Here is a 115343-nt window from a genome sequence, read left to right as displayed (position 1 = left end):
TGTACCGCGAGATCTTCAGGACTGTTCTGATTGCAGTTGCGCTGGGTTTTGCCCTGTATACCCACCAGTCGGCGGATATGGCAATCCTGTTCTTCAGTGCGGCCTCAACGCTCGGTTATGTGCTCCATCTGGGCATGTCATGGCTGTCGATCAGGAAATACGAAGTCACAGCTCGGGCTGAAGCAGTTATAGCTGTATCGGGGGGACTTGAGGAATCCGGATTAGATACAAGAGAGCAGCTTAGGCTGGCGGAGGGTGTGATGTTGGCAGACCCGAAGCGCGGACAAGAGCAAGATCAGGAACAGGAGCAAGCAGAGCGGGAGCAAGAGCAGGAGCAAGATCGGGAGCACGAGAATGGCCAAGAGCAGGAGAGTGTCGATGTGCAGGTGGCACAGTGGAACTGGTTCAGACAACAGCGGAAAATGGGGCTGGCGCGGTCAGGTCAGCGGATTACTTACGCCGATGCGGCACGCCGTATTCTTCAGGCAGCACGTCAGAGAGACGGCGTGCTGCTGCCAGAGGCGCCAAGACCAACAGAGATACCAGGCCCTACAGAGGCAACAACACCACTTAACCCAGATCAAATTAAGAAGGAACGAGGGTAACCAGATTGCTGATACTACGTTCTCCGATGCAGTACAGACCGGAAAGGGAGTACATTTACCGGGTCGTATTTGAAGAGTTCCTTGGTATGGATTACAGCGTGATTTACGAAGAACGGGACCATATCGAGATTGTAAAAGAAGGCGCAGAGGGCGAGGCACATCGCCTTATCCTTGCCGATGTGCTTCTTCGTACGGCAGAAGAAGCCTGGCTTCAGGCGCCTTCGATGCCGCAGCTTCCGCTTAACGAGGCGGTGATCCCGGGCATGGGTACTGTTCCGGTACTGTACGGAAGGTCCAATCCGAAGGGAACCTATATCTTCACTTCCGGTGGAGGTGTCGAGTGCGGCATCGATATTTTCGGCGGCTGTCTGTTCATGCTGACCAGATACGAGGAGTTGGTTGTTCCGGACAGGGACCGCCATAACCGGTTCAGCGCCTACAGCTCAGTGGCTTACCAAGCCGGATTCCTGGATCGGCCCATAGTTAACGAGTATGTGGAGATCCTTTACCTCTGTATCCAAATGCTGTGGCCGGAGCTGCGGCGCCGGGAGCGCACCCTAAGGACAATGATCAGCCACGATGTGGATGCGGCTTATTTCGTCTACGGCCGCAGCAGGCTGAGCATCGCCAAGGAGAGCGCGATGGATATTCTCCGCCGCCATGATCCAGAATCGGGTCTAAGAAAGGCCGTCATGCTTGGACGGAAGCAGATGGACCTGGGTCCCGATCCTTTTAACACATTTGACTGGCTCATGAGTCTAAGTGAGCGCCATGGAATCCGCAGCAGCTTTTACTTTATCGCGGAAGAGACCGAACCAGGGATGGACGGAAATTACACGCTTGAGGACGCAAATATCCGGAATCTCTTTAGGGAAATCCATGCAAGGGGGCACGAGATCGGGCTGCACCCTGCTTATCAGACCTATCTGCATCCGGAGCGCATCAAGCGGCAGTTCCAGATGCTCCGCAGCTCTGCGGAGGAGTGCGGCATCATGCAGGACCGCTGGGGCGGACGGCAGCATTATCTCCGGTGGCAGGCCCCGGATACCTGGCAGCACTGGGAGGATGCCGGACTCCATTACGACAGCACACTCAGTTATGCCGACTCTGCCGGTTTCAGATGTGGAGTCTGTTATGAGTTCCCGGTGTTCAATCTGATTGCCCGAAGTCCGCTCCAGCTTCGGGAGCGGCCCTTGATCGTGATGGATCAATCCATTGTACATCCAGACTACATGGGCCTTGCCGGAGACCAGGCGCTTCGGGCAATCCTTCATTATTACGGACAGTGCGCGAAATATAACGGGGATTTCACACTGCTCTGGCACAACAGTCAGCTGGTGAGGTCGGCTGATAGGCAGCTGTACCAATCCTGCCTTGAGAAGCTGGGCAGCTATAATCCCGCAAAGGTGAGTGTATCGTGAAGATCGCATATGTAATCCATTGGAATGAAGGGCCTCGGAGCGGCGTGTTCAAAAAGGTTGTGCACCAGGTTTCGGAATGGACCCGGCTTGGCCACCGGGTTGCCCTATTTCTGTTTACCCGTGCAACGGGGGAGTACTGGGAGCGGGCGCTCGAGGGTGTGGAAGTGCGGGTACAGTGTTATGACGGTGCTCTCTCACGGCTGCGTGATTTCAAGAGGCTTGCAGACCAGGTGCTCGGGTGGAGCCCCGATGTGATCTATCACCGGTATGATCAGTATTACTTCGGGCTTCCCCGGCTTCTCAGACGCGTTCCATCGGTGTTGGAAGTTAACAGCAACGATCTGACCGAAATGCGGATGGAGAGCGGTTCTCTGAAGTACCTTTATCACAAATACACCCGGAGACGCATACTCCAGGCAGCGGACGGGGCTGTGTTTGTGAGCCGGGAGCTGTCCGGTGAGCCCGGGTTCAGCCGCTACGTGAAGAAGCAGGTGGTGATCGGCAACGGCATTAATCTGGAGGAATTCCTCGTAAGCCGGAGCATGACGGCGGTGAGTGAGGGCTGCATAGAGGAGCTGAACGAATCCAAGGAACAGCTGAAGGAGTCAACCCAATCCCAGGTAGGGAGCGGTTTAGGGACTGGTTTGGGAGCCGACCAGTGGGCTGCTGTGAGCTCTAAGAGTCAGGCTGGCGAACCTCTTGGCCCCACATCCGCCGGGGTCTTGGTTCTGGAACAAACAGTGGATTCGGAATCGGAACAAGATTCCCCACCAAATTCCCTACCAAATCCGGTGGAGTCCGCTTCCAATCCAGTGGAATCTCTCCGCTCCATATCCGCTGAACCGGTGCGCTTCGTGTTCATCGGGTCCTCCGGCCAAGCTTGGCATGGGGTAGATCTAATTGCAGACTTGGCTGCCCGGCGTCCCGCATGGAAGTTCGATGTCATCGGACTCACCAACGATGAGCTGGAAGGGCCTGTTCCGGCCAACATGAGCTTTCATGGCCCGCTCACGAGAGCGGAGTATCAACCTCATCTGGACCAAGCCGATATTGCGCTTGGTACGATGGCCCTGTTCCGCAAGCGCATGGCCGAGGCTTCCCCGCTTAAGGTGCGCGAGTATTTGGCGAACGGACTGCCGGTGATCATTGCGTACGAGGAGACGGATTTCCCCGAGCCTGTACCGTTCCTTCTGAAGCTGCCGAATCAGCCGGACAGCCTGGTCCTGCATCTCGGCAGGATTGAGGAGTTTGCCTCCCGCTGGAGAGGCAGCAGGGTTCCACGCAAGGAGATCACCCGGCTGGATGTGAAGACCAAGGAATCAGAGCGGCTTAAATTTATGAAATCCGTAATCAGGGAGAAGGGTGATGGAAGGTGAATATGGAGCTCGGCCTGATTCTCCTGCTGGTCATTGCCATTCTATTTTTCGGAGCTCAGTGTATTCTGCAGCTTGGTCTTAAGATTGACGCCGGTTATGTGCTCGGATTCAGCATTTTCTTCGATGCTATCGGATATTTCTACAGGCAGTACGTCCCTGGAAACACGCTGATTGTACTGGTTGGGGCTCCTCTGCTTGTGGTGCTGATCGCGTGGTTTCAGAAGCCGACGATTGCCAGAGGCCTTCTGGAGAACAGGGGCATCTGGTTGTGGGCTTTATTCTTCGGGTACTGTGTGGTCTCCTACGCCTGGGCATCCCTGGACTCAAATGGTCTATCCAAGGAGCTGCTGTTGATCACCAGGGGTGTGATTCCCGGACTTTATACATACATTGTTTACAAAAAATACGGCAAGCTGTCCTGGACGGTGGTTGCCTTGTTCGGGCTCGCTTATTCCGGTGTACACCTGATATTCGGTGAGTACACAAGTGAGTATCCCGGCAGGCTGACACTGCCTGGAGATAATCCGATCTTTAATGCGCGGATCTCCCTGATTGCTGCCACGGCTGCGCTGTGGGGCAGAAACATCCCCTGGCCGGTGCGTCTGCTTACGCTTGGAACCGCGCTTGCTTCTGCTTTTGCCACTCAGTCCAGGGGGCCTGTTGCGGCATTTGTCGCAGCGAATGTGCTAATCTTTGGTTACTTCATGTACAAAAAATACAAAAGCGGCGGACTCCGCAGACTGAAGCGTTATGCCGGCGCAGCCGCTGGACTGGTTCTTCTGGGGGGGATTGCCGCAGGCATCTACGCGGACGATCTGGAGCAGCTGGTGGGCGGCAGCCGGTTTACCGTCCTGTTCAGCGGCAGCCAGCTTCAAGGCGATGACAATTTCCTGGGCAGGGTGGATTTGCAGCTCAGGGCATTTGAGGACTTCCAGGAACGGCCGTTTTTTGGCTCGGGGCTCGGTGGAAGCACTCCGCCTGTGGAGAAGGAGTTTCCGCATAATGTCATTTTGGAGATCGCCAGTGAACTGGGGATTGCAGGCCTGCTCCTATGGGCGGTGGCGTATCTCTATTCCCTGGGGGCGGTTAGAGCATATCCGGTGCTGATGGTGCTGTTGATCCAGTCCTTGGGCTGCGCCTTGCTCAGCGGTGACTTCGGGTTCAATTATGAGTACATGTTATTCGCATTTGTATCGCTGGCGTTCGTGAAGAAACGGGAACGGGAAGGAGCGGGCTGGATTGAAGAGGGTTCTTTTTCTTATCACAGGACTTGATTATGCAGGGGCGGAGAATCAGGTTGTCCAGCTGTGCAGGGCACTTCGCGCCAAAGATTACAGTGTGCTGCTGATCAGTATGGTGAAGCCCGTGGCCTACCTGGATGAGCTACAGGAGATGGGGGTGGAAGTCCGCTCTCTCCATATGCGCAGAGGAGTGGCTGATCCTAGGGCGATTTTCCGTCTCAAAAGAATCATACGAGCGTTCCAGCCCGATATTGTCCACAGTCACATGGTGCATGCCAACCTGCTGGCCAGGCTGACGCGGGTGTTCGTACGCATGCCGCTCTTGATCTGCACGGCGCACAGTATCAATGAAGGAGGTTGGCTCCGCAACCTTCTCTACCGGGTTACCGATCCGTTCTGTGATCTGATGACGAATGTGAGTCAGGAGGCGGTGAACCGTTATGTGGAGATCAAGGCTGCACCGAAGCACAAAATCATCTTCATGCCCAACGGCATCAACATGGACCGGTTCACCAGATCCGATCTGGCCGGACGGACGCTCAGGCAGGAGTTGGGGCTCGGGAACTGCTTTATCTGGCTAGCCGCTGGGCGTCTTGCCCCCGAGAAGGACTATGCCTCTATGCTGAGCGCTTTTGGCAAGGTACACCGGCTCTATCCCGGCAGCAGGCTGCTAATTGCGGGCATCGGTCCAGAGCGCCCGGCCCTTGAGGAGCTCAGCCGGACGCTTGAGCTTGATGAATCCGTTCTGTTTCTCGGGATACGCTCCGACATGTCCAGGCTGATGAGTGCGGCGGATGCTTATGTAATGTCCTCCAAGTGGGAGGGGCTTCCGATGGTGCTTCTCGAGGCTTCGGCCAGCGGACTGCCCATTGTGGCGACTGACGTTGGGGGCAACCGGGAAGTGGTGCATGACCGGGTGAACGGTTATCTGGCTGAAGCGTCCGATCCGGACCAGCTGGCGGACTGTATGCTTCGGCTGATGGAGAAGCCAGAGGCTGTGCGTGCCGAAATGGGACGCGCGGGCAGGGAATATGTGAACAGCAAATTTAATATAAATACGATTGTTGAAAGATGGGAGAGCTTATATGGGCAAGACGTGCACCGATCACTCAGTTCCTAGAAAGGCGGCTTATGTGGCAACGGTATATGCCCATCTGGCCGCATTCCATCTCCCGTTTATGGAGGACCTTCGCCAGGATGGCTGGGAGGTCCACGCGTACGCAGGCCCGGATCATAGGCGACAGAAGGTGGAAAGTGCGGGATTTGCATGCAGGGATATTCCCTTCAGCCGAAGCCCCCTGGCCTGGGGGAATGTGCGGGCTCTCTTTCAAATGATCCGGCGGCTTAGGCAGGAGAATTATGAGCTTATTCATGTTCATACCCCTAACGCCAGCCTGATCACTAGGCTGGCGGCCTGGCTTGCAGGCGCAAGAGGCGTGGTCTACACCGCTCATGGATTTCATTTTCACCAGGGAGGTTCCAGGCTCGGCTGGCTGCTGTATTACCCGCTGGAGCGCATGATGTCCAGACTCACGGACCTGCTGATAACGATTAACAGCGAGGATTTCAAGCGGGCGGAGAATTTCCCGGTGCGGGGGCGGCTGGTGTATATCCCCGGTGTGGGGGTGGACCTTGAGGGGCTGAACCGACCCGGGAGAGAAGTTGGGAGGCTTAAGCGGGAGCTTGGGATTAACGGGGACACCTTGACGGTGCTGTGTGTGGCTGAGCTCAACCGGAACAAGAACCAGGCCCAGCTTATTCATGCTGTCCACAGCCTGGTCCGGCGGGAGATTCCCGTGACACTGCTGCTCGCAGGGGTCGGCAGCAGCGAGGAGATATGCCGGGACTTGTCCCGGGAGCTCGGGCTTGCGGAGCAGGTGAAGTTTCTGGGCTTCCGCCAGGATATTCCCGAGCTGATGGCTGCCGCGGATGTCATTGCCCTCACATCCAGGCGGGAGGGGCTGCCGAAGGTGCTGCTGGAGGGGCTTGCGGCGGGGAAGCCCCTGCTGGTTACAGATGTCAGGGGAAGCCGTGATCTAGTTGTGCAGGCTGATAACGGATACGTCGTTCCGCTGGACGATGCCGAAGCGGCAGCTTCTGCGCTGCTTCAGCTCTATGAGGATCCCAGCCTTAGAGAACGGATGGGCAGGCGCAGCCGCCAGATGTCGCTTCGTTATGACCTGAAGCGGATTCGCTCCTTGATGAGGGAGCTTTACAATGAGGTATTGCATGGAGGTTATGGGAGGAGAGAGGAGCGGCGCTTCACAAATGATTAAGCTTTTTCGTCTCAAAGGCATGAAGGTGTTCGTGCTGCTGCTGGACATCTTATTTGTCTATGCCAGTTATCTGTTAGCTTACAAGCTGATCTTCAGAGGGCATATCCCCCCTGCGGAATGGGAGTCATTTCTGGATTACGCCCCGTGGCTCGGGCTGTTTACGATAGTGCCTTATTACATGTTTTATTTGTATGATTTTGCCGGACGGCAAAAGCCGTCTACCTATTTGTATAACCTAGTTCTTGCACATGTAGTGTTTGTGGCGGAGCTGATCGTGCTGAATTATTGGCTGAAGACCTTCAGCCTGCCAAGAAGCGTGGTTGTGATCGCCTTCGGTGTTCAGTTGGTCTTAACCTTTGGGCTTAGGCTGCTCATCTTCTTGATCCAGTCCAAAGGCATTGGGCGCAAGCGGGCGATGGTAATAGGGGGCCATGGTCATTTAGCCATGGACAGCTTAGAGACGATCCTTGCCAAAGGCAGAACCTGGCTGGATATCCGGCAAATTGTGGTCATCCCTGAAGGGGAAGAGACGCCGCCCGAGTGCTCATGGAGTCATATCGATGTTGTTCTGCTGGCTCATGATCTGCCTGCAAACCTTAAATCAGCTGTAATCCGGGCCGCAGGACTGAGGCGGATTGAGGTGCTGCTGATTCCGGATTTCTATGAGCTGTCGCTCGTCAACGCGGAGTCCCAGCAGCTGGATGATCTGATGGTGTACTCCATTATGCCGCCGCAGCTCAGCCTGTTGGAGAGGATGATGAAGCGGTCGGTGGACCTGCTGGTCTCATCCCTGCTCCTGTTGGCCGCTCTTCCGGTGATGCTGTGTATGTTCCTGCTCATCCCGCTGACATCCAAGGGCAGAGCTCTATTTGTCCAAGAGAGGATCGGCAGACATGAGAAGCCGTTTCACCTGCTCAAGTTCCGCAGCATGGTCGACAACGCTGAACTGAGCACCGGGCCGGTGCTGGCCGAGGCCGGTGACGCGAGAATTACGAGGCTCGGCCAGTTCATCCGGTCAACCCGGATTGATGAGCTGCCGCAGCTGATCAATGTCTTGAAGGGGAATATGAGTCTGGTGGGGCCTCGCCCGGAGCGTGCTTATTTCATCGACCAATTCAAGGCAGAGCTGCCTCATTATACGTACCGGCTGATGGTGAAGCCGGGACTGACCGGGCTGGCCCAGGTTAAGGCGGGTTATGCAACGTCCCCAGAGGATAAGCTGCGGTATGACCTCCTGTACATCAAGAACTATTCCCCGCTGCTTGATCTGCGGATTCTGTTCCAGACGATCATGGTGGTCCTCAAGCGGGAGCAGTCCAGAGGCGTGGCCCGCAGCCCGCAGTCGTCTGCCGGGTCAGGACTTGAGAAGCTGACTGCCGGGTCCGCCGAATACTCCGCGCCGCCAAAACGGATACACGGATGAGCGGGGAAGGCGGAGGCGGCTCCCCGAACCGGACAAAACCTAAAGGAGGCCCGCCAATGAGAATACGCAGGGTGTTTATTGTGCTTGCCATATTGGCCCTGCTTGCAGCGGCGGCCGGACTTTTCCTGTATTGGTGGCTCCAGCCGGCCCGCCACTTCCGGAGTGCTGACATTCCAGTGCTGGCTGTGCCCGATCAGCAATCTGCCACATCCGGGCCTCACTCGGCCGCAGGCAGGAGCAGTGAGGCTCTGCACTCCGGCGTGCTGGGCAATCGGCCTCCAGAACGGCAGAATCCGGATAACCCAGGCAGCGATCAGGTGAGTCTGAATATTTTGGTTCTTGGTATTGATGCCCGGGGGAAGGAAGACTCGCGTACAGATGTGATGATGCTTGCCAAGGTAAATGTGGATAGGAATACCGTTGACCTGGTTTCCATACCAAGAGATACCCGGGTTCAGCTGCCAGGGGTAGGCTTTACCAAGATCAACCATGCGCACCTGCTGGGCGAGCTTCAAGGGGGCAATCATGGCGGGACCAAGGCCTCACTCCAGGCAGTCAGCAATTTGTGCGGCTGCTCTATTAACTACTATATCAAGACTAATTTTGCGGGGTTTGAGCACTTCATCAACACACTTGGCGGGCTTGAAGTCAGCCTTCCTGCCCCGGTTAAGCTGACCTATGCCCACCGTACCCTGCCAGCCGGCAAGCAGGTGCTGAACGGAGACACTGCCCTAAAGCTGGTGCAGGAACGGAAATCATTAAGTGAAGGAGACCGTGGGCGCCAGTCGAACCAGGCCCTCGTGCTGAAAAGTGTCCTCAGGACTCTGGTGAAGCCCGCGAATCTCACCCGGTTACCCGAGCTGATCCAGCAGGTGAGACAAGATATCCTGGATACGAATCTTGAAGATGGGGACATTCTCAGCCTGTCCTTGCTTGCCAAGGAAATGGGGACGGAAGATATCAAGTATCATCAGATACCTGGACATAGCGACAAGCTCTACGATCCTCTGGTCAAGAAGGAGTTATACTACTGGATTCCCGATTTGGCACAACTGAGGCAGATTTATATGAACTATATAAAATAAACTTTAAGAATTAACCGACTTAGCGGAGAGGACGAGTGATTCTGAAGAAGCGGAGCGTCCACCTTTGTCTCCGAAATGCCCCTACTTGGATATCTAATTCAAGGATTTCGGGGACAACCGGGGCCTTAAAGAACACTCGGCATGGCAGCGCCCCAAAAGGGTAACCTTTATATGTGTTCATTTTATATAACCGAATGAACGTTAAACCTGCCGCGAAGCTTTGAATCATTATTTCAGTCATATTTTCATTGCGGCATTCATAAATTGAATCGAATTGCACGGGTGAAGGCCTGGGGAGCCTGCTTTAATCCGGGTTTCATCCGTCAGGGACCTATATGAATAGGAGAGTAGATTCAATGAAAATCGTGGTAACAGGTGGAGCAGGTTTTATTGGAAGGCATACTGTAGAGAAACTATTGGAGGACCGGCATCAGGTTGTGGTGATTGACCACCTGGACGGGGGGATAAGGTCTTTCTACCACAGCGGGGTAACCTTCTACCAGATGGATATTGGCTCGGAAAAGCTTGCGCAGGTTATGGATGCCGAGCGTCCTGAGGGTGTGATCCATTTGGCGGGTCAGGTCAGCGTGCAGCGCTCGATTCAGGACCCTTCTCTGGATGCACAGCATAATATTATGGGTACTGTTAACCTCCTACGGCAGTGTGTTAACTTTCAAGTCCGCAAGTTTGTATTCTCCTCTTCCGCTGCCGTATACGGAAATCCAGCCGTTCTCCCTATTCATGAAGAGCATGAGGTGGCTCCTCTCTCTTTTTACGGCGTCTCCAAGCTTGTATCGGAGATGTATATCCGTTCGTTCTCCAAACAGTTCGGACTGGACTACTCCATTCTGCGTTATGCCAACGTGTATGGCCCGGGGCAGACTATTAAGGGGGAGGGGGCTGTGGTGGCTTCCTTCATCACCCGGATGCTTGACGGCCTAAGGCCTTCTATCTATGGGGATGGAGGCCATTCCAGAGACTTCATCTATGTCAAAGACGTAGCCGCAGCCAACGTCGCGGCGCTCCGGAATGCTTCCGGTGAGACGATGAATATCAGCAGCGGAGAGCCGATGACAATTCAGGAGCTGTTCACCCTTCTGTGTGATCTGAACGGACTTCATATGAGCCCTGACTATCAGGAGTCCAAGGAGGGGGACATTGTGCACAGCCTGCTGAGCAATGATAAAGCCAGAGCTAATCTCCGCTGGGAGCCCGTCTACTCAATGGCGGACGGCCTGCGGGAGACGCTGCACGATTATTCCCTCCAAAAGTCAGCGGTATTATAGCAGCAGCCCGGTAATATGAAATAGTTCTAATAGACGTTTTTCTTTCGGCCGGGATGTGCTAAGATAGAAGAGACTGTGGGTATGAGTTAGTAGTGATTCAAGAGTAGTATCAATGCTCGCTGTTTCCTGGTTTTTGCTAAGAGTTCTATGTTTCAAGGATTAATTTTATAATGTCAGGTAAATGAATGAATCTATCTTAGGATAAAAGTCAATTTCATGGCCTAACCTCTCTTTCAATAGGGATGTTAGGCCTTTTTATGTTGGTAAGGGAGGGATAGAAAGACTCGCTTCGGGGCCCTCAAAGGCCGCTGCACTAGGCAGGGCGGGAGAAGGCTGAACGTGCGGGTCGGGCATCGATGGATCAACTACATGGTCAGCAGCTGCATCAGCTAATAGCAAGTTTTACGGGGAAGATGTTCCGGGATCATTTCGGGAAAGGCCCGGAGTCCGTTATTGTCTCGATTAACCACAAGTTCATTACGATTTACCTGAAAAATTTCCTGATTCCAACAGAACGGGTACTGCTGCAGCAGAATCAGGAACTCATGATTCGTCAGATACGAAGCCGGATGATGCGGCAGATCATTCCAGAGCTGAAGAGTTATCTAGGGGATGTTCTGCAGGACTATCCAGAAGAGATTCTGTACGATTGGGATTATGAGAGCCGAAGCGGCATGCTTGTTGCTCTTTTTCCTAACATTCTGGAGTGCGGCGACCCTGCGGTAAGGGCATACCGGGGACGACTTGAGATTGAACGTGAACTCATGCGGATCAGCGGCCGGATTCAGCAGGAACCAGCGGAGATCAGCTCTTACGAGATTAATCCCAGAACATGGCTTGTGGTCCGAAGTGGCATTCTGGGAGAGCTTGAGAAGGAATTGATCCGGATGGAGCTTGGAGATCTGCTGGGGGATGTGAAGAGAAGACTAGAGAAGGGCTACATAAAGGACAGTACCGTAATCAGCAGTGTTCTCAGCCGCAGTATTGCTGATTGTTTCATAGATTGGGATTACGCGCGGGATCGCAGCATCACTGTCATTACGACCCATCCACCCCGCTCATAAAAGATTACAAATTGGTGATTCTCTGTAACGATATTGTGATTCATTTGCGGCATGCTCTGTATATAATTAAGAAAAAGAGTCCCATGGGGCGTTTGAAACGCGCTAATTTGGTTATTGAAGAGTATATATAATTCGAACCATCACAGCGCCGCTCTCATTCCAGCTCATTTTTAACTTCTTAACTACTTATGAAACAGGCAGGGATGCATCGTGAAGAGAACAGCAGCAATAATCATGGCAGTATTCAGCTTCGTCGTAGTTTCCGTATTCAGTACGTCCGGTACAGCAACCGCAGCAGGAGCAGCACAGAATGCAGTTAAGACACAGACGAGGACCGTATATATCAAGCAAATGAAAACATCAGACGGCCACGTTCGGATCACGGTTGATCCGATTGGATGGTACGTTGGGAAGGAGGCTGACCGCAAGTTCAAAGAGCGGGAGCCTGAAGCCTTCAAAGAAATTGGCGGAGCGCCTGACGGGTATTATATTACCAATGACAGCAAACGTACTGTCAGCTATCAGGTCGCTTCAGATGCGAAGGTCATGATGCAAATCTACGACCGAACAGGCAAAATGGAGGATATCGACCTGAAATGGAACGAGAAGGTCTCCTTGAATAAGTTCAAATCCATCTATCGGAATACGAAGCTGATGGACGTCAGGGAGTTTCCGTACCATATCACGATTAAGAATGGTCAAGTTGTGAAGATCGTTCAGCAGTTCATTCCATAAAAGAATTAAAGTTGAACGCAGAAGGCCGCTCCGTATCGGGGCGGTTTTTTTTGTATGGTATCAGCAGTTCATACTCAGTTTAAATTTGTGCTCTATGATGGGGTTCGTCAATCCAGAGAGCCTCGTACAGTAGAGGCAACTTAGTTTCTTTTAAAGGGAGAGAGGTGTGTTATGACGACAACAACAAATAATAAAGCGCTGGTACTAACCGGCCTATTGTTAGGCTTGATCTTCTCAGAGCTTGATGAGACTGTGGTTTCAACCGCGATGCCTACAATTATCCGTGATCTGGATGGGCTGTCGCTCTATGGATGGGTAGCCGGGGTATATATGCTGGCAATCACCATGTTCATGCCGATTATCGGCAAGCTGGCCGATATCCATGGCCGCAAGAAAGTGTACCTCAGCTGCATGGCTTTATTCATGACTGGTTCCGTCGTTAGCGGGATGGCCCATTCCATGGAGGTGCTTCTGATCGGGAGAGGAATTCAAGGTATTGGAGCTGGCGGATTGATGCCGCTTGCCTTGGTGATTCTCGGTGACACCTATCCGCTTGAACAGAGAGCGAAGATTCAAAGCCTAGTTGGGCCTTTGATGATACTGCCGCAGCTGGTTGGGCCGCTTATGGGCGGTTACTTCGTGAGCCATATCAGCTGGCATTGGATCTTCCTGATTAACATCCCGGTCGGTCTTGCCGCCGCAGTGATTGTCTATCTCGGTATGCGGGAATCACGTGGAAGCGAAGAGAAGAGGCCGATTGACCTGGCCGGTGCGGTCTCGCTTCTGCTCGCGATATTGTCCGTCCTGCTGGCGCCTGTGCTGGTGGATACCCAAGGATATTCGTGGGGCTCCCCGGTAGTTATCGGCCTATTGGCCGTTTCCGCACTGATGATTCTGCTGTTCATCCGGATTGAACGGCGGGCGGAAGACCCAATTATCCCACTCAGCCTGTTCAAGAACCGGCCGGTGGTCGTGCTCTCGCTGCTGGTATTTACGACGATGCTGGGGGTTATGGGGGGAATGGGCGCATTTCCCTTCTTCGCTCAAAACGTGATGGGCCTTACCCCTACTGAATCGGGTTATATGATGCTGGCGTTCATGGCCGGGGCAGTGCCAACCAGTATCGGGGTGGGTTTCATCATTACGAAGATTCCTTATCGTACGATCTTCATCGTCTCTTTTATCTTCCCAATCCTCGGTTTCTTCCTGCTGACCCGTATAGGTGTAAGTTCCACAGTTATTTATGTTGTGTCCAGCTTCTTCATTCTGGGAGTTGGACTAGGGGCGCTGTTCGGGGGAGATAATCTGATTGTTCAGGAATCGGTGGAAAAAGAACACAGTGGGGTGGCGCTGTCCACCGTCCAGCTGATACAGTCCCTGGGCATGACGCTTGGCTTTAGTATTTTTGGAAGCCTGCTGGCCAGAAATATCCATCAAGGGATCGCTGGAATTGGAGGAATTCCTGCCGGGGCGGCTCCCGTGATCGAGACCGGCAAAATCCCGCCAGGGCTGACAGAGGGCGTAGTAAGGCAAACTCAGGAGGTGTTCTCCCAATCCTTTCAGGGCATATTTACGATCGGGCTGTGTTTTGCGGTTGCAGCTTTCGTGATTTGCTGGTTCATGAGAAGAGAAGTGCTGACAACTAAGGAAGAGCACTCTGTAAACGTCATGCATAACTAAGCTGTAAGGCAGCCTTCAGTGATACTGAAGAAGGTCAAACGGTACTGTTGCTCTTTTACTTTGATTAAACTACTACAGAGCTGATGCTGTTCTATGTATAGAGGTTCAGATGGATTCTAGGCCTGTATCAAAGTACAAGGGAGGCTGCCGGTATCACTTCATTACTAGGTTTTTTTCTTGTTTCTTTTATTCTTGCATTCCTCGTGGCGTATATGCTGTATATTTTATTTCCTAGAAGCTCAATTAAAATTTTCTTGTTTAGCTTCCAGTGCACCTTGTTTGGAATCGCCCTGTTTGTATCGGATTTTGCCGCTCAGGGCTATGAGTTTCTTTTTCAATTTGGCGGATCTTTCAGTATTTTTCTCGGGTTGATCCTTGCAATGTTTGCTTTTTTTAAAGAATCTTGATTCACAATACGTAACTAAGGGCTACCCTGTAATTCATCGGAAATGATGACGGGGGAGCCCTTAGTTTTTAGCACTATATTACGACTATATAAAATGAACTTTAGACTTAACCGATCTCAGCTTCGATCCCGAGTGATTCTGAAGAAGCGGAGCGTCCGCCTTTGTCTCCGAAATGCCCCACTGATATCTAGTTCAAGCATTTCGGGGACAACCGGGGCCTTAAAGAACACTTGGCATCGCAGCGCCCGAATAGGGTAACCTTCATAAGTTCATTTTATATAGCATTACAAACTTAAGCATCCCTCCAGCCGCTGAGGGTGTCCTAGGATGAATAAGGGCCCTGCCAACGGTTCCCCCATTTAATTTCACTTGTTCTTCCATAGTTCATGCAGAGGACCTTCCCGTCCGTAGACAGGGTCGGTATCCGGTACGGGAACCCGGCTAATCTCCTTAAGAGCTGCTTCACGCTCTTCGGGTGTGGCCCTGCGGGTATTGTAATCCATGCCGTCCGGGTAGGCACCCACAATCCGGAAGTCGGGGCTTGCGGCCAGCTTCTTATGCCCGGTTCCTGCGGGAAGAAGGACGACGTCCCCGGCCTGCAGCTGGAAGGCTTGGCCCTGTTCCCCACCCAGCTGCAGCTGTGCTGAGCCGGAAATGACACCAAGAACCTCATGGGAATTGCTGTGGTAATGATGATAGCTGAATACCCCATTCGTCCAGCTGTTCAGCCAGCCGTTCTGGTTGAACAGCGATTCTGCCTCTTCCGGTTTATCCAGTAATGCACCCCGGTACAGAATTACGGGGAGATTCGGGTTATTCGGAATCAGGCCATCATCGGTAAAGATCAGGGAAATCACTTTAGAATTTGTCATTGGATGGATCTCCTTTCTGCCTTTTTGGCTCTTACAGCGGTTAGGATGCAAGGGTTACGGATAAGATACAGGATGAGGAGATTTGTTTCGCAAATATTATAGGAATGGAGGCTCAAACATGAAAACCTTGGATGTGGTCGCTCTTGTTCTGCTGATTATCGGCGGGCTTAACTGGCTGCTTGTGGGATTGTTTCAGTATGACCTGGTTGCCGGGCTGTTCGGCGGGCAGAACTCTGCGATCTCACGCGTCGTTTATGTGATCGTAGGTCTATGTGCCCTTTACTCCATCAAGTTTATTGCGGGTGTCAGCGACCGTGAAAGAGCTTAATCCAGCTATGTCCACTTCCGGCCAGCCGCCGGAAGTGTCATAAAAATGTTCCAGTCTGTTTCGCGAATTGCATATCGATATTTGGGACAAGAGCCGCTCTCACAGCGGCTCTTGTTTAGTTATGTGCGCCCAGCCTGACTAACTCCATTTTACACGAAGTTTCCCGGGAATGGTCTTATCTGCCGCATTTCATATTGCAAACCGTCAAGCAACAAAAAAGTTGATGCAAAATAAAAATTGATATATAGTGTCAAAAGAGAGTTGATGTCATAATTAGCGCAATAATTTTACATTCATGATCAGGGCAGAGACTTTTAAATCCGATAGAGGTGATTTAGATGTTAGATACGGTGCTCGGCTTTAATGAATTGACTCCTTCCATGTTTGCTTTCGCAGGGGGCAAAGGGACCATGCTTGCGAGGATGTATCAGGGCGGATATCCTGTTCCGGAAGGATTTGTCATTCTGCCATCCGCTTTCGAAGAGGGACAGTTGAACGAGGGGGCCTGGAAGGAAATCGCAACTCGTGTTAATAAAATTCGGCATTCGTTCAATGGGGCCCAATTTGCGGTACGATCATCGGGATTAAGTGAAGATTCGGAGGCTGCTTCTTTTGCCGGGGAATTTGATACCGTCTTAAATATGAAGACGGATGAAGAAATCAGAGAAGCCCTTTACACGGTATACAGATCGAAGTATGCAGAGAGAGTCCGGGTATATAGTTCCGTACAAGGAATGGAACAATCCCACGAAATTGCGATTGTCGTTCAGTTGATGGTTGTCCCCGAGATCTCGGGGGTACTATTTACCGCTGATCCTATAACAGGCAGCCGCGTAGTAATGACCGGCAATTATGTATTTGGATTGGGAGAGCAGCTCGTGTCAGGTGAAGCCAATGCCCATTCTTTTACATTAACAAGGCCTAAAGGAAAGTACAGCGGTGCAGGGGTATTTAGGAAGCATGCAATGAAGCTGTATCGTTATGCGCTTAGACTAGAGAAAGAGCTGGGAGGTCCGCAGGATCTGGAATGGGCAATCTCAAAAGGCAGGGTGTACCTGCTCCAGGCACGGCCAGTTACGACTTTTAGTCCAGGAAACCGGGATAAGTTTGAGTGGAACGATTCGCTTACAGGGGATTTTCTGTGGACCAATACAAATGTGGGAGAATCCATACCCGATGTATTCACTCCTTTTAGCTGGTCTGTCATCAGGGCGCTCGATGAGGAGCAGCAGGTTGTTCCGGGTCACTACTTAATGTCGGGGAATATATGCGGGCGAGTGTACTCTAACATCAGCCTTCCTGTATCCGCATTCCAAGCACTGGGTTTCAATTCCCGTTCAATTTTAGCGAAAATGAGCAATGTATTTGGGAAGCTGCCTGAAGGGATCGGCATTCCTGTGTATCCTTTCTCCAAATGGAGTATTATCAAAGCCTTGGTGCCAAGAATACTTTATAGTTCGAAGCGAACCCGTGAGGCGGTTAAAGGCATGAGCCAGTATTTGAAGGACAGTCCAGAGGAATGTGCGAAAATCATTGACCGCATCCACAAAGTGAAGACCAAGGAGGAACTGCTCCGCATTTGGAGACAGGATCTCTGGCCTAGAAATGTGAAGGGGGTGTGGGCCGCCTTTGAGGGGACAAGTCAAAAAATGCAGAAATACGTCAAGTTAAAGGAAAAGCTGAGCAGGCTGGTTGGCTCAGAAGAAGCAAATCTACTCCTGTCTAATGTAGGTGGGAATGCTCAATTAGAAAGCCTGGGTCCGGTGATTGGAATCTCCAGAGTAATCCGGGGGGACATGAGCCGCCGAGAGTATTTAGTCAAATACGGGCACCGCGGTCCTCATGAGCATGAGCTGTCCATTCCTTCTCCGGGAGAGAGCCGGGATTTGCTGGAGAAACAGATTAAGGACATAGAGGATTCACCGATTAACGTGGAGGAGCTACTGGATAAGCAGCGTGTACAGTATGAAGAAGCATGGAATAGATTCGAGCAGCTGTTCCCTGGTGAAAAAAAACGGTTTAAACGGCAAGTAGAAAGAGTACTAGAGGGTCCGCAGGTCCGGGAAGCCGCGCGTTCGGAATGGACCCGGGGGTTCAGGGTCAATCGGGCTTTTGCCCTCAAAGCGGGCGAATTAGCCGGGATAGCTGATGATGTATTCTTCCTCTACCTGGATGAGGTGCTGAGCTGGCTTGAGGGTGGCGAATTGGAAGCTAAGCAGCATATTAATGCCAGAAAAGTAACCTATGCGAAGTATCAGGCCTTGCCGCCCCTGCCATCCATCATCCGCGGCAGATTCGATCCATTCAAATGGGCGGAAGAACCGAACCGCAGAATGGACTACTTCAATCCAATGGAGCCTATGCGCATTTCGCCGGAATCGGAGACGCTTAAGGGCTTTGCCGGTGCCGCAGGCAGGATTGAAGGAAAGGTGCGCGTTCTGACACAACCAGAAGACGGGGATCAGCTTAAGCCAGGTGAAATTCTGGTAACCTCCACAACTAACGTAGGATGGACAACGCTTTTCCCTAAAGCTTCGGCAATCATTACCGATATTGGCGCGCCGCTGTCCCATGCTGCCATTGTGGCCAGGGAGCTGGGCATCCCCGCTGTAGTTGGATGTGGAAATGCAACCACCAGACTGAAGACAGGAGACCGGATTATTGTGGATGGCGGGCAGGGCATAATACAAATCTGCCCTCCATCCTAAAGTGAGGGCGCTTTAACGATGAGTTGGGTGCAGCGGCTATCCGGGAAGATCGCGCGATGGTGTGAGAAAAGGGGGCTAGGAGCCCCCTCTGACCAGGTTGTTTACTGCGGATTCGTTGTCCAGATTCCGGCTGTCTTCAGGAAGACGCGCGGAGGAAGCTTCAGGGCCGCTAAGGTGAGATCAGCCACATCCTCAGGCTGCATCATCCGGTCCTCGTCGCCGATCTTGAGGCCGGCGTTCACGGCTAGATCCGTATTGACCGTGCTCGGCGTAAGCGCGGTGACACGGATGTTATGCTTGCGCACTTCCAGAGCAAGAGCTTCAGTTAATCCCATGACCGCAAACTTGGATGCGCAGTAGGCCGACCCGGTTGCGAAGCCGCGTTCCCCGGCAGTGGAGGCCACATTAATAATATCTCCGCTGTTCTGGGCGATCAGATCCGGCAGGATAGCGCGGGTGACGTTGTAGGTCCCCATCAGGTTCACGTCAAGGATTCGCTTCCATTCCTCAGGGTCCATCTCCACAAAGGTCCCGAACTTGGCGATTCCCGCATTGTTGATCAGGATATTTACGTCTCCCAGCTCCTGCTTGATCTTGGCTGCCGCGCGCTGTGCCTCTTCCGCGTTCGAGATGTCAGCAGGTGCAATGCTGACCTTGACTCCGTATTTCCCCTGCAGTTCCTCCGCGAGGCTGCTGAGATCGGCCTCAGTGCGGGAGATCAATCCAAGATGGACCCCTTCCTTGGCCAGAGCTTCAGCCACTGCCCGGCCGATTCCCTTGCCAGCACCCGTGATTAACGCATTTTTATTTTTCAATTCCACATTCATCACTCCTATCTGTTCTCTATATGTAATGTATACCCCATAATAATACCCCTATTGACGGAATTTTTACACTTTAGCACTAAGAAATAAAGTATTAGCATACTTTGAAAATTTCATGAATCTAGTCTAGCTTTTATTTACACATCAGGAAAATAGAACTATAATAATAGCTGAAAAGCAGGTCTTAAAGCTCTCTTAAATGAAAAAGGCAAACTTGCTGAAAGGCAAGGACGCAAAGCCAAGGGTCTAAAGCAGTATGCCATGACAGCCGGTTACCAGAGAAGAGGATGAAAACTAGGTCTATCAAGCCTCGGGTCTACTCTTTTGGAGTAGGCCTTTTTGTCTGGAGATAAGTGGAGGGTTCATTGAAAAATAACAAGGAGGAATAATGTCGTGCAGGTTCATATCAAAGGGATAGCCACCTATCATCCGGCCCAGGCATATGATAATGCCTATTTCGTTGAGCATTTTGACAAGCTGGGTCTTGAAGCGGAAGGGTTGATGAATCATCTTGGGAGAAAGACCCGTTATCTGGTAAGCACCGAGGAAGAGAACTCCCTTTCCATGGGAGTGACTGTTGCGAAGAAGCTGCTGGCTGAATCCAAGGTCTCCGCTGAGGAACTGGACATGGTGGTATTTGTTTCGGATACCCCGGAGTACACCTATCCCAGCAATGCACTGCTGATTCATCGTGAGATCGGCGCGGTGAACGCACATATCGTATACGATTTGAATACGAACTGTATCGGGATGCTGACCGCGATGGATCAAGTCCGGCATCATTTGATTGGGAACCGGTATATTAAGCGTGCTCTAATTATAGGTAGTGTTCACGTCAGCAACATCGCCCGGAAGGATGATACAATCGTCTACCCTAACTTTTCCGATGGGGCGGCGGCCGTGATTCTGGAGAAGACGGAGCTTCCAGGCGGGTTTATTGATGCCAATTACAAGACGGATTCCAAGCTTGGGAATACCGTTATGTTCCCGGCGGCTGGCATGTCGGCGATGTTCCGTGACGGAGTGGCGGAAGCAGACAAGCGGCTGCGGTTCGATCCACATGATGTGAGTTACTTCTCGGACGAGTGGAAGAGTCTGATCACTCTGCTCCTGGGGCGTAACGGAATGCTGGCCACGGATGTCGATCACTGGATCTTCTCCCAATTCTCACGGCCGGAGATCGAGGAGACGCTGGAGAAGATGCATATCGGATTGGATAAGTACACCTTTGTGGGTGACCGCTACGGGTACACGGGAGTTACCAGCCCTATCTTTGCCCTTGAAGATGCGCTGAGAACAGGCCGGGTTTCCGCAGGAGATAAGGTAGTTCTGTGTTCTGTCGGGATTGGCTATACGATGTCTTCACTTTTATATCAATTATAACGATATAGGTATTGAGAGAAATATTAACCATTTGGAGGGACCATAGGATGTTTGTATTTGAGAAGAAGCAGGCGGAAAAGGCGTTGGCAATTACTGTAAGTGGATTTATGAAACCGGATGAGGCTGAGGCTTTTCTAAAAGAATACAATGAGCACATTAACTCGATTAATCCGGCAGAATACACCCTGATTATTGACTCAACGAACCTGGCCGTATCCAAACAGGACATGCTACCTGTACTGGAGGGCTGCTTCAAGCTGTATATGTCCAACGGATTTAAGAAAATCATGATGGTCAACCCATCTTCCGTGGTAGCGAAGAACCAGATGCATAAGCTGGCAGAAACCATTGCTTACACAGGAATCTTCGTGGATTCGCTGGAAGAGGCATACAGCCACAATTAATCCCGAGCCTAGGGCGGCTACCGTCCATGGTTGTTGCGGCCTGCTCTGCCCGAGCAGGTCGTTTATTGTTATGCAGCCCGAATAAAGATTGTAAGGCACGCATAGGTTTTGTGGAACAGGGGAACCTAGAGCTTAAAGAACTTTAGGGTCAGGATTCCGGTTATTTCTTAGGACGTTTTTGGATTAGCCGGGAGGCGCCTGTAGCCACCAAGTAGATGCCCGCGACAGTGAACAGGGTTCCAATCCACCGGTACTCCTGGAGAAAAGGGACCAGGGTGAACAGGACAAGTGCGAGAAGAAAACGGAGAATAATCTCTTGTTTCATCGTATTTGTGTCTCCTTTACCTAAAATGTCGCTCAATGGCGATTGCTGTGAATCAAGCCCGATTTATCACATAAATCTTTGATTATTATGAACAAATTGTAGCATGATGTGCAAATTTTCACCTATTTTTAAAAATTCTTTTTCAGTTCTTGGATAAAAGGTGTAATATAAGAGTATAGAGTTCCGTTTCGGCCTGTTTGAAGCTTCTACAAGAACGTTAAGACAGGATTGCTTATCTATTACCCAGGCTAATGAAGCGGTCTGGTGTTATAGGAAAGTTATTTCAGGTATTTATTAAATAACGGACTGCTATACAGTTGAACCTAGTGTGTGGATCTGATCCAGACCCTAGTTTGCGCTGTATAATTCAACGTAAAGGAGGAAGTTCCAAATGTCACAAACTTCTAATCAACAAGAGACATCAGCTGCTGAAGAGGCAGTTGCTTCTCAAGCGGTATCTTCTGAAGCTGGTAAAGAGCTGCTCGATCAGCTTATGAAGCCGGAGGTTCAGCAATCCCTTCTGGTGCTGGTTGACCAGCTACCAAAGCTCACTGAGATGATGGGCGCCCTGACAACAGCTTATGATTTCGCTCAAAGCATCGCTAAAGATCCAGTATTCGTGAACGATCTTAAACATGGATTCTCCGAGTTTGCCACTCCGGTAGTAAGCAAGGTTAAAGGTGTCGCTGCTGCAGCGATTGAAGCAAATGACCGTGCACAAGCCGATAACTCGACTATCGGTGTATTTGGCCTGCTCAAAATCCTGAAAGATCCGAATGTACAGAAATCGCTGCGTTTCACTCAAGCTTTCTTGGATACGCTGAGTGAGCGTCAAAAAGGACAACGTTAATTTCAGAATAAACACAATTCAGAACGGAGGATGGATATGTCGAAGCAAATTTTGATTCTGGGCGGCGGCTACGGCGGATTGCTGAGCGCATTGACTGCACGTAAGTACCTGGATGCGAATGAGGCCAATATTACCGTTGTTAACCGTTACCCTACCCACCAGATTATTACCGAACTTCACCGCCTTGCTGCCGGGAACCTTCACGAGAAGGCCGTTGCACTTCCACTAGATAAACTGCTGAAAGGCAAGAACGTGAACTTGGTGATTGATACAGTTCAGACTATTAAGCCGGACGATAAGCAGGTTGTGCTCGGCAATGGAAACACTTTAAGATATGATGCGCTGGTTATTGCCCTGGGAAGTGAAACAGCTTTCTTCGGTATCCCGGGTCTTCAGGAATACAGCTTCACGCTGAAATCCGTAGACGATGCCAACCGCATCCGTGCTCATGTTGAAGAGAGATTGAACGCCTACAAGCAGTCCAAGAACAAGGCGGATGCTACGTTTGTTATCGGCGGCGGCGGACTTACCGGCGTTGAGCTTGTTGGTGAATTTGCGGATGAGCTTCCGGAAATGTGCCGTCAAAAAGGCATCGACTTCAACGAGATCTCCCTCTACTGTGTGGAAGCAGGTCCATCGATTCTGGCTGGATTCCCGCCAGAGCTGGTTGAGCGTGCTACAACCAGTCTTGAGAAGCGTGGCGTTGAATTTGTGACCGGCGTGCCGATCACTGAAATGAAGCCAACTTCCGTTATCCTGAAGGATGGACGTTCCATCGATACTTCCACTTTGATATGGACTGGCGGCGTTCAAGGTAACTCCGTGGTTGCGAACTGTGGTATCGAAGTTAACCGCGGCCGTGCTTCTGTAACGGAATCTCTGCAATCCACTTCCCACAAAGATGTATTCATCGCGGGAGACAGTGCGGTTGTAATTCCTAGCGAAGGCGCACGTCCTTATCCGCCAACTGCCCAACTGGCATGGCAGATGGGTGAGACGATCGGTTACAATCTGTCTGCCATGATCAAGGGCGCTCCGTTTGAGCCGTTCAATCCGGTATTCTCCGGTACGCTGGGAAGCCTTGGCCGTAAAGACGGAATCGCCATGCTTGGAGCGAACCAAACCCGCTTGAAGGGAACTCCTGCATCCTTGATGAAGGAAGCAAGTAACATTCGTTACCTGGGCCACATCCACGGATTGTTTGCCCTGGCATACTAATTTGAAATAAGCTCAGAGGAAGAACACGGTCCTGCGTGTTCTTCTTTTTTGTATAAGGGATGCCCACAGTATGATTTTTCCAACATAAACGGACTTTGTTTAGACCTTACTTAATGGTACATTAGTGTGTAATAGTAAGGAGGTTAACTCATGTATTCCAATAAACAAGATGAGACTTTACATATGATGACCTATACACTAAACAGCGGAATTAAGGGAACGGTACCGCTCTCTGCTTCTCAGATTGGCGAGTGGTTGGAAAGCTACCGGAGCAATACCCGGTTTGTTACGGAGATTGGCAAGGAATTCTTCGGACTGAACCCGGAGCTTGTCGCTGATTTCAAAGTACAAAATGTATTCTCAAGCTACCGGGAGGTTGTTCTTCCGAAGCAGCAGGAAGTGGTGTATAACCGGCTGTCTGAAGAGTTTAAGAAGAATTCAGTTTATATTCATATTGATTGCAAATGTGGTACAACGTATACAACAGAATCCCCTTACTTCCGGACGAAATGGTATTGTACCAAGTGTAAAGAAATTGTGTTTCTGGATAAGAAGAAGCCTCCAGTCAAGACCAACAAGGGCGATGCCCATTATATGACCAATAAATATTTAGTGGAAAGAGATTGAGGACGGAGCTAAAGTGAGTATGCCATCCTTGGAACGGCGGAATGTGGGGGTTTTTGCCCATGTTGATGCTGGTAAAACAACAACAACGGAGCACATCCTCTTTGCAAGCGGCCGCATCCGCAGTTTGGGAAGCGTGGATTCAGGAACAACCGTGACCGATTGGCTGGATATGGAGCGGGAGAGGGGCATCTCTGTCCGTGCAGCAACCACGTCTTACGTATGGAACGATGTGCGGGTGAATCTCGTGGACACGCCAGGGCACGTAGATTTCTTGTCCGAAGTCGAACGTTCTCTTCGGGTAATGGACGGAGCGGTACTTATTATTTCGGCGGTCGAGGGCGTTCAGGCCCAGACGGAGCTGATCTGGAACGCGCTGCGCAGGCTGAAGATCCCCACGCTGCTGTATGTGAACAAGATGGACCGGGTCGGCGCGGATGCGGGGCGGGTGCTTGCGGAGATTCGCACGCAGCTGTCTACCCGGCTTGTGGTTATGCAGTCCTTGTCTGGCAGCGGCGGGGAATTTCAAGGAGCAGCTGATCTATGGAGTGAGGGGACGGCTGGGGAGAAGCAGCGGGAACTCATTGAATCTATAGCTGAGGCGGATGAGCAACTTCTGGAACGGTATTTGGATGGGGAGAGTGTATCGCTCTCCGAATGGAAGAGACAGGCCCAGTTGCTGAGCCGGATTGGAGAAGTTTATCCGGTGCTTTTTGGTGCATCAAGTAAAGGAATCGGAATCCCCGGGCTCATGGATGCGATCACCGATTACTTGCCCGGGCCGGGAGGGGACCCTGAAGCACCGCCCTCCGGGGTTGTGTTCAAGATTGAACAGGGCAAGTCGGCGGGGAAGATGGCCTTTGTCCGCTTATACGAAGGTACGATCCGCAACCGGGATGTCATCCGTAATGTGACCAGACAGGTGGAAGAGAAGGTTACGCAGATCCGCCGGGTGGAAGGCGGGCGCTCCGAAGACACCGGTGTGCTTGAAGCCGGCGATATCGCGGCTGTGTGCGGCTTGACCCAGGTGCAGATCGGGGACATTCTCGGGTCACCGGATGCGATTCCTGAGGAAGCCCGGCTTGCTGTTCCGCTGCTTACGGTACAGGCACAGTGGGAGAATGAGCAGGATTACCCGCGGATGGTTCAAGCGCTCAGGGAGCTGTCTGAGGAAGATCCTCTGCTAGATGTTCAGTGGCTTCAGGAGGAGCGCGAGCTTCATCTGAAGATTATGGGGCTAATCCAGCTGGAGATGCTGACGAGTCTGCTGGATTCACGTTTCGGTCTGAAGGCCAGATTCAGCCCGCCTTCCGTGATCTATAAGGAAACCCCCAGCCAGGCAGCCGAGGGTTATATCGCCAACACGATGCCTAAGCCTTGCTGGGCAGTGCTTCGCTTCCTCATAGAACCGGGAGAAAGGGGCAGCGGTACCCGATATGCTTCGACTGTCCGAACAGAAGACTTGCTGGCCCAGTATCAGAACGAGGTTGCGCGGAGGGTGCCTGAAGCGCTCCAGCAGGGGCTGTATGGCTGGGAGGTGACGGATCTGAAGGTGACGCTGGTGGAAGGCCAGCATCATGTATGGCATACCCATCCGCTGGATTTCGCGGTGGCTACGCCAATGGGCCTGATGAATGGCCTAGCCGCAGCAGGCACCCGGCTGCTGGAGCCGGTGCTGAAGTTCCGCATTGTCGTACCCGAAGAGTTTGGAGGGCGTGTGATGAATGACCTCACCCTAATGAGGGGCACGTTCGAAGCTCCTGAACTTCAGGATGTCCGTATGACCATTGAAGGCAAGCTCCCTTTGGCCGAGTCGCTCGAGTACCCTGTGGCCTTAAGCTCATTGACCAAGGGCCGGGGGACGATCGCAACCTCCTTCCTGGGCTACGAGGAATGCCCGCCGGATATCCATGCAGAGCGGCAGCGGCGCGGTGTCAATCCGCTGGATCAGTCGAGGTATATTCTTAGTGTGCGGAAGGCATTATAAATTACTTTTTGCTCTTGGCATCCAGCTTGGCGATTTCCTCAGTTACGACAAAGGCAAGGTCTTCGTTGCCGAATAAGGACAGCACACTAAGCAGGGTATCATGGGGGATATCTCCCGCTTCCTCCTTCGGAACGGTCAGATCTATCCCCTGCTGTAGAGCGGCATTGGCCGCCTGCTGTGGATAAGCTCTGGTGTACAGCTCGGCGGGGTCGAGATCGTGATTTACACACCACTGGGCAAATACGAGAATCATCATCTGCTCGTCCTGTCTGTAATTCTCGATGATTTGTTCTTCAAGCTCTTTGCGGTTCATATGTGCAGCTCCTTTATTTCAGTTACTCATTCATATAGATAGTACCGTATATTATAGCGAAAGGTCAGGTGGGATCACAATGATTCTGAATGAGAAGATCAAGGCCGCGGAAGTCAGGCTCACAGGACTAGATGGTGAAGATTTGGGTATTGTGGCGGCGTCCGAGGCGCTGGCGATGGCGAAACGGCTGAAGGTGGATCTGGTATGTGACTCCCTTATGAGCAGCCCGCCCCCATGCCGTCTTGTATCTGCCGGAAACGCCAGAAAAGAAGCCGATCAGAAGCGGAAATCCAGCCAGCCTCCCAAGCTGAAGGAAATCCGGCTGACTCCCCGCATAGAAGATCATGACTACGAGACGAAGAAGCAGCAGGCGGAGCGAATGCTGAAGGCGGGCGATGTGGTCCGGCTCGTGGTGAAAATCAGCGGGAAGGAAGGGGCTCAGGCCAAGTCGCTGCTTGAAGATCTGGTCCGTGATCTGAAGCCTGTGGCACGGCCCAAGTCAGGTATTCATGTAAGCGGTAAGCAAGCAGAGGTGCAGCTCGATCCGCTGTAGGATGTTTATTTTTGTCAGCTATTTGCTTTTTAAAAATGGATAAGCTATAATGAGGTTAATTGTGAAGCGCTAACCTCATTTACACATTGTAAAGGGTTATCATTCTAAGGTATGAACCTTTTACAATGTGTGAATTTTTTATTTTCTCAAAAGAATAAAAAGAAACATGTTAAATAAATTATTGGAGGTAATACACATGGCACAACAAGGTACAGTTAAATGGTTCAACGCAGACAAAGGTTTCGGTTTCATCGAAGTTGAAGGTGGCGACGATGTATTCGTACACTTCTCCGCAATCACTGGTGAAGGCTTCAAAACTTTGGACGAAGGCCAACGCGTTGAGTTCAACGTAGTTCAAGGCAACCGTGGACCACAAGCTGAGAACGTTGTAAAACTGTAATAAATCATTACAGCGAAACATCCCCTGACCATATTGGTTAGGGGATGTTTTTTTGTGCTTATAATTTCATTTAAGCAGAGAAGAGACCTCTTACATCTCGGGCGAGTAGGGCCCTTATACGGATGATTGTTCACTGCCGGTGCTGCTGGTGTTGCCGGTGCTGCCGATGTTACCGGTGCTGTTGGTGCTACCGGTGTTGCCGATGCTGCTGGTGCTGCCGGTTCTGCCAGCTGCAGGCTCCTGGGTGGATGAAGCTCTTCTTAACTGCCACCGCTTAAGGGGGATGCCGGATGAGCAGATGAGCATGAGCATCAGGAGGATAAATGGCGTCCCATATCTTGAAGTGGGGATAAATAAGAGCTGGAAAGCAAGCATTCCGGCAATAGCCCAGGCAAGAAACTGTTTGCGGATCAGCCCATAAGGAATGCTGACCAGAGAGATAGCAATGATCAAGTAGTGAAGAGCGGCTGAGATTTTGACCTGAAGGACAGGGAAGTACTCCCTATTGTGGAACCACATTTCCTTGAACAGGTATTTCAGCTTGCCGTAGGTGAACCATTTGAAATAGGACAAGAAGTGGTCCCGGAAGCCGTTCAAGATCAGATAGATTCCGTAACGGGTCTGGTCATTGCCGAATTTGTGTTCCAGTTCATTGTAATCAACGTCTTTATAGAAGTAGGGATAGGCTCCGGCCAGAAGCGCGTTGCCACTGTCCTTGGCAAGCAGAGTGAATTCGTGCAGAACCAGCCAGTTCCTGAGAACCCAGGGCAGAAAGCATAGGAAGACAGTAAGCAGCAAGGGAACTAACAACCGGCGTTTAGCCTGATTGCAGGCTAAGAACACGATCGCGATTAGAAGTACGGGCGTCATCACAGGGCGGGTTAGTATAGCGAAGCTAAGAAGCACCGCGCTTAAGATCATACACCGAACAGAACCGCTGCGCCACATAATCTGCCAGGAAGCGAAGAAGCTCACGAGCAGGAAGAAGAACAACGTTTCCGTGTAAAATAAGCCTGTCATATAGATAAATGGAGGATATATCACCATAAAGGCACAGGCGGACCAGGTTAGCCACGGACGAGCTGCAGGGACAGAGCGTAAGAAAGCGTAAAGCGGGAAAATTGTGGCTGCTCCAAGCAGGATCTGGACCCATTTGAATGCGTTGAGATTCATTGAGAAAATGGCAAGAACAGTGGAGGCGTAAACAGGGAATCCCGGTGTAACCCGGGAATTGGAGGTCTCGCTTCCATAACCGTAGATATGTTGCGTGATGATCTGTTGGACCATAGTGTAATATCTCTGGCCATCACCCCCGAGGAAGTTAGGGCTTCCTGCCAGGAATACATAGGCGTACCGAAGAAATACAGCAGCCAAGAACAAGAACGCAAGAAGTAACGCGCTGCGGTGTAAGCGCGCAAAAGCATAGGTCTTCCGGAAATCCATATATAAAGCCCCTTTAAAGATTAAGTATTCAATACATTGAAATGATGCATAATCTTTAACACACACGGTGACAGAGGTGATTTAGTTACACTCTATCCGCAAAAAGATTTTGTACCCGGATAGAGTTGAGATGGGACAGGGGGCGGAAGGTGTGTGCGGAGTGAAAGATAAAAAAACTATTTGAAATCGCTATCAAAGGAGATTATAATGTGGGTATTGAAACGTTTCAATTCCTAAAACGGCCTTAAATCCATAAGAATCAATTATTCTACTAATTCTTAGCAATACACAAGGGATTGACATTAAGACGGCAGAGGACAAGCTTTTTAAGGAAATCTGAAGGGTTATAATGAGCAGAGGTAGTAAAGTTTATTTTTACTAAAAATCGAAACGTTTCGATATTTCTGATTATAAGTATCTTTTTATTCTTCCAAAAGCATATTATTGAAGGTTATACTAATTGTGGAATGAAGTAAGAAGGGCGGGACATGTAAATGGCAACGATTAAGGACGTGGCTAAACTGGCGGGGGTTGCTCTCTCAACGGCCTCGTATGCGCTGAACGGAGATACCAAGGTGGCGGAGAAGACAAGGACAAAGGTGCTCGAAGCCGCCCGGCAGCTGAATTATCGCAAGAACGGTTTTGCCATGGATTTAAAGCGAAGCCGCACTAACACAATAGCGCTTATTCTGACTGATTTGTCCGGACCTTATTATTCGGAACTGATCCGCAGCATTCAAGACGTGGCCCTTGCTAACGGGTATGATCTGATTGCCTGCAGTTCCATGGGCGGCAAGGATTCAACGGCCGTCCGGTTCCTGCGGGAGCGCAGGGTGGATGGAGCTGTGGTTCTGGCTCACAACATTACGGATGAAATTCTTTTGGAATCCGCCGGGGAGCGGTTCCCGATTGTGGTAATGGACCGGGGGCTGTCGGGCGATGGGTTGATCAACGTTCGCGTGGACAGTGAACAGGGGGGATACACCGCCACCCGTTATTTGATCGATGCGGGGCACCGCACGATTGCATATATCAGCGGCCCGTCCAATTCAAGTGATAACGCGCTCCGCTATCAGGGTTATCTACGGGCAATGCACGAGGCGGGTCTGGAAGAGAAGGCCAAGTGGCGGCTGAGCGGGAACTTTGTGCGGGAGGGTGGATACAGCGCCACCAAGATGATGATCATGCAGGGGGAGCTGCCTTCGGCAGTATTCTATGCCAACGATGAGATGGCACTTGGCGGCTTTAAGGCCTTCGAGGAGGCGGGGGTATCGGTACCCAATGACGTTTCGGTAATCGGCTTTGATGATATCCAGCTGGCCGAGTATGTGCGGCCTTCGTTGACTACAGTCCGCCAGCCGAAGCATGAGGCCGGTTCTCTGGCAGGACATCTCCTCTTTCAGATGTTGGACGGGGGAGAGGTGAACGACTCCTACAAGCTGATGATTGAGATGGTTGAGCGTGAATCAGTCCGGAAGTTAGGCGTTAAATCCGAAATTTAAACAGCGGGGTTGCTGATCGGGGTCTTTATCCAGACACAAGCCTATCCGCAGACGCTGGGGGCATCAACAGGATTTTATGTCATACTGCCGCTTGAATCACCGCTGAGGGAGAGACGAGGGGAAAGCTGCCGGCATACTGTACTTGCTGTATGGGCTTGGCGGAGATCAGTCCGGGTGGACCCGGCAGTCCCAGGTTGAGCGTTATGCTGAAGCTGACGGGTTCGCCCCTGGTGCTTCCGGTGGTTCATCGGAGCTATTACACGGATATGAAGCAGGGAGCCGCATATTTTACTTATGTGAGTGAAGAGCTCCCTGCGCCTGTTCAGGATATATTTCATGTTTCCTGTCTCCGGGCTGCGTAAGGACACCTTCGCGGCTGGGATTTCCATGGATGGGTATGGGGCATTCAAGCTGGAATGGCTTTTAGTTAACGGAGAAAATCGGGTGTGTCTTCTCCTCTGGTTTTGGAGGATGAGGGCTTTCATGCATTTTTGGTGAAACGTTTCAATTTTGGCGGAAATTAATTTATATAATTCACTGTAAATAATGATCTTTAATGAATGAAAACGATTCGCAATCCTAAACAAAGTGCTTATTCGAGTACACAGCAATTGTTAAGTGAACCCAGAAACTATAAGTTGAACTTGGACTCGCCCATAGGCAAGAGTGTGAAATGATTCTGGAGAAGCGAACGCTTGCTTTTGTGACCGGACTTTCACCTGTAAATTGAATTGAGGAATCTGGGAACATCAGCGATTGGAAGAACATTTCATAAGGGTACGTGTAAATCAATAATTCGACTTATATAACATGTTCTTTAATTATACAGGAGGTATGGGCATGATTGAGCAGTGCAGAAATGTGGATCTACAAAATTATATAGACAGGATGACTCAGGACGAGAAGATTGCCCAGCTGCTTCAGCTCGCAGCCCCTTTCTTTGAGGGTGCGAATGAGGGCGGGCAGATTACCGGGCCAATGGCGTCGCTTGGCATTACGGATGAGATGGTACAGGGAGCAGGCTCTGTTCTTGGCCTGGCAGGGGCAGAGGAAGTTATCGCCGTTCAGAAGGCCCACCTGGCAAAGAACCGCCACGGGATTCCGCTTCTGGTGATGGCTGATATCGTACACGGTTTCAAAACGATCTTCCCAGTGCCGCTGGCAATCGGCTGCTCCTGGGATCTGGAGCTGGCGGAGAAGAGCGCCGAGATTGCCGCCCGGGAGGCTGCGGTATCCGGTGTGCATGTTACCTTCGCCCCAATGGTTGACTTGGTACGTGATCCCCGCTGGGGACGGGTGATGGAATCCACCGGCGAGGACCCTTATCTGAACAGTGAATTCGCCAGAGCCTTTGTCAGAGGCTTCCAGGGCCAAAATCTGCAGGGGGATAAGATGCGTGTGGCCGCATGTGTGAAGCATTTTGCGGCATACGGACTCTCGGAAGGCGGACGCGATTACAACACGGTGGATCTTTCGGAAAGACAGCTTCGGGAGTACTATCTGCCAGCTTACAAGGCCGCGCTGGATGAAGGCTGCGAGATGGTAATGACCTCCTTTAATACGGTGGACGGTGTTCCTTCCACTGGGAACCGCAAGCTGATGCGCGAGCTGCTCCGTGAGGAGTGGGGGTTTGATGGTGTGATCATTTCGGACTGGGGGGCTGTCAAGGAGCTGATCCCGCATGGTGTTGCGGAGGATGAAGCCGAAGCCGCTTACCGGGCCATCCAGGCCGGAGTCGACATTGAAATGATGACCAGCTGTTATGTCCACTACCTGCCGCGCCTCATACAGGAAGGTCTTGTGGAAGAGAAGCTGGTTGATGAAGCAGTCATGCGCATCCTGGAGCTGAAGATGAAGCTGGGACTGTTCGATGAGCCGCTGCGCGGGGCTGATCCAAAGGCAGAGCAGGAGATTGTGTTCTGTGAAGAGCATCGCCTGGCTTCACGTGAACTTGCGGCCAAATCCTGCGTGCTGCTCAAGAATGACGGAGTGCTTCCGCTGGGCAAGCACCAGAAGATTGCCCTGATTGGGCCACTTGCATCCAGCGGAGACATTCTTGGGCCATGGTCATGGTCCGGCTCGCAGGAGGATGCCGTTAGGCTGGACGAGGCTATGCGCAGCTATGTAGGTTCGTCCAGGCTGATCGTCACGCAAGGCTGCGGGCTGGAATCTTCCATCGAAGGCCAGATGGAGCGGGCGGTAGCGGCGGCTAGGGAAGCCGACGTTATCGTGCTTGCGCTTGGGGAAGATTCCGAGTGGAGCGGCGAAGCAGGCTGCCGCTCAGATATCCGTCTGCCTCAGGCGCAGCTTGATTTGATTTCCTGGCTGAAGCCGCTGGGCAAGCCGATGGTTGCAGTGCTTTTCAATGGCCGTCCACTCGATCTGCATGGAGTTTTTGGCGAGACGAATGCGGTGCTTGAGGCCTGGTATCCGGGTAGTGAGGGCGGAGCAGCGGTGTCGGACATTTTGTTCGGGGAGGTCAATCCTTCAGGAAAATTAACCATGTCCATTCCGTATTCCGTAGGCCAGATTCCGGTGTACTACAATCACTTCAATACGGGACGGCCTAAAGATGCGCCTGATGCCCAGGTCCGGTACGTATCCCAGTACCTGGACATTCCGAATGAGCCGCTTCTGCCGTTTGGTTATGGCCTGAGTTACACCTCGTTTGCCTACAGCGGCCTGACGCTCTCATCGGAGACGATGACTGAGAAAGAGCCCATCACCGTGCGGGTTACGGTGACTAACACGGGAAGCTGTGCGGGGGAAGAGGTTGTGCAGCTCTACGTCCGGGACTGGTCGGGCGATGTGGTTCGGCCGCTCAAGGAGCTTAAGGGCTGGACGAAGGTCTTCTTGCAACCAGGTGAAAAGGCAGAGGTCGCCTTTACTTTATGTGAGAAGCAGCTCCGCTACCACCATGCCAACCTGCAATATAAGAGTGATACGGGGCGTTTTACTGTCTTTGTGGGAACGAACAGCCGGGATGCGGCTGGTGCCGAGTTCCGGCTTGAGAAATAAATGTGGTAGCCATATAAAATGAATCTTAGAATCAACCGGTCTCAGCTTCGATCCCGAGTGATTCTGAAGAAGCGGAGCGTCCGCCTTTGTCTCCGAAATGCCCTACTGGATAACAATTCCAATCTTTATAAGTTCATTTTATATATACAGAGAGAATAGGATGTGGGTAGATTGACGATGACTGCAACAAGCGCAAAGCTTATTTTGGAGAATGAGCTGCTGAAGTTCACTTTTTTAAACAGCGGTGATTTGTATCAGGCAAGCGGGCAGAATATCATGATTAATCAACTGCTGAGCAATCCGGTAGACGGTTCACTGGGCAATATCTATCTCAGACTGCATGAGCAGGATGGAATTCATGCATACCCGCTGCTGGGTGTGGATTCGGGGAGTCTTCTCCGCAAATATGCCGGCCATCTGGAATGGGAGGGCGAGATCAAGTCCCTGGAATCCGGGAAAATCAGGTACCGGGTCAGATTTACCCTGGCTGACGAGGGAATCTGGTTCTGGGATGTCGAGCTGGAAGGTTCGGGTGTCGAAGCGGATTTGATCTACGGGCAGGACGTGGGAATTGCCGATCCTGGGGCGGTACGCAGCAATGAAGCTTACTTATCCCAATATATTGATCATAATGTGTTCGATGATGAGCAGCTCGGGTATGTGATCTGTTCGCGGCAAAATCAACCGCAGGGCGGCAAATTCCCTTATCTCCAGCAGGGTTCCCTAACCAAAGCGGTAGGGTACTCCACGGACGGATTCCAGTTCTTCGGGCTGTCCTACAAAGAGACAAATAAACCGGCCATTCTCTCCCGGGAAAAGCTGGCTAATGATATTTATCAGTACGAGTTCGCTTATACAGCTCTGCAGACTCAGAGAGTCCGGCTTAACGGACAGGCGCGGTTCAATTTCTATGGCTTGTTCCGGCCTGATCATTCTGCAGCTACGTCGTCTCTGGAATACACGGCGGATGTTCGCAAGGCGTGGGACAAAGTGCAGGCACAGCTGCAGACTGAGCAGGGCCGTGACGGAGGGCAGACGTTCGGACAGGTGGCCAGATGCGGACATATCGGAGAGCCCTTGAAGGTTCTTCCGCTTGAGCAGAAGGAATTGGAGCTGCTGTTCCCTAACCGTTGCCAGGAAGAGTATGACGGCGACACGCTGCTGTCTTTTTTCACAGATACTTATGAGCATGTGATTCTGAAGGACAAGGAGCTTCGGGTGGAGCGTCCTCATGGGCATATTCTGATGAGCGGAGATAATGCCCGGATGAATGACCAGGTGATTACGACCACCTCGTATATGTTCGGCGTATTTAACTCCCAGCTGGTGGTGGGGAATACTAATTTCAATAAAATGATGACCAACACCCGGAATGCGCTGAATGTTCCTAAAACTTCGGGACAGCGCATTTACGTGGAGTTGGATGGGAAGTTCCATCTGCTGACCATGCCATCCTTGTTCGAAATTGGTTTCAACTATACCCGCTGGTATTATAAGACCGCTTCCGACATGCTGGTAGTCACGAATTACACGGTGGTTGACTCACCTGAAGTTCATCTTAGCGTCCGTTCGGTCAGCGGGAAGGCATACCGCTATCTGGTGACGAATCAAATCTCCATGAATGTGGGAGAATATGAGGTTCCGTATCATATGGAGCAGCAGGACAGAACACTTCTGTTCCGCGCCGATCAGGCTTCGATTAGCTCCGGCTTCTATCCGGCTCTGACCTACCGGCTGGATCTGGAAGGTCCAAGCTTCAGCCTGACGGACGAGCGGTCACTGGTTAGCGGACCGGCCCAGGGAACAGCTTCTTTGGTGGTGTTGAAGCTTGAGCCAGCAGCAGAGTGGACCATGACAATCCAGGGGCTGATTCAGGGCGGAGGTTCCAAGCCAGAGCCCCGCAATTTCGGCAGTGAGGTAGAGCGTTACCGTGAATTTTATGCCAGGGTTATGAATGGCTTCAAGTTGTCACGGGGGGGAGAGCAGGGTGAGCTCTTCAAGGTGAACGCCCTAGCCTGGTGGTATACCCACAACATGCTGGTGCATTATTCTGTGCCTCACGGACTGGAGCAGTATGGCGGCGCGGCTTGGGGAACCCGAGATGTATGCCAAGGCCCTGCGGAGTATTTTATGGCTACCCATAACTATAAGCAGGTACGCGACATTATCCTGACGGTGTACTCACACCAATATGAGGATGACGGGAACTGGCCGCAGTGGTTTATGTTCGACAAGTATGCCCAGATTCAGCAGGAAGACAGCCACGGCGATATTATTGTCTGGCCGCTTAAAGTACTGAGCGACTATCTGACAGCTACGAAGGATTTCGGAATTTTACAGGAGTTGGTTCCTTATACACGCAAGCATAGTTTTGATTTTACGGAGCCTCAGCCACTGCGTGATCATGTGCTTAAGGAGCTAGGTTATATCGAGGGGCATTTCCTGCATGATACCTGCTTGTCCTCTTATGGGGACGGAGACTGGGATGATACACTCCAGCCGGCCAATGAGCAGCTCAAACAGTACATGGTCAGCAGTTGGACGGTGGCTTTGACTTATCAGGCGATCCGTCAGCTTTCGCAGGTGCTTCAAGAAACCGAGCCACAGATGGCTGAGGACCTTGAACAGCTCTATGAAGGCATCCGCAGGGACTTTAACCAGTACATGCTGGGCACGGGGGTCATTCCCGGGTTTGTCTACCTGGAGAACCCGGATGATGCGAAGCTGATGGTACATCCTACGGATCAGGAGACAGGCATCCAGTATCGGCTGCTCCCCATGACCCGCGGTATGATCAGCGAACTTCTAACGCCAGAACAGGCCGAGTCGCATTATAAGCTGATTCGGGAGCATCTTCTCTGTCCTGATGGGGTAAGGCTGATGAATCGCCCGGCCCAATATACAGGAGGGGTTAGCATCCACTTCAAGCGGGCCGAGCAGGCGGCGAACTTCGGCCGTGAGATCGGGCTTCAGTACGTGCATGCGCATATTCGCTATGTGGAGGCTATGGCAAAGCTTGGGAAGCGGGACCAGGTATGGCATGGGCTTGCCGCCATTAACCCGATCGGCATCCAAGACGTGGTGCCTAATGCGGAGCTTAGACAGAGCAATACGTATTTCAGCAGCTCCGACGGTAAATTTGCAACCAGATATGAAGCACAGACGCGCTTTGAGGAGCTGAAGCACGGCAAGGTTCCGGTCAAAGGTGGCTGGAGAATTTACTCCAGCGGCCCGGGAATCTACATGAACCAGCTGATCTCAGCGGCTCTCGGCATCCGGGAGGCTGGCGGCGATCTGGTGATCGATCCGGTGCTTCCGGCGGATCTGGACGGACTCCGCTTCGACTTCGAGTATGATGGACAGCCGGTGACCTTCATCTACCGGTATACGGACGGTGTTGTACGTCGGGTGGCAGCTGGAGGACAGGACGTTCCGGCCACAGCAACCGCCAACCGTTACCGCACCGGGGGACTGTGTGTCCGCAGGGAAGATCTCAGACCGCTGCTTGCGCCTAGCGGCACGGAGATAGAAATTTATATGTAAGTTTCCGCCAGATTAGATACGGGTAAAACAAAATAGTACGTAATACGGAAGAAGCAGCCGCAGGAGTGAAGAAGAAGTTAAGCTCCTGAGGCTGCTTCTTATATATTTTCGCAGTGGTTTAATCTTAAGAAGGGACAGGTGGAAGGGGCAGGTGTAGGAATAAGAGACTCCATGGTATTTTTAGGAAGCGTGGTGTAAGCTAGCCTATATAAGTTGAATGCAGGAATTACCAATAGGGCAGGAGCGTGAAATGATTCAGGAGCAGCGAAGGGTTGCCTATGCCTTTGGTGACAGGACTCCTCAGCTTAATAAATTAATATCAAGACATCTGGGAGCAACAGCGACCTTAAAGGACCTTTCCCACGGCTGCCCTTCGTGTAAATCTGTAGTTCAACTTATGTTAGCAACTATTGTAATTTTATTTAATACGGGGTGATTCATTTGGTTACCGTCAAGAGACTGCATGAAGTGTCAATGAAGACAGTGCTGGAGGCATGGGAGAAGGGATTCGAGGGGTATTATGTGAATATGACCCTGCCGATGGCAGCTTTTATTAACCGGATGGTAAATGAGGATCTGCAGTTCGACCTGTCCAACATCATGCTGGATGGGGACAGGCCGGTGGGGATTAACCTGAACGGAATTCGTAAGTATCCAGAGGGCCATGTTACCGGCTGGAACGGGGGAATCGGTCTTGCTCCCGAGTACAGGGGGAAGGGATTTGGAAAGCTCTTAATGGAAGAGAGCCTCAAGGCCTACCGGGAGGCCGGGGCGCATCAGGCTACGCTTGAGGCGTTCGTTCAGAATGTAGGGGCCATCAAGCTGTATGAGAAGTTCGGTTATGTGGTGCAGGACAAGCTTCTATTCCTGAGCACCAGTGAGCCGGTGTATTTTGAGACTGAAGCAGGCATTGACACTACCTATACAGCTGATCTGGATCTACCGATTGCCGTATCAAGGCTTCCGTTCTATAACTCCAGAACGGCTTGGCAGACCCAGTGGCAGAGCGCTAAAGGGGGCCTATCGCTGATCGCTTATCTTGGCGGTGAGCCTGTCGGTTATGCAGTATTTAAGCAGAATTATAATATCCAAGGTGAGCTTGTCTCGATTATGCTGTATCGGTTGGAGGTCCAGCCGGAACATGCGAACGCGCTTCAGGTTCATAAATATCTGCTTGGCCAGGTCTTCGACCCAGGCAAGGGAGCAGTGAAAAAGACCGTGATCAGCCATGAGGGCAGCCAGAAGGAACTCGTGAACATACTTACCGGGCTCGGCTTCTCCAAGGAGTTTGAGCTGGTATATATGGAGAATGAGCTTGCCCCTGCTCCTGTTCCTACTTCTGCTCCTGCTGCGGAATAGTTCCTGCCTAAACCTAACAATCCCAACCTGGTTCTACCGGATTGGGATTGTTTGTGTTATTTGCTTCGGCCTTCGAGGAAAAGAGTCAGCTCTGCGGCCGGCATCGGCTTGCCGAACAGGTAGCCTTGAACTTCATGACAGCCCAGCTGCTCCAAGATCCGGAGCTGATCGGTCGTCTCGATGCCCTCGGCCACAACCTGCATGTCGAGATTGTTGGACAATTCAATAATTGTCCCTACCACCGCCGCGTCCCGTTTGCTAACCGCAATGTTGGTGATCAGGGAGCGGTCAATTTTCAGGTAATGTAGCGGCAGATTGCTGAGCATGCTGAGAGAGGAGTAGCCTACGCCAAAATCATCCAATGCCAGGGTGATGCCCAGGTCGTTCAGTTCACCGCACAGCCGGAGCGAGGCCTCCAGATCCATAATGGCCGTGCTCTCGGTAATTTCAAGGCACAGATTCCGGGCAGGCAGGTCGAATTGCCTTAATAGGTCGATGACATGGAAGGCGAATTGCTGGTCTCTAAGCTGCTGGGCAGAGATATTAACGGATACCACGAAGTCTCTGTATCCCATATCAACCCAGCTTTTCGCTTGAATAATGGCTGTTCTCAGAACCCAGGCACCAATGGTCACGATAAGTCCGGTATCCTCCGCTACAGGAATGAATTCCGCTGGAGATACGGGACCAAGCTCGCGGCTGTTCCAGCGCAGCAGCGCTTCTACGCCGTGCACCCGCCGTGTACTTAAGTCAATCTGGGGCTGGTAATGCAGGGTTAGCTCATTCTGCTCCAGCGCCTTGAACAAACCGTTATACACAGCGAGATTCCGGTCGGCCTTCTCTTGAAGCTGTGAGTTGAACATGTAAATTTGGTTTCGTCCGGCCTTCTTGGCCTCGAACATGGCCATATCGGCATTCTGAAGCAGCACATTGATTTGTGATCCGTCCCTTGGAGCGATGCTCACCCCTATGCTGGCGGTTACGGTGTACAGCTTGTTGTCAATTACAAAAGGCTTCTTGAAAATATCCATCAACGCGTCAGAATAGTTCATTGCATCGTCATTTTCCTGCAGACCTTCGATCATGATGGCGAACTCATCACCCCCAAGCCGCGTGATCACACAGCTATCCGGCAGCCTGGCCTTCAAGCTGTCTGCCACCTGTTGGAGCATCAAATCGCCGGAAGAATGCCCCAAGGTATCATTAATCCACTTGAATTGATCCAAATCAAGCAGGATTAAAGCTACCTTGCTGTCATGTTGGAGGGTCTCCAGCGTGGCCGCCAGCTTATCCCGCAGCAGCCGGAGATTGCCTAGTCCGGTGAGTGTATCTTGGTAAGCCATCTCTATCAGCTCACGCTCGGTGTTCTTCTGTCTGGAAATATCTTGGGTAACCAGGAAAGCTAGCATTTGCCCGCCAGATTCCAAGTAATCACAGTAAACCTCTACCTGTTTATATGTACCATCTACATGCTTAAGCTCGAACTCCTCTTGTCCCGGCTTCAATGTTGTGAAATGCTGTTCATAGTTCTCTGCAAAAGAAAGCGCTTGTTCTTCCCGCATCAGCTCGGTAAAGTGGATGCCCAGCAGGCTGGTGTGATTGGCTCCCAGAAGCTCCCGGAAGGCCTTATTTGTCTCCACAATCTCCCCTCTCTCGTTAAGAAGGGCAATTCCGTTATAGGAGTTCTTGAAGAGAAGTTCATAACGGCGCCCCGCTGAGGCGAGAAAGTCAAAGCGGACCATGGAATAACGAATTGCAATAATCCAAGGAAAGACACAGTAGGACGGCAAAAAATCAAAAACATAAAGCTCGTTTGTCCTAAGCAAGAAATTCAGCGAGGACAGAACAATAAGCGACACCACCGTGATCAGGGAGCCGATCAGGATGACCTGGATGCGGTAACGCTCCTGTACCAGCAGTTTATTGCTGTGCAGCTTGCGGTACGATACCGCAATCATCAGAAGCAGGACAAGAAGGGTGTAGACGATCAAGGACAGAAGTACGATCCGGAACAGGTCATTAAACTCGGCGACACGCCCCTCATTGAATTCCTGGATCATTACGGCCGGAATGCCCGAGTCCGGAATGAAGATAAAGATAAGTCCCAGCATAGGAGCCAGGCAGGCCATGTGCTTTAATGCAGGATGGAGCTTCAGCCGGCTAATATAGTGGAAGAAATATAAGGCGAGGGCCATGGTTGGGAAGGTGACCGCGTATTTCAACGAACCTACTTCATCAGCCAAGCTCCCCAGCGGAACCTGAAATATCAGGAAATCAAACAGAAAAATGAGGCCCAGTGAAAGAGTCAGGACCATGGTAAGCTGATGCAGACGATTCTTGGGCTGTCTTTGAAAAATCTCAATGGCCATATAATAGAGAAACAGAAAGGGAATTAAATCAATTACGATTGAGTACAACAAGATGTTCATTTATTTGCTCCAATCGCTCTTAGTATGTACAGTCGTTATCGGATGGCCGATATACTTCCTGGCCCAGCGAGAGTTACCTTCATATTTTATCGGTATAAAGTCATGAAACTTTTAATACATAATTGGTTCTTTAGACATGTCTTTTATAAATTTGGTTATATCATCCAAGTTGTGTGGATGGGGGGAAATAACGTCCAGACCGCTTCACTTTGGCAGAAATCGCTGTATTTTCGACGGAAATTCAGTGATATTCCCTGCCGAATGGTCACCGATAAAGGTTATGTTACCGAAATGCGAAACACCCCTTGAAACAGCTCAGTCCCTAACTCTTGAGTTGGGAAGAAGGCAGTCCAAGGGATATTTTTTATTTGCTGCAGATAGGTAGTTGTTCTAACGCGGGTATGCGGGGGGATTTAAGCATTTACTCCGGCGCTGGAAGGGGATTTTGACTGCGGTGCTTCGGATTGAGGGGACAGCACTTCCTTCTTCATAAAGAGGCAAATGATGAAAGTCAATACCGCAAATCCAATGCTGATGGCAAAGATAGATTGGAAGGAATTCGCAAAGACCGTCTTAACATTCAGGATTAGATCCGCTGGCAAACCGTGCGGAATGCTGCCATTGCCAAGGGACTCCCTCGTTTCGGCAGGAAGATTGTCGGACAAGGAAGCAATGCCGCTGCTGATTCTGCCTGAGAGCAGACTGCCGAAAATACTAAAACCAAGGGTGGTGCCGAGAGACTGGAACAGCTGCACGGTGGCAAGGCCTATACCTGCGTGTTCTTTGTCCACGGATTCCTGCACAATCAGATTGTCTGTTCCGAACAGCACGCCGATGCCAAGCCCCAGAATGAAGAACGTGACCAGCACATAAATTACCGAGGTCTCTACATTAATCTGAGCCAGCATAATATAGCTGATGACAGGGACTCCGGCTCCAATTCCCTGTATGGCACGGCCGATCAGCAGCATAGCCATGGAATTGGAGAGCCCGCTTATGATGGAACCTGCCATGAATAAGGTCATGCAGATTAAGTAAATTCTCTTATAGCCGAACAGATCGGCCAGCTTGCCGAAGATCGGCATAAAGATGGTGATGGACAGCATGTAGATGCCAGCCACCCAGCCAAGCAGGGCCAATCCGTTTAGCTCTCGGATAATAGTTGGCAGGGCGGTGGACACCACGGTTTCATCTAGGGCCGAGAAGATAACGCCAAGCAGGAGCCCGATGAGAAGCCACCTTCGATTATTGTTATTGTTATGAACAGCAGTCATATTCACACCTCTTTCGTTATTTATCCTTTACGATCAGACGAAGCAGAATTCCGTATCCAGCTTGCTATAGCCGTGCATCATCGATGAGACATCGATCAGCATCAGGCTGCCGACGTATCTTTTGTCAAGGGTCAATGGATTCATGGAATCTGTGCATGATTTTAGAAGAAGAAGCCATAATACTGATAGGATTCACTATTGGTAACCGAGGAGGGAATTGAAATGACACATCCGGAGCAGAACGATCCGAAGGGTTTTAAGGGATCTGATAATAACGGTCAGAGTGTGAGCAGTGTACGGGGTGGGGAGCATCGGCCGGGCCGCAAGAGCCAGTACAAGAACCATAATGCGGATGGTGAGGATATCCCGAATGAGTTCATCAGCAAGCCTGAGGAATAAGCAGGTGGCGTTAAGAAGTGTCAGTGCGTACTAATTCGTTCTTATGAGGCTGTCTTGGCCATAATCACCTGGCCTTGGGACAGTCTCTTTGGTCTGCATCGAATCCAGCTTGTAATGATCATCTGATAGAATGCAAACAGCTGCTCCAGTAGCTTGGATAGGGTTATATGCGCCTTTTTATATGGGTTAGGTTGTTCATATGTGTCTATTTTGTAAGTTCTATCGTGAGCATTATTCTTAGCACTCCTTCAAAGCACCCGGGCCTACCATGCATTTCCCGCTGTCTTCGGATTAATGGAAGAATTTGAAACTATGAATCCAGGTGTGGTATGAAATAGGGGTAGATAGACTTGCGGTAAACTACATTCATGGGACAAGAGGTGCAGCAGATGGAGAAGAAGCTTCGTTGGGGAATTATAAGCACAGCAGATATCGGAATTAAGGCGGTTATGCCTGCGATTCAGCAGTCGGCTACTGGAGTGTTAGCTGCCGTGGCCAGTCGCAATCTGGATAAGTCGGAAGCGGTGCGGGCACAGTTCGGTATGGATAAAGCTTACGGCACTTATGAGGAGCTGTTAGCCGATCCTGAGATTGATGCGGTGTACATCCCGCTCCCGAATCATCTCCACCGGGAATGGGCCATTAAGGCGATGGAGGCGGGTAAGCATGTGCTGTGCGAGAAGCCGTTAGCACTGAATGCGGCCGAGGCAAGCGAAATGGCACAGACAAGTGCCAGAACCGGCATGGTTCTGGCTGAAGCCTTCATGTACCGGCACCATCCGCGGCTAGACCGGGTCCGGGAGCTGATTGAGCAAGGCGAGATTGGGGAAATCCGGGGAATACGGAGTGTATTTACTTTCAATAACCCGGATACCACAAACATCCGGGCGAAGCGGGAATATGGGGGAGGCGGACTGTATGATGTCGGCTGTTATCCGTTAAGTGCAGCCAGGCTTATCCTGGGAGCCGAACCTGTGGCAGCCACCGTACAGGCCCAGTTCTCCGATGCACACGATGGCGTGGATATGATGGCTTCCGGACTGGTGGAGTTCCCGGGCGGAGTGGGGCTTACCTTTGACTGTGGCATGTGGGCGGAAGGTCGGGAGTTCCTTGAAATCCTTGGGAGCAGAGGAAGAATTGAAGTGCCACACACGTTCACGGCAGGAGAGAAGAATACGGCGTTCACCGTATATAAGGACGGCATTTCCCGTGAGGAGAGACCTGAGGGCGTGAATTCTTACGTGCTGGAGGTTGATGATGTGGCTGCTGCCGCCTTTGGCCTTAGACAGCCGAGGTTTGAAGCGGAGGATGCCGTTCATAATATGAGACTGATCGATGCATGTCTGCAGTCGGCGAGAGAACGCAGACGGGTGGAATTGTAAGGCGGTTGCTTCGCAGTCCTTCTGTGAACTCCTGAAGTGAGTGAGGGTAGAGTCTTAAGGGAATGAACCAATATTTGCTGCTCAGGAGGACGGCTGGGGAATAAACGTGAGTGGAACCTTCCTATCGCAAAGGTTTGGGATTAGTAGATTTGTTTCTTTATAAGTCGAACTTAAGAATTACGTGTTCAACTTATATAGCTAGTATCCAACTGCTGTAATGGCTGTTGCAGCAGGCGGTTAGATACGTGGCAATATAACAAGGGTGCCTCCAACCATGAATATGGCTTGGGGCACCCTTGTTTGTAGTAAATGTGATATACGCTGCTAGGGATACGGATTAGTTCAAGAGTTTCTCAAGAAGGCTGCGGCCGAGATGTCATTCGTCAAATGTTATCGCCGCTATCCTCTGGACCGGTCTAATCGATTAATCTGTTCAAGCGGATCAATCGCTATAATCGGTTCAAGTGGTTTAAGCAGCTTAGGTGGCTTAGTGGCCTAACCCGTTCTTAAGCCCGGGCTTCCAGGTTAAAGCCGGAGTTCACATCGTCCGTGCCGTCAACATCATCCAGCGAAGCATCCTTCTGTTTGTCGAACATAGCCTGTACCGCCGGGGTTGCCGGGAAGATCAGGCTGAACAGCACGATGGTGATTCCGGATACAACTACGCCGGACATGCCTGGCATCATCCACAGATCAGTAACCAGTCCGAAGAATCCGGTCGATTCGGTGGTCCAGCCGGGAACCCCAAAGATCGAAGTGAGAATGTAATAGAGCAGACCCACCGTAATACTGGCCCACACGGCAATGGTGGACACTCTCTTCCAGAATGGCCCGAGCACGAGCGGCCAGAACACCGTCACGAAGATGATATCCCAGGCAAGATAAGCGAGGTCAATAATCTGCTGGAAGTTGATCGCCAGAACGAAGCCGATCACGGCGCTTACCGCGATTCCGATACGGGATACCCGGAGCAGCTTGGTTGGGGACGGATTCGTATTAATAAAATCGAGATAAATGTTCTTGGTGAATACACCCGAGGACGCGACAAAGCACGCGGCCAGTGTGGACATGCCCATCGCACCAAGTGCTGTCAGGAAGATGGCGGAGACGAGCGGCGGGAAGTAGCCTTGGGCGAAGGCCAGCATCAGATTCTCCGGATTCTGGCTGCCCGGGTAGATATACTTGTATGCTTCCCCAAGCATGCCGGGAATCCAGCTGATCGCAATGACCGCGATCCCGGAGATGATCATGCCCCGCTGGGCGATCTTCGGGTTCTTGGCCCCGGCTACCCGCTGCCCGAGATCGGCTGCAGGAATGTCACCGAGCGCCAGCACAAGGTACAGGCTCCAGAAGGTAGCACCGCCCTTGTTGTATAGGGTGCTTATGTTCCACCAGTCGGGGTGGAAGATGTTGTCATGATACGAATAAATGACGGCGATCGTAATCCCGAGAATACCCAGAATGGAGAGCAGTCCTTGAATAACCTCTGTGTAGGCTACCGCCCACAGCCCGCCAATGATGGAATACAGGGCGGTCAGCAGCACGAACAGCAGAGCGGCCGGAATGAATTCCAGGTGGAAGATCGCCTGCAGGATATAGGTACCGCCGACAGTTAATGCACCGGCATTGAAGAATCCGAATGCAATTGTCATGACGGAGCCGGAGTATGCGCCGAGCTTCTTGCTGGCGTATCTGAGCCCGTAATAGTCGGCGATCGTCCAGCCCTTGAGCCGGCGCAGCGGCCGGGTCCAGATGAAGGCGCCCAGGATCATACAGGTGCCGAGCCCGGCCATGGTTGCCGTACCCTCGAAGCCGCCGGTACTGTAGCCGGAGCCAATTGCGGCGAAGAAGAATGGCGCTGCCAGCATGGCGGCCAGCAGGCTGCCCGCCACGACATACAACGGCATGCTCCAGCCGGCAACGAGCAGGTCTTCGGCGGTTTTAATTTTTTGATAACCTTTGAAGCCAATATAGTAGATGAAGGCCAAGTAAATCAGAAATACGATAATGGATGTCATGATGTTCCTCCTGTATAAGCCTGCTATAATCCGTTTAGTTCATTACGCTGCCGCCATTAGGTCCCAGGATCTGGCCGGTATAGAAATTCGCATCGTCGGAAGCCAGAAACAGAACGGACTTGGCAATCTCTTCAGGCTGGGCGAGCCGTTTCAATGGGTATTTTGCGGCTTCCTCTTCTTCATAACCCTCGCCAAAGTCCGCCAAGATGTCGGTAAAGGTGCCTCCTGGCGCCACCGAGTTGACATTGATGTGAGGAGCAAGCTCGCGGGCGAGCGCCTTGGTGAAGGAGCTGATGCCGCCCTTGGCGGCGGAGTAATGCGTAAACTCCTCGCAGCCGAGACTGGCTAGATCGGAGGAAATATTGATGATCTTGCCTGCCTGGTTCTCCCACATCCGGCGTGCCGCTTCTCTGGCATTATAAAATGTGCCGTATAGATGAACCTTGATCATCCGGTCCCACTGTTCATCCGTCATATCTCTTACGGTAACGGCTTGGGCGATTCCGGCATTGTTCACCAGAATGTCCAGCCTGCCGAACAGGCGGTCGAAGGCGGTGAACATATCCCGCACTTGGGCCGAGTCACTGACATCAGCATGGAAAATCTCTGCCTTTACTCCATAGCTCTCGGCTTCTTTCTTGACAGCAAGGGCATCGCTATCCTCGCCGATATAATTGATCATCACATTTGTCCCAGCTTTGGCGAACTCCAGTGCCACCGCTCTGCCAATGCCTTTGCTGGCGCCAGTGACCAGCGCCGACTTGCCTTGTAGTCCTGCATAACCCATAAGATCATCGCTCCTGTCTGTTAGACTTTGAATGTTTTGATTAATTCCTGCAGGGATTGTGACGTCTCGCTTAAGGATTCTGTAGCCTTGGCCACTTCCTTAATAAATTGCAGCTGCTGTCCTGAGGCATAAGCGACTTGATCGGATTTGACCGCAATATCCCCAGCTGCCGATCTGAGCTCGGTTACCGAAGCGGTAACCTCTTCGGACGAAGCCGAGATTTGTTCAGAGGAAGCGGAAATTTCCTGCATCTGCATGGCTACGTTCTTGGTTGATTCCTGAATCTGGTTGAATGCCTGAGCCGCTTCTTTCATTAGAGAAAGACCGTGGCGAACATCCTGCTGCCCTTCCTGGGCCATAGTCTGCGACTCTGCCGTGCTGCGTGTAATGCTCGACAAGTGTTCGGCAATGGTACTGGCGGAACGTCCTGTGCTCTCGGCCAGCTTGCGGATTTCGGATGCGACCACCGCGAAGCCGCGGCCATGCTCCCCAGCACGTGCAGCCTCAATAGAAGCGTTAAGTGACAGAAGATTTGTCTGTTCAGCCACATCGGTGATCAGCTGGGTCATTTCATTGATCTCGCCAATCTGGGAGTTAAGCAGCTGGATGACATCTGCAATACGGGTAACAGAATCCGTAATCTTGTTCATCTGGTTTTGCAGCTTTTGAACGGATTCCTGTCCGCTCTGAGCGCTAAGAGCCATCTGCTCGGACTCCTCTGATGCGGCTGAAGTAGATTCAGCGATACGCTGAATGCCGATGGCTGTCTCTTCGAGAACCGTTACAGTCTCATCGGTAATCTTGGAGGTCATTTGAGTTTTCTCAGCCACTTCAGCCATGTCGTTGTTAACCTTAATGGAGTAAGTCTCAGTCTCCTGGGAGCTTGCGGTCAGCTGCTCGGAAGACGAGGCCACATGCTCGGACGACTCTTGAATGTTCAGGATCAGAGTACGCAGACTGGTCTGCATTTTGACAACAGCCGAATTAAGCTGGCCGATTTCATCGTTCGACTTATAGCTGAGCTGTTCACTACTGAGGTCGCCTTCTGCAATCCGGTTGGACACATGCACAATCGACTTCAGCGGTTTCAGAATCATATTGATGATGGAGTAAATAACAAGAGCTACAATTACGAGTCCGATCAGGGTGATAATCACCTGCTGGTTGCGGGCCTCGTTTGACAGCTTGTGGATGTAATCCGCCGAATAGTCGATCCCGATCACTGCGATGACTTGTCCATCCACCTTGATGGGAGAGAACACCGTTCTCCAGGTGCCGAATGGATCATCGAAGATATCGGTAACCTGGGATTCTCCCGTCGCATATACCTTCTTCGCAGCTTCCAGGTGAATAGGAGCCAGATCAGCAAACAGCGCGCCGGGTTTGTAAATTTCATTCAGATTCGTTGTGAACGCCTGAGTGGTCACCTTATCGTCCTTAAGGCTCCAGATATAACTCCAGCTCATCACACCTTGGTCTTTCTGAATTTGATCCAGCTGCTTCTGCAGGTTTGTAAAGTCCGGGTTCCCAGGCCCGTTCTTACTGATCAGGCGGCTGACCTGCTGCGGATCGACCTGCATGCTGGTCAGAGTTCCTACACTTAGCAGCTCTCTTTTCAAATCATTAGATAGATTCGTCTTCAGAATATTCAGGCTGAAATAAGAGACCGCCGCAAAAATAAGCACAACCACAACGATAACGATAATTGAAACCTTGTACTTCAATGATAGATTCCTTGCTTTTTCCACAATCTCTTCTCCTTTGATATGGCGATTCTTCCCTACAGAATGCTCTGTGGAAACCCACGGTGTTTGACATCAACCCTCCTGAATTTATAAAAATAAAAAAAAAGCGCCTGCCTAAATAGACAGCGCTCATACTTCATTCTTCATTCTGAGAATAATGATTGGCGGCCTGTCTACCATAGGACTGAGAGTTCCTTTAGGCACGTGGCTTTGCGTCCCCGGGTTTCCACGGGTTTGCCTTTGCAACTTTAGAAGTAAAACTAATGTACCAAATTTAGACAAATTAATCTATAATTCTTACAATTTTGACATTTATAATAGGGCTTTCAGGCTAGTATTAAGGCCGTATTAAATAAAAAAGCGGAAAATCCCCTTGGAAGGGACTTCCGCTTTCCATATTGTATAGACCATGCGCAGCTTCAGCTGGGCCTACTGTTTCACAATGTCGCTGACAGACTTGTCAAGCTTCTCCAGCAGCTGGTCTCCATTGATCTGCTTGCCGAGGTATTCTTGCATGGCGGCTCCAAAGCCTTGGGTGACCCCATCCGGGAACAGATCCCAGTACCAGCCCAGCGCAGTGGAGGATTTGCTCTGAAGATCAACCGCGACCTGTCCGATATCACCGGATTCGGCTTTAATGGTGGTCATGGCAGGGATGAACTTGAACTGCTTGGTAATGAACTTCTTGCCGGTCTCAGAGGTGACCAGCCAGTTAAGGAAGGCTTTGGCTTCTTCCGGGTGCTCGGATTTGCTGTTCACAATATAGTTATTCGGAACGCCAATCAGCACGGAGCCCTCCTTGTTACCAATGGGAAGAGGAAGAATACCCAGCTTCAGATTCGGATCAACCTTGTCAATATCGCCTTGCGTCCAGTTGCCCTGCATCATCATGGCTGCCTTGCCAGCAGCGAAGTTAGCTACTTGAGTGGCATAATCGGTGGTCATCTTCTCCTTCTGGGCATTGTCGAAGATCACATTTACCAGATCAAGCCATTGTTTGAATACTTCATTGCCTTTAAATGTGGCCTTGCCCGCTTTGACATCCTCCACAAATTTCTTCGGATCGGGTTGGTTGGCCGTACCGACATTCACGAGGTGAATTCCGAGCGACCACCATTCATTGGTGGCTTCGAACGGGGTAATGTTCGCTGCCTTAAGCTTCTCCACCGCTGCTTTCAGCTGTGGGAGTGTCTTCGGCTCTTCGGTAATACCTGCCTTTGCAAACAAGTCTTTATTATAAATAATGCCGTAGCCTTCGACGTTCATCGGCATGCCGTACAGCTTGCCGTCCACGGTGGTCGGCGCTTTGGCGGTATCAATCAGATCCTTGGCCCAGGCTTCATTACTCAGATCGGTAGCCCGGTCCATGTAAGGCACAAGTCCGGCATAACCGCCGTTGTTGAAGATTTCAGGCTCAGATCCGGAAGCCAGCTCGGCCTTCAGGAGCGCGCTATAATCTTCGCCACCGCCATGAGTCTCCACCTCAAGCTGGACCCCGCTTTCTTTCTCATATTCCTTGGCGAGTTCGTTAAGCGCTTCCGCAATTTCCACCTTGAACTGGAACATTTTGATTTTGACGTCCTTCTTAGGTGTAGTCTGCTCTGCGGACTTCTCATTGGTATTAGTGCCAGTGCCTTCTGTGGCTGTCTTTGCCCCGTTGCCACAGCCCGAGAGCACCAGGGCAAACACGGCGGCTGTGATAAGAGCGAGCTTCCATCTTTTCATTTCTTAACCTCCCCAATAATTTACGTTACAAGGCCATTCTAGTGGAGAAACGTTTGCACTAACACTTAAAATTTTGCTTGAAATAGTGGATATTATTGCGGACTATCCTTTTACAGACCCGGCGGTAACCCCTTCCACAATATAACGCTGGAGCAGCAGGAAGAACAGCAGGATCGGCGTAATGGCCATCATCAGGCCGGCTAGAGCGAGGTCCCACTTCTTCGTGTATTGACCGAAGAACTTGGTTACCGCTACCGGCAGGGTGGTCAGATCCTTATTGCCTCCAATGACCAGAACAGGCAGCAGGTAGTCATTCCAGATCCACAGCGTATTGAGAATAATCACGGTGACCGTAATTGGAATAAGCAGCGGGAACACAATCCGGAAGTAGACGCCGTAAGGGTTAGCCCCGTCCACTCTTGCTGATTCTTCAAGCTCTTGAGGCACCGTCTTGATGAAGCCGTGGAACAGAAATACCGATAGCGGCATGCCAAATCCCAGGTAGCAGGCGATGATGCCATACAACTCACCGCGGATCTCAAGCAGACTAGTCACCCTTACAAGCTGCAGCATGAGCGATTGAAACGGGATGATCATCGCGGAGATGAGCAGCAGGAACACAAAATTATTGAAGCGTGTCGGTTTTCTTACAATACGATAAGCCGCCATGGAGCTGAACAGAACGATCAGAATCACACTGATCACGGTAATCTGAAACGAATTCCAGAAGGCGTGTGGGAAGTTGATAACCTCCCAGACGTTTTTATAATTCTCCCAGTGAAATATCGCCGGCACAGAAGCGGCGTCAAGCAGAATCTCCTTCAGGCTTTTAACCGAGTTGGCCATAACCAGATAGAAGGGAGACAAGAACAGCAGTGCGAGCAGAATAGCGGCAATCTCCAGTATAAACGTGCTCAGCCGGTATCTTTCTCTTGTGGTATGCATTAGGCGGAGACCTCCTTCCGCTTAGTAATCCAGACCTGGGTAATTGTAATGAGGGATACGGCGAAGAAGAACAACAGCGCTTTGGCTGTACCGAGCCCATACCGGTTGTTAATCAAAGCTTCGGCATAAATGTTGTAGGCTAGGGATTGGGTAGACGTGCCCGGTCCCCCTTTTGTCAGCGACAGGTTCAGGTCGAACATCTTAAACGCGTTCGAAGTGGTCAGGAAGAGACAGATGGTAATCGCCGGCATAATCAGCGGCATATAGATGCTTCGCAGCACCTGGCGCGGGCGGGCTCCGTCGATCTGTGCAGCTTCAATCAGGTCCTTCGGAATTCCGGCCAGCGAGGCGATGTAGATGACCATCATGTATCCGGCAGTCTGCCACACGAAGACGATAATAAGACCCCAGAACCCGGTGTTTGGTGTACCCAGCCAAGGCAGCTGGAAGAATGAAAGGCCGGTTATCTCCCCAATCGTGGCGAAGCCCTTGGTGAAGATGAACTGCCAGATGTATCCGAGCAGAATTCCTCCGATTACATTCGGTACAAAAAAGATCGTGCGCAGCAATTTTTTGGTCTTCAGTGATTTCATCAGCATGAGGGCCAGTGCGAGCGCAAGGACGTTGGCAATAATGACAGAAATTACGGTGAAACGCAGGGTGAACCAGAAGGACTCCCAGAACTTGGGGTCATTGGTGAATATTCTTGTCCAGTTGGCTGCTCCAGTCCAGACAGCCTTATCCAGATCAAGGCCGTTCCAATCTGTGGACGAGTAATAGAATCCGAGCAGAAAGGGGGTGACTACAATGGTCAGAAAGAACAGCAGGCATGGACCCAGGAATACGAGCTGCTGATCCCAGCCTTTGTGCAATCCAAATCTTCTTCTCATGATGGCTCTCCTTCTCTATAATCTAATACTTCCTGCCTTTATTATAGAAAAGGGGTGCACTCCCTCAACACTCACATTCATGCTGATAAAGGTGGAATATATTGCAGAACTCTGCTAATATGTTGGGAAAAAAAAGGTGGGCTGGGGCGTTGTTTAGGAAAAAAAGCATACGAACAAAGCTGATGTCGCTGCTTCTGCTCGCTGCAGTCCTGCCAGCAGGGATCTCGCTAATTGTCTCTTACTTGTATACCAAGGAGTCGGTAACTGCTAAGTCGATCAACGAGAACACCAAACTGCTGACGCTTGGGGACACCAATCTCACCAACTATTTTGCGGGGATCAATCAACTGGCTTTATCCGTGTACAGCGGTATCAATCTGCCGAACTCCCTGTACACGGCGATTCAGAACACCAAGCCTTCAGATCCGCTGAGTGCGGATGGCGGGTTCTCGGATAATCGGGATATTATCGCAAGCCAGCTGTATAACCTGTTCCAGTCGAACCGGGATATCCATCAGATACACCTGTACATTCAGGCCAATCAGCAGTCTAATACGCTGATCAAGGGACTGTTCCGCAGGGAAAGGAATCCAGACTATGAACCTCAGGCTGATCCGTCAGGAAGCGGCCGGCCTTTCCTGGAGCCGGTTCATCTGGATCACCGGTACGGATTAAAGATCAGCGTACCCAGCCTGAAGTCAGAGACGACTGAGGTGTTCAGCGCCCACTTCCCTATATTCCGCGCCCCCAGCGATAAGGTTATGGCTAATCTGTCGATTGATTTCAAGATGACGGAGCTTCAAGGAATGACCAAGTCGATGTTCAGCGCGGGCAGGGAGAAGCTGTATCTGGTGAATGACCAACGCAGGGTACTGTATTCCTCTGAGCCCGGAACGCTTACGAAACCGCTAACGGCCGGCTGGAGCAACCTTCCCAAGGGGAAAGCAAGCGGGTACTTTTCCTGTCACGATCAGAGCTTTGAGGGAATTGTATTCTTCAGGCGGGTTACCACCCCGCTGTTCACCGGGGCTTTAATCAAGCTGGTCCCTTATGAGGATCTATACAGCGACGCGAGGCATATCACCGAAATTAATGCGGTTATCGGACTTGTCTTCCTGATTGTCGGAGTAGTGGCGGCGGTGCTGATCTCCATCCGGTTTACAACGCCGATTAAACGGCTGATCTCCTACACGCAGAAGGTACAGATTGGGCAGCTCAATGCCCGGGTCGAGGTGAAATCCGAGGACGAGTTTGGACTGCTGGCCCGTAAAATTACGGATATGACCAAGACAATCGATGATCTTATTCTTAAAGAATACCGTCTTGAGCTCGCTAACAAAACGAATCAGCTGAAGGCCCTGCAGGCTCAGATTCATCCGCATTTTCTGTATAACGCCCTTCAGTCTATCGGGTCCATGTCCCTGCGCTACAACGCGTCCAAGGTATATGACCAGATTTATTCTCTGGGCAGCATGATGCGTTATACGATGGCGACCGGGAAAGCAGAGGTGACGCTGGAGGAAGAGCTGGAGCATGTGGAGAATTATCTGCTGCTTCAGAAGGGGAGATTTGGCGAGGACAATCTGAAGGTGACTTTTGATATTGAGGAACGAACCCGCACGGTGCAGGTGCCTAAAATGATCCTGCAGCCGGTTGTGGAGAATATCTTCAAGCACGGCTTCAAGGAAGGAATTAAGGAGGGGAAGATCGGGATTGCCAGCAGGCTGAACCCATCCGATGATCTCGTTCTGTCTGTGTCTGACAACGGAACAGGCCTAAGTGCCGAGCAGGTCCGTCAAATTGAAAGCGCTATTATATCTGATGATACCAAAATGTCTGAAAGCATTGGGCTGCGTAATGTATTGGCCCGGCTGCGGCTGTACTTCGGTGAGACCTCTACGATCGAAATGGCTGCCAATGAGCCCTCGGGTCTGACAGTCACACTGATCTTTCCGGTAAGAAAGCTTCAAGAGGTTGGGGAAGGAGAAGATCATGAAAGCTCTAATCGTTGATGATGAAATGCATGTGCGTGAAGCAGTTAGGTATTTCATTCCCTGGGAGGACTACGGCATAAATGCGGTGTTTGAAGCAGAGAACGGGAAGGACGCGGTGGAGATTATCCAAGCCGAGAGACCGGCGCTGATCTTTACGGATATGGTGATGCCGTTAATGGACGGCTCCGAGCTGCTCAAGTGGATTCATGAGAACTCACCCTGCTCTAAGACCATTGTGATCAGCGGGTATCAGGATTTCGATTACGTCAAACCCGCCATTGTGTATGGCGGGACCGACTATCTTCTGAAGCCCTTGAACAGCAAGCAGCTGATGGCGGCAGCAGAGCGGGCACTGGAGCAGTGGAAGCAGGAAGAGGAAGAAAGGCTTCGGCTGCTTGAACAGAAAATCCAGCTGAACGTTCTGCGTCCGGTATATTGGGATAAGCTGCTGTCCGATTTTGTCTCCGGCAAGATTCCTTATCAGAAGCTGGACCACAGCAGAATCGAGGNCGTCAACCCCGCCATTGTGTATGGCGGGACCGACTATCTTCTGAAGCCCTTGAACAGCAAGCAGCTGATGGCGGCAGCAGAGCGGGCACTGGAGCAGTGGAAGCAGGAAGAGGAAGAAAGGCTTCGGCTGCTTGAACAGAAAATCCAGCTGAACGTTCTGCGTCCGGTATATTGGGATAAGCTGCTGTCCGATTTTGTCTCCGGCAAGATTCCTTATCAGAAGCTGGACCACAGCAGAATCGAGGAAGAGTTCGGAATCAGCCGGGGTACGGAAAAAGCCGGAGTTGCCGTCCTGTCCTTACATCCGCTGAACCGTCGTTTTCTGGAAAGACTGCGCGATGATCTGGAGCTGGCTTCCTATGTGACGGTCAATATCTGCAATGAGGTGCTTGGTGGTTGCGGCCGGGGACATGCCTTCCGTTACTTGAATTCGGGAGCAGATGTCGCCCTTCTGTTCTGTGATCCAGATGACAGGATGGAAGGATGTTTGCGGCGGATTAATGAAGTGATGCGGCAGATCTATGATGCCGAGTTCGATATCGGATGGGGCAGGGCGTGTTCCTTTCCCCAAGATATCCGGGAATCCTTCGGGGAAGCGCTCGAGGCATTGAGAAGACGGAACGTGCTGGAGAGGAATGGGCGGGTTCATGCCTTTGCGGGCAGCAGGAGAAATGATGAAGTCCGTTCCCCGTTCGCCGCCTATGTGGAGAAGTTCAAGTTCTCTGTGTTATCCGGCAATCCGGCCCGGGTCCGCAGCGCTGTAGAGGACTGGTATGAGCAGGCCAGCCTGACAAGGGTCATTACGGCGGAGCAGGTGGAGCAGTGGCACCGGGAGCTGACCTCTGGACTGCTGCGCTGGAGACGAGAGCTGCTTGGTGAACTGCCTGCAGCTATGCCGCTGATTCGGATGGAGCTTCCGTATGATGAGGAGGGACAATTTTCTCTGGCCTACTGGAGGGATCAGATCACCCATACGCTGCTGGAAATCTCAAGCGAGTTCTCGAATACGAAGAAGCAGGACAATCAGCTTGTTGAGGATATCAAGAAGTATATTCATGAGAATTATGACAAGGAAATTACACTGCAGCATATTGCTGACCGGTTCTTTATCAGCCGTGAGAACGTCTCCCGCAAGTTCAAGCAGGTCTCGAACGAGAATCTGTCCGACTATCTGGCGAACCTGCGGATTGACAAGGCGAAGCAGCTGCTGCGAAGCTCAGGGATGCGGCTGTCACAAATCTCAGCCATGGTGGGGTTCCAGGATGAGAAGTATTTCAGCCGCGTGTTCAAGAAGGTTACCGGGATGACGCCAAGGGAGTACCGGAATTCAGAATAAATGTGTATTGGAAGGTCTAATCAGACCGATAGCCAGGTAAGCGTGGAGAGCAGCACGGAGGTAACCACCATGGCAAGAAGTGGGCGTACGGCTTTGGTGCGAAGCTGGGCCAGATCCACATTCAGCCCGAGACCGACCATGGCAGCCGTAAGCAGGAACGTGGTGACTACCGAGACGGCATTCATGACAGAGTCAGGAACCACGACTGCGCGGCCCAGCACGAAGCTTCCAAGCAGGCTCATGCCCAGGAAGCCGAGCAGGAACCAGGGGAACTGAATCCGGGTTCCCGGTTCGGCTTTGCCGCTGCGTTTCATCCAGTACATGAGCACAAAGCTGAGCGGAACGAGCAGGAATACACGGCCGAGCTTGGCCAGCAGGGCCTGGGCGAGCGCATCCTGCCCAGCCGGTGCCCCGGCAAGCGCCACATGGGCGAGCTCGTGCAGGCTGAGCCCCGCCCACATCCCGTACTGCGTGCTGCCCATCGGAAGCAGCGGGAGCAGCAGGGTATAGGTGACGGCAAAGATCGTGCCGACAAGAGCAATGAGCCCTGCTCCTGCGGCTGTATCCTGCTCCTTGGATTTCAGGATCGGGGACACGGCCGCAATGGCAGCGGCTCCGCATACTCCCGTGCCGATGCCAAGCAGCAGGGTCAGCGGGGCGTCAGCCTTCAGCTTCCGGCCAATCCATACCGTGGCCAAGATGGAGAAGATAACTACGCCAGCGTCGCGGAGCAGCATGCCTGCGCCCTGCTGGGCAATGACACTGATGTTCAGCTTCAGGCCGAACAAAATAATGGCCAGCCTGAGCAGATACTTGGATGAGAACTGAATGCCTGAAGCCAGGGCTTGAGGATATCCGAGGAACTGGCGGTATGCAACCGCCAGCACAATAGCGCAGGCCATGGGTCCAATCCGCTGCACGCCGGGAATCAGAGCGAGCGCATATCCAAGCAGGGCGAGCAGGAAGGTGAAGCCTATTCCAACCAGGAAGAGGGGGGAAGCCAATCTTTTTGCCGCAGCTTTAAGCTTGGAAGAGGAGATGGATTGGGCCTGTTCCTGAGCTTGTGTATTTGATAAAGGGGCCATGGTTAAGGGAATCATGACGGTATTACCTCCTGTTGAGTGAACTTAGGATGTTCTGGTTCTGGTTCATCAAGTGTTATGGATTTAGCATATACCCTGTTTTATAATAAGAAAAATAAATCATTATAATATTGATAATAAGCAATAGCTTATGACGGCTAGAGATAGGGGGCAGATGAGAAATGGATCAGGCCTTGCTGGTATTTATTACGGTAGTGGAGCGGGGCAACTTTACCAGATCAGCCGAAGAGCTGCATATGACCCAGCCTGCGGTAAGCCAGTACATCCAGTCACTCGAACGGGCGATGGGAGCGCGCCTGCTGGACCGGACTAACAAATATGTGAAGCTGACAAGAGCGGGGCAGATCGTATACGAGCATGCGGTGCAGATGAAAGGGCTATATCTGAAAATGCACAACCTGGTCGACGACCTGCTGCACAACGCGGGAGGAGAGCTGACCATCGGAGCGAGCTATACGTACGGCGAATATATTTTGCCGCATGTGATTGCCAGGCTGCGCACCGCTTACCCGCTGGTGAAGCCGCGGATTACGATCGGTAATACACGGGACATTGCCGCTGCGGTGCTTCATTCCCATCTCGAAATTGGGGTAGTTGAGGGCGAGCTTCAGCATGAGAAGCTGATCGTGGAGCCTTTTGCAGAAGACTCTATGTATATCATAGTGTCCGGGAGCCACAAATGGGCTGGACAGGGGGTAATTCCAGCCGAGGAGGCGGCCAAGGAAATATGGATTTTGCGGGAGCCGGGTTCAGGTACACGCGCGGCAGCTGACAAGCTGTTCGCCCGTCTGGGATTCACCCCCAAAGAGACGATGGAGTTCGGCAGCACGCAGATTATCAAGGAGTCCGTTGAGGCTGGACTTGGCATCACACTGCTCTCCTCCTCTGCGGTTCGCAAGGAGGTGTCGCTGGGTACGCTGGCCATGCTGCAAATCCCTGGAGCGCCGGTCTCCCGCAAGTTCTCCTGGATCATGCAGAACACGGAGTTCCGGACCCGTGCCGCTGAGGTATTCATCGAGCTTCTGGAACCGGGCATCGGCTGATACCGGAGGGTTTCTTATATGAAGCAACCTTTTGTTGAAATCTGTACCATTTGATACATCTCATTTCATACGCCCCATACGGTGGAGTCTCGTTCCATGCCGTTTCATGGGCCGGACCTTCATCCTCAAGGCCACAGCTTTCGTTCACGCACAACCAAAAGCCGCCTGGTGGTAACTTGGAAACTTTATCAAAATAAAAAGCACCTATTAAGGTGCTTTAGTCATCACATAGTCTTTTTATTCCTATTAATTAATTTTAAAACAAAATAGATAACTCCGATACTGAATAAAAATATCCTATCAAATTTCAAAATAAATTCATTATACTCAACCTGGTTATTCTGGTTATAAAAAATAATGTTATTGTATAGAAAATGAAATTCAATGTTATAATCCCGTCCAGAACTATTGAGTATAGCTGTACTGCTCATAATATCAACAACCCAACAAGCTAAAGCATAAAAAATAATTACTAATAAGGTTGTTAGCAATTTTTTATTAATTCTATTCATTGACGAGTTTTAAATAAATTCCCATTCCATAGATAGGCTTTGAACTGAATAACATTCCCGTTAATGCAATGGGTGCAATTAAATGACTTTCTTTCACACCTAGCCCTCCAGTTAATATAGTTGTTTGCTGCTGATTACAACAATACCACAATCAACCAAAAAGGTCAGATTAAATTTGTTTTCCCATATCGCATATTACTTCTTAAACAAGAAGCCGCTCTCCTGCAGTATTCACTGCAAGAGAGCGGCTTCTTTTTAACTATGAATTAATATAAAGGCTGTATTCCGATTAACTTCGTATGATTACATTGAGGTACTGGCTTATCTCTTAGGATTGCGGCTTCATCTCAGGCATTGGCATGAAGAGCAAGGCGAACGGCAGATTGTTTCCTGCCGAAGGAGAAATCCAGATCTCCACATCCTCTTCATAATCCTTCGTTCTGTACAGCACACCGCCCTGAGACTGGGTGTTAGTACCGGCATGGGAGAAGCTCACGATATTGCCGTTCACCAAGGCTGCACCGCGGTACAGGCCTCCCCGTGGGTTGAAGGTAATCAGCGTATGCGGAGCAACCCGGTGCAGAACGATTTTGTATAGAACCCCATAGTTCCCTGAGTTGGTTGCAGGGGTACCCAGTATGCCGTCTGTTCCTGTCTGGTACGGATCGCCCAGCTCAGGTGAGGTCAGATTGATCCGTTGGTTCTTGTTGCCTACAAGGTCGCCATATTCAAATACCCGGGTAGAGTCTGCGAAGGTACCGCGGATAATTGATTCTTTGGGGTCCAGGGAAGGCAGGGTGGCAAGCGCCTTGATCGGATCATTCTTCTCTTTTACGATCAGAACTGTATATTGAACTTGTGCATCGCTGTTCAAATCTCCAAGCAAGGAGATGACGTCTTCTTGTTGAAGAGCTAAAGCGCTCATGTCCTCGAAAATGACCTTTGCTTCACCCGGCGCTAAGGTAACGGTTTTCTTTTTCGCATCCGTAGCGTAGTTCTCGAAATAACGCTGTACGGATAACCGCCCCGTTAAGTCCGGGTTCTTGTTTGGACCTGCAACGCCATAAGTCTGGTAATCAATATGGGCTGCAGTTGCATTCATGTTCTTGGCAACCAAATACACCTTGGCCTTCTCGCCAAGCCGGTTGCGGTGATGGATCATGAAGCGGGTAAGGCCCTGGATGGAATCCTGGTACAGAATCCCTTCAGTGGTAACGGACTCCGGACCGCTGTCGCGGAACAAGGTGTACGGCTCAGTTGTAAAGGAGTACGGGAGCCGCTCATAGTTGTCCAGGGCGCTGTTGACCTCCATGTTCTCTCCGATAGGAGTGAACAGCTTGTAGAAATCATCCTTCTTATATAAGGTTTCATTCGTAATGTTAATCGTCTTCGACACTGTTCCGGTAGCCCCGTGCTTGTCTGTAACGGTAAGCTGGATGGTCTGTGGCCCCGGTGTGAAGTAAGCCAGAGCTTTGTTGGTCCAATCATGCTTAACAATGGCATTCTCATCGTCCGTACTTAAATCGGTGAACGTGACCAGCTCGCCCATCTTGTACTCGGTCTTATCCGTAGTAAAATCCGCAACAGGAGGAAGGTTCGGATTCACCACGTTAATCTTCATGCTGTATGGGTCACTCCACTGTCCGTTGGAATCCTGAACCGAGTAAGTAACTGTATAGGTGCCGGCGGATTGGAACATATCCTGATCCGGGCGTCCTTCCCATCTCTCATCTACAATATCAAGGCCTTTAGGCGAGAAGCTCTTTGCCACAAAGTTAACCGTAGTCTCTCCGGCTACGATCTGGCTTGGCTGTACGGAGAAGGTGGCAACCGGCTTGGTGGAAAGCTGGACAATAACCTGCTTGCCATTGACTGTATATGGAATATTCAGGGCTTTGGTGATTGCAGTGAGCGGCACCATGAACACATTTTTGTCCTGGTAAGCTGTTCCCCGCATGGTCTGGGTCACCCCATTCACACGGTATTTACTGCTGCCGGTTTTGAAGCGGAGTTCGTTCCCGCCATAAGTAATAATTGTCTCTTTGGTCTTGGCATCGTAAGCAATCTTATAGCCTACCCGGTCGACCAGGGAGCGGATGCCCACATAGGACACCCCATTCTTGACGGTCATGGCATGTGTTGCGGTATACACTAACCCGTCCTGCTCCATCCGGGTGCTGTCCATATAGAGAATCAGCTGGCCGCCGCCGGTTCCCGTTTCTCCGGGAACAAGGTTCTGTGGCGGAGTCGTGGTTCCTGGAATGGTTCCACCCGGCGTTTCTCCAGTTCCATCTGGGGTCTGCCCAGTTGGAAGTGAGTTATTGTCTCCAGACCCTGACCCGTTCTGACCCGAATTGCCGTTGCTCCCATTGGCCGTTCCTGGATTGGTCTGATTATTCGTTGGATCTTGCTGCGATGGAGAGGTGCTGTCCTGTCCTCCGGCGGAAGAATTGGACCCCTGTATGTCCGTCTGTCCTTGATTAGTCGGGGTCCCCGTTGTTACGGCACCTACAGACTTGGTGCCAGCTAAGGAGCCGGACGAATCCGCAGCTCCGGAAGGTATTGACGTAGCAGCCGTGCGCTCAGGCGCTTCGATGGTCTGAGTCTGTGCACCTGTCCCGCTTCCTGACTGAACCTGTGAAGAGATGGCTTCTGCTCCCGCAGGCATTGCCGTGGCGGCCTGGGAGATGATGAGAGCAGTAACCAAGGTGGCCTTTTTGAAATCCATTATGCGTTGTACTCCTTTTTTAAATATGAATTTGGACAATAGAAAAGCAGGCACACGAATGAATTCATGTGCTCACTTTCGGAAGTATGAACTTCGGCATTGAAATAAAGCTTACTCTGTAAGGGCTGGAGCCGGATTGTTCCGTCCTTTCAGACGGGTGTAAATCCATTTCACAAGGGCGACTCCAATGACACAGTCCAGAATGATAATGACTGGCATTGCGGTATAGTTATATCTGAACTCCGGCACGAATAACAGCCGGATGAGCGACATGACTACGACAGCGGAAGCCAGCAGGAATTCCGGCTTGCGGAACCGGCGTGCACAGCCGACCAAGGCGACCAGGAAGAATAACACAAGACATTGGTGGAACAGATTTCGGATTGCATACGGGAACACGGAATAGTAAGGCTTGTGCCCGGCTCCGAAATACATTTTGCCATAGATGTAATCAAGCTTTCCGATCGTGTACCACTTAAGGAATAGTCCCGGTTTCTGTGTAAAGCCGACGTATAGGCGCTCCTTGGCCACTTCCATTTGGGTCTTTCCGTGGCGGTCCACCATGCCATCCAAATAGTTGTTATAAGGATAGGTGCCTGCCGCGAACGGGTTAACCTGGGTGGCGGCGATAACGAACTGCTTCATAGTCACGATGTTACGGATAATCCACGGGGAGAGAATAATTGCAGTCCCCACCAAGGTGATGATGAGCAGCTTGAGTGTTTCCTTCCACTTGCGCGTCCAGAGGAAATAAATTCCGTGAAACACAAAGATCAGGGGAAGGAATTCCGGCCGGGTAAGTATCGTGAGTCCGATTAAGGCACCGCTGGCCACGGCCCACTTCCAGGTCTTCCTCTCAAAGGCGATAATCTGCACATAGTAGTAGGAAACCAGGAAGAACGTACACAGCACCTCGGTAAGCACGGCCCCGTTGCTCCAGATGAAAGAAGGGTAGATCGCGCCGGCCAAGGCGGTCAGCAGCCCAGCTGCGGTGCCTCCCATTCTTCTCGCTAACCGGTACATGAGAAAGAGCGTAAACAGGCTGAGCACAACCTGGATATAGCGGATGTATGGAGCCGGATCGTGGGTCTTGTAATCTACCAGCTTATAGACGGCTGCCATAAACATAGGGAGTCCCGGGGATACCTGGGCGTTAGGCTCGGTGCTCCGGTAACCATAGACCCCTTTCTCCAGGATTTGTCTGACCATAATGTCATACTGCTTGGTGTCTGTAGCTATGTTGTGCTGAACAGACCGCAGAAAATCAATTCTCAAATAAGCGGCAAGAATGAATATGACAATAAGCGCAATAAGAACAGCGGGTTTATTCCCTCGATAAGTTTTGGACCAGAACGATGGCATCAGGATAGTACTCTCCCTTTCTCATATGTAGTATATTGACGCAGAAAATTGTGAAAAGTTGCTATTGCTTCCATACTCTTAGGAATGTCTATAGAGACGTACGTCCAATCCGGACGAATTGTTACAGTTAAGAGAGGAACCCAAGTATTTCAATGATTTAAATAATAGAATAGAAACTCCCACCAATAGCAACCGGGCAGCACATCATCTTCCCAGTGCATACCCCATCTAGAATAGTATAAAGGTATAGGGGGAATACGCCAACTGCCGGAGCCTCACTACAGGGGAGTGAATTTGCTAGAGGTCATGATATACTTAATGTCAGGTAGAAAGAAATGGCAAAATAGGTAGACGAATAGGGAGGGGCTGCAACATGGGTAATTATAGAAGCACTAGGCCGGACACACCGCAAGGAGCCGCTGCCACACCGGTTATCCGCATACGCGATCTGCGGATGAAGTACGCGGACAGATACGTGCTGAACGGTGTTGACCTGGAAGTGTCCAGGGGCCAGATTATTGGATACATAGGGCCGAATGGAGCCGGCAAAAGCACAACGGTCAAAATTATGCTGGGGCTGGTGGAAGGTTATACCGGACAGGTTGAGATCCTGGGCACGGATATTGCAAGTGGGGATATCAGCTACAAAAGCAAAATTGGATATGTTCCTGAGATTGCTGAGATTTATGACACACTCACCGCGAGGGAATACCTGACTTTTGTTGGAGAATTGTATGGTCTTGACCGGGAAGCCGCAGATATAAAGGCTGCGAGGCTTGCCGAGCTCTTTGGATTGAGGGATGCGTACAATTCCCGGATCAGCTCGTTCTCGAAAGGCATGAAGCAGAAGGTCATGATTATCTCCAGTGTTCTGCACAACCCGGATATCCTGTTCCTCGACGAGCCGCTGAGCGGTCTGGACGCGAACAGTGTGATTGTGCTGAAGGAAATGATGTCACTGTTCGCAGGACAAGGCAAGACCATCTTCTATTCCTCACATATCATGGATGTGGTGGAGAAGATCAGCAGCCGGATCATCCTGTTGGGAGAAGGGCGGATTCTGGCGGACGGGACTTTCGACGAACTGAAGGAGCGGAGCGAGGAAGGGTCGCTTGAGCAAATTTTCAATCAGCTGACTGGCTTCAATGAACACAGGCAGATCGCGGAAGCGTTCGTAGCTGCCGTGCAGGAGGCGTAAGGGATGAGGGAGAGCCGTATATTGAGGGGGCTTGATCTGTTCCGGGGGGCGTTTGAAAAGGCGGGTGTCGACTACCCGATCATGAGATCGATCCTGCAGGTCAAGCTGACCATGGATGGCCGCCGAGTGCCAACGATTATAGCTGGTTCAGCCAAAAGGCAGGCCAGCGAGAGCAATCAGCCGGAAGGCAACGCGTTTCTGCGCTCGCTTTGGGTCTATGGGCTGATGGGGCTGATTCTGGTCATGTTTATGATGATGCCCAGCAATTATATTTTTCAGATGAGTCTGGTGTTCGGCATTCTCATGTTTCTGGTTATGACTTCGATGATTTCGGATTTCTCATCCGTTCTATTGGACATCCGGGATAAGACAATCTTGTACACCAAGCCGGTGAACCGTAAGACCTTGAGCATGGCGAAGCTGATCCATATTTTGATTTATATGTTTTTTGTGACCGGCGCCTTAGCAGGGCCAAGTCTGCTGGTGGGCCTGGTCAAGTACGGAGTTGGCTTCTTCCTGATCTATTTGGCGGATATTATTCTGATGGATATTCTGATTGTGGTCCTGACCGCGGCACTGTACCTGGTGGTACTGAAGTTCTTTGACGGGGAACGGCTGAAGGATGTGATCAATTATGTTCAGATCGGCCTGTCCATCGGAATTACCGTGGGCTATCAACTGATCAGCAGGCTGTTCAATTATGTGAACTTCGAGGCCCAATTCCATCCGAAATGGTGGCAGTTCATCGTGTTCCCTGTCTGGTTCGCCGGCCCGTTCGAGCTGCTGCTTCGGGGGGATAGCCGGAGTTACTTTGTAGTGTTTACACTGCTGGCGCTTCTGGTGCCGATCCTGTTGCTCTTTGTTTATATCAAAATGATGCCGGCATTTGAGCGAAATCTGCAGAAGCTCTCGGATCAGAGCGTCCGTTCACGGAAAGCGGGAGGCAAGGTGACGGATATGCTGGCCAAGTGGTTCAGTAGAACCCGGGAAGAGCAGATCTTCTTCCGGTTTGCGGTCAAAATGATGAGCACTGAACGTGATTTCAAGCTGAGGGTGTATCCGACGCTGGGCTTTTCGATTATTTTTCCGTTTATTTTCTTCTTTACGTTTACGCCTGAAGGGGGCACTCAAGCTATTCCGTCAAGCAAGATGTACCTGTTCATTTATTTCTGTGCGCTGCTGATCCCGACCGTGGTGATGACACTGAGGTATTCGGGCAAATACAAAGGGGCTTGGATTTACAAGACCGCGCCAATTTCTAATACAGCCCCTATATTCAAGGGGACGCTCAAAGCTTTCCTGGCACGGCTGGTGCTGCCAATGTTCCTGGTGGATAGCATCATTTTCATTGCCGTTTTCGGTGTGAGAATTCTCCCTGATCTGGTGGATGTGCTGCTGATGCTGCCGCTCTATACGCTGATCAGCTTCATGATCTTCCGCAAAGCGCTGCCCTTCTCGGAAGCATTTGAGACTACGCAGCAGAAGGAAGCGATGCTCACCATTCCGCTGATGGGGCTTCTGGGAGTGTTTGCGGGGGCTCATTATTATAGCACCACAATTCCTTATGGTGTTTATATCTATATGGCGCTGCTGGTTGTGCTGAATGTGGTGGGCTGGAGATGGGTGTTCCAGAAGAGTTTGAAGTAACGATTATAGGTAAAATATAGTGATTCTTGCAAGGGCCGCCCTGGCTGGGGCGGCCTTGTTGCTGTGGTTCTATAAATATCAATAAAGCAAGAACATTGAAAATCCGTGATCTTAAGAAGGGTAAGGAGCAGCCCTTTACTGTATTCAGCGCAATCAGCAACCTGTATTATGAGCCGGACGATCAAGCGCTGCTGGTGTTGGGCATTTATCATGACCAGAGGGGAGTATATCGGTATGACCGGACTACCCAAAAAGTTGAGCAGATATTGCTGGAACCGGAGAAAAGCTATATTAATGATTTTCAAATGATGACAAAGTAATCAGTCCATACAGTTGTTGCCAGGATCACAGCGCCCCTTCAGATAAGCCGTTACAATGCGGGTAAGAACAACCTTATCAGAGGAGGAGCTTATGGATAACAATCAGGGTGCGATGGAACCGCATGCGCGTACATGGGAGGAGACGGTGCGGAAGGTGCAGGTGAGAAAGGTGGAGAATCAAGGGCCAAGGATCAAGCGGGAAAAGCTGACTGTCAGCTTCATGATCGGTCAGTACTGCTCCGGCCACCATGCCCGCGAAGAGCGTAAGCATGCTGCCAGCAATGACAAACAGGTGATTAAGCTGTGCTGGGATTGCTATTGCCTGCACCAGTATGCCATGAAGCGGCTGGGGCTGTGCCAGTTCGGGGAGGAGAAGACGACCTGTGTGGAGTGCCCGGTGCACTGCTATAAGCCTGCGATGCGGAGCCAGATCAAGGAGGTCATGAAATACTCCGGCCCAAGAATGCTCCTGAGTCACCCGGTGCTGACCGTATGGCATCTGCTGGACCAAAAAGGGGACAAACGAACGCCATCTTCATAAGGGACCGGACAGATTTCCGGGTCTGCTAATTTGAAGTGGTGGAATAGGATACAGGCAGGCTGCCGTAGACCATGGTTCTGCGGACGGCCTTTTTTGTGTTGTTGCAGAAGGGTTGCAGCCGCAATTTGAATCCGACACAGTAATAACAATACTTATGTGATTTCTGTCACAAATATGCCTGATTTGGGCTGGTGAATGTGATAAAAGTCACAAAATTACAAAGAGGCTTCTGCGAAAATAGTGACCAGGATCACACGTGAGGCATCAAGATAGGCATTATTAGCTATTCACGCATAACAAAATTCGGAAAGAGGGAAAGAGGAATGGATACGTTACTGCTTGCACGCATCCAATTTGCTGCAACCACAATTTTTCACTTCTTCTTCGTGCCAGTATCCATCGGATTGGTCGTAATGATTGCGATCATGGAGACGATGTACGTAGTCAAAGGCAAGGAAGAATACAAAAAAATGGCCAAGTTCTGGGGGAAGCTGTTCCTGATCAACTTCGCGGTTGGGGTTGTGACCGGGATTCTTCAGGAATTCCAGTTCGGGATGAACTGGTCGGACTACTCCCGCTTCGTCGGAGACGTGTTCGGAGCACCGCTTGCGGTTGAAGCGCTGTTCGCGTTCTTCCTGGAGTCGACGTTCATCGGGCTTTGGATTTTCGGATGGGACCGATTGTCCAAAAAGGTGCATCTGCTCTGCATCTGGCTGGTGGCGCTTGGAACCACCATCTCCGCATTCTGGATTCTGGCCGCCAACTCCTTCATGCAAAGACCGGTGGGCTTCACCGTGAATAACGGCCGGGCGGAGATGAACGACTTCTTCGCGCTGATCGGCAACGGCCAGCTGTGGGTGGAATTCCCGCATACCGTGCTCGGCGCCTTCGCTACAGGCGCATTCCTGATTACAGGCGTTAGTGCTTACAAGATGATGAAGAAGCAGGATACCGAGTTCTTCAAGAAATCTTTTAAAATCGCGGTGATTGTCGGGCTGGTATCCTCCTTCCTGACGGCCATCTATGGTCACCAACAGGCTCAATATCTGGTGAAGACCCAGCCGATGAAAATGGCAGCGAGTGAAGGCCTATGGGGTAAAAGTGGTGATCCGGCAGGCTGGACGGTGATCGCTTCGATTGACCCGACCACCAAGGAGAACAAGTACGAGCTCAAGATTCCTTACCTGCTGAGCTTCCTGTCCTACAGTAAATTCAGCGGGGAAGTCAAAGGCATGAACGAGCTTCAAGACGAATATGTGAAAACTTATGGGCCGGGCAACTATATCCCTCCTGTACGCACCACATTCTGGAGCTTCCGTATCATGGTTGCCGCAGGCAGTCTGATGATTCTTCTCAGTGCTTACGGTGTATATTTGACCGCACGCAAACGCTTGGAGCGCTCGGGCAAATGGTACTGGCGGGCCATGCTGTTCAGCATTTCACTGCCGATCATTGCCAATACGTCAGGCTGGGTTATGACCGAGTTCGGCCGTCAGCCGTGGACGGTATTCGGGCTGATGCAGACCAAGGACAGCGTGTCGCCAAGTGTGACTGGCGGACAGGTGCTGTTCTCGCTCATCGCGTTCTGTTTGATCTACGCCGCTTTGGCAGCTGTGCTTGTGTATCTGTTTGTCCGTGCGATTAAGAAGGGCCCGAATGCGGAAGAGCAGACGGAAGCCCCTGTACAGGATCCGTTTGGTAAGGAGGATTACCATGCTGTCTCTTAATGAACTGTGGTTTATTCTGGTAGGTGTGCTGTTTATCGGGTTTTTCTTTCTGGAAGGTTTTGACTTCGGGGTTGGAATGGCGACCAAGGTGCTGGCGAAGAACGATATGGAGCGCCGCGTGCTGATTAACTCCATCGGTCCGTTCTGGGATGCCAACGAGGTGTGGCTGCTGACTGCGGGCGGTGCGATCTTCGCGGCCTTCCCGAACTGGTATGCCACGATGTTCAGCGGTTACTATACTCCGCTTGTTGTACTGCTGCTTGCATTGATCGGGCGCGGGGTGGCCTTTGAGTTCCGGGGCAAGGTGGATTCAGCCGGATGGAAGAAGACGTGGGATATCGCGATCTTCGCAGGCAGCTTCCTGCCGCCGTTCCTGCTTGGGGTGGTCTTCTCCGGGCTCATCAAGGGTCTGCCTATCGATCAGCAGATGGAGATGAAAGCCGGATTGTTCGATATGGTGAATTTCTATACGCTAGTAGGCGGTCTCGTGGTTGTTCTGCTCTGTTATGTCCACGGGCTTCTGTTCACCGTGCTTAGAACGACAGGTGAGCTTCAAGACCGTGCCCGCAAGCAGGCTAAGACCGCGTTGATTCCGCTGGCTGTGCTGCTGGTGCTGTTCGCAATATTGACCTATTCGATGACGGATGTGTTCGAAGTGCGCGGAGTTCCTCTGGCCATCATGGCGGTACTTGGACTCGTGGCTTACCTGCTTGCCGGATACTTCATTTCCCGCCGCCGGGACGGCTGGGCCTTCGGGATGACCGGAACGGTGATCGCTTTGTCTATCGCCTCCTTGTTCATCGGACTGTTCCCAAGGGTTATGGTCAGCTCGCTGAACAGTGCGTTCAGCCTGACCGTGGACAACGCGGCATCAGGACATTACTCGCTTAAAGTTATGACGATCGTGGCCTTGTCGCTGCTGCCATTCGTGCTGGGTTATCAAATCTGGAGCTACTTCGTGTTCCATAAACGGGTTCACGAGAAAGAACACCTGGAGTACTGATGGGACGCGAGCTGCTGGGACTCAAGGGCATACGGCCAGTCATGGCAGCGATGGCCGGCCTGACGTTAATCCAGACTATAGCAATTATCCTGCAGGCGAAATGGCTGGCGGAGACGGTCTCCGCCCTGTTCGCCGGGGAACCTCTGCAGGAACAATACGGCACTGCCGTGTTGTTCCTGTCTGCTTTTATCGTGCGTCAGCTCACGGTCTTGTGCCAGCAGTCCATTGCGGCAAGATTCGCAGAGGTGACGGGCACCCGCCTGCGCAGCCAGCTGATGCAAAGGCTGTTCCAGCTGGGACCGCGTTATGCGGGCGAGAACGGCACGGGAAGCCTGGTGACGCTGGCACTGGAAGGTACGCCTAAGTTCCGCAATTACATTGAACTTGTGCTTCCCCGTATGCTGGCTGGCGGGTTCACCCCGGTTCTGATCCTGGCGTATATCTATACCCGGGATACGGCCTCGGCGGTGATTCTAACGATCACGATGCCCATCCTGATTGTCTTTATGATTCTGGTTGGGCTGGCGGCAAAAAAACAGACGGACAAACAAATGAAGTCCTACCGGGTTCTGTCCAACCATTTTGTCGATTCCCTGCGCGGCCTGGAGACTCTTAAATTTCTTGGACGCAGCCGGGCCCACAGCAGCACAATAGCCAGCGTCAGCGACGGCTACCGGTCAGCCACAATGAAGACGCTGCGCACCGCATTTCTGTCCTCCTTCGCACTTGACTTCTTCACGATGCTCTCTGTGGCCTCGGTGGCGGTCAGTCTGGGGCTGCGGCTGGTGAACGGAAGCATGGTGCTGGTTCCGGCACTGACCGTTCTGATTCTGGCACCGGAGTATTTCCTGCCTGTGCGCATGGTAGGTGCCGATTTCCACGCCACTCTGGATGGCAAGGAGGCCGGCCAGGCGATGCAGGCGATCATTGACGGGAAGTCCGCGGAAGAGCTTAGCGGCAAGGAACAGTTGAAGCCGGACTATACCTGGAAGCAGGGCAGCAAGCTGATCCTGAAAGGGATTGGCGTCACCCGGGAGGAGAGCAGCCAGCCTTCCCTGGAGGGAGCTGAGCTTGAGCTTCGCGCTGGCTTGAAGGTAGGCATCATCGGCGAGAGCGGAGCTGGCAAGTCCACGCTGATTGATGTGCTGGGCGGCTTCCTCCGCCCTACGGACGGGCACATCGAAGTGGATGGGCAGCGTCTGGATTCGCTGTCAGAAGCGGCATGGCGGAAGATGACGGTGTATATTCCGCAGCAGCCGTATATTTTCAGTAGCACGCTGGAAGAGAACGTGAAGTTCTATCCCCCTCAAGCCTCCAGAGAGGATGTGGAGCGGGCCGTGGAGTCGGCGGGTCTGTCTTCCCTGGCAGCGAGTCTGCCTGGAGGGTATGAGGAAATGATCGGCGGTGGAGGCCGTACGCTGAGCGGCGGACAGGAGCAGCGGGTGGCGCTGGCACGCGCATTCTTAAGCGACCGTCCCATCATTCTGCTTGATGAGCCGACAGCCCATTTGGATATTGAAACCGAGTATGAGCTGAAATCGACGATGCTTGAACTTTTTGAAGGGAAAACCGTATTTCTGGCTACCCACCGTCTGCACTGGATGACAGAGATGGATATGATTGTGGTCATGGATCAGGGAAGAGTGGCTGAGGTGGGCACTCATGAACAATTAATGCATAAGCGCGGGGTTTATTATTCGCTTGTAAGAGAACAGGAGGAGGGGGCAGCATGAACCGGGAAGGCTGGCTGATGCCGTATATTAGAGCCCATATGGGGCGTTTCATCATGATGATCATCCTTGGGGTGTTGACGGCGGCCGCCGCCTCTATGCTGATGTTTACCTCAGGATTTCTGATCTCCAAGTCGGCGCTTCGGCCGGAAAATATTCTGTTGGTCTATGTACCGATTGTCGGGGTACGTACCTTCGGGATCAGCCGCGCCGTACTGCACTATGTTGAACGCCTGGTGTCGCATGATGCTGTGCTGCGCATTCTATCCCAAATGAGGGTTAGACTATTCCGCGTGCTGGAGCCGCAGGCCTTGATGCTTCGGTCCAAATACCGGACCGGGGATATTCTCGGCCTGCTGGCCGATGATATTGAACAGCTGCAAAATGTGTATTTGCGCTCGGCCTTCCCTGGCGCAGTCGCAGTTGTCATCTATGCGGGAGTCATCGCGGCGCTGGGCCGCTTCGACGGAGGTTTTGCGCTGATGGCGGCCGCTCTGCTGCTGATTCTGCTGGCGGGCCTTCCGCTCATCTCCCTGATGATGACAGCCCGGACACAAGTAAGGATGAAGCAGGAGCGCAGCCGTTTATATCAGCGGCTTACGGATGCCGTGATGGGGCTGGGCTCGTGGGTTATCAGCGGTCGGGCCGGCGACTTCCTCTCCTCTTATGAGGAGGATGAGGCCAGCATTGCCCGGGCGGATCGCGCACTGAAGCGCTGGGCCCGAATTCGCAATCTGATCGGACAGCTCATTGTTCTTGCGGTGGTGCTTCTGATGATGACCTGGTCAGCCAAACAGACAGCCGCTGGCCAGATGGATGGGACGTTCATCGCGGCCTTTACGCTGGTTGTCTTCCCGCTGATGGATGTGTTCCTGCCGCTCTCGGAAGCCGCGGAGCGGCTGCCCGGGTACCGCGATTCGCTGAACCGGCTGGAGCAGATCAGCAGTGGCTCCTGCTCGGACAGCCGGACAGAGGAAGCCCTGAAGAGCCGCCGCTCTCAGACTGCCGAGCAGCACCGCGAGCAGGGAACTGCGGACGGCTCCTGGAAGCAGGGCAGCCGCATGGCCTCCGCCGACATCCGCTTGGAGGATGTGAGCTTTAGCTATAAGGGGAACACGGAGGCTGCCGTTCATGGGCTGTCCCTGGATATTCCGCAGGGCAAGCGAATTGCCGTCATCGGCCGCAGCGGCGCAGGCAAGTCCACGCTGCTTGGGCTGATTCAGGGAGCATTCAAGCCGGATTCCGGCACCGTGCGGATTAATGGCACGGCCGCTGCTGATCTCGGGGAGGATATTCCCCGGATCATCTCCGTGCTGAATCAGCGGCCGCATCTGTTCGACACGACGCTGGCGAACAACATCCGGCTGGGCCGGGTCTCCGCTACGGACGAAGACGTCCGCCGGGCGGCTGAGCAGGCCCAGCTGGCAGCGCTGGCCGGGACCCTGCCCGGCGGCTATGATACGCCGATGCGGGAGATGGGCCAGCGCTTCTCCGGCGGGGAGCGGCAGCGGGTGGCGCTTGCGCGCATTCTGCTGCAGGATACGCCGGTGGTCATCCTTGACGAGCCGACCGTGGGACTTGATCCGCGGACAGAGCGCGAGCTGCTGAAGACGATTCTGCGGGAGACCCAAGGGAAGTCGCTGATCTGGGTCACCCACCATCTGGCCTTGGCAGAGAGCATGGATGAGATTATCTTCATGGAGGGCGGCCGGATTGAGATGAGAGGCACGCATGCCGAGCTGATGGAGCGCTATCCGCGCTACCGGAACCTGTATCGGATGGATCGTCCCGGGTACGCCTTGGAAAGGGAGTTAGCTAAGGTTGGCGGATGAGATGGGACAACAAAATCGTGTGCTTTGTGGGGGGATCTGCTGCTAACTTTAGACAGACTCCTCCCAGCACCAAAAAGCCAAGCCGCCAGGACAGGAGAGAACTCCCGCTGGCGGCTTAGTTTTTTTGATGTTATCAGTTCAATATGACGCCCTTCCCTTGATGAATGCCCAAAGGCATGCATGGTCTCTAGCACATAATAAGTTGTAGATGAAGCTCTAGCAATAGCTGCAGGTGTTATACCTTTACGCGCAGACTTCATGCTCCAGACAAGTATCCATTCCATCTGCCAGCCTGCTGCTATCCAAGCTGCTGGTACATCTTCACAATATCCTGGTGGAGCGGCTGGTCCGCGGAGATGGCGGTATATTTGGTTACCGTCTCCCCGATGCCAAGCTCGCGGATAGAGGATTGAAGTTCGACCGCTTCCGGGTCCTCGGCATAGTCGAAGTGTAGGGCTGCGCCCATTGCGGCCGTCAGCTGCTTCGGACGGATGCCGTATTCCAACGCCTGCCGGGCAGGAGAGACGAGACGGTCATTTGGTGACAATTTGCGGATTGGCGAACGGCCAACCCGGACAACCTCATCTGTCAGGGAAGGGTTGCGGAAGCGGTCCAGAATTTTGAGAATGTATTTCTGATGTTCAGCTTTATCGAAACCGTGTTTAGCGACCAGCATGGCACCGGTCTCCTCTAACACAGCACGCACCTTTCCTTCGACTGCTTCATCTGCCATGGCTTCCTGAATGGTGTTGTAACCGGCGAGGTGTCCGAAATAAGCAGCAGTGCAGTGACCTGTGTTCACGGTGAACAGCTTGCGTTCGATATAGGGTTCCAATTGGTCCACATAATGGACGCCACCGACCTCGTGGAAGCCTTCAATCATCTGGGAGCGGTCCACGACCCATTCATAGAAAGGTTCGACGACAACCTGGAGCGGGTCCTCATGATGCTGCAGCGGCACGATGCGGTCCACAGCCGCATTCGGGAATGCGATCAGCGTGCCTGCCTTCGCGCGAGCCTTTTCACTAAGGTGGGCATATACTTGCTCCTTGAGCTGGGCACTTCCTCCGATGGCATTCTCACAGGCAATCACGTGAAGCGGGCGGGCATTTGGGCTCTGGAGCCGGAGCTCAATGCCTTGGGCAATGCCCTGGGCAATATGCTTCAGGATACCCACACCCACAGCTGTAGTGACCAGGTCCGCTTCCGCCACGGCTTCGGCCACCTGTTTCAGGTTTTTGCCGTCGATGGCTGTTACGCCGGTAACCGGCAGGGCATCCTTAGCGTCGTTCGCCAAGGTTACGGTATATTCCCCGCGCCGTTTAAGCTCTGAGACAAGCGTCTCATTCACATCTGAGAAAATCACTTCATACCCGGACTGAGATAACAACAATCCGATAAAACCTCTGCCGATGTTCCCTGCACCGAAATGGACCGCTCTCATTCTTCCATCCCGCTTTCAAAAATCTCGATAATTTCTTCGGCACTGCCTGCATTCTTAATGCGCTCAACATTCTCGTCCTCCGAGAAGATCATGGCCACATTCGTCAAAATATCCATATGTTCATTGCCTACCGCAGCAATGCCGACCAGGATGTAAGCTTTCTCGCCATCGCTAAATTCAACTCCGTCTGGGATGACCACAACCGAGAGTCCGGTAGATGTAATCAGACTCTTGGCTTCCTTGGTGCCATGGGGAATCGCAAGTCCGCCTCCCATATAGGTTGAAAGGGAATCCTCCCGCTCGATCATGGCGTCCAGGTACGGTTCAGAGACATGACCCGCATCCACAAGCAGTTGTCCGGCGATCCGGATGGCTTCATATTTATCTTTTACGCTCACGTTTAACTTGATTTTATCTGCAGATAGAATACTCATGATGGTTCTCTCCAATCTTGTTATCTTTTATTCTCGAAAAAATGCAGCAGTTCAGCCGCCATGTATTGCTGAATATCGTCCTGGCTCCCCGTCTCAAGCAGCCGGGTCATTTCAGGCTTCAGAAGAAGCGCGCTGATCTCGCTCAGCACTTCCAGGCTCTCTTTGGAGAGGTGCTGTGGGCCAAGCATAATCAGCAGCTGCTGGACGGTGTGGGCATGCTCATCTTCAAGCACCAAGGGTGTCATCAGTCTGAACAGCGTGAAGGACGGACGGTGAATGGATGCACTGCGTGTATGAAATAACGCAAGGGATGTATCCGGGATAACCAGGCTTCCGAGCTGTTCCCGTTCGATGAGCCGTTTGACAACCTGCCCGGGATCACTAAGTACCTGGTCCTTATGAAGAGCTGCACAAGCCAGGCTGAGCGTCATCTCAAGCCCAAATGACGGATTATTCAGTTGATAAATTACAAATTGGTCAATCAGTCCGATGATTTCGTTTAGTGTGGTGCTTAGTGTTTTAAGCTGGCTAAGCTCTTGGCCGGATGTCAACGGGGTGAAGCCGGTCTCTTCCACGCTTTGAGCCGTCTTGCGGACGGGGGCTGAAATCTGGATGTAATCCTGGAGCCGCTCTATATCCTCAGCCGTAAGCAGCGGGGTAAGCTTGATATACCGGTCCGCCCCCAGAGGAAGATCGACCGTGGAAATGATCAAATCGTAGTCTTCTTCCGGCAGCCGGGCGGCTTCATACCAGGAGACATTGCCGAGCACCTCGATCTGAGGCATCTCCTTCTTAATCCGCGTGGCGAGCAGCTTCGATGAGCCAATTCCGCTGCTGCAGACCAGAATAGCCCGGACACTGCCAGCAAACTGTTTCAATCTTTCCATGGAAGCCCCAAAATGCATGACCAGGAATCCAATCTCCTCGTCCGGAATATTCACGGCAATGTTCATGTCGTCCACCACCAGGCGGACGGATTCAAACAGTGCTTCGTAATCCCTTTTAATCTGTCCAAGAAGAGGATTTCGCACCCGCTCGCCCCTGCGGATCCGATGTAAGGCCGGCTCCATGTGACCGAGCAGCCCTTCACGGAGTGAGCGGTCCTCTACGAAGGGGATTCCCGTACGCTGCTCCATCTTGGAGATAAGATGCTGGACCATAGTCATCAGAGCAGCATCTACGGACGTTAAATCCTGAGCAGGGGAAGATCTCTCAGCCTTGCTGAACAGGTGGTATAGATAAAGAGTCTCTTCCTGCCTGTGCTCCTCAGGGATAAGGTCCGACAGGGGGGAGGAGCTTAAGATATAATCAGCGGCCATTCGGCTTCTATCTTCAGGTCCTGCTGCAGGAGCTTCTCCGGCAGCAGCGGGGCTAACAGAACCCCGGGAGGATAGGGCAAGAACAAACTTCCCTTCTTTGATCCGGGTTAACGCCACTGACAGTTCAATCAGCAGGTGGGTATACGCGGACTCGGGCAGTTCTTCAAGCCAGTTCTCCCCTGCGGCCCACAGCGCATTCTCCACGTTCAGAAGGTCGCTCTGACCCGCCATCCGCTGAAGCTGCCGGGTCAACGCATTTTGGGAGGAGCGGCTTGTATGACCGAACAGGTCCGAATAGTCCAGATGCTCCGAGATGAGCTTGCCGATCGCCTGCCTCTTGGCTTGCTCGGTTCCCGTAATTTCCACGCCATACCCTCTGCGGCGGACCAGCGAAAGATTGTTCCTGCTGATCCATGTCTCCAATTGATCCAGGTCATAGCTGATGGTTGCCACAGCCACATTAAGATCATGGGCCAGGGAGAACAGCTTTATAGGCTCGGTTTCGTCCAACAGGGTGCTGAGGACGAGCCATTTGCGCTCTTCCGTGGAATATCTGGTCAGAGCGGAGGCATTCAATTCCTGTAAGGCGGCTTGGTGCTGGTCAGGACTTCCGGTTACCTGGAAACCCCGCCCGGATTTCTTCTCCAGCGGGAGGCCCAGATCTGTCAGAAGCTGCTCCACCCCAGACATTTCCCGGTGGACGGTTCTCGCGCTGACACCAATCTTGGCGGCTATTTCCCCCGCCGTTACTTCTTCCTGGCGATTAAGCAGAATTTCAAGTATTTGTCTTTGCCTGGGAGTCATACGGTTCATAGGCATGCACCTCGTCAAAGAGGGATAAACGCCGGCTTATTCAGCCAGCGCTTGTTGAATTTAAAAGTACTGTTATTTTTTCAGTCGCTCGACGAGCTCGTCGTATTTCGGACTTTTCAGGAAGTTCTCGATGGAAATATGCTCGGCGTTTGGATTCTGTCCACGGGCCCGGTCGGTTAGCGACTGGTGTGTCACCACAATATCCGCATCCTTAGGGATTTCACTGATTGCTGTGTTGGTAACAGCCACGTCCACCCCGGCCGCTTTCAGTTTCTTTCTAAGCACGGAGGCTCCCATTGCACTTGAGCCCATACCGGCATCACAGGAGAAGACGATCTTCTTAATGTCCCTGTGTTCTGCAGGAGAGGAGGTCTCAGCGTATACTGCTGTATTCTCTGTGCGGCTGCTTGGTACAGCTTCAGCCACTGCGGCTGCGGCTGGAGCTGGAGTGCTGCCAGCGCTCTTCATTTCGCGCATTTTGGCCGCTGCTTCTTCCAGGTCTTCTTCCTTGTTCTTACCTGTCTTAAGCAGCAGGGCTGCCACTACAAACGATACGACGGTTGCCGTAAGCACCCCGCTCAGCACCGGCAGCAGGCCACCCTTTGGAGCCATGGCGATATAAGCAAAGATGCTGCCCGGTGAGGCTGTAGCCACAAGTCCTGCGCCAAAAATGGTGAATGTAAAGGTTCCCGTTACGCCGCCGGCAATGGCCGCTAGAATCAGGCGCGGATTCATCAAGATATAAGGGAAATAGATTTCATGAATCCCGCCAAGGAAATGGATAATCGCTGCGCCTGGAGCTGATTGCTTGGCTGAGCCCCGGCCGGCCAGCATGTAGGCCAACAGAATTCCTAAACCTGGACCCGGGTTCGATTCCAGCATGAACAGAATCGACTTGCCTATCCGCGAGGATTCCTCAAGCGCAATAGGACCCAGCACGCCATGGTTAATCGCATTGTTCAGGAACAGCACCTTGGCCGGTTCGATGATAACGTTGGCCAGGGGCAGCAGCCCTGCGTGAAGCAGACCTTCAACGCCAGCTGCCAGCGCCTTGCTGATCACTTCGACAATAGGGCCGATGCCCAGGAAAGAGCCGAGGGCGAGAATAGCCCCGATAATACCCAGCGAGAAGTTGTTAACAAGCATCTCGAAGCCGGATTTGATCTTGCCTTCGACGGATTTGTCGAACTGCTTCAAGATCCAGGCGGAGATAGGGCCGACAATCATGGCCCCCATAAACATAGGGATGTCGGTACCCACGATGACTCCCATGGTCGTTACGGCTCCGATGACACCTCCCCGGGTGTCATGAATCATTTTCCCGCCGGTATAGCCGATGAGAACCGGAAGGAGGTAGTTGACCATCGGGCCAACCAGTTTGGCCAGCTGTTCGTTGGGGAACCAGCCAGTTGGAATAAATAAAGCCGTGATAAGACCCCAAGCGATGAAGGCGCCGATATTCGGCATGACCATCCCGCTGAGGAGACGACCGAAGCGTTGAATTCTTACCCGCATGCCTTGGGACGAACTTTGGTGAGCAGTATCCATGTGAATCGGATCCCCCTAATTAAAAAGTAGTGTGGTTTTGAGGTGAGATTCCTCACATCATCCTCACAACAAGCGTAAATCAGAGCGCTTACATCATCAACGAAAGGAAAACCTGATCACGTCATGAATAATGTTGACAAGATTTAATAAATCAATCCGCATATTAGCTGCGTCTCCTGTTTGAATAGGAGGAGACTACCGTTGCACCACGGATTTTTCGGCAGAGCAGACGTTTCTTGCTCTATAACCTGTAAGGTAATGTAAGGGAAAATATGAAATAATAATTAGGACACAGCACTAAGTTTTGTTATGCTGTTATATGTGTGGAAATAGTAATAGATTCATAATTAAGCAGGGGAGGTCTTCATTTCGTGAATGCTAATATATTGACTAGATTGAAAGAAGAGACGGCACCCTATCATATTCAGCATTTGGGGACGAAGCCACCGGCGCTCTAGAATTGGCGGAGCAAATCCGCAAAGGGGTGCGGGAGGTCCAGATTCCGCTTAACATGCCGGAGCTTGGGGAATTCATTACAGTCAGTGTGGGCGTGGTAACCTCCGCCGTCTCAGTGGACGTGCAGCCGGATGAGCTGGTCCGGACTGCAGAAAGGGCTCTCAGGCTGGCTAAGAATGCGGGCAAGAACCGGGTAGCTGATCTGGCTATACCTGATTTATAAGATGTGGCGAGAGGGGACTCCTTGATGGATGGTCCCCTTAGCCCATACAGGCGTCAGAAGAACCGGTTGATATTTTAGTGTTAAAGGATACAATAGAGTTGATTATATTTTAAGAATGGTAGTGATGATGAAGTAATGGTATCCATCAAAGATGTGGCTAAGCGTGCCAATGTGTCCATATCCGCGGTTTCCAAAACTCTTAACGGGTATACCGATGTCAGTGAGGCAACGCGGCGGAAAGTGATGCAGGCCGCACAGGAGCTGAATTATTTCCCGAATATGCTGGCCAAAAATCTGAAGCACAAGGTAACCAAGACTATCGCGCTGATTATCTCTAACTTTGAGCAGACCAATGGGAAAGATGGCGTGTTATTTCAGATTATGTCCGGCATCTACGGAGCCGCGAATCATTATCAATATGAGGTCGTTATTTACACACGCAGCTTGTCGGAGCAGCAGGATAAGTCCTACTGGCAGTTCTGCAAGGAACACAAGATCGCCGGGGTAGTGATCTCAGGCCTTAGGACTACTGACCCGTACTTCCAAGAGCTGGTGAACAGCGATATTCCTTGCGTGGTCATTGATGCGGAAATTGTAGGACCCCATGCGGGGTCAGTGATTACGGATAACGTGAATGCGGCCAAGGAAGCGGTAAAGTATCTAATCAGCAAAGGACACCGGCGGATCGGAATGATGAACGGGCACAAGTTCGCAACGGTCAGTATTCAGAGACAACAGGGTTATAGAGAAGCTCTTGAGAGTGCCGGTATTGAATATGACCCGAAGATAGTGATTGAAGCTGATTACGTAGAGGAATTGGCTTACGAAGCAACTGAAGAGTACCTCAAGGCCAATCCAAATTTGACGGCTGTGTTTATTGCGAGTGATCTGATGGCGATTGCTTTCATGAGCAGATGCAGGGAGCTGGGGGTTCGTATCCCGGAGGATCTATCGGTTATGGGCTTTGATGATATTATATTGTCCAGCTATACTACTCCAAGATTATCCACCGTCAGACAGGATTTCTACGGAAGCGCATACTCCGCTTTTGAACAGGTCATTTACATGTTGGAAAAGAATGCGCCAGGTTATCAAAAAATTTTACCTTTCGAAGTTGTTGACAGAGAGTCCGTAAAGGTGCAATAATGTACTCGAAAACGTTTTCGACCAACGCTATATTTTTTTACCCTATTCGAAATCGTTTTCGATCTTTTTTATTCATTTCGAAAACGATTTCGGTTACGCTTACAAAAAAGAGAGATTATCGCCAAATCAGGAGAAAGGACTATTCCATGCTAAATTACAGCAAGAGAGTATCGGATGATTTGATGCAGTGGGTTGTAGCCGAAGAGCAGTTTTCCACTCTGACCTTAGGGAAATGCGAGGCGATCATGTCGCTGGGCAACGGATATATGGGACTTAGATCGGCTACAGAGGAGCCCTACATCGGAGAGAAAAGAAATCTGTTCGTGAACGGAACATTCAACAAATTTGATGAGGAAGAAGTAACGGAGCTGCCTAATGCTGCAGACCTTACCCGGCTTGATCTGCGGATTGACGGAGAGCGGTTCTCCCTGGAGAAAGGGAGCTTCACCGGGTACAGCCGGATGCTGAATATCCGGGATGCCGAGTTGACCCGTTCCTTCGACTGGGAGAGCAAGGACGGGAAGAAGCTTCGCTTCACCTTCCGCCGGTTCGTCTCTCTCCACCATAAGCATGCGATCGGCATGCGGATGGAGGTGACCCCGCTTCAAGGAGATGTCAGGTTGTCAGTTGGTTCCGGAATAGACGGGCAAATGAACAACTCGGGGAGCCAGCATTTCCACGAGGGAGAGAAGCGCATTTATGACAAGACCTACCTGGAGCTGCTTCAGCAGACCACGGAATCGAAGGTAACTTTTGTCTTGCATGCGGCGCACAGCCATAAGTTGAATGGGGCGGAATTGAATCTGGCTCCCCGGATGGAAATTGAACGGCGGCAGGTCGCCGTTAAGTACGAATTGGACCTCAGTGAAGGAGATACGTATACCTTTGACAAAATAGCCACTGTGTACACGAGCCGGGATCTGGAGTTCGGTGGAGAGAGTGACTTAAGCACAATAAGAAGCCATGCTCTGGAACAGTTGAAAGCGCTTCATGATCAAGGGTTCGACGAAATGCTGAGCGAGCATAAGAGGGCATGGGCTGAGGTGTGGAGAGATTACGATATCACGCTTAAATCAAAGAATGAGTTCGATCTGCTGGCAGTCCGTTTCGCGGTCTATCATCTGGTGGTTATGACCCCGGCCCATGACCGGAGAATGGGAATTGGCGCCAAGGGGCTGAGTGGCGAGGGCTACAAGGGGCATTCATTTTGGGATACGGAGATATTCATTCTGCCGTTCTACATCTACAGCAATCCCCGGATTGCCCGTTCGCTTCTGGAGTATCGCTATTTGGGCCTGGAGGGAGCAAGGCGCAAAGCGAAGGAGAATGGATTTGAGGGAGCGATGTACCCTTGGGAAGCTGCGTGGCCGTCCGATGGGGAAGTTACTCCGGTCTGGGGTGCGGTCGATATTGTGACCGGGGAACAGACGAAGATTTGGTCGGGATTCATTGAGCAGCATATTTCCTCGGACATTGCTTACGCTGTCTGGCATTATTTCAAGGCAACCGGAGACCAGGATTACATGGACCGCTATGGCTATGAGATCATTTTGGATACGGCAAAGTTCTGGGCCAGCCGGCTGGAGTGGGATGAGGAGCACGGACGTTACCATATCAACGAGGTGATTGGCCCGGATGAGTACAAGGAACACGTAGATAACAACGCGTTTACCAACTACATGGCCCATTTCAATATTTCGTTAGCAATTCAGTACTGTGATGAGCTTAAGGAGAAAAGACCTGAGCTGTTCGCGGAGCTGAACTCAAAGCTTGGACTTGAAGCGGCACGTCCAGTATGGGAAGAGAAGCTCGGATTGATCTATCTCCCGCAGCCTAACGAGCAGAACATCATCCCGCAGGATGATACTTACCTGCAGAAGCAGATTATTGATCTTACTCCATACAAGAACCAGACGAAGGTAGGTAGTCTCTTTGATGACTACAACCTGGACCAGGTGAACAATCTGCAGGTATCCAAGCAGGCCGACATCATGATGCTGTTCCTTCTGCTGGAGGACAGATTCCAGCCAGAGGTGAAGCGGGCGAATTATAATTATTACGAGGAGAAGACACTTCACGACTCCTCACTATCCTTGTCGACCCATTCCATTCTGGCCAATGATTTCGGTGACGAAGCCCTGGCATATGATCTGTTCCGCAGAGCTGCCGAGATTGATCTTGGGCCGAATATGCATTCGTCCGATGCGGGAATTCACTCCGCCTCCCTTGGCGGCATATGGGAATGCCTGGTAATGGGCTTCGCCGGCATCAGAATGCTTGGCGGGGAGCTGCATCTGAATCCACGGCTGCCGCAGGCCTGGGAAGAACTCTCCTTCCCGCTGTATTGGCAGGGCAGCCGGCTCCAGATTCGAATAGACCGCAGCGGTATTCGAATCAAATCCTCATCGGCAGATGTGATCCGGCTTAAGGTGGCTGGTAAGCCAGTAAGCTTCGAGGGTGAACTGGAATTACCCCAGACGAGCGGGGCGCAGCCTATCTCCTAGAAGAATGGGGCAGTAGTTAGAAGTCTCATATGGTTGGGAAATATTACAATGGGACATTTTAAACAAAAGCTTTTCTCCTAACAGTTACAATGCTTTTATATATTCATAAGGGAGGTCATCATTATATGAAAAAATGGTCAACTAGTCTCGTTATGGTTATGATTGCTGCTCTGATTCTGTCTGCTTGCTCGTCTGGAGGAAGCTCCAGCAGCGGAGGGGGAAGCGGTGAGAAGGTGAAACTTACGTTCTCCGTATGGGGAGATGTGAATGCGGCGGCAGACGAAGTGAAGCTGACGGAAGAATTCAACAAGGCCCATCCTAATATTGAGGTGAAATTCGAACCGATCCCAAGTGACGGTTATGGCACGAAACTGACGGCATCCCTGGCTGCTGGTCAAGCGCCAGACGTTTTCCTGGTGGGTGAAGGGGACTATTACAAATTTGTGGACAAAGGCGTGGTTGAACCACTCGATGACTACTTGAAGAAGGATACCTCGTTCAAACTCGATATTTTTCAGAAAGATCTGATTGAGAATATGAACATCAAGGGCAAACAATATTATCTGCCCAAGGACTTCAATCCGCTCGCACTGTGGTACAACAAGCGCATGTTCGATGAAGCCAAGATGGAATACCCGAACGACAATTGGACCTGGAGCGATCTGACGGCCGCAGCGAAAAAGCTGACCAAGCAGGAGGGCGGAAAGTTCACCCAATTCGGCTTTAATGCCGGCAAATGGGAGTATCCAATCTACACCTACCTGTGGGATTATGGCACGGACATTGCCAATGAAGATGGAACTGCTGCTGAAGGCTACATGAACGGAGATAAGACGGTAGCAGCAATTGAGAAATATGTGGCTTGGTCCAACGGACCGGACCGCGTCTCTCCAACCCCAACCGATACCCAGACGATGGGTGGAGATTCCTCGATGTTCATGACGGATAAGCTTGCCATGATGGTAACCGGCCGCTGGATCAAAGGCGATCTGGATAAATCCGATGTGAAATACGGCTCGGCTCTGATTCCGAAATCAGAGGATGGCACACGTTCAAGCATTATCGCAAGTGCAGGTTGGGCGGTAAATGCGGCGGGCAAGCACAAACAGGAAGCTTATGAGCTGGTGAAATGGCTGTCTGGAACCGAGGCCCAGAAGCTGCGTTCCTCCAACGGAGCCGTTCTTCCAGCCACAGTGAAGGAACTTGATGAAGTCAAAGCCAAAGAAGTGAATGACAAACCCGTTATTGAAATGATGAACTTTGCGAAAAAACCGGTAACCATGCGTTCCGGGAATGGTCCTATCTTCGTGGAACAGTTCACTGGAGCATTGGAGAAGATCATGCTGAATCAATCGACTGTCAAAGAAGCCCTTGATGAAGCCGCCAAAAATGTAGACAGCAAAATCAAGAAATAAGAAAAATACAGCGGGTGAAGCGGCTCTATCCAGCCGGTTCACCCCTTGTCTTCAAGGAGGCTACTATGCGCAACTCGAAATCAGAACGCTCGGGGTATTTATTTATTCTGCCATGGTTGTTGGGTCTGGTGCTCTTCACCTTGGGTCCGATGCTGTTCTCTCTGATCCTCTCCTTCAGCAAATGGGACATCATTACAGGCATCAAATCGATTGAATGGGTAGGGCTAGATAATTTTAAACAGATTTTCCATGACGATATGTTCTATCAATCGCTAAAGGTCACGTTCATCTTTGCATTAGTATCTGTGCCGCTTTATCAGATTGTGGCCTTGTTCACCGCGATGCTGCTGAATATGCGCAGCCGGGGAATGCATGTGTTCCGGCTGGTATATTTTATGCCTTCTGTCATTCCGGCTGTGGCCACCTCCATGATGTGGATCATGATCTTCAACCCGGAATACGGAGTGCTGAACCGGGCTTTGGGGTGGTTCGGTATTCAAGGCCCAGCATGGCTGCAGGACCCTCATTATGCGTTAGGTGCGCTGGTGGTCATGGGAATCTGGAGTGTGGGCAACACGATCATCATTTATTTGTCGGGTCTTCAAGGGGTGCCTGAGGATCTGTATGAGGCTGCTTCCCTGGATGGAGCCGGAATCTTCCGGCGGTTCGTCAGTGTGACGCTGCCAATGATCTCACCAACCATCTTCTTCAATCTTGTGATGGGGATTATCGGGGGCTTCCAATACTTCACAGAGGCGTTTGTTATGACCTCGGGTGGTCCGCTGAATTCTACGCTGTTCTATAACTTGTACTTATACAATAAAGCATTTAAGGATTATGAGATGGGGTATGCATCCGCCTTGTCCTGGATTCTGTTCATCATCATTCTGTTCTTCACGCTGTTGGTCGTCCGCAGTTCTTCCATGTGGGTGTATTACCAAGGCGACGAAGAGCGGGATTAAGGAGGCCATGGAGCAATGAACTATTCAGTTAAACGATGGAATCTGCCTCGCATTGTGGCATTTCTGCTGCTGTTAGGCGGAGCGTGTATCGTACTGGTGCCGCTGCTGTGGACCGTTGCGGTCTCCTTGAAGACGCCTGCGGAAGTATTCAAAGACAACTTCTTCCCGAAAGTGTGGAAGTGGGCGAACTACGCCAATGCAGTACAGGCCATCCCGTTCTTCACCTTCTTGAAAAATACACTGACGATTCTCATCCCCGTCCTGATTGGAACGGTATTCTCCTCAGCGGTTAGCGCCTATGGGTTCGCAAGGTTTAACTTCAAGGGCAAGCGGGCTCTGTTCCTGGTGCTGCTGGCTACGATGATGCTGCCGTCCCAGGTGACGATGATTCCTATGTTTCTAATGTTTAAAGAGCTGGGATGGGTGGACACATTCCTGCCGCTGATTGTGCCGGCTTTCTTTGGAGGCGGGGCGTTTAACATCTTCCTCATCCGGCAATTTATGCGGGGAATCCCCAAAGAACTGGATGAATCGGCGTATGTGGACGGGGCCAGCCGGATGCAGATCTTCTTGCGGATTATGCTGCCGCTCTCGAAGCCGCCGCTGATTGCGGTAGCAATTTTTACTTTCATGGGCGTATGGAACGACTTCCAGGGTCCGTTGATTTATCTGAATTCCAATGAACATTATACCCTCGCGCTCGGGCTGTCCATGTTCAAAGGCCTGTATAACGTAGAGTGGAACATGCTGATGGCGGCCACGATCCTGATCATGCTTCCGGTGCTGATTACTTTCTTCATCGCGCAAAAGTACTTTATCGAGGGCATTTCGATCTCGTCCGCAGTCAAAGGGTGAGTGTGGGCGCTTAAAACCATACGCAAGCAAAAGTTAGCATAGAAGAGCAACTTACAATAAAGGGGGAGCATCATGGCGGCACTGACAAGCAGGCATCCTTTCAATTTGTATTACAGCGGCGGGGAATATGTGAAAATATGCGGTTCGCAGGACGGTTATTTCCCGGACTTCGGACACCACATTGTCAATGAGATGGGCGGCATCTGGCTGCATCCGATCAAGCTGCTGGACGGCTTCTGGCTCAAAGTGACGGACCTGGACCGCGGTATCGCCGTATGGTCCAGAGCCGATGGCTTCACGAACGAACCGTGGGGCACCCGGTTCGATTATGATCACGGGCTGGGGCATATTCCGGTCCGGATTGACCGGATGCAGTTCGCGCCCGAGTTGGAGAAGGGCATGGCCGCCCATTACCGGCTGCAGGCCTACGGCAAGGGCGTAACCCGCCTGCGCCTGGAGCTGCTGGCGCGGACCGATCTGCGTCCGGTTTGGTTCTCGGACGAGATCGGCATCCTTGACGGCGCACGCGACGAAGCGCAGGTGCTGACGCCGCGGCGGGTGCTGGTCAAGGACAGCGATCATGAGTGGTACGCCATGATCGGGTCCGACCTGCCGGGCGAGGAGATCGCGGTGGGCCCGGAGCTGTACGGGCCCGAGTTCACCGCCGGCAATGGCTGCGGCGTGGCTTACGCCGCCGAGATTGAGCTGGCCGAGCGGGAAGAGTTCGAGTTCCGGCTCATAGTCGCCGGATCTTATGTCTCGCGCGAGGCATGCGAGCAATCGTATCAGGTCATTGAGGCCGGTCACGGGGCTATGCTGGAGGAGAAGCGCCGGCTGTATGAACAGGTCCAGAGGCGTGCCGAGCTGTCGGTGGAGGGTGAAGACCGGTTCACTGAAATGTTCAAATGGGTGAAATGGAACAACCAGTGGCTGGTTCAGACGGTGGACGGAGTCGGCCGGGGCCTGACCGCAGGCGGTCCGACATACCCGTGGTGGTTCGGCTGTGACAACACGTATTCCCTTCAAGGTGTACTGGCGGTTGGGGATGCACAGCTGGCCAAGGATACGCTGAATCTGATTCTGGAGAAGTCAGAGGAAGCGAACGGCAACGGGCGGATTGTGCATGAGGTGACTACAATGGGCGCTGTGTCCAATCCGGGCAATACGCAGGAAACGGCACATTACATAACGTTTCTGTGGGAGATATTCAGCTGGACCGGGGATGAGGAACTGCTGCGCCGGCATTACGAGTACGCCGTGAAGGGTATCGAATGGCTGCTTGGGGAGATGGACCCGGATGGAGATTTGTTCCCGTCCGGTTATGGCATTATTGAGATTGCCGGTTTGAATATGGAGCTGATCGACAGTGCCGTGTATACGGCACAGGCGCTGAAGGCGATGGCCAAGATGAGTGGATATCTTGGTGATCTTGAGCGTACGGCTAAGTATAAGGAACTCGCCGACCGGGCATCCCGTGCGGTTAATGAGGTCTTTTGGATGGAAGAAGAGGGGCTGTTCGCGGATGCGGTGGCATCGAAGAGGGATATCGCACCTAAAGTGGATTACATGGTGTCTCTTGCAGAGCAGCAGGGGCTTTCAGGGTATCGCGATTATGTGGAGAACCTTCTGGAAACCGCAGATCAGGATGAGCATGATCAGGGCTGGCTGCTGAATAAGAACTGGGTTATTGTCACTCCTATGGAAGCGGGGATTGCGGACCCGCAGAAGGCGGAACGAGCGCTTAAGACAATGCGCAGCAGCACATTTATCGGGGAATACGGAACATACCTGGCGGGAATATATCAGCAGGGAACCATGACCATCTCCACCGGGGTTCATGCGGTGGCCGAGGCGGCAAACGGATACCCTGACCAAGCGCTGGAGCTGCTGGAGAGAATGGGCCGCTCCTTCTCCCGGGTACTGCCGGGTTCGTTCTCGGAGATGTCCCCGGATTACGGCTGCGTGGTACAGGCCTGGACGATTTATGCCATGGCGGTCCCGGTAGTCCGGCATTTCTTCGGTATTCGTCCGGCTGCGTACGAGAAGAAGCTGATCCTAGCCCCTAAATTACCTAGAGCCTGGGAAGGCAGAAGCTGTGAGCTGAAGCAAGTGGTGGTGGGTGATGCCGAATTCGACATTCGTTTGAAGGAGGTTGACGGACATCTGCACGCGGTGATTCACAATCCAGGTGGATGGCAGGTAGAGGTGCAGTGGGACGGGATGACGAAGATAAGCCAAGGAACACGAATTGAAGTTATCATGTAACCGATCTAAGCGAAGGGGCATCTGCCTGAGGGTCCAGAGATGGATATGCAAGGACTGACGGCTGACATAAAATTGATTTAAATGCTGCCCGTAGGGGCTTGGGCTTGGGAAGAAGTTTGGACTCATGACTGCTGCTTCATGCTGAAGCAGCAGTCATGAGTGAAATCAGGAGGAGAAGAGATGAAATTGCAGGCTGTAATTTTTGATCTGGACGGTGTGATTACGGACACGGCGGAGTACCACTATGTGGCTTGGAAGCGGCTTGGTGAGCAGATAGGGATTCCCTTTGACCGGGAGTTCAATGAGAATTTGAAAGGAATCAGCCGGGGAGAGTCACTGGAACGTATCCTTGAGCATGGTGGCAAAGCAGATGCTTATACCCCCGAGGAGAAGCTGGAGCTGGCGACCCGCAAGAATGAGCATTATGCCTCTCTGCTCGATTCGATTACGCCAGATGATGTGTATCCAGGAATTCGAGAGCTGCTGCTGGAGTTAAGGGAGCAGAATATCCCGGCTGTCATTGCTTCGGCCAGCAAGAATGCTCCGCAAATTCTGAGGGCGCTGGAGCTTGCGGATTTGTTCCGTTATGTGGTGCATCCCGATTCCGTTGCCAAAGGCAAGCCCGCTCCCGATCTGTTCTTGCGCGGAGCTGAAGAGGTTGGGGCGGAGCCGAATGCTTGTGTGGGGATTGAAGATGCCCAGGCTGGGATTGAGGCAATCAAATCCGCGGGTATGGTGGCGGTTGGAATCGGTGAGGAGATTACCTTGAAGAGCTCCGGGGCCGATGTGGTTCTCCCGGACACATCAGGGCTAAGCCTTGAGTTCTTAAGAGGATTAATAGAATAGGCAGGGGACGAGGTCTGGCCTGTTTATAGAGTATAACTAGTAGATCATAAGTGAACCTGGGTAAGGCATCCTTGTCGGCAGGAGAGATTGAATGCGGTACGACAGAGGATGGCTTAGCAGGATAAGGCAGGAATACCATTTAACAGTAAGCACCACGCATCAGCCGGGTCAGGCTATTATTGTTCAGTGAAAAATAAGTTTTAGAATGAACCATTTATATAAAGCAGCGGCAGTCCAAGATCTGATAAATAAAGTCTTAGACTGCCGCTGTTATCATTCAACTAACGTATCCCGTTAGTTCAATATTAAAGCCATAAAGATAAGACCTTAAATAAACTCAATCAGAAAGGATGTTTTTTGTAATTTTCAACAGTTCACTTTTGCTCGCGGTTGTACTACTCAAGACAAAATGAGCTGTTCTCTCATTCTCTTGTTTAGCCCACAGTAGTGATCTCTCCTGTGTATACTCGTCAACATAATAATAGGTGTCCACACCATTGATAACCGTTTTAGCATCCACTGACGGAGAACTTTGGAAAAATTTCGTTTCTTCCCTTCCTGGCGTGAAGTAACTTGTATAATTTACTTCATGCTCGCGATTCGTATAAGTGATTACAATGGAGATTGGTTGAGTTCCAATTTTCTGCGTATAGTAACCAAGCTCTTGTCCATTTGAAGCTGTACCAAAAATCATTTTCCCTTTTTTACCGGCTCCGATCGCAGGGTTCATATAAATTGATGCTTCTTTAAATTGGTATGCTTCTGAGAGAATAGGCTGAATTTGACTCGATTCGAATGGAGCTGCAAGCGCCTTTATAAATTGACTAAAATCAGTGTATTTATACGGCGAAATGGTATGCATGACCTGATCTGTTTTTTTGTGCAGAATATCATCTTTACTACCAAAATAGACTGTAGCAGATTCCCCAGGAGAAATCTTATTCTTGATTTCTTCGAGTGCTTGTTGATAATCAGGTAAGACTTTACTATCTGTTGATCTTACCTCTAGAACAACGTTTCCGTTTTTGTCCTTTAACTCGATCCATTTTGTTGTTGCGTAGGTGAATCCGCAGAGTATTCCCACGATCACGATAACGAATGCAGTTCGTTTAAAAACATTAGGTTTTAAATTCGTTTTACATTCCCGTTCATCAATAAGATTTATTATTCTTGTAGAAAAATCCTGTATAGGCAAATCCGGTTTATTAAATAGAATTTTTAACTCTTCCACATCATCTTCGAAATGCTGTTTTTGGGACACTTGGACACTCCTCCAATTGAATCATTTTCATCTTCAATTTTTTGCGAATACGCTCAAACCTTTTACGTACTGTTGTCGGTTTGCAGTTCATAATCCTGCTAATTTCATCAAAGCTTTGGTCTTCCCATACTCTAAGCACAAGCAAGTTTCTGTCCTCGGCAGATAGTAAGCCTAATACGTCATGAATAGATAATGATGCATAATCTACTTCCTGCTTTGCTTGAGCCAATTGCGTACGATAAAGTGTTATCAACTTATGGCGTAAGCTTCGCTTCTTTAGTAAATTAATGCAGTGATTATATGCAATTGTATACAACCATCCGGAAAAGGACGTTCCTTGGGAATATTGGTGTATATTTTGGTAACACTTTAAAAAGATTTCCTGAACCGCATCCTCAGCCTCTTCTTTATTCCTAAGCATGTGGTAACTATATACGTGGATTTTACGTTGGTATTCACAAACAAGCGCTCGAAACGCTTCCTTGTTTCCGTCTTTTATTTGAGCCACAATAATATCTATTTCTAACTCTTCGCTTTTCTGATCCATATATTCTCCTTCCATACCAGGGCCCTGTTTATATGAGTAATAACAATCAAAATAGATGCTTTGTGACATCTTTATAATTATTTTTGAAGATCAATAAACCATATCAAAAAGACAGTTCCTACGGCCATGTCAAAGACATTAATAAAGCAATTACAGTGTTAGCTTCCTTACGCTAAACTGCCCGTTAGCGCAATAAAAATAGAGCAGCTGCCGGCGGCAACTGCTCCATGGTGCGTTCAACTATAGTTCTCCGATAGCGGAGTAGAGGCCAGGTTTACGATTGGTGAAGCTTTAAAAATCAGGTTTCCTCTGTGCGCAGATTAAATCCCTTAACTATGAGCCAAACTGGTAAAACGATTTCAAATATGGCTCCTGGAATATAGAAAACGGTTCCTAAATCTAGGCCGGCGATCGACAGACAACTGCTCGCCAACAATCCCGTATACCCGATAAAACCGATGACGGACAACAATCGAGGAACCCATCTCGATCGATAGAGGATATAACAAAACAACAAGCTGCCTACGCTCAGCACGATCATAGCCATTTTGAATAGCATGAAATGAGCTTCCACCACTAAATTTCCTATCGTTTGCAAGTATGAATCACCGGAAGTTCCTGTGGAAATGGATGTTTTGCTTAACGCGATGAGGACAAGCGGACCGATTAAACTGATGATAAGCAACGCAGACTCCATGATCCGGGAACCGAAATACCCCAACGCAAACGCTTCATTCTGCTTTTTTAAAATAGGGTACAGAAGCATGGCAATCCCCACAACCGCTATGGCATTGATCAACTCCAAGAACAATCCCGCAAACACGTTTGTTCGATCGGGATACATACTGGCGAGTAAATCCGTCCGATGTAAAATAGAATCCATCATTCCGCTTCCAATCAGGTATGCAACCGTCGACACCAAAAACAATGCCCCTGCCACTCTTGCCTTCTTTTTCATGCTTTATCTCCTCTTGGCTAATTTTATAAGCAGTATAGCTCCAAGAGGAATGGGCCTGTAGACACTTTAGTGTGGTTTAGGAGTGTTTATTAACAAGTTTAACTCTCGGGCACGGGCAATCGCTTCCGTGCGTCTTTGCACTTGAAGTTTTTCGAAAATCCTTCGATTGTGACCTTTCACCGTATCTAATGCCAAGAAGAGCTTCTCGCCGATTTCACGATTGGAGAGTCCCTTCGCTATAAGATTGAGCACTTCGATTTCGCGTTGGCTGAGCGGCTCGATCTGTGTGCCTTTCATTCCGTCTTCGAGGACCCGATGCACGCGCTCCAGACCCATTCGAGCTTCTTGAAGAGCCGGGTGCGGCAGATCGCCGGCAAGCCGCAGAGCCTCTCGGTAACACTCTGCCGCCAGATCGGGCCGATCTTCCGCTTCCCTTATTTGACCGATTCCAATAATGGCCATTACAGCCATCAGTTGATGACCTATCTTTTGACTATTCGATATGACTTCGTTATAGGCTTCACATGCCCCGGCATAATCTCCCCGCCGCTGGCAGGCGACGCCCAGCATCCAAGCGGACGCCGTCCGAACAGGGAGGTTATCCGGTCGAAGATACGCGAGCGCACGGCGTGATTGGGCAATAACATTGTCTATTCCGTGTGTTCCTCTTACCTCAGCATCGCTTGCAGGCGCAATCAACCCGACAAGTTCATCGGTCTTGTCTTCGAGCCCCGTGACTTGCATGGCCGCTTCGGCTGCCTGAAGTTTTCGTTCGGTACCATGCTGATCATCAGTCAAAGCTAAGGATGTCAATGTGGCGCGAGTCGCCGCGATTAATCCGATCAGATCCCTGACGCTGACGTCTTGTTCCGCGCCTTCCAAGGCCGCCTCTGCCGCTCGCAGCTTGTGTTCGACCCCCGACGGCTTGCCTGCAATCAGTAGAGCTGAACCATAGATCACCCATAACGCGGGTCTGGCATCCAGTTCCGAGGCAGGCAGCGACTCCAGCCAGTTGAGCGAAATTCCAGTGGCCCCTCGTAGATGTAGAGGCATCCCATCGCCTTGAAGCAGGCGTGAACTGCGCTCTATGTCCCGCGATTCTACGGCATGGCGAAACGCTTCGATCTCGAAACCGTTGTTTTCATACCATAAGCTCGCTCGTTTATGCAAATCCGCAATTTGGCTCCCGTCGTGACTTTCCTGTAACCGTCTGCGAAGGATATCCGCGAACAAATGGTGATAACGATACCAACGTCGTTCCTTATCCAAGGGAATGATGAACAAATTCTTACGATCAAGATCGATTAATATCTCTTTTCCGGAAACCTCGGGATTGAGCATAAGGTTATCGCATAGCGATCCGCACAGTCGGTCGAGGAGCGATGTCCGCAGTAAAAAGGCCTGTACGGCCTCGGGTTGCCGATGCAGAATTTCTTCTGCCAGATAATCCAGCACGAAATGGTGGTTGCCCGTGAAAGACCGAAGGAGCCGCTCGGCGTCATCATCTTCCTGTATGGAGATCGCAGCCAAGTGCAGACCCGCAACCCAGCCTTCGGTACGTGATTGGAACCCGGCTATGTTATCCATGGACAGGTTAAGATTCATTGCACGGTTAAAAAAAGCTTCGGCTTCGGTAAGTGTAAATCTCATGTCAGCAACGCGCAACTCTGTTAATTGGTCCCGAACCCGCAACCGCGGCAGGGAAATACTAGGGTCTTCACGGGTCATTATCATAAGGTGCATCTGCTTGGGAAGGTGGTCAAGCAGAAAGGATACGGCTTCGTTGACCCCTTTCGAATTCGCCGCATGGTAGTCGTCAAGGACGAGGATGAAAGGAGCCGGAATGGCCGCGAGTTCATTAAGAAGAGCCGTCAGAATCGACTTGGTCGGTGGGGGTTGAGGTGATTGAAGCACAGAAAGCACACCTTCCCCTATATTCTCCTCTATAGTCTGAAGAGAGGAGATCATACAGGTTAAAAAGCGCGTAAGTTCATTGTCCCCTTGTTCGAGCGAAAGCCATGCGGCCGGCCGCCCGCAGTCGGCGAGCCATTCACTAACTAAAGTCGTTTTGCCATAGCCCGCTGGTGCAGAAATAAGGGTCAATTTTCGGTACAAACCCTTGTTCAGCCTTTCGGTTAACCGTTGGCGTAGAACCGCTTTCGGCCGAGGCGCAGGGATATAAAATTTGGTGGCTATTATGGGAGTTAACATAAATATATTATACAAGAGCTGTTGGTTCAGCTTCAATGGAAATCAAGGAACCCATTCTACTTATCGGCTGCTTGGTTAGCTTAATGGGGCGTTTGCCAATCTAATACTTTATTTTTCAGTCCAAGACTTTATTTTCTTTAAACAATTATGGCTCTGTTAATGCGTCCAGGATATAACCTAACACGCAGGGTGGATTTTTTCTCCCTGCGTGGTTTTTTTTCTGCTGTAGTGTAGCCTGAACCTAGGGTTAACGCTATAATGGGAATTATATATATTACATAGAATGGAAGGATTTCGAATAGAAGGGGTGGACAGATGGAACTGAGACAAATCCAATACTTTATGGAAGCGGCCAAGCTGGAGCATGTGACGGAAGCTTCTTATGCCCTACACGTGTCGCAGTCGGCGGTGAGCCGGCAGATCTTCAAGTTGGAGGCGGAGCTGGGTGTTGATCTGTTCATCCATGAAGGACGGCGGGTGAAGCTGACGCCGGTCGGGCGGATGTTCCTTGGGCACATGGAGCAGCTGACCAAAGTGATCGAGAAGGCGAAGCAGGAGATTGAGGAATATCTTGACCCGGAGCGGGGGACGGTATGCATCGGCTTCCCAAGCAGTCTTGCTGCTCAGATGATTCCGACGGTAGTGTCGGCGTTCCGTGACCGCTATCCAAGCGTGAACTTCCAGCTTAAGCACGGGTCTTACCGCGAGCTAATCGATTCCGTCAGCAAAGGCGATCTGAACCTTGCTTTGATGGGTCCGGTGCCTCCGAGCGAAGGACAGATCCGCAGTGAGACGCTGTTCCAGGAGAACATTGTGGCTCTGCTGCCTTCAGGCCATCCACTGTCGGGCCGCTCCTCCCTTCATCTAAGCGAGCTGTCGGGGGACTCCTTCGTCTTGTTCCCGGAGGGATTTGTCTTGAGGGATATTGTTGTGAGCTCATGCAAGCAGATTGGCTTCGAGCCGAAGGTGACTTTTGAAGGAGACGATCTGGATGCCATTAAGGGCCTAGTGTCCGCAGGTCTGGGCATCACGCTGCTGCCGGAAATTGCGCTGAGCGAAAGCCTTCCGCCGTCGATTGTCGCGCTGCCACTGCGTGAACCGAGCGTTACCCGTGAGGTGGGTGTGATTGTGCCGGCGAACCGTGAGCTACCTCCAACCGAGAAGCTGTTTTATGATTTCCTGAAACCGTTCTCCAGTGTGTTCGGACACCGGTTCGATCCCGAACCGGTAGTAGAGTCCTGATGGTAAGGAATCCAGTGTTAATATGATGAGAGATTTAAGCTAACAAAAAGGCTGTCCCCTTCATGGCTCTATGCCAAGGGAACAGCCTTTCTTATGATGGCTTGAAGCGGGTCTGGATTAGACTACGCCATGGGCGATCATGGTATCCGCGACTTTCAGGAAGCCGGCGATATTCGAGCCGACAACGAGGTTGCCCGGATGACCGTATTCTTCGGCAGCTTTTACGCTGTTATCATAGATGTTCTTCATAATCACGTGAAGCTTGGCATCGACTTCTTCGAAGGACCAGGCAAGTCTTGCACTGTTCTGAGCCATCTCCAGCGCGGAGACGGCTACGCCGCCCGCATTCGCTGCTTTGGCCGGCCCAAAGTAAATGCCTTCGTTCAGATACACTTCAATAGCTTCCAGTGTGGAAGGCATGTTGGCGCCTTCTGCGACATACTTAACGCCGTTGGCTGCCAAAGTTCTGGCTGCCTGCTCGTCAATTTCGTTCTGCGTTGCACATGGCAGGGCAATATCACATGGGATCGTCCAGATGCCGCTGCAGCCTTCATAGTACTCCGCTCCCGGATGCTCATTAACGTATTCTTTGATCCGTTTGCGCTCTACCTCTTTAAGTCTTTGGAGGGTGGCCAGATTAATGCCATTCCGGTCATAGATATAACCGTTCGAGTCACTCGCCGCAACGACCTTAGCTCCGAGCTCCTGTGCTTTTTGAATGGCGTAGATCGATACATTCCCCGATCCAGAGACGACAACGGTCTTTCCTTCGAACGTTTCCCCTTTGGAGGCTAGCATCTCCTGAGTGAAATATACCAGGCCATAGCCAGTTGCTTCAGTCCGGGTCAAACTTCCGCCGTAGGTCAGCCCCTTGCCGGTAAGAACACCGGCTTCATTGCCGCCGCGAAGACGTTTATACTGTCCGAACATATAACCGATCTCCCGCGCACCAACGCCGATGTCCCCTGCGGGAACGTCCTCATCCGGTCCAATGTATTTGAACAGCTCGGTCATGAAGCTTTGGGTGAATTTCATGATTTCGTTATCAGATTTGCCTTTAGGGTCGAAGTCTGATCCACCCTTGCCTCCCCCGATCGGCTGCCCTGTCAGAGAGTTCTTGAAGATTTGTTCGAAGCCGAGAAACTTAATGATACTCGCATTCACGGATGGGTGGAAGCGAAGACCGCCTTTGTAAGGTCCAATCGCGCTGTTGAACTGAACACGGAAACCGCGGTTAACCTGCACACGGCCTTGGTCATCAATCCAAGGTACGCGGAAAGAGATCAATCTCTCAGGCTCTACAATTCTCTCCAAAATGCTGTGCTGACGATATTTTGGATGTTTAGCGAATACAGGTGCCAGGGAGTCTAGGATTTCCTTAACAGCTTGGTGGAATTCCTCCTCACCAGGATTGCGCTTGGTGACAGTCTCGTAGACCTCATTCACATATTGCTGGGCTTCTGCCAGAACGGACGTATTGTAATCGATTTGGGCCATTAATAAAAACCACCTTTCTTTAATAGTTGACCGCGTTAAAGAGTTAATCGGCAAGATATAACGAGCGGCCTGAATTTGCTCCGGGTTTAAATAGACTTAATTTATTTTATTATTTCCATAAATGTGAAACAAAACTTTATTTAGATGAACTTGATGACTAAATGAGATGAACTTTACAGCGAGTGTAAGTTTTCAGAGGGAACAGACCCTTGGAAAGACTGCTGGGGATAAGGGAAGTGGAGGAAAGGGGAGTAAGAAGGAATGGATGGCTATGACATTTATCATACCGGACATGCATGATACTGAAGAATAGGGATCAAGCAGCTCTCTATATCAAAGATTCTATCGCCGACGTAGGCAGTATTCAAGTAGGAGAATGAGCGAGATGAGGCTGTGGCTGCGGAGAACCGCAGCCTTTTATGCCATAACTAATACAGGTCAATGTATCTCTCTGGTTAAATGACCTTGTCATACATTGCCATTTGGAAGAGGGCCTCCATACCTGCCTGCTTATACAGCCTATGCGCACCGGTAGGGCTTTCCGCGTCCACGCTGAGCAGCACTTGAGTAATGCCCTGGCGGTAGGCTTCCTGAAATGCATGTTGCAGCAGGGCCAGGGCGATTCCCCTCTTTCTGTAGGCGCGTCTGACTCCAAGCAGGTCAACGAAGACGTGATCGCCAAAGTTTTTGCTGATCAGAAATCCGGCCACTTCGTCCCCTTCACGTGCGGTAAACCACAGGCTCCGGTCATAATGTTCACCACTTCTTTCCATCAGCCAAGCTTCCTCTGTAGTCTCACTATAAAGACGGTGGTCCTGGAAGGCATCGCTGTAAGCCTTGAAGACTTGATGCTCATCGATTCCCGGGCGGAATGGGGAGATTGAGATTGCCTCTACCGCAGCTGGCTTGGGTGGTGCAGAGGTGAACTGGATATTCATGCGGCTGTACAGCCGTACGAATTCGTACCCCCGGCTCAGCAGCAGAGAACGGGCCTGCTCATTTAAGGCAGGAATGACATTCGACAGCCGCCATACCGTATCTTCCCGTTCTGCCGACCGTGACAGCTCTCCGCCCCTTCTCTCCAGGAATTCGAGCAGTTCTGTACCGATCCCCCGGCCTTTATACTCCGGATGAACATAACCGTAAGCCATCAGCCTGCCTCCCGACTGCTTCTCGCAGAATGCAAAACCGATGACTGCGCCGCCTTGAGCGCGCACAATCCATGTATCCTTATCCAGGTCCAGCCCCTGCAAAATATCCAGCGTATCCTCCAGCACGATGTCCGGTGCGCCGTATTCATCGATATCGCAAAGGATGATCAAATCCGTGATTGCTTGGGCATCGGTCAAGCTGGCCGGCGTAATGTGAAATGAGTCCATTATTGTAACCCCCGTGACTCCGGGCTGAGTTGTCATGCACAAGAAGCCAACTAACCCGAAAGTAATTTTATTCCATAGTTTACCATGCAGGCATTCCGATTGGGTCTGGAAAGTTCGTTATATATATGTTCTCTCCACATTTGAAAGGGCTAAAGTGTTTGGCAGGGTCAAGGGAGGAAACGAAGGCCGTAAGGCCGGGATTAGGGGGAAACTTGAAAACGGGAAGAAGCCCATCAAGTTCACTCTGAACCGATGGGCTATTTTCTCTGTTTGCTTTTATTAAGTTTTAACATACATATAACGCATCAAGTCAAGGTAGAGGTAAAGAAGCCGTGTCTAACTGATGAACCCCAGCTGTCTTGCCTGCTCCTCAGTAAGTATGTATTGTTCGTTCGGCCAAATCTCATCCTCCTCCCGCACCCCGAACATTTTGGCGACCTCGGTCCATACGCCTTTTTCCACAGCTTCCTGTTGAGTAATTATAATCTTCATATTTACCCGCCTCCTCTTCTACATAATTGAACTTAAGAATTGCTAATAGGCAATAGTGTGAAATGATTCTGTAGAAGCGAAGCGTTCGCCTTTGTGACCGGACTTCTACCTTATAAATTTAATCAAGAAATCTGGGAACAACAGCGATCGGAAGAACATTTCACACGGTTGCCCTTGGCTGCCTTACCTGTAAATTCATAATTCAACTTATATAACTTTAAGTTACCCGAAAAATGAGTACCCCAATACGAAATTTGATGCCTTATGCGGCCTAAGTGGGAGAAGTACAATTAGGATATAAATGTAAAGGCTTACATAAGAGAACATCTGGAGGAGACAAACATGGAGGAGAAAGTAACGGCTGAATTATCCCCAGGGCAGCAGCGCCCCTTCTCGCCAGCGGTCAAACGAAGCCTGCTTCAAAGGCTGTATTCCCAGCGGCATTTGCAGGTGATGGCTTTGCTTGGGGTGGCGTGGATGATCATTTTCAATTATGTTCCGATGTACGGGATCATCATTGCTTTCAAGGAATACATCATTGGACAAAGCATGCTTGATGCGCCATGGGTTGGATTTGATCATTTCAAAGAATTTTTTGAAGACGAAAGCCTGGGCAATGTCATTAAGAACACGCTGGGCATCAGCTTCTTCAAGCTGCTGATCGGCTTCCCGCTGCCTATTATTTTTGCGTTGTTCCTGAACGAGATCAGGTCCGTGAAGTTCAAGAGATTCGTCCAGACGATCTCGTATCTCCCACACTTTCTGTCATGGGTAGTGCTTGGCGGGATTCTGGCAACCTGGCTTGCGGATGTGGGGATCATCAACCATATTCTTATGGCTCTGCATCTCATAGACAAGCCGGTATCCTATCTGGCGGAGCCCGGCTATTTCTGGACTATCGTCATCGGATCGGACCTTTGGAAGGAGCTTGGCTGGTCAGCCATTATCTATCTGGCTGCGATTTCGAGCATCTCCCCGGAGATGTATGAGGCCGCCACGATTGATGGCGCGGGACGATTTCAGAAAATGTGGTACGTCACGCTTCCGGCCATTAAATCGACGATCAGCATTTTGTTCATTCTTGCTGTGAGCGGGGTGCTCAATTCTAATTTTGACCAAATTCTGGTGCTTCGCAACTCATTGAATGACAGCGCAAGCAATGTGATTGATATCTATGTCTACCAGACCGGGATTATATCCGGACGGCATTCGTATTCAACCGCGATCAACCTGATCAAGTCAATCATTGCCCTGATTCTGCTGCTGGCTGCCAACCGGATCACCAAAAAGATGAACAATACTTCGCTATTTTAGGAAAGGGGCTTAGTTGAATGCTTACGCTTAAACGCAAAACGAAGGGCGAGGCCTTTTTCGACGCGGTTAACATCACCGGAATGCTGCTGATCTGCTTTGTGACTCTGTATCCGATCTGGTACGTGCTGGTCAATTCGTTCAACAACGGGGCTGACGCCATGCGGGGCGGAATTTACTGGTGGCCGAGAATGATCAGCTTTGAGAATTTCAAAGCCGTCTTCGCAAGTCCCGGCATCATGACCGCCATGGGTGTAACGGTAGCGAAGACGCTGCTCGGGACCGTGGCCCATGTCCTGTTTACGGCTATGGTAGCCTATGCATTCTCACGCAGGGGACTGATCGGCGGCAGAATCTATATTCTGCTCGGCACCTTTACGATGTTCTTCAGCGGTGGGCTGATTCCCACGTTCCTGCTGATCCGGGACCTGGAGCTGCTGGACAGCTTTCTGGTATACATTGTTCCGGCTTTATTCAGCTTCTTCGACTTAATCATCTTCATGACGTTCTTCCGGGAGATTCCCGAGGGCCTTGAAGAGGCCGCAAGGATCGACGGGGCGAACGACTGGACGATCTTTCTGAAGGTGGTGCTTCCGGTATCTATGCCGGTAATAGCCACGATTGCGCTTTTTCATGGCGTGTATCAATGGAACGATTATTTTACCGGGATGATCTATGTGAACAATACAGATCTTCAGCCCATCCAGACGTATCTGTACCGGGTTGTGGCCCAGTCCAGTTCGAATCAGATGATGAATGCGGTGCAGGGTGGGTTGACCAAGAGTGTGACCTCCCAATCGATCAAGCTGGCTACCATGGTGGTGACGACACTGCCGATTGTGTTTGTCTATCCGTTCCTGCAGAAGTATTTTGTTAAAGGAATGATGATCGGTTCTATAAAAGGGTAGGGTGCGTCTGTACAGCATACGGATCGCCATCATAACCAGGTAATTCCTCTGGCCGCTATCGACCGGTGAGAGTTGCGATAACCTAAAATTTGTATTTGAAAAGGGGTAGAAAGATGAGCAAGAAGCATTCGCCTAAATCCATGCTGATCCTGCTTGTGGCCATCATGATGATGTTCTCTATGGCGGCATGTTCCTCCGGGGACAGTAAGAAAGCCGGGGAGACTACGGACAGCGGCAAGCCTGCGGTCAAGTTGACCGAGAATGATCCGGGCTGGAAGGCCGATACGTCGCCAATTACTTTTGACTGGTATCTTAATTTCTCCTGGTTCCCGAACAAATGGGGGGTAGATCCCACTTCGCAATATATTACGAAAAAGACCGGTGTGAACATTAATTTCATCGTTCCCGCCGGCAATGAGAATGAGAAGCTGAACACCATGATTGCCTCTGGCAAGCTGCCTGACTTCATCACACTTGGCAACACTGAGGATGCCTTCCAGAGAATGATTGATGGCAAGCTCGTTCTGCCGCTGAATGAGCTGGCCAAGGAGTATGACCCTTATTTCTTCAAGGTGTCCGATCCGGCCAAACTGGCCTGGTATACGACCAAGGATGGCAAAGTCTATGGATACCCAAATGCCTCCTCTTCTCCTGAAGATTACAAGCAATACGGGAACACCTATATAGGCAATCAGGTGTTTGCTGTGCGCAAGGATATGTACGAGGCACTGGGCAAACCAGATATGCGGACCCCAGAGGGATTCCTTAAGGCTCTGCAAGCGGCCAAGGAGAAATTTCCGGATGTGAATGGGCAGGCGCTGATTCCACTTGGACTGCATGAATTCACGGAGAAAGGTAATTATTCGCTTGAGGCTTATATTCAGAATTTCCTGGCTATCCCGAAAGAGAAGGACGGCAAGCTGTATGACAGGGAGACCGATCCGGAGTATGTTCGCTGGCTCAAGACCTTCCGCAAGGCGAATGAGTTGGGCTTGCTGTCCAAGGACATCTTTATCGACAAGCGTCCGCAGATGGAGGAGAAGATTGCCCAAGGCCGGTATTTTGCCATGTTGTATCAGCGTTCAGACTTTACAGCCCAATTGAACACGCTGTACGCTGCCAATCCAGAAGCGGCCTATATCGCCATTGATGGTCCTGCAAATGCCAACCTGGATGCGCCGAAGCTGGATGGTCCTGGCATTTCCGGATGGACCGTGACTCTGATCTCCAAAGATGTTAAGGACAAAGCCCGCGCCATCCGCTTCCTCAGCTACTTGAACAGTGAGGAGGGCAACAAGGACCTGTTCCTGGGAGAGAAGGGTGTCACGTATGATACAATTGACGGCAAAGATCAATTCAAACCGGAAGCCTTGGAGGTCCTGAACAAGGACCGCTCTTCCTTTGACAAGAAATATGGCGCTTCCTTTACATTCTGGATGCTTATGAATACTAATATCACCACAAAGTGGAATCCTGCCCAAGTTGAGCCGTTCAAACAGCTGGAAGATTGGACAAAGGGCAAGATCGTCAGCGGGTCGCAGTTCGAACTGCTTGATCCGCTTGGGAACTCTACCGAAGGGATTATCAATAACAAGATTGGACTGCTTCGCGGCAAGACTCTGCCCAAACTGCTTATGGCGGGTTCCGATGCGGAATTTGACCAGATCTGGGCTGACTATCTAGCGAAGCGTGCAGAGTATGGCATGGATAAGGTTCAGGCCTACAAACAGGCCAAATATGAAGAGAATATGAAAAAGCTAAAAGAGTTCATAAATTAAAGGGCTCTTCAAATACCCGCCATTGCAGCGGGTATTTGAGTTATTCGGGAGAGAAATGGAGAGTCGGCATGAGAGGGGAATTTGGAAGGCTTCTGCATGGGATCAAGTATTGGTGGGATCGCAGGTCGCTACAGACCCGGCTGATCGCTGCTTCGATATTGATCGTTCTCATACCGGGGCTGATTGTGTCGGTATATTCTTTTCGTGCGATTAATGAAACTTATATCGGAGATACGCTCAAGAAGAGCGAGAACCTGCTGGAAATGGAGCAGCTCCATATCTCCAACCAGGTGGAAGTGCTGGAGAGAGCAGCCCAGCTGGCCATTTCAGATAGGGATGTGATCAATTACCTGACGAGTGATACCGACCCGAACACCCAGGAGCTCATAGAGTTTAATGAGAGCGCTTTTGCCAACTTAACCCGTATTCAGGTCAATAACCCCAATATCGAGCATCTTAGACTGTTCTCCAGCAGCAGGCAGGTGTATGAAATTTGGCCGATTATTTTCAGGGAGGATCGGGTGAGGAAGGAGCCCTGGTTCCCTAAGGCTGCCGGCCTGGGAGATCAGGAGCTGTGGGTTTTCCAGCATAGCGATCCGGAAATTATGCAGCGGTTCACTCCCCAGGCGCCGGACACAACGCCCAAAGTGTCTCTGCTTAGGGAAATGAATATTCCCGCAGGCCATCACGCGGGTTTGATCCAGGTGGATATGCTTCTGACCCACTTTACTTCAAAGACGTTCTCGGGCAGACAGGACAACGAATCCCAAATGTATTTGATTGACTCAGATTTGGAGCTGTTCACCAATAGAAATAACCGGCTCGGCAAGACCAGTCCCGGTCTGGCGGGGGCCATTCAGAGCCGGGTCCGCATGCTTCGGGACACCCATAAGTGGAATCAGGAATACAGAGAGAATGGAAAGTCTTATCTGCTTACCTATAGAAAGCTGGAGCAGATCGACGGGTATCTGCTGAATGTAGTATCGCTTGAAGGTGTGCTCCGCGACATTTCCACGATCCGTAATATGATCATTGGTGCGAATGTCGGCTTTATTGTCCTGGTCACGCTGATCGCTTATATTCTCAATGCGTTCATCCTGAAGAACCTGAAGAGGCTGACGGAAACAATGAAGAAGGTGCGCAAAGGCGAGCTGAACACGGGAATTGAAATCCGTGGGGGTGGCGAGGTTGGCGAGCTTGCCCATCATTTCAATAAATTGATGAGGACGATTAATGAGCTGATTGCCCAGTCGGTACGCAAGCAGGCCTTGTCCAAAGAAGCGGAGCTGCGCACCCTGCATAACCAGATTGATTCCCATTTCCTCTACAACACGCTGGAGAACATTAAGATGCTGGCTGAGATGGAGAACCAGTACAAGATTTCCGATGCTCTGACCTCGCTTGGAGGAATGATGCGCTACAATTTCAAGTGGTCTGGGGAATATGTGAAACTAAAAGATGAGATTAGGCATATCCAAAACTACATTGAGGTTATGAATATCCGCTTTGAGGAGCCGATTAAGCTCCAGCTTGAAATTCCGGACGAATATATGGAGCTGGAAGTACTGAAGGTATCCCTTCAGCCCATTGTTGAGAATTCAGTTAAGCATGCCTGGGAGGAGCAAGATGGATCATCTGATCATAGGATTACCATTCGCGCCGAAGAAAGCGGCAGTGGAAGGGTACAGATCTCTATCACTGATAACGGAAAGGGGATACCCGAAGACAGGATTGCTTTATTAAATCAACGCTGCGAGGAAGCCGGGCATGAGCGGTCAGGCTTTGCGTCCTCAGCCTCTATCTCCTCTACAGAGCTGAAAGCCGGAGTTGGGGGGATCGGGCTGCTTAATGTTCATCAGCGGCTCAGACTGTTCTATGGTCCCGAGTTTGGACTGCGTGTGGAGAGTGAAGAGGGAAGGTACACAACCGTAAATATGAGCATCCCGAAACGGCTGCTTACAGGAGGTGGTATTCATCATGCAGAAACAATTATTGATCGTGGATGATGAGAAGAATATCAGGCAGGGCCTTCAGGTGATGATTGAACGGCAGTATCCGGGAAAATATGAGATTCGGACGGCTATTCACGGACAAGAAGCCCTGGACATGCACAGGCAGCAGCCTGCCCATATCATCCTGACTGACATTCGGATGCCTGGAATGGATGGATTTCAACTGATGGAACAGCTGAGCCAGGAGGAGACCGGGGAAAGGCCAACTCTTGTGATTCTCAGCGGTTATGATGAATTTGAATATGCCAAGACGGCTATCCGGTATCAGGTTGTAGAGTACCTTCTCAAGCCGATCCGTCGTGAAGAGCTGTATGCCGTGCTGGAGCGGATTGAGGAGGAAAGCCAGAGCCGGATCCGGATCAAGCAGCAGCTCGCCGAGTCCGAGAAGTTCCGGCGCGAGCTGAGGTCCAGTCGGCTGCAACTCCTGTTAGGCGGCGGGGAGTTGTCTGCCCCTGAACTGACGGCCATTGGACAGCAGATCGGGTTCCCGGATTATAAGCTTCCGTTTCAAGTGGTCGTGCTAACGTATATTCGTGAGGATGAAGGGTGGATGAAACGTGATGAACTTCGACTTCTTGGCGACAAGCTGGTAAAGGAGGCAGGGGCGGATTATGAAGCGGGCGTGCTTGACGCCCAAGGGAGAATGGTGTGGATTACCTCCCAGCCCCAAGCCTTTCAGACCGCAGCCGAGCAGGCTGAAGCAAAAGGTCTCGGCGGTGTCGTCATGGGAATCAGCAGTGAGGGGCACGCATTGCCGGATATTTATCGGTGTTATGAGGAGGCGCGGACTGCACAAAAGTATGTGTTTACCCTGTCTCACGGGAACTATGTCCGGTATGAATCCATTCAGGAACGAAACCGGCAGGAGGAGCCGATACCGGCAGAGGACATCCGCAAGCTGGGGAATCTCCTTGGCTGGAAGCCGGAAGAGGAGATCAAGGACCATCTTCAGGCCATTTTTAAGACCAACCAGCTGCCCCAGATCAGCATTTCTTATTTAGAAAGAGTGAGCCGTGAAATTAATGAACGGGTGCTGGATGAAGTGTTCCGCATATACGGAGAGGCTTCCATAGAGCTGCTGAAAATGTACCGCCGGGTGGGAAGCTTGTACAACTTCCGTCATTTTCACGCGTATTACCGTACATTGGAGCATCTCTTGATCTGCTTGAATGACTATATCAGGCAGATCAGCTCCGTGCACTCGGGTCAGGCCGATATGAGGAAGGCCTTTGCCTATATTGAGGAAAACTATCATCGTATGCTGAACATGGCGATGGTGAGCAACTACGTATCGCTCAATTACTCCTACTTCAGTGAGGCTTTCAAGGCTGCCGCAGGCGAAAGCTTTGTGAATTATTTAAAAAAGGTACGGATCCGCCACGCCAAGGATAAAATGAACAATTCTTCGTTGAAGCTGACTGAAATCAGCCGAATTGTAGGATTTGAAAGCACCAAGCAGTTTACCCGCGTATTTAAGGAGATAGAAGGAATTACTCCCCAGGAATACAGGGCCAAGCTGGCGGTATCGGTGCAGGTTCAGAAGGATTAATCCGCGGCAGCGGGTTTCTTTATATTTCCAGCCAGGAGGCAGTCTGGTACACTGAAGGAGTGAAATCTAAGCGGGAAAGAGAGGGGATTAACGACATGACAGATTTCAGATATCCGATTGGGCAATATGAGGGCAGCGGCGACAATTCATCTGCCCAGAGGGAGATTTGGGTTCAGGAGATAGATGAGCTCCCGGCCAAGCTTGCTGAGGCCACCCTGGGGCTAAGCGAAGATCAGCTGAATTTGCCTTACCGCGAGGGAGGCTGGACCGTAAGGCAGGTGGTGCATCATTTGGCTGACAGCCATATGCATGCGTATACCCGCTTTAAGCTGGCTCTGACCGAGGAAGAGCCTGAAATCAAGCCATATTTTGAGGAGCGGTGGTCTAATCTTCCGGATGCGCTGACCTCTGATATACATATTTCATTACAGCTTCTGAAGGCCCTGCACGAGAGATGGGTAATCTTGCTGAGGTCGATGGGGGAGTCCGATTATAAGAGAACCTTCTACCACCCTGAATTAAAGAGGGGGATCAGCCTGGATTATAGTCTGGGTAATTACGCGTGGCACGGCAAGCATCATACGGCACATATCACTACACTTAGAGAAAGGCTGAATATCTAAGACATCCAGTTGTCTGAGGTGATTCAGATCTGTGTGGTCGAAGATTACAAGCTTCGAAACCCCGAAGCATCATTGGGGAATCCGGGGTTTGCCGGACGATGAGCTTACGCTGAATTATAAGGTGGATGTGTAAGGAAGGGACTCCCGGCATGACCATGAGAATTAGACAGAGAGAAAGGAGCTCCCTAAATGTTTATAATCAATCTTACCTACCGCCAGCCCCTGGAGGCCGTGGATCAATATCTTGACGAACATGCCCGGTTTCTGGACAGGCACTACCAGGCAGGGAGGTTTATTTTCTCCGGAAGAAAGGTTCCGAGAACCGGGGGAATTATTCTAGCTAAGGCGGCATCCAGGGAAGAGCTGGAGGGCATCCTTAAGGAGGACCCTTTTCATCAGCAGGGGCTTGCCGATTATGACATTACCGAGTTTCACATTACTAAATTTGATGAGCGCTTTGCGTGTTTCATGGACAATTAGGAGGCGAATATATTGAAAGCTTTTATTTTTGATATGGATGGGGTCATTATCGACAGCGAACCGATTCATTTTGAGGTCGAGATCGGTACAGTCAAATATTTTGGGGCCGAAATTACCCAGCAGCAGCTGGAGAGTTATGTAGGCATGACCGCACCTGAGATGTGGAATGTGATTAGAAATGAGTATAAGCTGGCCCATCCGGTAGAGGAGATTCTGGCTTACCAGTTGGAGAACAAGATCAAGGCTTTAAGAGCCTCTGAGCTTGAGCCGATCGAAGGCATCAAAGAGGTGATTGAGGGGCTGAAGCAGCGTCAAATCCCAGTGGGTATCGCCTCCTCTTCTTCACCGGAATTTATTAAGGAAGTTCTGCTTAAATTCGGATTGACCGAATATTTCGATTGTATCGTAAGCGGGGAAGAGGTTCCGAAGGGCAAGCCAGCGCCGGATGTATATCTCAAAGCAGCCGAGCAGCTTGGAGTTAAACCGGAAGATTGTGTGGTGCTGGAGGACTCCTCGCATGGAGTTACCGCAGCCAAGGCGGCAGGTATGAAATGTATCGGGTATGTCAATGTGAACTCGGGCAATCAGGATCTGTCCCGTGCCGATCTGATTGTAAGTTCAATTCGTGATATCAATTTGGATGACCTCAGCCGTATGTAACGGCGGGATGTTTAAACACTATATAAAATGAACGTTAGAACCAACCGCTCTCAGCAGAGAGGACTAGTGGCTCTGAAGCAGCGGAGCGTCCGCCTTTGTCTCCGAAATGCCCCACGGAATATCTAGTTCAAGCATTTCGGAGACAAGAGGGGGCGGAAGAACACTCGGCATTGAAGCGAACTATGATTTGATGGAGGATAGAAATGCTGAACTTCGTGGCATGCTCGCCGGAGACGATTCGGGTCGAAGTAGAGATTATGAATTCAAACCGGGCTTTTAACCTGATGTCGAATGATAAGGAGGAGCTTACTGAGCAGGACATTCTCGATGATATGAATGAATCGTCCAAGCTCGGAGCCGAGCGGGTTCTGCTTCAGGTAGACAATGAATATATAGGGGTTATGGACTGGATTATGGAGAATCCAAATGACGGATACCCTTGGCTGGGGCTGCTGGCCATTCATAAGCAGTTTCAAAGGAAGGGATACGCCCGTCAAGCGCTTGCCCGATATTGTGAGCTTATGCGGGAAAGAGGCGTGTCGTCTTTCCGAATCGGGGTGCTCGTGGACAATGAGCCAGCTCAGCAGTTCTGGACGCGAATGGGATTCCGCGAAGTGAAGAACGGTAAGATGGGTGAGAAGCCGATTATCATTTATGAGAAGGCACTTTGAGCGGAGGGAGAGCATGGGTGATTCACCAAAAAAGACTTGGAAGGCCTCTTTGTCAGGGGACTTCGTATTGAATTTCCCTATCTATGTCGGCTGCTCCTATGGGCTGTTCACCAAATCAGGTGAACTGGGCCAGACGTTCTGGCCACCTCATCCCTTGCCCATCCCCGATAAGGAACGATATGAGCTGAAGCGCCAGTGGGATGTCTGGTGGAACGCTATAGTTATGTATAAATCGCAAAGCAAAGGTCAGGGGTTCAGATATTCACCTGGAATGGGGCTTGCTGATCAGCAATTCTCTGACCTCGAAGGGGATCTATTAAGACAGGCTTGTGTGGATAACTGGCCTGCGTTTAATAGATGGTGGAACATGCCTGCTGGTGGGCAAATAGCTATGTATTATTGGGAAAGCGTTCCGAGGATAGAACGGTATATGCAAAAGCTTGAACAACTGCATGGGAGCCTGAAGTCGTCTTTGTCCCTGGTAGTTGACCTGATCTATACAGGATTGGATGCTCCAATAGAGCCGGAAGAGGGTTATTTGATTATACCGGTTGATGGTCCGTATTTGCTCAAAGAAGAATGGTGGTTAAAGATGTTAAGCCGATATTTCTCGGATTAATTAGGAGGACTAATGAAAGACAGACGCAGTGTTATTGAGGCGGCCGAGCAGTACGTTAAGAAGGAACTTGAGGCTGATCCCAGCGGACATGATTGGTGGCACATTGACCGGGTAAGGCGAATGGCCCTGCGCATTGCTGATAAGGAGCAGGCCGATGTATATATATGCGAGCTTGCCGCACTTCTTCATGATATTGCGGATGAGAAGCTTAACGATTCGAAGGAAGCCGGGATGGCCAAGGTCCACGGTTGGTTGAGTGAACATGTGGAAGACAGGGATGTCATTGACTCGGTTGTTGAGATTATCTCAACGATGTCGTATAACGGCGGGCAGAATCCGCCGATGAAGACGCTTGAGGGACAGATCGTTCAGGATGCGGACCGTCTGGATGCCATCGGGGCAATCGGGATCGCAAGAACTTTTGCTTACGGGGGCTCCCGGGGAAGGGTTATGTATAATCCCGGCGCATATGAGGAGCTGTCTCCTGAAAACTACCGAAGCGGTGACCGGGCTACGATTGACCACTTCTATGATAAGCTGCTTAAGCTGAAAGATCTTATGAACACGGCGTATGGCCGGGAGCTTGCCCTTGAGCGCCATAAATTCATGGAGCTGTATTTAAAGCAGTTCTATCTTGAATGGGGAATAGAGCAATGATGTTGAAGGGGGTCCATGATGTCCGCAGTACCTGGGATGGAGGCGGACTTAGTGCACAGCAGATTATCCGCCATCATAACCGGATTCTGCAAATGTTCGCAGATGTGAAGAATAGCGCAGTAATTCCTTTTTAACCCTGCTAAAATAAAACCATACCCAAATTTCACACTGCATGGCCCGGCTGTAGATCCGTAACGATCTACAGCCGGGCCGTGTTTTTTATATGATAAGAGGAAAGTCAATCTGTACGGAGAAAGGGGCTTAGGATTGGGAAGGATTCTGTTATTAGCGATAGCCGTATTGCTGGCGAGTTTGTCGGGATGCAGCTCAGAGGAGACGCCAGCTAGAGAGTCGATAAAGCTCTTCAACACCCGGGACGAAGCTGTAAGGCAGTATATCAAGAATGAACCGAATAATGGAATTGTTGTTAGCCTGAGTCTTGCTGATGGAGCGGAGTTTCTTCTCTCTAAAGACAGGCAGAAAGTTTACTATCTTGGCCAACTTGTCCAGGAGGGTAATCAGACAGGTGCAGAGCGGATTACACCCGGCTTTAAGTTCGATGGAGAGTGGGTCAAGTGGGAAATTGATTCTTTGGAGCACCGCATGTACACAGTCAAGCTGTCTAAGGAAAGCACTGGCCAAGGCACGTATCTGAAAGAACTCGATATTCGGGTTGTAATCGAGGAAGGCCGGCATCAGAACAGTGCGCCTGACATCATGCCAGTCAATGCTATCTTATCGTATGAGGTACTGGGAACAGAACTGTATGTTCCGGGTGCCGCATAACAAGATTTTCCAATGGTTGGGAACCGGCGGGGTTCATTTTAGGAAACAAGGGGGTACTAAAGAGTAACCGGAATGTTTTCTTGGTGGGAGTCACGGTTTCGATTGGCATTGAGCTGCTGCAGTGAACATTGACCAACCAGCAACTAATCTATCCGAGGTCCGTAGATATAAATGATGTGTTGTTGAATAAGACTGGCTTCGCTGCGGCTTATGGGGCAAGCCGACAAAGAGAGGGGTTTAAGTATGAGAATTGAAGATATGATCATGAACAAATTTACATGTTCGCGGTGTGGGCATACAGAGTGCAAGGTGAAAGAGGTGGCTATGAGCGGCACGGGGCTGAGCAAGGTGTTTGATATCGAGCACAACCATTATTTGTTCGTGTCCTGCACCCATTGTGGAATCGTGGAAGTGTATGACCCGGATGTGCTGCGTGGACATAAATCCGGCAAGCTCGGTACGGTAATGGATATTTTGTTCGGAGGTTAGGTAAAGGAGAAGGAAAGGAGCGAGGAAGGATGGGGATGACCGGAATTCTAAAGCGGATACCCGAAGAGACTCTTGATTTAATCCTCAAGGGGGATCTGGACCCTGAGGATGTGATTCGAAATGAGGAGGAGCCGGGGCTTGATTTGGATAAGTCTTGGCACGCCCTTCATTTCTTACTGAACGGCAGCGCCTGGGAGGGTGAGCCTCCTCTCTTTAACGCTATTCTTGGGGGTGCCGAAATAGGCGAAGATCTAGGGTATGGCCAGATCAGGTATTTGACCAGCAAGGAGGTACAAGAGGTTGCACTAACGTTAGTAAGCATTACAGAAGACGATCTTATGACAAGGTATGACCCGGACGCGATGAATCAGTTGGAGATTTATCCTTTTGACAATTGGTCGGGGCCGGGTGAAAGGGACTATGTACTTTCTTATTATTCAGATTTCAAAGAGTACTATATGGAAGCTGTGAGAAGCGGCAGCGCTATGCTGCTGCTAATTTCATAGTTGCGGGACTGATTCAGGTGGCCAACTCCTGGCTTGTATGGGGGTAGAGGGCAGAAGGGGGGGAGTGCCAGATTTGAGGAAGCTGTTCAAACGTAGGCATATTATCGGTTTGTCTGCCGCCTTGCTGCTGATTGTGGCGAGCTGGGTCGGGAATGTCATATATTATCAGAGCATGCAGCTGAAAGGCCCGCTGTTCATTAAAACGTACATGACCATCACCCAATCGGGGGAGCGGATTGAGCTTCCTTATCTGGAGAACAAGTCAGCCTCCCGGAAGGTGGCACAGGTTATTCTTGATGAGCTTCCTGGGTTGAGGTTTGACATTTCACCTGGCAGTCCTCATGAGTTTGCTCATCAGATTCTGAATACAGCCTCGGCACAGTGGCATGCGGATGAGGGAGGCAGTCTCCGTCTACTGCAAATTCATGAGGCCACCGTCATTTACAATGACGGGCAGTCTGTGAGGCTTCCTATTGGGGAGATAGAGATTGTACCGGATACCAGAGAAACACGGCTGCTGCAATCTCTGACAACTTCAGGATCTACAGATGGAAAGGGCAGTGAGGTGGTGAATCTGACTGAAGATGCGGCTCTCGAGCAGATCACCTGGTCATATAGAGATGTTCTGGAGTCGTACCTTCACATTCGGGAGTCAGATAAGCCGATAGACAGCCTTAAGCTGCCCTTAACTCTTAAGAGAGGGGCAGTCCTGTCGTTTGCCTATCAATGGGATATCCCGAGGGACAGGCTGATCGAGCTGGCCAACTATAGACCCAAGCTGCAGCTCACCTTCCGGTTGAAGGATGGCCAGAAAGTAAGAGAAAGTCTGTCATTAGCCAGGGGGCTTTATTTGTCAGGGCAGCAGATTCGGCAGCTTGTCCAGGCTGGAGGTGAAAAGCCGTGAATGACCGTGCCAATCAGGCGTTTCGCCTTATGGGCTGGGGAATGGTATTTCCCTTGCTCAATCTCCATATTCAAGGCTTTGACTTGATTCCGGACTGGATCGGTTACACCATGGTTCTCGTGGCCTTGAACACCCTCAACCCGATGAATCGCTTCTTTAGGATAGCTAAGTGGATGGCTGTAGTACTGGTATCCGGATCTGTAGCAGGCCAAGCCGCAGGCTTGTTCATCGGCTTTGAGGTGTCTGACTCTTCTTATTTGATACATCAGGTATACTCAGGCCTCATGTCTATACTTCATGCGGCTCTGGTGTACTGCATCTTTAACGGGCTGATTGTCGCGGCATGGGCAGTTTCGCTTCGGGATTTAAGGCACAGCACGGCTGTACGCCGGGACACCTATTTTATAATCGTCTCTGCTCATCTGCTGCTTTGGCCATTTGGGCTTAATCTGGATGATGGATGGATACTTGTGGTAACTGGTGCAAGCATCCTTCACCTTGTTGTTGAAGTGCTGTTTGTTCGACTGCTTTTTAAATTTGCCAAAGAGTATACCGGGGAGATATATGGATAGATAAATCTAAATATACTGCGGAGGTGACGTTTTGGAATTTAAGCTGTTGACACAATACACGTCCGAGGACCAGAGTCTGCTTGGTCCATGCGGCTATAAATCCTATCATAAGTACGAGGTCATCCGATCAGGGACGGCCGAATGTATGACCATACAGATTAGACGGGTTCCCCTCCCGGAACCTTACGTCAAAGAATGGCCGTATGACTCGGATGAGCTTGAGGAGTATAACCGGATTGCAACGCTCGGACATTCGTGGGGGGCTTATATGGACGGGCGGCTCGCTGGAGCTGTAATTGGGGAGCCGCAGACATGGAACAATACACTGCTCATCAGCTCTTTTCACGTGGCTGAACCCTATCAGCACAGAGGCATTGGCAGTGGGTTGATGCGGACTTTCCTGGATGCTGCGGGCGGATCAGGATTCAGGGCGGTGGTGCTGGAGACGCAGAACACGAATGCCCCGGCAATAGACTTCTATCGGCGGTGTGGATTTGGAATCGAAGGGCTCGATATGTCGTTGTATAGCAACGAGGATTTAGGCAGAGAAGTGGCTATTTGCATGAGATACAAGTTCCCAAGTACTTCTGGTGCAATCGGCTTGGCATAATTACATAGGTCGGCGAATAACTCGGTTTCCCTACCTCCATCGCAATTTTAATGCTAGCTTTACAATTGCAGGCATCTCCTGAATTAGTCATATTGTACTATATGAATAGAGAAAAGGACTCATTTGCCAATGGAATCTATTCAGACCAGTAGAAAGCAGGAGAGCAGCATGCCGAAGCAACCCACTTCCAGACTGCACTTACGCAGTCTGTTCACTTATTTCCGGTACCTTAATCATGCCCGCAAGAAGGAAATGATGGAGTACAGGAAGTTTGTGGCCTTTCAACAGATTATGAGAACCAGGGCGTTATCCACCTTTTTTCAGCCCATTCTGGACCTGGAGACGGGGGAGAACCTGGGTTATGAAATATTGAACAGGCCGCCCGTGTCGGAACTGTTCCCCACAACGGAGTACTTTTATGATTTTGTGGGCCAGCAGACCGGCCAAGTCGCCCGGTTCGAGCGCGGCTGCCGGGAGGTCTCACTACAGTCCTTCAGGGAAAAGCAAACAGAGCAGCCGGGGAACAAGGCTCCGCTAATCTTTATGAACGTGCATCCTCTGGCACTCAGCGAGACCAGCTTTGCCAGCGGGGAACTGCTGGAGCTGCTGGATCAGCATAAGATATCCCCGGGCCAGATCGTGTTCGAGCTGACAGAGAAGCAGGCAGTCACAGATTATGAGGCCTATGACGAAGTGCTGTCCGCCTACCGCGAACGGGGCTTTCGAATTGCTATTGACGATGCGGGCTCCGGCTACAACAGCTTGAAGACGCTGGTCTATCTGAAGCCGGAGTATGTGAAGCTTGACAAGTCACTTACACATAGAATTCACCAGAACCCGGTACAGCAGCAGATCGTTACGATCCTGCTGGAATACGCGAATACATCAGGAACCCGGGTTATAGCCGAAGGAATTGAACATATGGAGGAATTATCGTATCTAAGGTCCCGGGGAGTACATATGGGGCAGGGATATGCATTGGGAAAACCCACCATGGAACTGACTCGAGGAGCTCTGCCTGTGGGGGATGAGACTGTTTGTGACTGAAGCGCTTGAACCGGCAGTCCAATTCATGATCTTGTGTTCGTGAAATTTAGAATGAACGGAGTACCAAAGTGTACGATGGGGGTGTAGAATGATTACCCAAATTGGAGAGATTGCAGAAGTAATTCCACACGTCTATGTGAATACCAAATGTGAAAAGGTGGATCAAATCTTCAAGAGCAGCCCTAAGCTGCAGGGGGTTGTTGTGCAGGATGGAAGCCGCCCGTCTGCCTTGGTCATGAGAGCCCGGTTCTATCAGCAGATTGGCACCTTGTATGGGTACAACCTGTATATGGGGCGTCCGGTTGAGCTTGTCATGAACAGCTGTCCGCTAATCGTGGATTACAGTGAGAATATCACGGAAGTCAGCAAGCTCGCCATGAATAGGCCTGAGGAAGAGCTGTATGATTATGTCATCGTTACCCGGGACGGGCAGTTCTACGGGGTGGTCAGCATCCGCCATTTGCTGCTCAGCTTCGCAGAAATTCAGGCGGCCATCGCTACATTCCTTAACCCGTTAACCGGGCTTCCCGGGAATCTCTCCATCGATGAGCGGTTAAGACTCTGCCTGGGACAAGCCCGGTTCAGTGTGCTGTACTTTGACCTGGATCACTTCAAGGCCTATAACGATACTTACGGTTTCAAAGCTGGAGACAAGCTAATCCAAGCTACAGCCTCTATTCTAAAGGAGACCGTGACCGGGCTGGACAGCTTCATTGGACATATTGGCGGCGACGACTTCATTGCAGTCCTGAATGATTACAATTATCCTGAGCTATGCTCGGGTATTATTGGACAGTTCGATGAGATCATCCGGAGCTTCTACACGGAGAAAGATCTTGAGAGACAATATGTAATGAGCGAGAACCGGGATGGGCAAGTAGAGCCGATCCCGCTCGTCAGCATCTCCATCG

At 51.1% G+C, this 115343-nt stretch carries 95 protein-coding genes, 3 pseudogenes and 2 riboswitches (2 of these 100 running past the window's edge); of the genes and pseudogenes, 70 read left to right on the top strand and 28 right to left on the bottom strand.

What is annotated here, in order from left to right; translation table 11 throughout:
- From BN6628_RS23230 to BN6628_RS23175, 12 genes are all read left to right on the top strand, one after another.
- On the top strand, positions 1–605 hold the 3' portion of the coding sequence (locus BN6628_RS23230) for a lipopolysaccharide biosynthesis protein (protein WP_068621034.1). The gene continues 1111 nt to the left of window position 1, outside the view; only the last 605 of its 1716 coding nucleotides appear in the window; its start codon lies off the left edge, out of view; it ends in the stop codon at positions 603–605.
- A 5-nt stretch (positions 606–610) separates the two neighbouring features.
- Complete coding sequence (locus BN6628_RS23225) at positions 611–2026, top strand: polysaccharide deacetylase family protein (RefSeq protein WP_148449314.1); 1416 nt, start codon at positions 611–613, stop codon at positions 2024–2026.
- Positions 2023–3402, top strand: coding sequence for a glycosyltransferase (locus BN6628_RS23220; RefSeq protein ID WP_068621031.1), 1380 nt, complete (start codon positions 2023–2025; stop codon positions 3400–3402). The genes BN6628_RS23225 and BN6628_RS23220 overlap by 4 nt, the downstream gene beginning before the upstream one ends.
- Before the next feature lie 2 nt (positions 3403–3404).
- Positions 3405–4676: an O-antigen ligase family protein gene (locus BN6628_RS23215; protein ID WP_068621029.1), complete on the top strand. Its 1272-nt coding sequence runs from the start codon at positions 3405–3407 to the stop codon at positions 4674–4676.
- Positions 4642–5763, top strand: coding sequence for a glycosyltransferase (locus BN6628_RS23210; protein ID WP_068621027.1), 1122 nt, complete (start codon positions 4642–4644; stop codon positions 5761–5763). The genes BN6628_RS23215 and BN6628_RS23210 overlap by 35 nt, the downstream gene beginning before the upstream one ends.
- A complete protein-coding gene (locus BN6628_RS23205; RefSeq protein WP_068621026.1) occupies positions 5729–6919 on the top strand; it encodes a glycosyltransferase family 4 protein in 1191 nt (396 codons plus the stop codon). The genes BN6628_RS23210 and BN6628_RS23205 overlap by 35 nt, the downstream gene beginning before the upstream one ends.
- Positions 6912–8342, top strand: a complete 1431-nt coding sequence (locus tag BN6628_RS23200) for a sugar transferase (RefSeq protein ID WP_068621024.1) — start codon at positions 6912–6914, stop codon at positions 8340–8342. The genes BN6628_RS23205 and BN6628_RS23200 overlap by 8 nt, the downstream gene beginning before the upstream one ends.
- A 56-nt stretch (positions 8343–8398) precedes the next feature.
- A complete protein-coding gene (locus BN6628_RS23195; RefSeq protein ID WP_068621021.1) occupies positions 8399–9427 on the top strand; it encodes an LCP family protein in 1029 nt (342 codons plus the stop codon).
- A 356-nt stretch (positions 9428–9783) separates the two neighbouring features.
- The gene (locus BN6628_RS23190) at positions 9784–10713 is read left to right on the top strand and encodes an NAD-dependent epimerase/dehydratase family protein (protein WP_068621019.1); all 930 of its coding nucleotides are present in this window, start codon (positions 9784–9786) and stop codon (positions 10711–10713) included.
- A 356-nt stretch (positions 10714–11069) separates the two neighbouring features.
- Positions 11070–11777, top strand: coding sequence for a Na-translocating system protein MpsC family protein (locus BN6628_RS23185; RefSeq protein WP_068621017.1), 708 nt, complete (start codon positions 11070–11072; stop codon positions 11775–11777).
- Positions 11778–12011: 234 nt separating this feature from the next.
- Positions 12012–12512 (top strand): hypothetical protein, encoded by a 501-nt coding sequence (locus tag BN6628_RS23180; protein ID WP_068621015.1) that lies wholly within the window; start codon positions 12012–12014, stop codon positions 12510–12512.
- A 171-nt stretch (positions 12513–12683) separates the two neighbouring features.
- Positions 12684–14192, top strand: coding sequence for an MDR family MFS transporter (locus tag BN6628_RS23175; RefSeq protein ID WP_068621013.1), 1509 nt, complete (start codon positions 12684–12686; stop codon positions 14190–14192).
- Between the two features lie 772 nt (positions 14193–14964).
- Here BN6628_RS23175 and BN6628_RS23170 read toward each other — a convergent pair.
- The gene (locus tag BN6628_RS23170) at positions 14965–15471 is read right to left on the bottom strand and encodes a cupin domain-containing protein (protein ID WP_068621011.1); all 507 of its coding nucleotides are present in this window, start codon (positions 15469–15471) and stop codon (positions 14965–14967) included.
- A 118-nt stretch (positions 15472–15589) separates the two neighbouring features.
- Between BN6628_RS23170 and BN6628_RS23165 the strand changes: the two genes are divergently transcribed.
- Positions 15590–15799, top strand: a complete 210-nt coding sequence (locus tag BN6628_RS23165) for a DUF378 domain-containing protein (RefSeq protein ID WP_068621009.1) — start codon at positions 15590–15592, stop codon at positions 15797–15799.
- Between the two features lie 338 nt (positions 15800–16137).
- Positions 16138–18507 carry a PEP/pyruvate-binding domain-containing protein gene (locus BN6628_RS23160; protein ID WP_068621007.1) on the top strand — a complete coding sequence of 790 codons (2370 nt, stop codon included), beginning with the start codon at positions 16138–16140 and terminating at the stop codon, positions 18505–18507.
- A 101-nt stretch (positions 18508–18608) separates the two neighbouring features.
- On the opposite strand, the gene BN6628_RS23155 is transcribed toward BN6628_RS23160, so the two are convergent.
- Positions 18609–19328 (bottom strand): 3-ketoacyl-ACP reductase, encoded by a 720-nt coding sequence (locus BN6628_RS23155; RefSeq protein ID WP_068621005.1) that lies wholly within the window; start codon positions 19326–19328, stop codon positions 18609–18611.
- A gap of 200 nt (positions 19329–19528) precedes the next feature.
- A riboswitch (cyclic di-GMP riboswitch) is annotated at positions 19529–19611 on the top strand.
- 113 nt (positions 19612–19724) lie between these two features.
- Here BN6628_RS23155 and BN6628_RS23150 point away from each other — a divergent pair.
- Positions 19725–20714, top strand: a complete 990-nt coding sequence (locus BN6628_RS23150) for a ketoacyl-ACP synthase III (RefSeq protein ID WP_082927033.1) — start codon at positions 19725–19727, stop codon at positions 20712–20714.
- 47 nt (positions 20715–20761) lie between these two features.
- Complete coding sequence (locus BN6628_RS23145; RefSeq protein ID WP_068621002.1) at positions 20762–21118, top strand: hypothetical protein; 357 nt, start codon at positions 20762–20764, stop codon at positions 21116–21118.
- Positions 21119–21278: 160 nt separating this feature from the next.
- Here the strand turns inward: BN6628_RS23145 and BN6628_RS26240 are convergent, their stop codons facing one another.
- A complete protein-coding gene (locus BN6628_RS26240) occupies positions 21279–21443 on the bottom strand; it encodes a hypothetical protein (protein ID WP_157692505.1) in 165 nt (54 codons plus the stop codon).
- 391 nt (positions 21444–21834) lie between these two features.
- Between BN6628_RS26240 and BN6628_RS23140 the strand changes: the two genes are divergently transcribed.
- The 4 genes from BN6628_RS23140 (at position 21835) to BN6628_RS23125 (ending at position 26122) form a co-directional block, all read left to right on the top strand.
- On the top strand, positions 21835–22293 hold the full coding sequence (locus BN6628_RS23140) for a DUF1641 domain-containing protein (protein ID WP_068621000.1): 459 nt from the start codon (positions 21835–21837) through the stop codon (positions 22291–22293).
- Between the two features lie 36 nt (positions 22294–22329).
- Positions 22330–23511, top strand: a complete 1182-nt coding sequence (locus BN6628_RS23135; protein WP_068620998.1) for an NAD(P)/FAD-dependent oxidoreductase — start codon at positions 22330–22332, stop codon at positions 23509–23511.
- A 150-nt stretch (positions 23512–23661) separates the two neighbouring features.
- On the top strand, positions 23662–24138 hold the full coding sequence (locus BN6628_RS23130) for a hypothetical protein (protein ID WP_068620996.1): 477 nt from the start codon (positions 23662–23664) through the stop codon (positions 24136–24138).
- A 19-nt stretch (positions 24139–24157) separates the two neighbouring features.
- Positions 24158–26122 carry a GTP-binding protein gene (locus BN6628_RS23125; protein WP_068620994.1) on the top strand — a complete coding sequence of 655 codons (1965 nt, stop codon included), beginning with the start codon at positions 24158–24160 and terminating at the stop codon, positions 26120–26122.
- Between the two features lies 1 nt (position 26123).
- Here BN6628_RS23125 and BN6628_RS23120 read toward each other — a convergent pair whose 3' ends face one another.
- On the bottom strand, positions 26124–26435 hold the full coding sequence (locus tag BN6628_RS23120; RefSeq protein WP_068620992.1) for a hypothetical protein: 312 nt from the start codon (positions 26433–26435) through the stop codon (positions 26124–26126).
- A gap of 79 nt (positions 26436–26514) precedes the next feature.
- Here BN6628_RS23120 and infC point away from each other — a divergent pair, with 79 nt between their 5' ends.
- Both infC and BN6628_RS23110 read left to right on the top strand, forming a co-directional pair.
- Positions 26515–26988, top strand: a complete 474-nt coding sequence (gene infC / locus BN6628_RS23115) for a translation initiation factor IF-3 (RefSeq protein WP_068620990.1) — start codon at positions 26515–26517, stop codon at positions 26986–26988.
- A gap of 196 nt (positions 26989–27184) precedes the next feature.
- A complete protein-coding gene (locus tag BN6628_RS23110; protein WP_068620988.1) occupies positions 27185–27388 on the top strand; it encodes a cold-shock protein in 204 nt (67 codons plus the stop codon).
- Positions 27389–27502: 114 nt separating this feature from the next.
- Here BN6628_RS23110 and BN6628_RS23105 read toward each other — a convergent pair whose 3' ends face one another.
- Complete coding sequence (locus BN6628_RS23105) at positions 27503–28831, bottom strand: glycosyltransferase family protein (protein ID WP_068620986.1); 1329 nt, start codon at positions 28829–28831, stop codon at positions 27503–27505.
- 494 nt (positions 28832–29325) lie between these two features.
- Between BN6628_RS23105 and BN6628_RS23100 the strand changes: the two genes are divergently transcribed.
- From BN6628_RS23100 to BN6628_RS23080, 5 genes are all read left to right on the top strand, one after another.
- Positions 29326–30333, top strand: coding sequence for a LacI family DNA-binding transcriptional regulator (locus BN6628_RS23100; RefSeq protein ID WP_068620984.1), 1008 nt, complete (start codon positions 29326–29328; stop codon positions 30331–30333).
- Between the two features lie 203 nt (positions 30334–30536).
- Positions 30537–30695, top strand: coding sequence for a hypothetical protein (locus BN6628_RS23095; protein WP_157692503.1), 159 nt, complete (start codon positions 30537–30539; stop codon positions 30693–30695).
- A gap of 478 nt (positions 30696–31173) precedes the next feature.
- A complete protein-coding gene (locus BN6628_RS23090) occupies positions 31174–33351 on the top strand; it encodes a glycoside hydrolase family 3 N-terminal domain-containing protein (protein ID WP_068620981.1) in 2178 nt (725 codons plus the stop codon).
- A gap of 177 nt (positions 33352–33528) precedes the next feature.
- The gene (locus BN6628_RS23085; protein WP_068622580.1) at positions 33529–36894 is read left to right on the top strand and encodes a GH36-type glycosyl hydrolase domain-containing protein; all 3366 of its coding nucleotides are present in this window, start codon (positions 33529–33531) and stop codon (positions 36892–36894) included.
- A gap of 474 nt (positions 36895–37368) precedes the next feature.
- Positions 37369–38253 carry a GNAT family N-acetyltransferase gene (locus BN6628_RS23080; RefSeq protein WP_235847749.1) on the top strand — a complete coding sequence of 295 codons (885 nt, stop codon included), beginning with the start codon at positions 37369–37371 and terminating at the stop codon, positions 38251–38253.
- Between the two features lie 56 nt (positions 38254–38309).
- Here BN6628_RS23080 and BN6628_RS23075 read toward each other — a convergent pair whose 3' ends face one another.
- Both BN6628_RS23075 and BN6628_RS23070 read right to left on the bottom strand, forming a co-directional pair.
- On the bottom strand, positions 38310–40682 hold the full coding sequence (locus BN6628_RS23075; protein ID WP_068620977.1) for a putative bifunctional diguanylate cyclase/phosphodiesterase: 2373 nt from the start codon (positions 40680–40682) through the stop codon (positions 38310–38312).
- A 413-nt stretch (positions 40683–41095) separates the two neighbouring features.
- On the bottom strand, positions 41096–41956 hold the full coding sequence (locus tag BN6628_RS23070; RefSeq protein ID WP_068620975.1) for an MFS transporter: 861 nt from the start codon (positions 41954–41956) through the stop codon (positions 41096–41098).
- 222 nt (positions 41957–42178) lie between these two features.
- Here BN6628_RS23070 and BN6628_RS26235 point away from each other — a divergent pair, with 222 nt between their 5' ends.
- Together BN6628_RS26235 and BN6628_RS23065 are read left to right on the top strand one after the other, a co-directional pair.
- Positions 42179–42355, top strand: a complete 177-nt coding sequence (locus BN6628_RS26235; protein ID WP_157692501.1) for a hypothetical protein — start codon at positions 42179–42181, stop codon at positions 42353–42355.
- Between the two features lie 389 nt (positions 42356–42744).
- Complete coding sequence (locus BN6628_RS23065) at positions 42745–43737, top strand: Gfo/Idh/MocA family protein (RefSeq protein WP_068620973.1); 993 nt, start codon at positions 42745–42747, stop codon at positions 43735–43737.
- Between the two features lie 506 nt (positions 43738–44243).
- Here BN6628_RS23065 and BN6628_RS23060 read toward each other — a convergent pair.
- The 6 genes from BN6628_RS23060 to BN6628_RS23035 all read right to left on the bottom strand — a co-directional run bounded on the left by BN6628_RS23060 (position 44244) and on the right by BN6628_RS23035 (position 51847).
- Positions 44244–45755: a sodium:solute symporter family protein gene (locus BN6628_RS23060; RefSeq protein WP_068620971.1), complete on the bottom strand. Its 1512-nt coding sequence runs from the start codon at positions 45753–45755 to the stop codon at positions 44244–44246.
- 34 nt (positions 45756–45789) lie between these two features.
- Positions 45790–46542: an SDR family NAD(P)-dependent oxidoreductase gene (locus tag BN6628_RS23055; protein ID WP_068620969.1), complete on the bottom strand. Its 753-nt coding sequence runs from the start codon at positions 46540–46542 to the stop codon at positions 45790–45792.
- A 20-nt stretch (positions 46543–46562) separates the two neighbouring features.
- Complete coding sequence (locus tag BN6628_RS23050) at positions 46563–48290, bottom strand: methyl-accepting chemotaxis protein (protein ID WP_068620967.1); 1728 nt, start codon at positions 48288–48290, stop codon at positions 46563–46565.
- A 157-nt stretch (positions 48291–48447) separates the two neighbouring features.
- Positions 48448–48536: riboswitch (cyclic di-GMP riboswitch) on the bottom strand.
- Positions 48537–48716: 180 nt separating this feature from the next.
- The gene (locus BN6628_RS23045; RefSeq protein WP_068620965.1) at positions 48717–50012 is read right to left on the bottom strand and encodes an ABC transporter substrate-binding protein; all 1296 of its coding nucleotides are present in this window, start codon (positions 50010–50012) and stop codon (positions 48717–48719) included.
- Positions 50013–50114: 102 nt separating this feature from the next.
- Positions 50115–50957, bottom strand: a complete 843-nt coding sequence (locus tag BN6628_RS23040; protein ID WP_068620963.1) for a carbohydrate ABC transporter permease — start codon at positions 50955–50957, stop codon at positions 50115–50117.
- Entirely contained in the window at positions 50957–51847 is an 891-nt protein-coding gene (locus BN6628_RS23035; RefSeq protein WP_082927032.1) for a carbohydrate ABC transporter permease, read from the bottom strand. The genes BN6628_RS23040 and BN6628_RS23035 overlap by 1 nt, the downstream gene beginning before the upstream one ends.
- 149 nt (positions 51848–51996) lie before the next feature.
- Here BN6628_RS23035 and BN6628_RS23030 point away from each other — a divergent pair, with 149 nt between their 5' ends.
- Together BN6628_RS23030 and BN6628_RS23025 are read left to right on the top strand one after the other, a co-directional pair.
- The gene (locus tag BN6628_RS23030) at positions 51997–53859 is read left to right on the top strand and encodes a sensor histidine kinase (protein WP_068620961.1); all 1863 of its coding nucleotides are present in this window, start codon (positions 51997–51999) and stop codon (positions 53857–53859) included.
- Positions 53840–55687 carry a response regulator gene (locus tag BN6628_RS23025; protein ID WP_068620959.1) on the top strand — a complete coding sequence of 616 codons (1848 nt, stop codon included), beginning with the start codon at positions 53840–53842 and terminating at the stop codon, positions 55685–55687. The genes BN6628_RS23030 and BN6628_RS23025 overlap by 20 nt, the downstream gene beginning before the upstream one ends.
- Before the next feature lie 20 nt (positions 55688–55707).
- Here the strand turns inward: BN6628_RS23025 and BN6628_RS23020 are convergent, their stop codons facing one another.
- Positions 55708–56787: a YeiH family protein gene (locus BN6628_RS23020; RefSeq protein ID WP_235847689.1), complete on the bottom strand. Its 1080-nt coding sequence runs from the start codon at positions 56785–56787 to the stop codon at positions 55708–55710.
- 164 nt (positions 56788–56951) lie between these two features.
- Here BN6628_RS23020 and BN6628_RS23015 point away from each other — a divergent pair, with 164 nt between their 5' ends.
- Positions 56952–57833: a LysR family transcriptional regulator gene (locus BN6628_RS23015; protein ID WP_068620957.1), complete on the top strand. Its 882-nt coding sequence runs from the start codon at positions 56952–56954 to the stop codon at positions 57831–57833.
- An 840-nt stretch (positions 57834–58673) separates the two neighbouring features.
- Here the strand turns inward: BN6628_RS23015 and BN6628_RS23005 are convergent.
- On the bottom strand, positions 58674–61073 hold the full coding sequence (locus BN6628_RS23005; RefSeq protein ID WP_068620953.1) for a stalk domain-containing protein: 2400 nt from the start codon (positions 61071–61073) through the stop codon (positions 58674–58676).
- Positions 61074–61184: 111 nt separating this feature from the next.
- The gene (locus tag BN6628_RS23000) at positions 61185–62435 is read right to left on the bottom strand and encodes an ArnT family glycosyltransferase (RefSeq protein ID WP_068620951.1); all 1251 of its coding nucleotides are present in this window, start codon (positions 62433–62435) and stop codon (positions 61185–61187) included.
- A gap of 373 nt (positions 62436–62808) precedes the next feature.
- Here BN6628_RS23000 and BN6628_RS22995 point away from each other — a divergent pair, with 373 nt between their 5' ends.
- From BN6628_RS22995 to cydC, 8 genes are all read left to right on the top strand, one after another.
- A complete protein-coding gene (locus BN6628_RS22995) occupies positions 62809–63633 on the top strand; it encodes an ABC transporter ATP-binding protein (RefSeq protein WP_068620949.1) in 825 nt (274 codons plus the stop codon).
- 3 nt (positions 63634–63636) lie between these two features.
- A complete protein-coding gene (locus BN6628_RS22990) occupies positions 63637–65280 on the top strand; it encodes an ABC-2 family transporter permease (protein ID WP_068620947.1) in 1644 nt (547 codons plus the stop codon).
- A 95-nt stretch (positions 65281–65375) separates the two neighbouring features.
- Entirely contained in the window at positions 65376–65600 is a 225-nt protein-coding gene (locus BN6628_RS22985; RefSeq protein WP_068620944.1) for a hypothetical protein, read from the top strand.
- A 91-nt stretch (positions 65601–65691) separates the two neighbouring features.
- Positions 65692–66141, top strand: a complete 450-nt coding sequence (locus tag BN6628_RS22980; protein WP_235847688.1) for a nitrous oxide-stimulated promoter family protein — start codon at positions 65692–65694, stop codon at positions 66139–66141.
- A gap of 323 nt (positions 66142–66464) precedes the next feature.
- The gene (locus tag BN6628_RS22975; protein ID WP_068620942.1) at positions 66465–67868 is read left to right on the top strand and encodes a cytochrome ubiquinol oxidase subunit I; all 1404 of its coding nucleotides are present in this window, start codon (positions 66465–66467) and stop codon (positions 67866–67868) included.
- Positions 67855–68871, top strand: a complete 1017-nt coding sequence (gene cydB / locus BN6628_RS22970) for a cytochrome d ubiquinol oxidase subunit II (RefSeq protein ID WP_068620940.1) — start codon at positions 67855–67857, stop codon at positions 68869–68871. Before BN6628_RS22975 ends, cydB begins: the two co-directional genes overlap by 14 nt.
- Positions 68871–70604 carry a thiol reductant ABC exporter subunit CydD gene (gene cydD, locus BN6628_RS22965; RefSeq protein WP_068620939.1) on the top strand — a complete coding sequence of 578 codons (1734 nt, stop codon included), beginning with the start codon at positions 68871–68873 and terminating at the stop codon, positions 70602–70604. Before cydB ends, cydD begins: the two co-directional genes overlap by 1 nt.
- Complete coding sequence (cydC, locus tag BN6628_RS22960) at positions 70601–72433, top strand: thiol reductant ABC exporter subunit CydC (RefSeq protein ID WP_068620937.1); 1833 nt, start codon at positions 70601–70603, stop codon at positions 72431–72433. Before cydD ends, cydC begins: the two co-directional genes overlap by 4 nt.
- A 298-nt stretch (positions 72434–72731) precedes the next feature.
- On the opposite strand, the gene BN6628_RS22955 is transcribed toward cydC, so the two are convergent.
- From BN6628_RS22955 to BN6628_RS22940, 4 genes are all read right to left on the bottom strand, one after another.
- Positions 72732–73877: a mannitol-1-phosphate 5-dehydrogenase gene (locus BN6628_RS22955; RefSeq protein ID WP_068620935.1), complete on the bottom strand. Its 1146-nt coding sequence runs from the start codon at positions 73875–73877 to the stop codon at positions 72732–72734.
- Complete coding sequence (locus BN6628_RS22950; RefSeq protein ID WP_068620929.1) at positions 73874–74311, bottom strand: PTS mannitol transporter subunit IIA; 438 nt, start codon at positions 74309–74311, stop codon at positions 73874–73876. Before BN6628_RS22950 ends, BN6628_RS22955 begins: the two co-directional genes overlap by 4 nt.
- Positions 74312–74331: 20 nt before the next feature.
- On the bottom strand, positions 74332–76443 hold the full coding sequence (locus tag BN6628_RS22945) for a BglG family transcription antiterminator (RefSeq protein ID WP_068620927.1): 2112 nt from the start codon (positions 76441–76443) through the stop codon (positions 74332–74334).
- A 72-nt stretch (positions 76444–76515) separates the two neighbouring features.
- Positions 76516–77991 carry a PTS mannitol transporter subunit IIBC gene (locus BN6628_RS22940; RefSeq protein ID WP_068620925.1) on the bottom strand — a complete coding sequence of 492 codons (1476 nt, stop codon included), beginning with the start codon at positions 77989–77991 and terminating at the stop codon, positions 76516–76518.
- A gap of 394 nt (positions 77992–78385) precedes the next feature.
- Between BN6628_RS22940 and BN6628_RS22935 the strand changes: the two genes are divergently transcribed.
- The 8 genes from BN6628_RS22935 to pgmB all read left to right on the top strand — a co-directional run bounded on the left by BN6628_RS22935 (position 78386) and on the right by pgmB (position 88663).
- A complete protein-coding gene (locus tag BN6628_RS22935) occupies positions 78386–78670 on the top strand; it encodes a diguanylate cyclase domain-containing protein (RefSeq protein WP_082927031.1) in 285 nt (94 codons plus the stop codon).
- 135 nt (positions 78671–78805) lie between these two features.
- On the top strand, positions 78806–79816 hold the full coding sequence (locus BN6628_RS22930; protein ID WP_068620921.1) for a LacI family DNA-binding transcriptional regulator: 1011 nt from the start codon (positions 78806–78808) through the stop codon (positions 79814–79816).
- Positions 79817–79962: 146 nt separating this feature from the next.
- The gene (locus BN6628_RS22925) at positions 79963–82320 is read left to right on the top strand and encodes a glycoside hydrolase family 65 protein (RefSeq protein WP_068620919.1); all 2358 of its coding nucleotides are present in this window, start codon (positions 79963–79965) and stop codon (positions 82318–82320) included.
- Positions 82321–82445: 125 nt separating this feature from the next.
- Positions 82446–83735 (top strand): ABC transporter substrate-binding protein, encoded by a 1290-nt coding sequence (locus BN6628_RS22920; RefSeq protein ID WP_068620916.1) that lies wholly within the window; start codon positions 82446–82448, stop codon positions 83733–83735.
- A gap of 65 nt (positions 83736–83800) precedes the next feature.
- Entirely contained in the window at positions 83801–84697 is an 897-nt protein-coding gene (locus tag BN6628_RS22915; protein ID WP_068620914.1) for a carbohydrate ABC transporter permease, read from the top strand.
- Positions 84698–84712: 15 nt separating this feature from the next.
- A complete protein-coding gene (locus BN6628_RS22910; protein ID WP_068620911.1) occupies positions 84713–85552 on the top strand; it encodes a carbohydrate ABC transporter permease in 840 nt (279 codons plus the stop codon).
- A 72-nt stretch (positions 85553–85624) separates the two neighbouring features.
- Positions 85625–87817, top strand: coding sequence for an alpha-L-rhamnosidase-related protein (locus BN6628_RS22905; protein WP_068620909.1), 2193 nt, complete (start codon positions 85625–85627; stop codon positions 87815–87817).
- A gap of 180 nt (positions 87818–87997) precedes the next feature.
- Entirely contained in the window at positions 87998–88663 is a 666-nt protein-coding gene (gene pgmB, locus BN6628_RS22900) for a beta-phosphoglucomutase (RefSeq protein WP_068620907.1), read from the top strand.
- A gap of 337 nt (positions 88664–89000) precedes the next feature.
- On the opposite strand, the gene BN6628_RS22895 is transcribed toward pgmB, so the two are convergent.
- From BN6628_RS22895 to BN6628_RS26995, 5 genes and pseudogenes are all read right to left on the bottom strand, one after another.
- On the bottom strand, positions 89001–89924 hold the full coding sequence (locus tag BN6628_RS22895; protein ID WP_068620905.1) for a hypothetical protein: 924 nt from the start codon (positions 89922–89924) through the stop codon (positions 89001–89003).
- Complete coding sequence (locus BN6628_RS22890; RefSeq protein WP_157692500.1) at positions 89896–90471, bottom strand: RNA polymerase sigma factor; 576 nt, start codon at positions 90469–90471, stop codon at positions 89896–89898. The genes BN6628_RS22895 and BN6628_RS22890 overlap by 29 nt, the downstream gene beginning before the upstream one ends.
- Positions 90472–90769: 298 nt before the next feature.
- Positions 90770–91429, bottom strand: coding sequence for a DUF4386 domain-containing protein (locus tag BN6628_RS22885; RefSeq protein ID WP_068620901.1), 660 nt, complete (start codon positions 91427–91429; stop codon positions 90770–90772).
- 66 nt (positions 91430–91495) lie between these two features.
- Positions 91496–91711, bottom strand: a pseudogene (locus BN6628_RS27000) (response regulator transcription factor); the annotation flags it as partial.
- Positions 91712–91795: 84 nt separating this feature from the next.
- A pseudogene (locus BN6628_RS26995) lies at positions 91796–92173 on the bottom strand (tetratricopeptide repeat protein); the annotation flags it as partial.
- 1782 nt (positions 92174–93955) lie between these two features.
- Between BN6628_RS26995 and BN6628_RS22875 the strand changes: the two are divergent.
- Positions 93956–94882 (top strand): glutamate biosynthesis transcriptional regulator GltC, encoded by a 927-nt coding sequence (locus BN6628_RS22875; protein ID WP_068620897.1) that lies wholly within the window; start codon positions 93956–93958, stop codon positions 94880–94882.
- Positions 94883–94999: 117 nt separating this feature from the next.
- Here BN6628_RS22875 and gdhA read toward each other — a convergent pair whose 3' ends face one another.
- The 3 genes from gdhA to BN6628_RS26485 form a co-directional block, all read right to left on the bottom strand.
- The gene (gdhA, locus tag BN6628_RS22870; RefSeq protein ID WP_068620895.1) at positions 95000–96379 is read right to left on the bottom strand and encodes an NADP-specific glutamate dehydrogenase; all 1380 of its coding nucleotides are present in this window, start codon (positions 96377–96379) and stop codon (positions 95000–95002) included.
- 455 nt (positions 96380–96834) lie between these two features.
- The gene (locus tag BN6628_RS22865) at positions 96835–97758 is read right to left on the bottom strand and encodes a GNAT family N-acetyltransferase (RefSeq protein WP_068620893.1); all 924 of its coding nucleotides are present in this window, start codon (positions 97756–97758) and stop codon (positions 96835–96837) included.
- Between the two features lie 336 nt (positions 97759–98094).
- Complete coding sequence (locus BN6628_RS26485; RefSeq protein WP_187386152.1) at positions 98095–98250, bottom strand: hypothetical protein; 156 nt, start codon at positions 98248–98250, stop codon at positions 98095–98097.
- Positions 98251–98592: 342 nt separating this feature from the next.
- Here BN6628_RS26485 and BN6628_RS22860 point away from each other — a divergent pair, with 342 nt between their 5' ends.
- The 21 genes and pseudogenes from BN6628_RS22860 to BN6628_RS22770 all read left to right on the top strand — a co-directional run.
- Positions 98593–99564: an ABC transporter permease gene (locus tag BN6628_RS22860; RefSeq protein ID WP_068620891.1), complete on the top strand. Its 972-nt coding sequence runs from the start codon at positions 98593–98595 to the stop codon at positions 99562–99564.
- A gap of 17 nt (positions 99565–99581) precedes the next feature.
- Positions 99582–100469: a carbohydrate ABC transporter permease gene (locus tag BN6628_RS22855; RefSeq protein ID WP_068620889.1), complete on the top strand. Its 888-nt coding sequence runs from the start codon at positions 99582–99584 to the stop codon at positions 100467–100469.
- A 113-nt stretch (positions 100470–100582) separates the two neighbouring features.
- The gene (locus BN6628_RS22850; RefSeq protein ID WP_068620887.1) at positions 100583–102247 is read left to right on the top strand and encodes an extracellular solute-binding protein; all 1665 of its coding nucleotides are present in this window, start codon (positions 100583–100585) and stop codon (positions 102245–102247) included.
- A 68-nt stretch (positions 102248–102315) separates the two neighbouring features.
- Entirely contained in the window at positions 102316–104253 is a 1938-nt protein-coding gene (locus BN6628_RS22845) for a cache domain-containing sensor histidine kinase (RefSeq protein ID WP_068620885.1), read from the top strand.
- A complete protein-coding gene (locus BN6628_RS22840; protein ID WP_068620883.1) occupies positions 104225–105808 on the top strand; it encodes a response regulator in 1584 nt (527 codons plus the stop codon). Before BN6628_RS22845 ends, BN6628_RS22840 begins: the two co-directional genes overlap by 29 nt.
- Positions 105809–105903: 95 nt before the next feature.
- Positions 105904–106431: a YfiT family bacillithiol transferase gene (locus BN6628_RS22835; protein WP_068620881.1), complete on the top strand. Its 528-nt coding sequence runs from the start codon at positions 105904–105906 to the stop codon at positions 106429–106431.
- A gap of 40 nt (positions 106432–106471) precedes the next feature.
- Positions 106472–106564 (top strand): annotated as a pseudogene (locus tag BN6628_RS25785) (tautomerase family protein); the annotation flags it as partial.
- 56 nt (positions 106565–106620) lie between these two features.
- Positions 106621–106911, top strand: coding sequence for a YciI family protein (locus tag BN6628_RS22830; protein ID WP_068620879.1), 291 nt, complete (start codon positions 106621–106623; stop codon positions 106909–106911).
- A 12-nt stretch (positions 106912–106923) separates the two neighbouring features.
- Complete coding sequence (locus tag BN6628_RS22825) at positions 106924–107571, top strand: HAD family hydrolase (protein ID WP_235847687.1); 648 nt, start codon at positions 106924–106926, stop codon at positions 107569–107571.
- Between the two features lie 203 nt (positions 107572–107774).
- Positions 107775–108242: a GNAT family N-acetyltransferase gene (locus BN6628_RS22820; RefSeq protein WP_068620875.1), complete on the top strand. Its 468-nt coding sequence runs from the start codon at positions 107775–107777 to the stop codon at positions 108240–108242.
- A 13-nt stretch (positions 108243–108255) separates the two neighbouring features.
- Positions 108256–108861, top strand: coding sequence for a hypothetical protein (locus tag BN6628_RS22815; RefSeq protein ID WP_068620872.1), 606 nt, complete (start codon positions 108256–108258; stop codon positions 108859–108861).
- Positions 108862–108873: 12 nt separating this feature from the next.
- Positions 108874–109518, top strand: a complete 645-nt coding sequence (locus BN6628_RS22810; RefSeq protein ID WP_068620870.1) for an HD domain-containing protein — start codon at positions 108874–108876, stop codon at positions 109516–109518.
- The gene (locus tag BN6628_RS26230) at positions 109515–109652 is read left to right on the top strand and encodes an isochorismatase (RefSeq protein WP_148449310.1); all 138 of its coding nucleotides are present in this window, start codon (positions 109515–109517) and stop codon (positions 109650–109652) included. Before BN6628_RS22810 ends, BN6628_RS26230 begins: the two co-directional genes overlap by 4 nt.
- 133 nt (positions 109653–109785) lie before the next feature.
- Complete coding sequence (locus BN6628_RS22805; protein ID WP_068620868.1) at positions 109786–110304, top strand: hypothetical protein; 519 nt, start codon at positions 109786–109788, stop codon at positions 110302–110304.
- A gap of 243 nt (positions 110305–110547) precedes the next feature.
- A complete protein-coding gene (locus BN6628_RS22800; protein WP_068620866.1) occupies positions 110548–110793 on the top strand; it encodes a zinc ribbon domain-containing protein in 246 nt (81 codons plus the stop codon).
- Between the two features lie 29 nt (positions 110794–110822).
- Positions 110823–111299 carry a YfbM family protein gene (locus BN6628_RS22795; protein WP_068620864.1) on the top strand — a complete coding sequence of 159 codons (477 nt, stop codon included), beginning with the start codon at positions 110823–110825 and terminating at the stop codon, positions 111297–111299.
- Between the two features lie 64 nt (positions 111300–111363).
- On the top strand, positions 111364–112203 hold the full coding sequence (locus BN6628_RS22790) for a hypothetical protein (RefSeq protein WP_148449309.1): 840 nt from the start codon (positions 111364–111366) through the stop codon (positions 112201–112203).
- Positions 112200–112775 (top strand): hypothetical protein, encoded by a 576-nt coding sequence (locus tag BN6628_RS22785; RefSeq protein WP_068620860.1) that lies wholly within the window; start codon positions 112200–112202, stop codon positions 112773–112775. The genes BN6628_RS22790 and BN6628_RS22785 overlap by 4 nt, the downstream gene beginning before the upstream one ends.
- Before the next feature lie 31 nt (positions 112776–112806).
- Entirely contained in the window at positions 112807–113385 is a 579-nt protein-coding gene (locus BN6628_RS22780; protein WP_068620858.1) for a GNAT family N-acetyltransferase, read from the top strand.
- 168 nt (positions 113386–113553) lie between these two features.
- Positions 113554–114432, top strand: coding sequence for an EAL domain-containing protein (locus BN6628_RS22775; protein ID WP_068620857.1), 879 nt, complete (start codon positions 113554–113556; stop codon positions 114430–114432).
- Between the two features lie 88 nt (positions 114433–114520).
- Positions 114521–115343 carry the 5' portion of a GGDEF domain-containing protein gene (locus BN6628_RS22770; RefSeq protein ID WP_068620855.1) on the top strand. Its footprint extends 149 nt past the window's final position, so 823 of the gene's 972 nt are visible here — the first part of the coding sequence; its start codon is at positions 114521–114523; the stop codon falls past the right edge of the window.

Origin of the sequence: Paenibacillus tuaregi (assembly GCF_900086655.1) — a bacterium.
In the GTDB taxonomy this organism is placed as follows: Bacteria; Bacillota; Bacilli; order Paenibacillales; family Paenibacillaceae; genus Fontibacillus; species Fontibacillus tuaregi.
This window is presented reverse-complemented; position numbering and strand designations above follow the sequence as displayed.

Bases quoted from the DNA above. Each gene is read 5' to 3' on its own strand.
- gdhA (WP_068620895.1), bottom strand. From the start codon at position 96,379: ATGGCCCAAATCGATTACAATACGTCCGTTCTGGCAGAAGCCCAGCAA.
- BN6628_RS22850 (WP_068620887.1), top strand. From the start codon at position 100,583: ATGAGCAAGAAGCATTCGCCTAAATCCATGCTGATCCTGCTTGTGGCC.
- BN6628_RS23045 (WP_068620965.1), bottom strand. From the start codon at position 50,012: ATGAAAAGATGGAAGCTCGCTCTTATCACAGCCGCCGTGTTTGCCCTG.
- BN6628_RS23180 (WP_068621015.1), top strand. From the start codon at position 12,012: ATGGCAGTATTCAGCTTCGTCGTAGTTTCCGTATTCAGTACGTCCGGT.
- BN6628_RS23135 (WP_068620998.1), top strand. From the start codon at position 22,330: ATGTCGAAGCAAATTTTGATTCTGGGCGGCGGCTACGGCGGATTGCTG.
- BN6628_RS22855 (WP_068620889.1), top strand. From the start codon at position 99,582: ATGCTTACGCTTAAACGCAAAACGAAGGGCGAGGCCTTTTTCGACGCG.
- BN6628_RS26240 (WP_157692505.1), bottom strand. From the start codon at position 21,443: ATGAAACAAGAGATTATTCTCCGTTTTCTTCTCGCACTTGTCCTGTTC.
- BN6628_RS22810 (WP_068620870.1), top strand. From the start codon at position 108,874: ATGAAAGACAGACGCAGTGTTATTGAGGCGGCCGAGCAGTACGTTAAG.
- cydC (WP_068620937.1), top strand. From the start codon at position 70,601: ATGAACCGGGAAGGCTGGCTGATGCCGTATATTAGAGCCCATATGGGG.
- BN6628_RS22925 (WP_068620919.1), top strand. From the start codon at position 79,963: ATGCTAAATTACAGCAAGAGAGTATCGGATGATTTGATGCAGTGGGTT.
- BN6628_RS23100 (WP_068620984.1), top strand. From the start codon at position 29,326: ATGGCAACGATTAAGGACGTGGCTAAACTGGCGGGGGTTGCTCTCTCA.
- BN6628_RS23200 (WP_068621024.1), top strand. From the start codon at position 6,912: ATGATTAAGCTTTTTCGTCTCAAAGGCATGAAGGTGTTCGTGCTGCTG.
- BN6628_RS22840 (WP_068620883.1), top strand. From the start codon at position 104,225: ATGCAGAAACAATTATTGATCGTGGATGATGAGAAGAATATCAGGCAG.
- BN6628_RS23185 (WP_068621017.1), top strand. From the start codon at position 11,070: ATGGATCAACTACATGGTCAGCAGCTGCATCAGCTAATAGCAAGTTTT.
- BN6628_RS23165 (WP_068621009.1), top strand. From the start codon at position 15,590: ATGAAAACCTTGGATGTGGTCGCTCTTGTTCTGCTGATTATCGGCGGG.
- BN6628_RS23215 (WP_068621029.1), top strand. From the start codon at position 3,405: ATGGAGCTCGGCCTGATTCTCCTGCTGGTCATTGCCATTCTATTTTTC.
- BN6628_RS23065 (WP_068620973.1), top strand. From the start codon at position 42,745: ATGGAGAAGAAGCTTCGTTGGGGAATTATAAGCACAGCAGATATCGGA.
- BN6628_RS22800 (WP_068620866.1), top strand. From the start codon at position 110,548: ATGAGAATTGAAGATATGATCATGAACAAATTTACATGTTCGCGGTGT.
- BN6628_RS23055 (WP_068620969.1), bottom strand. From the start codon at position 46,542: ATGGGTTATGCAGGACTACAAGGCAAGTCGGCGCTGGTCACTGGCGCC.
- BN6628_RS23125 (WP_068620994.1), top strand. From the start codon at position 24,158: ATGCCATCCTTGGAACGGCGGAATGTGGGGGTTTTTGCCCATGTTGAT.
- BN6628_RS23080 (WP_235847749.1), top strand. From the start codon at position 37,369: ATGAAGACAGTGCTGGAGGCATGGGAGAAGGGATTCGAGGGGTATTAT.
- BN6628_RS26235 (WP_157692501.1), top strand. From the start codon at position 42,179: ATGACACATCCGGAGCAGAACGATCCGAAGGGTTTTAAGGGATCTGAT.
- BN6628_RS23060 (WP_068620971.1), bottom strand. From the start codon at position 45,755: ATGACATCCATTATCGTATTTCTGATTTACTTGGCCTTCATCTACTAT.
- BN6628_RS23000 (WP_068620951.1), bottom strand. From the start codon at position 62,435: ATGCCATCGTTCTGGTCCAAAACTTATCGAGGGAATAAACCCGCTGTT.
- BN6628_RS23075 (WP_068620977.1), bottom strand. From the start codon at position 40,682: ATGAACATCTTGTTGTACTCAATCGTAATTGATTTAATTCCCTTTCTG.
- BN6628_RS22940 (WP_068620925.1), bottom strand. From the start codon at position 77,991: ATGGATACTGCTCACCAAAGTTCGTCCCAAGGCATGCGGGTAAGAATT.
- BN6628_RS23170 (WP_068621011.1), bottom strand. From the start codon at position 15,471: ATGACAAATTCTAAAGTGATTTCCCTGATCTTTACCGATGATGGCCTG.
- BN6628_RS22830 (WP_068620879.1), top strand. From the start codon at position 106,621: ATGTTTATAATCAATCTTACCTACCGCCAGCCCCTGGAGGCCGTGGAT.
- BN6628_RS22890 (WP_157692500.1), bottom strand. From the start codon at position 90,471: ATGGATCAGAAAAGCGAAGAGTTAGAAATAGATATTATTGTGGCTCAA.
- BN6628_RS22950 (WP_068620929.1), bottom strand. From the start codon at position 74,311: ATGAGTATTCTATCTGCAGATAAAATCAAGTTAAACGTGAGCGTAAAA.
- BN6628_RS23035 (WP_082927032.1), bottom strand. From the start codon at position 51,847: ATGAGAAGAAGATTTGGATTGCACAAAGGCTGGGATCAGCAGCTCGTA.
- BN6628_RS22995 (WP_068620949.1), top strand. From the start codon at position 62,809: ATGGGTAATTATAGAAGCACTAGGCCGGACACACCGCAAGGAGCCGCT.
- BN6628_RS22875 (WP_068620897.1), top strand. From the start codon at position 93,956: ATGGAACTGAGACAAATCCAATACTTTATGGAAGCGGCCAAGCTGGAG.
- BN6628_RS22795 (WP_068620864.1), top strand. From the start codon at position 110,823: ATGGGGATGACCGGAATTCTAAAGCGGATACCCGAAGAGACTCTTGAT.
- BN6628_RS23160 (WP_068621007.1), top strand. From the start codon at position 16,138: ATGTTAGATACGGTGCTCGGCTTTAATGAATTGACTCCTTCCATGTTT.
- BN6628_RS22910 (WP_068620911.1), top strand. From the start codon at position 84,713: ATGAACTATTCAGTTAAACGATGGAATCTGCCTCGCATTGTGGCATTT.
- BN6628_RS23095 (WP_157692503.1), top strand. From the start codon at position 30,537: ATGCTGAAGCTGACGGGTTCGCCCCTGGTGCTTCCGGTGGTTCATCGG.
- BN6628_RS22815 (WP_068620872.1), top strand. From the start codon at position 108,256: ATGGGTGATTCACCAAAAAAGACTTGGAAGGCCTCTTTGTCAGGGGAC.
- BN6628_RS22990 (WP_068620947.1), top strand. From the start codon at position 63,637: ATGAGGGAGAGCCGTATATTGAGGGGGCTTGATCTGTTCCGGGGGGCG.
- BN6628_RS23145 (WP_068621002.1), top strand. From the start codon at position 20,762: ATGTTTGTATTTGAGAAGAAGCAGGCGGAAAAGGCGTTGGCAATTACT.
- BN6628_RS22820 (WP_068620875.1), top strand. From the start codon at position 107,775: ATGCTGAACTTCGTGGCATGCTCGCCGGAGACGATTCGGGTCGAAGTA.
- BN6628_RS23195 (WP_068621021.1), top strand. From the start codon at position 8,399: ATGAGAATACGCAGGGTGTTTATTGTGCTTGCCATATTGGCCCTGCTT.
- BN6628_RS23085 (WP_068622580.1), top strand. From the start codon at position 33,529: ATGACTGCAACAAGCGCAAAGCTTATTTTGGAGAATGAGCTGCTGAAG.
- BN6628_RS22915 (WP_068620914.1), top strand. From the start codon at position 83,801: ATGCGCAACTCGAAATCAGAACGCTCGGGGTATTTATTTATTCTGCCA.
- BN6628_RS22975 (WP_068620942.1), top strand. From the start codon at position 66,465: ATGGATACGTTACTGCTTGCACGCATCCAATTTGCTGCAACCACAATT.
- BN6628_RS23040 (WP_068620963.1), bottom strand. From the start codon at position 50,957: ATGCATACCACAAGAGAAAGATACCGGCTGAGCACGTTTATACTGGAG.
- BN6628_RS22835 (WP_068620881.1), top strand. From the start codon at position 105,904: ATGACAGATTTCAGATATCCGATTGGGCAATATGAGGGCAGCGGCGAC.
- BN6628_RS22885 (WP_068620901.1), bottom strand. From the start codon at position 91,429: ATGAAAAAGAAGGCAAGAGTGGCAGGGGCATTGTTTTTGGTGTCGACG.
- BN6628_RS22905 (WP_068620909.1), top strand. From the start codon at position 85,625: ATGGCGGCACTGACAAGCAGGCATCCTTTCAATTTGTATTACAGCGGC.
- pgmB (WP_068620907.1), top strand. From the start codon at position 87,998: ATGAAATTGCAGGCTGTAATTTTTGATCTGGACGGTGTGATTACGGAC.
- BN6628_RS23130 (WP_068620996.1), top strand. From the start codon at position 23,662: ATGTATTCCAATAAACAAGATGAGACTTTACATATGATGACCTATACA.
- BN6628_RS23105 (WP_068620986.1), bottom strand. From the start codon at position 28,831: ATGGATTTCCGGAAGACCTATGCTTTTGCGCGCTTACACCGCAGCGCG.
- BN6628_RS23140 (WP_068621000.1), top strand. From the start codon at position 21,835: ATGTCACAAACTTCTAATCAACAAGAGACATCAGCTGCTGAAGAGGCA.
- BN6628_RS23005 (WP_068620953.1), bottom strand. From the start codon at position 61,073: ATGGATTTCAAAAAGGCCACCTTGGTTACTGCTCTCATCATCTCCCAG.
- cydD (WP_068620939.1), top strand. From the start codon at position 68,871: ATGGGACGCGAGCTGCTGGGACTCAAGGGCATACGGCCAGTCATGGCA.
- BN6628_RS22920 (WP_068620916.1), top strand. From the start codon at position 82,446: ATGAAAAAATGGTCAACTAGTCTCGTTATGGTTATGATTGCTGCTCTG.
- infC (WP_068620990.1), top strand. From the start codon at position 26,515: ATGATTCTGAATGAGAAGATCAAGGCCGCGGAAGTCAGGCTCACAGGA.
- cydB (WP_068620940.1), top strand. From the start codon at position 67,855: ATGCTGTCTCTTAATGAACTGTGGTTTATTCTGGTAGGTGTGCTGTTT.
- BN6628_RS23175 (WP_068621013.1), top strand. From the start codon at position 12,684: ATGACGACAACAACAAATAATAAAGCGCTGGTACTAACCGGCCTATTG.
- BN6628_RS22860 (WP_068620891.1), top strand. From the start codon at position 98,593: ATGGAGGAGAAAGTAACGGCTGAATTATCCCCAGGGCAGCAGCGCCCC.
- BN6628_RS23070 (WP_068620975.1), bottom strand. From the start codon at position 41,956: ATGACTGCTGTTCATAACAATAACAATAATCGAAGGTGGCTTCTCATC.
- BN6628_RS22845 (WP_068620885.1), top strand. From the start codon at position 102,316: ATGAGAGGGGAATTTGGAAGGCTTCTGCATGGGATCAAGTATTGGTGG.
- BN6628_RS26230 (WP_148449310.1), top strand. From the start codon at position 109,515: ATGATGTTGAAGGGGGTCCATGATGTCCGCAGTACCTGGGATGGAGGC.
- BN6628_RS22945 (WP_068620927.1), bottom strand. From the start codon at position 76,443: ATGAACCGTATGACTCCCAGGCAAAGACAAATACTTGAAATTCTGCTT.
- BN6628_RS23020 (WP_235847689.1), bottom strand. From the start codon at position 56,787: ATGATTCCCTTAACCATGGCCCCTTTATCAAATACACAAGCTCAGGAA.
- BN6628_RS23090 (WP_068620981.1), top strand. From the start codon at position 31,174: ATGATTGAGCAGTGCAGAAATGTGGATCTACAAAATTATATAGACAGG.
- BN6628_RS22865 (WP_068620893.1), bottom strand. From the start codon at position 97,758: ATGGACTCATTTCACATTACGCCGGCCAGCTTGACCGATGCCCAAGCA.
- BN6628_RS26485 (WP_187386152.1), bottom strand. From the start codon at position 98,250: ATGAAGATTATAATTACTCAACAGGAAGCTGTGGAAAAAGGCGTATGG.
- BN6628_RS23190 (WP_068621019.1), top strand. From the start codon at position 9,784: ATGAAAATCGTGGTAACAGGTGGAGCAGGTTTTATTGGAAGGCATACT.
- BN6628_RS22980 (WP_235847688.1), top strand. From the start codon at position 65,692: ATGGATAACAATCAGGGTGCGATGGAACCGCATGCGCGTACATGGGAG.
- BN6628_RS23205 (WP_068621026.1), top strand. From the start codon at position 5,729: ATGGGCAAGACGTGCACCGATCACTCAGTTCCTAGAAAGGCGGCTTAT.
- BN6628_RS22930 (WP_068620921.1), top strand. From the start codon at position 78,806: ATGGTATCCATCAAAGATGTGGCTAAGCGTGCCAATGTGTCCATATCC.
- BN6628_RS22955 (WP_068620935.1), bottom strand. From the start codon at position 73,877: ATGAGAGCGGTCCATTTCGGTGCAGGGAACATCGGCAGAGGTTTTATC.
- BN6628_RS22775 (WP_068620857.1), top strand. From the start codon at position 113,554: ATGCCGAAGCAACCCACTTCCAGACTGCACTTACGCAGTCTGTTCACT.
- BN6628_RS23120 (WP_068620992.1), bottom strand. From the start codon at position 26,435: ATGAACCGCAAAGAGCTTGAAGAACAAATCATCGAGAATTACAGACAG.
- BN6628_RS23015 (WP_068620957.1), top strand. From the start codon at position 56,952: ATGGATCAGGCCTTGCTGGTATTTATTACGGTAGTGGAGCGGGGCAAC.
- BN6628_RS23110 (WP_068620988.1), top strand. From the start codon at position 27,185: ATGGCACAACAAGGTACAGTTAAATGGTTCAACGCAGACAAAGGTTTC.